This is a genomic window from [Pseudopropionibacterium] massiliense (assembly GCF_900607225.1).
In the GTDB taxonomy this organism is placed as follows: domain Bacteria; phylum Actinomycetota; class Actinomycetes; order Propionibacteriales; family Propionibacteriaceae; genus Arachnia; species Arachnia massiliensis.
This window is the reverse complement of the sequence record NZ_LR027842.1, coordinates 2,577,955-2,693,297: the sequence shown is the minus strand read 5'-3', so window position 1 is coordinate 2,693,297 and position 115,343 is coordinate 2,577,955. Positions and strand designations below refer to the sequence as shown.

The 115,343-nt window shown below is 65.0% G+C and carries 103 protein-coding genes and 2 tRNA genes (1 of these 105 running past the window's edge); 67 read left to right on the top strand and 38 right to left on the bottom strand.

Annotation, left to right across the window (positions count from 1 at the left end; all coding sequences use genetic code 11):
* Positions 1-202 precede the first annotated feature (202 nt).
* The gene (locus tag E0E39_RS11970; protein ID WP_130874947.1) at positions 203-463 is read right to left on the bottom strand and encodes a hypothetical protein; all 261 of its coding nucleotides are present in this window, start codon (positions 461-463) and stop codon (positions 203-205) included.
* A gap of 318 nt (positions 464-781) precedes the next feature.
* Positions 782-1,408, bottom strand: a complete 627-nt coding sequence (locus tag E0E39_RS11965; protein WP_130874946.1) for a response regulator — start codon at positions 1,406-1,408, stop codon at positions 782-784.
* Positions 1,409-1,693: 285 nt separating this feature from the next.
* Here E0E39_RS11965 and E0E39_RS11960 point away from each other — a divergent pair, with 285 nt between their 5' ends.
* From E0E39_RS11960 to E0E39_RS11950, 3 genes are all read left to right on the top strand, one after another.
* Positions 1,694-2,206 carry a hypothetical protein gene (locus E0E39_RS11960; protein ID WP_130874945.1) on the top strand — a complete coding sequence of 171 codons (513 nt, stop codon included), beginning with the start codon at positions 1,694-1,696 and terminating at the stop codon, positions 2,204-2,206.
* Positions 2,207-2,223: 17 nt separating this feature from the next.
* On the top strand, positions 2,224-2,694 hold the full coding sequence (locus E0E39_RS11955; RefSeq protein WP_130874944.1) for a hypothetical protein: 471 nt from the start codon (positions 2,224-2,226) through the stop codon (positions 2,692-2,694).
* 85 nt (positions 2,695-2,779) lie between these two features.
* Positions 2,780-3,244 (top strand): hypothetical protein, encoded by a 465-nt coding sequence (locus tag E0E39_RS11950; RefSeq protein ID WP_130874943.1) that lies wholly within the window; start codon positions 2,780-2,782, stop codon positions 3,242-3,244.
* 69 nt (positions 3,245-3,313) lie between these two features.
* On the opposite strand, the gene E0E39_RS11945 is transcribed toward E0E39_RS11950, so the two are convergent.
* Both E0E39_RS11945 and E0E39_RS11940 read right to left on the bottom strand, forming a co-directional pair.
* Positions 3,314-3,793, bottom strand: a complete 480-nt coding sequence (locus E0E39_RS11945) for a YbhB/YbcL family Raf kinase inhibitor-like protein (RefSeq protein WP_130874942.1) — start codon at positions 3,791-3,793, stop codon at positions 3,314-3,316.
* 128 nt (positions 3,794-3,921) lie between these two features.
* The gene (locus E0E39_RS11940; RefSeq protein WP_165444771.1) at positions 3,922-6,177 is read right to left on the bottom strand and encodes a calcium-binding protein; all 2,256 of its coding nucleotides are present in this window, start codon (positions 6,175-6,177) and stop codon (positions 3,922-3,924) included.
* On the opposite strand from E0E39_RS11940, the gene E0E39_RS15840 reads away from it, so the two are divergent.
* The 5 genes from E0E39_RS15840 to E0E39_RS11925 all read left to right on the top strand — a co-directional run bounded on the left by E0E39_RS15840 (position 6,161) and on the right by E0E39_RS11925 (position 8,676).
* Positions 6,161-6,457, top strand: coding sequence for a hypothetical protein (locus E0E39_RS15840; protein ID WP_165444770.1), 297 nt, complete (start codon positions 6,161-6,163; stop codon positions 6,455-6,457). The two genes, E0E39_RS11940 and E0E39_RS15840, sit on opposite strands and share 17 nt — an antisense overlap.
* A 106-nt stretch (positions 6,458-6,563) precedes the next feature.
* Positions 6,564-6,707, top strand: a complete 144-nt coding sequence (locus tag E0E39_RS15835; RefSeq protein ID WP_165444769.1) for a hypothetical protein — start codon at positions 6,564-6,566, stop codon at positions 6,705-6,707.
* A 436-nt stretch (positions 6,708-7,143) separates the two neighbouring features.
* The gene (locus E0E39_RS11935) at positions 7,144-7,737 is read left to right on the top strand and encodes a hypothetical protein (protein WP_130874940.1); all 594 of its coding nucleotides are present in this window, start codon (positions 7,144-7,146) and stop codon (positions 7,735-7,737) included.
* The gene (locus tag E0E39_RS11930) at positions 7,734-8,111 is read left to right on the top strand and encodes a hypothetical protein (protein WP_130874939.1); all 378 of its coding nucleotides are present in this window, start codon (positions 7,734-7,736) and stop codon (positions 8,109-8,111) included. The genes E0E39_RS11935 and E0E39_RS11930 overlap by 4 nt, the downstream gene beginning before the upstream one ends.
* A gap of 259 nt (positions 8,112-8,370) precedes the next feature.
* Complete coding sequence (locus E0E39_RS11925; protein ID WP_130874938.1) at positions 8,371-8,676, top strand: hypothetical protein; 306 nt, start codon at positions 8,371-8,373, stop codon at positions 8,674-8,676.
* Between the two features lie 45 nt (positions 8,677-8,721).
* On the opposite strand, the gene E0E39_RS11920 is transcribed toward E0E39_RS11925, so the two are convergent.
* Together E0E39_RS11920 and E0E39_RS11915 are read right to left on the bottom strand one after the other, a co-directional pair.
* A complete protein-coding gene (locus E0E39_RS11920) occupies positions 8,722-9,696 on the bottom strand; it encodes an IS630 family transposase (protein ID WP_130874828.1) in 975 nt (324 codons plus the stop codon).
* Between the two features lie 165 nt (positions 9,697-9,861).
* Positions 9,862-10,080: a transposase gene (locus E0E39_RS11915; RefSeq protein WP_207302488.1), complete on the bottom strand. Its 219-nt coding sequence runs from the start codon at positions 10,078-10,080 to the stop codon at positions 9,862-9,864.
* A gap of 1,463 nt (positions 10,081-11,543) precedes the next feature.
* Between E0E39_RS11915 and E0E39_RS11900 the strand changes: the two genes are divergently transcribed.
* The 7 genes from E0E39_RS11900 to E0E39_RS11870 all read left to right on the top strand — a co-directional run bounded on the left by E0E39_RS11900 (position 11,544) and on the right by E0E39_RS11870 (position 21,671).
* A complete protein-coding gene (locus E0E39_RS11900; protein WP_130874937.1) occupies positions 11,544-14,132 on the top strand; it encodes a class III lanthionine synthetase LanKC N-terminal domain-containing protein in 2,589 nt (862 codons plus the stop codon).
* An 853-nt stretch (positions 14,133-14,985) separates the two neighbouring features.
* The gene (locus E0E39_RS11895) at positions 14,986-16,614 is read left to right on the top strand and encodes an ATP-binding cassette domain-containing protein (RefSeq protein WP_165444768.1); all 1,629 of its coding nucleotides are present in this window, start codon (positions 14,986-14,988) and stop codon (positions 16,612-16,614) included.
* Positions 16,598-17,281, top strand: a complete 684-nt coding sequence (locus E0E39_RS11890) for an ATP-binding cassette domain-containing protein (protein ID WP_130874935.1) — start codon at positions 16,598-16,600, stop codon at positions 17,279-17,281. The genes E0E39_RS11895 and E0E39_RS11890 overlap by 17 nt, the downstream gene beginning before the upstream one ends.
* Entirely contained in the window at positions 17,227-18,972 is a 1,746-nt protein-coding gene (locus E0E39_RS11885) for an FtsX-like permease family protein (protein ID WP_130874934.1), read from the top strand. The genes E0E39_RS11890 and E0E39_RS11885 overlap by 55 nt, the downstream gene beginning before the upstream one ends.
* A 65-nt stretch (positions 18,973-19,037) precedes the next feature.
* Positions 19,038-20,066 (top strand): ABC transporter ATP-binding protein, encoded by a 1,029-nt coding sequence (locus tag E0E39_RS11880; protein WP_245988308.1) that lies wholly within the window; start codon positions 19,038-19,040, stop codon positions 20,064-20,066.
* Between the two features lie 14 nt (positions 20,067-20,080).
* Positions 20,081-20,860: an ABC transporter permease gene (locus E0E39_RS11875; protein WP_130874932.1), complete on the top strand. Its 780-nt coding sequence runs from the start codon at positions 20,081-20,083 to the stop codon at positions 20,858-20,860.
* Positions 20,853-21,671 (top strand): ABC transporter permease, encoded by an 819-nt coding sequence (locus E0E39_RS11870; protein ID WP_165444765.1) that lies wholly within the window; start codon positions 20,853-20,855, stop codon positions 21,669-21,671. Before E0E39_RS11875 ends, E0E39_RS11870 begins: the two co-directional genes overlap by 8 nt.
* Positions 21,672-21,687: 16 nt before the next feature.
* Here E0E39_RS11870 and E0E39_RS11865 read toward each other — a convergent pair whose 3' ends face one another.
* A complete protein-coding gene (locus E0E39_RS11865; RefSeq protein WP_207302487.1) occupies positions 21,688-22,023 on the bottom strand; it encodes an NAD(P)-dependent oxidoreductase in 336 nt (111 codons plus the stop codon).
* Between the two features lie 151 nt (positions 22,024-22,174).
* Between E0E39_RS11865 and E0E39_RS11860 the strand changes: the two genes are divergently transcribed.
* The 3 genes from E0E39_RS11860 (at position 22,175) to E0E39_RS11850 (ending at position 25,818) form a co-directional block, all read left to right on the top strand.
* Positions 22,175-22,762: a TetR/AcrR family transcriptional regulator gene (locus E0E39_RS11860; protein WP_130874930.1), complete on the top strand. Its 588-nt coding sequence runs from the start codon at positions 22,175-22,177 to the stop codon at positions 22,760-22,762.
* A 64-nt stretch (positions 22,763-22,826) separates the two neighbouring features.
* The gene (locus E0E39_RS11855) at positions 22,827-25,493 is read left to right on the top strand and encodes a coiled-coil domain-containing protein (RefSeq protein WP_130874929.1); all 2,667 of its coding nucleotides are present in this window, start codon (positions 22,827-22,829) and stop codon (positions 25,491-25,493) included.
* Positions 25,494-25,524: 31 nt separating this feature from the next.
* Entirely contained in the window at positions 25,525-25,818 is a 294-nt protein-coding gene (locus tag E0E39_RS11850) for an antibiotic biosynthesis monooxygenase family protein (RefSeq protein WP_130874928.1), read from the top strand.
* Positions 25,819-25,841: 23 nt separating this feature from the next.
* On the opposite strand, the gene E0E39_RS11845 is transcribed toward E0E39_RS11850, so the two are convergent.
* Positions 25,842-26,222 carry a hypothetical protein gene (locus E0E39_RS11845; protein ID WP_130874927.1) on the bottom strand — a complete coding sequence of 127 codons (381 nt, stop codon included), beginning with the start codon at positions 26,220-26,222 and terminating at the stop codon, positions 25,842-25,844.
* Between the two features lie 371 nt (positions 26,223-26,593).
* On the opposite strand from E0E39_RS11845, the gene E0E39_RS11840 reads away from it, so the two are divergent.
* From E0E39_RS11840 to E0E39_RS11820, 5 genes are read left to right on the top strand one after another with little or no spacing between them, the layout of a single operon-like run.
* Positions 26,594-27,061 carry a thioredoxin family protein gene (locus E0E39_RS11840; protein WP_130874926.1) on the top strand — a complete coding sequence of 156 codons (468 nt, stop codon included), beginning with the start codon at positions 26,594-26,596 and terminating at the stop codon, positions 27,059-27,061.
* A 3-nt stretch (positions 27,062-27,064) separates the two neighbouring features.
* Positions 27,065-28,729: a cytochrome c biogenesis protein DipZ gene (locus E0E39_RS11835; RefSeq protein ID WP_130874925.1), complete on the top strand. Its 1,665-nt coding sequence runs from the start codon at positions 27,065-27,067 to the stop codon at positions 28,727-28,729.
* Positions 28,730-28,748: 19 nt separating this feature from the next.
* Complete coding sequence (locus E0E39_RS11830; protein WP_245988306.1) at positions 28,749-29,420, top strand: response regulator transcription factor; 672 nt, start codon at positions 28,749-28,751, stop codon at positions 29,418-29,420.
* On the top strand, positions 29,417-30,436 hold the full coding sequence (locus E0E39_RS11825) for a sensor histidine kinase (protein WP_130874923.1): 1,020 nt from the start codon (positions 29,417-29,419) through the stop codon (positions 30,434-30,436). The genes E0E39_RS11830 and E0E39_RS11825 overlap by 4 nt, the downstream gene beginning before the upstream one ends.
* 37 nt (positions 30,437-30,473) lie before the next feature.
* Positions 30,474-33,674, top strand: coding sequence for an AAA domain-containing protein (locus E0E39_RS11820; protein WP_130874922.1), 3,201 nt, complete (start codon positions 30,474-30,476; stop codon positions 33,672-33,674).
* Here the strand turns inward: E0E39_RS11820 and trpB are convergent, their stop codons facing one another.
* Together trpB and E0E39_RS11810 are read right to left on the bottom strand one after the other, a co-directional pair.
* Positions 33,675-34,871 carry a tryptophan synthase subunit beta gene (gene trpB, locus E0E39_RS11815; protein ID WP_130874921.1) on the bottom strand — a complete coding sequence of 399 codons (1,197 nt, stop codon included), beginning with the start codon at positions 34,869-34,871 and terminating at the stop codon, positions 33,675-33,677.
* A gap of 10 nt (positions 34,872-34,881) precedes the next feature.
* The gene (locus tag E0E39_RS11810; RefSeq protein ID WP_130874920.1) at positions 34,882-36,348 is read right to left on the bottom strand and encodes a uracil-xanthine permease family protein; all 1,467 of its coding nucleotides are present in this window, start codon (positions 36,346-36,348) and stop codon (positions 34,882-34,884) included.
* 260 nt (positions 36,349-36,608) lie between these two features.
* Here E0E39_RS11810 and E0E39_RS11805 point away from each other — a divergent pair, with 260 nt between their 5' ends.
* Positions 36,609-37,721: an FAD-dependent oxidoreductase gene (locus E0E39_RS11805; protein ID WP_130874919.1), complete on the top strand. Its 1,113-nt coding sequence runs from the start codon at positions 36,609-36,611 to the stop codon at positions 37,719-37,721.
* Between the two features lie 34 nt (positions 37,722-37,755).
* Here the strand turns inward: E0E39_RS11805 and E0E39_RS11800 are convergent, their stop codons facing one another.
* From E0E39_RS11800 to E0E39_RS11790, 3 genes are read right to left on the bottom strand one after another with little or no spacing between them, the layout of a single operon-like run.
* The gene (locus E0E39_RS11800) at positions 37,756-38,787 is read right to left on the bottom strand and encodes a zinc-dependent alcohol dehydrogenase (protein ID WP_130874918.1); all 1,032 of its coding nucleotides are present in this window, start codon (positions 38,785-38,787) and stop codon (positions 37,756-37,758) included.
* A gap of 40 nt (positions 38,788-38,827) precedes the next feature.
* On the bottom strand, positions 38,828-39,652 hold the full coding sequence (locus tag E0E39_RS11795) for a hypothetical protein (RefSeq protein ID WP_130874917.1): 825 nt from the start codon (positions 39,650-39,652) through the stop codon (positions 38,828-38,830).
* Positions 39,653-39,661: 9 nt separating this feature from the next.
* Positions 39,662-40,288: a class I SAM-dependent methyltransferase gene (locus tag E0E39_RS11790; protein WP_130874916.1), complete on the bottom strand. Its 627-nt coding sequence runs from the start codon at positions 40,286-40,288 to the stop codon at positions 39,662-39,664.
* 45 nt (positions 40,289-40,333) lie between these two features.
* Here E0E39_RS11790 and E0E39_RS11785 point away from each other — a divergent pair, with 45 nt between their 5' ends.
* The gene (locus tag E0E39_RS11785) at positions 40,334-41,749 is read left to right on the top strand and encodes a DHA2 family efflux MFS transporter permease subunit (RefSeq protein WP_130874915.1); all 1,416 of its coding nucleotides are present in this window, start codon (positions 40,334-40,336) and stop codon (positions 41,747-41,749) included.
* A gap of 27 nt (positions 41,750-41,776) precedes the next feature.
* Here the strand turns inward: E0E39_RS11785 and E0E39_RS11780 are convergent, their stop codons facing one another.
* Positions 41,777-43,489: a dolichyl-phosphate-mannose--protein mannosyltransferase gene (locus E0E39_RS11780; protein ID WP_130874914.1), complete on the bottom strand. Its 1,713-nt coding sequence runs from the start codon at positions 43,487-43,489 to the stop codon at positions 41,777-41,779.
* An 86-nt stretch (positions 43,490-43,575) separates the two neighbouring features.
* Here E0E39_RS11780 and rsmI point away from each other — a divergent pair, with 86 nt between their 5' ends.
* Genes rsmI through E0E39_RS11755 form a run of 5 tightly spaced genes read left to right on the top strand, consistent with a single transcriptional unit; the run spans position 43,576 to position 47,531 of the window.
* Positions 43,576-44,424, top strand: a complete 849-nt coding sequence (rsmI, locus tag E0E39_RS11775; protein WP_130874913.1) for a 16S rRNA (cytidine(1402)-2'-O)-methyltransferase — start codon at positions 43,576-43,578, stop codon at positions 44,422-44,424.
* Positions 44,421-45,284, top strand: a complete 864-nt coding sequence (locus tag E0E39_RS11770) for a TatD family hydrolase (RefSeq protein WP_130874912.1) — start codon at positions 44,421-44,423, stop codon at positions 45,282-45,284. The genes rsmI and E0E39_RS11770 overlap by 4 nt, the downstream gene beginning before the upstream one ends.
* Positions 45,277-46,134 carry a 16S rRNA (adenine(1518)-N(6)/adenine(1519)-N(6))-dimethyltransferase RsmA gene (gene rsmA, locus E0E39_RS11765; RefSeq protein ID WP_130874911.1) on the top strand — a complete coding sequence of 286 codons (858 nt, stop codon included), beginning with the start codon at positions 45,277-45,279 and terminating at the stop codon, positions 46,132-46,134. The genes E0E39_RS11770 and rsmA overlap by 8 nt, the downstream gene beginning before the upstream one ends.
* Positions 46,135-46,138: 4 nt before the next feature.
* Positions 46,139-47,038 carry a 4-(cytidine 5'-diphospho)-2-C-methyl-D-erythritol kinase gene (locus E0E39_RS11760; protein WP_130874910.1) on the top strand — a complete coding sequence of 300 codons (900 nt, stop codon included), beginning with the start codon at positions 46,139-46,141 and terminating at the stop codon, positions 47,036-47,038.
* Positions 47,039-47,048: 10 nt separating this feature from the next.
* Positions 47,049-47,531, top strand: a complete 483-nt coding sequence (locus E0E39_RS11755) for a MarR family winged helix-turn-helix transcriptional regulator (RefSeq protein ID WP_130874909.1) — start codon at positions 47,049-47,051, stop codon at positions 47,529-47,531.
* Here the strand turns inward: E0E39_RS11755 and E0E39_RS11750 are convergent, their stop codons facing one another.
* The 3 genes from E0E39_RS11750 to E0E39_RS11740 form a co-directional block, all read right to left on the bottom strand.
* The gene (locus tag E0E39_RS11750; RefSeq protein WP_130874908.1) at positions 47,532-48,104 is read right to left on the bottom strand and encodes a neutral zinc metallopeptidase; all 573 of its coding nucleotides are present in this window, start codon (positions 48,102-48,104) and stop codon (positions 47,532-47,534) included.
* Positions 48,105-48,902: 798 nt separating this feature from the next.
* The gene (locus E0E39_RS11745) at positions 48,903-49,520 is read right to left on the bottom strand and encodes a TetR/AcrR family transcriptional regulator (RefSeq protein WP_207302558.1); all 618 of its coding nucleotides are present in this window, start codon (positions 49,518-49,520) and stop codon (positions 48,903-48,905) included.
* Between the two features lie 105 nt (positions 49,521-49,625).
* Positions 49,626-50,186, bottom strand: a complete 561-nt coding sequence (locus E0E39_RS11740) for a DNA-3-methyladenine glycosylase I (RefSeq protein WP_130874906.1) — start codon at positions 50,184-50,186, stop codon at positions 49,626-49,628.
* A gap of 146 nt (positions 50,187-50,332) precedes the next feature.
* Between E0E39_RS11740 and E0E39_RS15830 the strand changes: the two genes are divergently transcribed.
* Positions 50,333-50,411, top strand: a tRNA-Gln gene (locus tag E0E39_RS15830).
* On the opposite strand, the gene E0E39_RS11735 is transcribed toward E0E39_RS15830, so the two are convergent.
* Positions 50,400-51,461, bottom strand: coding sequence for a hypothetical protein (locus E0E39_RS11735; protein WP_130874905.1), 1,062 nt, complete (start codon positions 51,459-51,461; stop codon positions 50,400-50,402). The two genes, E0E39_RS15830 and E0E39_RS11735, sit on opposite strands and share 12 nt — an antisense overlap.
* Before the next feature lie 63 nt (positions 51,462-51,524).
* Entirely contained in the window at positions 51,525-52,622 is a 1,098-nt protein-coding gene (locus E0E39_RS11730) for a hypothetical protein (RefSeq protein ID WP_130874904.1), read from the bottom strand.
* Positions 52,623-52,773: 151 nt separating this feature from the next.
* Between E0E39_RS11730 and glmU the strand changes: the two genes are divergently transcribed.
* Genes glmU through E0E39_RS11715 form a run of 3 tightly spaced genes read left to right on the top strand, consistent with a single transcriptional unit; the run spans position 52,774 to position 56,194 of the window.
* The gene (gene glmU / locus E0E39_RS11725) at positions 52,774-54,255 is read left to right on the top strand and encodes a bifunctional UDP-N-acetylglucosamine diphosphorylase/glucosamine-1-phosphate N-acetyltransferase GlmU (RefSeq protein ID WP_130874903.1); all 1,482 of its coding nucleotides are present in this window, start codon (positions 52,774-52,776) and stop codon (positions 54,253-54,255) included.
* A 44-nt stretch (positions 54,256-54,299) separates the two neighbouring features.
* A complete protein-coding gene (locus E0E39_RS11720) occupies positions 54,300-55,247 on the top strand; it encodes a ribose-phosphate diphosphokinase (protein ID WP_425470713.1) in 948 nt (315 codons plus the stop codon).
* Positions 55,244-56,194 (top strand): L-lactate dehydrogenase, encoded by a 951-nt coding sequence (locus E0E39_RS11715; RefSeq protein WP_130874902.1) that lies wholly within the window; start codon positions 55,244-55,246, stop codon positions 56,192-56,194. The genes E0E39_RS11720 and E0E39_RS11715 overlap by 4 nt, the downstream gene beginning before the upstream one ends.
* Positions 56,195-56,252: 58 nt before the next feature.
* On the opposite strand, the gene E0E39_RS11710 is transcribed toward E0E39_RS11715, so the two are convergent.
* A complete protein-coding gene (locus E0E39_RS11710; RefSeq protein ID WP_130874901.1) occupies positions 56,253-56,942 on the bottom strand; it encodes a Crp/Fnr family transcriptional regulator in 690 nt (229 codons plus the stop codon).
* A gap of 517 nt (positions 56,943-57,459) precedes the next feature.
* On the opposite strand from E0E39_RS11710, the gene E0E39_RS11705 reads away from it, so the two are divergent.
* Together E0E39_RS11705 and E0E39_RS11700 are read left to right on the top strand one after the other, a co-directional pair.
* On the top strand, positions 57,460-58,209 hold the full coding sequence (locus E0E39_RS11705) for an ABC transporter ATP-binding protein (protein WP_130874900.1): 750 nt from the start codon (positions 57,460-57,462) through the stop codon (positions 58,207-58,209).
* A complete protein-coding gene (locus E0E39_RS11700; RefSeq protein WP_245988483.1) occupies positions 58,209-60,635 on the top strand; it encodes an ABC transporter permease in 2,427 nt (808 codons plus the stop codon). The genes E0E39_RS11705 and E0E39_RS11700 overlap by 1 nt, the downstream gene beginning before the upstream one ends.
* An 82-nt stretch (positions 60,636-60,717) precedes the next feature.
* Here the strand turns inward: E0E39_RS11700 and E0E39_RS11695 are convergent, their stop codons facing one another.
* Both E0E39_RS11695 and E0E39_RS11690 read right to left on the bottom strand, forming a co-directional pair.
* Entirely contained in the window at positions 60,718-61,179 is a 462-nt protein-coding gene (locus tag E0E39_RS11695) for an RrF2 family transcriptional regulator (protein ID WP_130874898.1), read from the bottom strand.
* A 24-nt stretch (positions 61,180-61,203) separates the two neighbouring features.
* Entirely contained in the window at positions 61,204-61,788 is a 585-nt protein-coding gene (locus E0E39_RS11690) for an NAD-dependent epimerase/dehydratase family protein (RefSeq protein WP_130874897.1), read from the bottom strand.
* A 163-nt stretch (positions 61,789-61,951) separates the two neighbouring features.
* Between E0E39_RS11690 and E0E39_RS11685 the strand changes: the two genes are divergently transcribed.
* The 4 genes from E0E39_RS11685 to E0E39_RS11670 all read left to right on the top strand — a co-directional run bounded on the left by E0E39_RS11685 (position 61,952) and on the right by E0E39_RS11670 (position 64,712).
* Positions 61,952-62,326 (top strand): GntR family transcriptional regulator, encoded by a 375-nt coding sequence (locus E0E39_RS11685; RefSeq protein WP_245988304.1) that lies wholly within the window; start codon positions 61,952-61,954, stop codon positions 62,324-62,326.
* Positions 62,323-63,159, top strand: a complete 837-nt coding sequence (locus tag E0E39_RS11680; RefSeq protein WP_130874895.1) for an ATP-binding cassette domain-containing protein — start codon at positions 62,323-62,325, stop codon at positions 63,157-63,159. Before E0E39_RS11685 ends, E0E39_RS11680 begins: the two co-directional genes overlap by 4 nt.
* Complete coding sequence (locus tag E0E39_RS11675; protein ID WP_130874894.1) at positions 63,152-63,814, top strand: ABC-2 transporter permease; 663 nt, start codon at positions 63,152-63,154, stop codon at positions 63,812-63,814. The genes E0E39_RS11680 and E0E39_RS11675 overlap by 8 nt, the downstream gene beginning before the upstream one ends.
* Positions 63,815-64,076: 262 nt before the next feature.
* A complete protein-coding gene (locus E0E39_RS11670; protein WP_130874893.1) occupies positions 64,077-64,712 on the top strand; it encodes an ABC-2 transporter permease in 636 nt (211 codons plus the stop codon).
* A gap of 2 nt (positions 64,713-64,714) precedes the next feature.
* Here E0E39_RS11670 and E0E39_RS11665 read toward each other — a convergent pair whose 3' ends face one another.
* Positions 64,715-65,467 (bottom strand): DNA-3-methyladenine glycosylase, encoded by a 753-nt coding sequence (locus E0E39_RS11665; RefSeq protein ID WP_342770199.1) that lies wholly within the window; start codon positions 65,465-65,467, stop codon positions 64,715-64,717.
* Between E0E39_RS11665 and E0E39_RS11660 the strand changes: the two genes are divergently transcribed.
* Genes E0E39_RS11660 through E0E39_RS11645 form a run of 4 tightly spaced genes read left to right on the top strand, consistent with a single transcriptional unit; the run spans position 65,466 to position 68,451 of the window.
* A complete protein-coding gene (locus E0E39_RS11660) occupies positions 65,466-66,110 on the top strand; it encodes a histidine phosphatase family protein (protein WP_130874892.1) in 645 nt (214 codons plus the stop codon). The genes E0E39_RS11665 and E0E39_RS11660 overlap by 2 nt on opposite strands.
* A 39-nt stretch (positions 66,111-66,149) precedes the next feature.
* Complete coding sequence (locus E0E39_RS11655; RefSeq protein ID WP_130875712.1) at positions 66,150-67,040, top strand: LysR family transcriptional regulator; 891 nt, start codon at positions 66,150-66,152, stop codon at positions 67,038-67,040.
* Positions 67,041-67,098: 58 nt separating this feature from the next.
* Complete coding sequence (locus E0E39_RS11650) at positions 67,099-67,998, top strand: alpha/beta hydrolase (protein WP_130874891.1); 900 nt, start codon at positions 67,099-67,101, stop codon at positions 67,996-67,998.
* A 12-nt stretch (positions 67,999-68,010) separates the two neighbouring features.
* Positions 68,011-68,451: a nuclear transport factor 2 family protein gene (locus E0E39_RS11645; RefSeq protein WP_130875711.1), complete on the top strand. Its 441-nt coding sequence runs from the start codon at positions 68,011-68,013 to the stop codon at positions 68,449-68,451.
* 69 nt (positions 68,452-68,520) lie between these two features.
* Here E0E39_RS11645 and E0E39_RS11640 read toward each other — a convergent pair whose 3' ends face one another.
* Positions 68,521-69,903: a ferric reductase-like transmembrane domain-containing protein gene (locus E0E39_RS11640; protein WP_165444764.1), complete on the bottom strand. Its 1,383-nt coding sequence runs from the start codon at positions 69,901-69,903 to the stop codon at positions 68,521-68,523.
* A 636-nt stretch (positions 69,904-70,539) separates the two neighbouring features.
* Here E0E39_RS11640 and E0E39_RS11635 point away from each other — a divergent pair.
* A complete protein-coding gene (locus E0E39_RS11635) occupies positions 70,540-70,833 on the top strand; it encodes a hypothetical protein (RefSeq protein WP_130874889.1) in 294 nt (97 codons plus the stop codon).
* Entirely contained in the window at positions 70,830-71,408 is a 579-nt protein-coding gene (pth, locus tag E0E39_RS11630) for an aminoacyl-tRNA hydrolase (protein ID WP_130874888.1), read from the top strand. Before E0E39_RS11635 ends, pth begins: the two co-directional genes overlap by 4 nt.
* Positions 71,409-71,749: 341 nt before the next feature.
* On the opposite strand, the gene E0E39_RS11625 is transcribed toward pth, so the two are convergent.
* Positions 71,750-71,968, bottom strand: coding sequence for a CopG family transcriptional regulator (locus E0E39_RS11625; RefSeq protein ID WP_130874887.1), 219 nt, complete (start codon positions 71,966-71,968; stop codon positions 71,750-71,752).
* A gap of 84 nt (positions 71,969-72,052) precedes the next feature.
* Between E0E39_RS11625 and mfd the strand changes: the two genes are divergently transcribed.
* From mfd to E0E39_RS11570, 11 genes are all read left to right on the top strand, one after another.
* Entirely contained in the window at positions 72,053-75,532 is a 3,480-nt protein-coding gene (mfd, locus tag E0E39_RS11620) for a transcription-repair coupling factor (protein WP_130874886.1), read from the top strand.
* Between the two features lie 135 nt (positions 75,533-75,667).
* Positions 75,668-77,185 carry a hypothetical protein gene (locus tag E0E39_RS11615; protein WP_130874885.1) on the top strand — a complete coding sequence of 506 codons (1,518 nt, stop codon included), beginning with the start codon at positions 75,668-75,670 and terminating at the stop codon, positions 77,183-77,185.
* A gap of 140 nt (positions 77,186-77,325) precedes the next feature.
* A complete protein-coding gene (locus E0E39_RS11610; protein ID WP_130874884.1) occupies positions 77,326-77,805 on the top strand; it encodes a hypothetical protein in 480 nt (159 codons plus the stop codon).
* Complete coding sequence (locus E0E39_RS11605; RefSeq protein WP_130874883.1) at positions 77,805-78,437, top strand: nucleoside triphosphate pyrophosphohydrolase; 633 nt, start codon at positions 77,805-77,807, stop codon at positions 78,435-78,437. The genes E0E39_RS11610 and E0E39_RS11605 overlap by 1 nt, the downstream gene beginning before the upstream one ends.
* A gap of 468 nt (positions 78,438-78,905) precedes the next feature.
* Positions 78,906-80,477 carry a TROVE domain-containing protein gene (locus E0E39_RS11600; protein ID WP_130874882.1) on the top strand — a complete coding sequence of 524 codons (1,572 nt, stop codon included), beginning with the start codon at positions 78,906-78,908 and terminating at the stop codon, positions 80,475-80,477.
* The gene (locus E0E39_RS11595; protein WP_207302483.1) at positions 80,467-80,754 is read left to right on the top strand and encodes a hypothetical protein; all 288 of its coding nucleotides are present in this window, start codon (positions 80,467-80,469) and stop codon (positions 80,752-80,754) included. Before E0E39_RS11600 ends, E0E39_RS11595 begins: the two co-directional genes overlap by 11 nt.
* A 115-nt stretch (positions 80,755-80,869) precedes the next feature.
* Entirely contained in the window at positions 80,870-82,147 is a 1,278-nt protein-coding gene (eno, locus tag E0E39_RS11590) for a phosphopyruvate hydratase (protein ID WP_130874881.1), read from the top strand.
* 30 nt (positions 82,148-82,177) lie between these two features.
* Positions 82,178-82,750, top strand: coding sequence for an FtsB family cell division protein (locus tag E0E39_RS11585; RefSeq protein WP_245988302.1), 573 nt, complete (start codon positions 82,178-82,180; stop codon positions 82,748-82,750).
* 6 nt (positions 82,751-82,756) lie between these two features.
* Entirely contained in the window at positions 82,757-83,287 is a 531-nt protein-coding gene (locus E0E39_RS11580) for a DUF501 domain-containing protein (RefSeq protein WP_130874880.1), read from the top strand.
* Positions 83,284-84,192, top strand: coding sequence for a Ppx/GppA phosphatase family protein (locus tag E0E39_RS11575; RefSeq protein ID WP_130874879.1), 909 nt, complete (start codon positions 83,284-83,286; stop codon positions 84,190-84,192). The genes E0E39_RS11580 and E0E39_RS11575 overlap by 4 nt, the downstream gene beginning before the upstream one ends.
* Before the next feature lie 4 nt (positions 84,193-84,196).
* Positions 84,197-84,273: transfer RNA gene (locus E0E39_RS11570), tRNA-Leu, on the top strand.
* Positions 84,274-84,285: 12 nt separating this feature from the next.
* Here E0E39_RS11570 and E0E39_RS11565 read toward each other — a convergent pair.
* Positions 84,286-85,422 (bottom strand): carbohydrate kinase family protein, encoded by a 1,137-nt coding sequence (locus E0E39_RS11565; protein WP_130874878.1) that lies wholly within the window; start codon positions 85,420-85,422, stop codon positions 84,286-84,288.
* Positions 85,423-85,589: 167 nt separating this feature from the next.
* On the opposite strand from E0E39_RS11565, the gene purL reads away from it, so the two are divergent.
* Positions 85,590-87,848, top strand: a complete 2,259-nt coding sequence (gene purL / locus E0E39_RS11560; protein WP_130874877.1) for a phosphoribosylformylglycinamidine synthase subunit PurL — start codon at positions 85,590-85,592, stop codon at positions 87,846-87,848.
* A 6-nt stretch (positions 87,849-87,854) separates the two neighbouring features.
* Here the strand turns inward: purL and E0E39_RS11555 are convergent, their stop codons facing one another.
* Both E0E39_RS11555 and E0E39_RS11550 read right to left on the bottom strand, forming a co-directional pair.
* Positions 87,855-88,757: an aminoglycoside phosphotransferase/kinase family protein gene (locus E0E39_RS11555; protein ID WP_130874876.1), complete on the bottom strand. Its 903-nt coding sequence runs from the start codon at positions 88,755-88,757 to the stop codon at positions 87,855-87,857.
* 150 nt (positions 88,758-88,907) lie between these two features.
* Positions 88,908-90,590, bottom strand: a complete 1,683-nt coding sequence (locus E0E39_RS11550) for a M20/M25/M40 family metallo-hydrolase (protein ID WP_130874875.1) — start codon at positions 90,588-90,590, stop codon at positions 88,908-88,910.
* A 255-nt stretch (positions 90,591-90,845) separates the two neighbouring features.
* On the opposite strand from E0E39_RS11550, the gene E0E39_RS11545 reads away from it, so the two are divergent.
* A complete protein-coding gene (locus E0E39_RS11545) occupies positions 90,846-92,771 on the top strand; it encodes a DUF4132 domain-containing protein (protein ID WP_130874874.1) in 1,926 nt (641 codons plus the stop codon).
* A gap of 536 nt (positions 92,772-93,307) precedes the next feature.
* On the opposite strand, the gene E0E39_RS11540 is transcribed toward E0E39_RS11545, so the two are convergent.
* The 4 genes from E0E39_RS11540 to lplAB form a co-directional block, all read right to left on the bottom strand.
* Positions 93,308-94,024: an FMN-binding negative transcriptional regulator gene (locus E0E39_RS11540; RefSeq protein WP_245988301.1), complete on the bottom strand. Its 717-nt coding sequence runs from the start codon at positions 94,022-94,024 to the stop codon at positions 93,308-93,310.
* A 94-nt stretch (positions 94,025-94,118) separates the two neighbouring features.
* On the bottom strand, positions 94,119-95,915 hold the full coding sequence (locus tag E0E39_RS11535; protein ID WP_130874872.1) for an ABC transporter ATP-binding protein: 1,797 nt from the start codon (positions 95,913-95,915) through the stop codon (positions 94,119-94,121).
* Between the two features lie 112 nt (positions 95,916-96,027).
* Positions 96,028-98,226: a hypothetical protein gene (locus E0E39_RS11530; RefSeq protein ID WP_130874871.1), complete on the bottom strand. Its 2,199-nt coding sequence runs from the start codon at positions 98,224-98,226 to the stop codon at positions 96,028-96,030.
* A 161-nt stretch (positions 98,227-98,387) separates the two neighbouring features.
* The gene (lplAB, locus tag E0E39_RS11525) at positions 98,388-99,437 is read right to left on the bottom strand and encodes a lipoate-protein ligase LplAB (protein ID WP_130874870.1); all 1,050 of its coding nucleotides are present in this window, start codon (positions 99,435-99,437) and stop codon (positions 98,388-98,390) included.
* A gap of 161 nt (positions 99,438-99,598) precedes the next feature.
* On the opposite strand from lplAB, the gene E0E39_RS11520 reads away from it, so the two are divergent.
* The 6 genes from E0E39_RS11520 to E0E39_RS11495 all read left to right on the top strand — a co-directional run bounded on the left by E0E39_RS11520 (position 99,599) and on the right by E0E39_RS11495 (position 104,297).
* The gene (locus E0E39_RS11520; protein ID WP_130874869.1) at positions 99,599-100,288 is read left to right on the top strand and encodes a hypothetical protein; all 690 of its coding nucleotides are present in this window, start codon (positions 99,599-99,601) and stop codon (positions 100,286-100,288) included.
* A 120-nt stretch (positions 100,289-100,408) separates the two neighbouring features.
* Complete coding sequence (locus E0E39_RS11515) at positions 100,409-100,990, top strand: DUF3060 domain-containing protein (protein WP_130874868.1); 582 nt, start codon at positions 100,409-100,411, stop codon at positions 100,988-100,990.
* Positions 100,987-101,682 (top strand): response regulator transcription factor, encoded by a 696-nt coding sequence (locus tag E0E39_RS11510; protein ID WP_130874867.1) that lies wholly within the window; start codon positions 100,987-100,989, stop codon positions 101,680-101,682. Before E0E39_RS11515 ends, E0E39_RS11510 begins: the two co-directional genes overlap by 4 nt.
* The gene (locus tag E0E39_RS11505) at positions 101,679-102,548 is read left to right on the top strand and encodes a sensor histidine kinase (RefSeq protein WP_130874866.1); all 870 of its coding nucleotides are present in this window, start codon (positions 101,679-101,681) and stop codon (positions 102,546-102,548) included. Before E0E39_RS11510 ends, E0E39_RS11505 begins: the two co-directional genes overlap by 4 nt.
* A 67-nt stretch (positions 102,549-102,615) precedes the next feature.
* Positions 102,616-103,431: a macro domain-containing protein gene (locus E0E39_RS11500; RefSeq protein WP_130874865.1), complete on the top strand. Its 816-nt coding sequence runs from the start codon at positions 102,616-102,618 to the stop codon at positions 103,429-103,431.
* On the top strand, positions 103,428-104,297 hold the full coding sequence (locus tag E0E39_RS11495; protein ID WP_130874864.1) for an NAD-dependent protein deacetylase of SIR2 family: 870 nt from the start codon (positions 103,428-103,430) through the stop codon (positions 104,295-104,297). Before E0E39_RS11500 ends, E0E39_RS11495 begins: the two co-directional genes overlap by 4 nt.
* Before the next feature lie 217 nt (positions 104,298-104,514).
* Here E0E39_RS11495 and E0E39_RS11490 read toward each other — a convergent pair whose 3' ends face one another.
* Both E0E39_RS11490 and E0E39_RS11485 read right to left on the bottom strand, forming a co-directional pair.
* The gene (locus E0E39_RS11490) at positions 104,515-105,219 is read right to left on the bottom strand and encodes a class I SAM-dependent methyltransferase (protein WP_130874863.1); all 705 of its coding nucleotides are present in this window, start codon (positions 105,217-105,219) and stop codon (positions 104,515-104,517) included.
* Between the two features lie 577 nt (positions 105,220-105,796).
* Entirely contained in the window at positions 105,797-106,249 is a 453-nt protein-coding gene (locus E0E39_RS11485) for a MarR family winged helix-turn-helix transcriptional regulator (protein ID WP_130874862.1), read from the bottom strand.
* Positions 106,250-106,334: 85 nt separating this feature from the next.
* Between E0E39_RS11485 and E0E39_RS11480 the strand changes: the two genes are divergently transcribed.
* A complete protein-coding gene (locus E0E39_RS11480) occupies positions 106,335-109,130 on the top strand; it encodes a cation-translocating P-type ATPase (protein WP_130874861.1) in 2,796 nt (931 codons plus the stop codon).
* A gap of 54 nt (positions 109,131-109,184) precedes the next feature.
* On the opposite strand, the gene E0E39_RS11475 is transcribed toward E0E39_RS11480, so the two are convergent.
* The 4 genes from E0E39_RS11475 to E0E39_RS11460 form a co-directional block, all read right to left on the bottom strand.
* On the bottom strand, positions 109,185-110,102 hold the full coding sequence (locus E0E39_RS11475) for a trypsin-like serine peptidase (protein WP_165444763.1): 918 nt from the start codon (positions 110,100-110,102) through the stop codon (positions 109,185-109,187).
* A gap of 1,932 nt (positions 110,103-112,034) precedes the next feature.
* Positions 112,035-112,382: a transposase family protein gene (locus E0E39_RS11470; RefSeq protein WP_207302482.1), complete on the bottom strand. Its 348-nt coding sequence runs from the start codon at positions 112,380-112,382 to the stop codon at positions 112,035-112,037.
* Between the two features lie 540 nt (positions 112,383-112,922).
* Positions 112,923-113,546, bottom strand: a complete 624-nt coding sequence (locus tag E0E39_RS11465; protein WP_130874859.1) for a hypothetical protein — start codon at positions 113,544-113,546, stop codon at positions 112,923-112,925.
* A gap of 416 nt (positions 113,547-113,962) precedes the next feature.
* Complete coding sequence (locus tag E0E39_RS11460) at positions 113,963-114,505, bottom strand: TIGR03086 family metal-binding protein (RefSeq protein ID WP_165444762.1); 543 nt, start codon at positions 114,503-114,505, stop codon at positions 113,963-113,965.
* A gap of 35 nt (positions 114,506-114,540) precedes the next feature.
* Between E0E39_RS11460 and E0E39_RS11455 the strand changes: the two genes are divergently transcribed.
* A protein-coding gene (locus E0E39_RS11455) for a helix-turn-helix domain-containing protein (protein WP_130874857.1) crosses the window boundary here: on the top strand, positions 114,541-115,343 show its 5' portion. 19 nt of this gene lie beyond the right edge of the window; the window shows 803 of its 822 coding nt (coding positions 1-803); it begins with the start codon at positions 114,541-114,543; the stop codon falls past the right edge of the window.

Here is a 115,343-nt window from a genome sequence, read left to right as displayed (position 1 = left end):
TCGGTGTCATGGTGGCGATACTGGCGGTTGCGGTGATCGGAAGGGCGGCTCCACGCCACGGGTGGGCGAGGCGAACTGGCGCCGCCGCGAGTCCCACGGGTGATGCAAGAACCGGCCGCCAGCGGCTACGCGCCACCTCGGCGCGCGATGCCGGCTCCGGAGATTTTCCCCGATTGTGCTCCCTACAGGCAGGGAGTGTTGATCAGATGATCTTGAAGTCTTCGGAGCGCGCGGCGATTTCCACCGCTTGACGCCAGGACTGTGCCGTGAGAGTGCTGTAGTTGAGGGCCAGGTCCAGCATTTTGGCCGTTGACGTGTAGATCGCGGCCCAGTGTGACCCTGTGCCCAGGCGTCGTGCCAGCGACGGGAGGCTCGTGACCACGTCGATGTGATCGGTGATTTCGTGGTGAATTCCGTATCCATGTGATGGTTCACCGCTCTTGGTGTGGGCTCTGAGTTTCACCCAGCTTCCGCCATGCAGCCTTCACCGAGAAAGGCTTCGTGGAGCGCTCTCGTCCGGTCTGCCTTGACTTCCAGGAACTGTACATATGCCTGTTCCGTTGCCAGAAGCGATGCTTCCGACCATGGTTTTCCTGATCGATGCCCGGGATCTCCGTTCCTCGGGTGTCGATGAGGCCACGAAAACCGACGACCGTCGGGTGGTTGTGCGGCAGCATGACGAAATCATCGTTGCTGAGCACGCTGGCCCCGGTGCCGGTACTGCGGCGCGCGCCGCTGTCCGTCCGCGTGTCACTGCGAGGATGCCGGGAGAGGCTGTGGGTCAGACAATTCCGAGATCCTTGGCGCGGGCAACGGTTCCCGTGCGGGAAGAACTGCCGAGTTTTGACGCGGCGGATGAGAGCCTCGTCTTGATCGAGGACTCGGAGAGGTGCAACTCCTCCGCGATCTCGCGATTGGATTTCCCCCGGGACAGGAGATGTAACACCTCTTGCTCCCCCGGAGTCAGCTCGTCGACTCGTGACGGCTCGGCGGGGCGGTTGTCGAAGAGCATCTGAAGAACGGACTCCGAGAACACGAGGAGTCCTGATGCAGCCGCATGGATGGCGCTGATCAGCGCCTCCGGTTCCACGTCCTTGAGGAGGCAACCGGAGGCGCCCGCCCCCATCGCTTTTCGCAGCATGCCTTGATCGCAGTGCGAGGTGAACATCAGCACGCGGGCATTCGGGTCCAGGGCGCTAATCTCGGCGGCGGTGCTCACACCATCCATGTCCGGCAACTGAACATCCATGAGAACCAGGTCGACCGCCTCGGAGGCAAACATTTCAAGCGCCTGGGTGCCGTTCTCAGCGAATCCGGCCGTGCTGATTCCCGGAGTGCGCGAGAGCATTTTCTGGAGACTCTGTCGCACGAACAGGTCATCGTCAACCACTAAAACTCTGATGTTCATTCTCTCCGAGCACCCCTTCCTCACATCACTCGCGCTGGCTCGATCCTCTCAGCGTACGACAGGCATGCCCGGTTCGCCGGCGCATGATGACAAACTGTCCAGAAGGACAGCAGGACTGCCCGAAAGGTCAGCGATCACGGATCGCGGAGTCCATGTGGTCGCTTCTGGGCGCATGTCGGTCCATCTGGGTGCCTGATCGGTCCGATTGACCGTTGCGCCCCGCAGTGTGGTGTTGGAAGGCTGTTTCCCGTCCCGGAATCAACCAATCATCACAGAGGAGTTGACATGACACTGACATCCACGTTCCGCTCTCGCGTGAAGAGAGCAGCCGTGACGTCTCTGGCAGGGACGATCCTGCTTGGCGGGGTCGGACTCGGAGTGCAGCAGGCATCCGCGACCACGAGCGGCTCGCCCGCGGTCCTCACGAACGATCAGAACGGTACACGGACCGCCGGGGACATCAGCGCCACCGACTGGGAAGCCATTGCGCGCCAAGCGGAAGCGGCAGGCGATCGAGAAGGTGCTCAGGCTGCCCGCAAGGTCGCCCAGCGAGATGGCGTGGCTGGCAATGGGCAGGAGTCCATCTTCACTATCGCCAAGAAACTGGCCAAAGTGGCCTTGAAGCATGGGCGTATTTTTTTGCCAAAGACCATTCGCTCTTGGGCGGACAAGATCTATGGCTTGATAGACTCTATTGAAGCCACGACCGAGTTGGGTATCGCAACCTTCCTCGTGCAGAACGGCATCCCGGCAGATGTGGCCATCGAAATCGCGCGGTGGATCGTGACGTTCGCCTGAACGAGAGGAGCCAGAACATGAGCTCGGAGGATCAACCCGTCACCTTCTGGGGTGCGATCATCATGTTCTGGCTCCTCGTCGCCGCCATCATCGTCTCCACCATCCCCATGATGGTAGGGGTCGCGATCGTCGCTCTCGTCCCGGGGGTTGGGGAGCTCCGGAGCCTCAACCCGTGGCTTCTTCTTCATTTCCTGTGGATGTATCCAGCTGTTTGGGGGGTCAGCATAGTCGTTGATCCTGTCCTGAATCATCTCTTTGCTACGGGAAAGTCGAAGAAGGTTGGGGAATTGCTCGGGAATGTTCTTGCATGGTTCTTGATCTCGTGGTTTTTTACTGTCTTTTTTCGCGATCCCTTGGGAGCTTTGCTGGCCGGTCTGATATCAGCTGTCACCATGAAGCCCTTTGTGACGTGGCTGGAGAAACACGCCCCGAAGGATGATGACGACCCCGGTGATGATGAAGTCGGCAAGGAGGGGGTGTCGGAGTGATCGTGTCCGGGGAGGCGGTGGTCGGTCGTCGATGTGCCGAGCCTGCCGCTGCTTTTTTGAACGTGTGATCGGAGGGAGTGGGATCGTGGCGTCGAAGGATCAGCCCGTCACCTTCTGGGGTGCGATCATCATCTTCTGGCTCCTTGCAGCTATCAGCGCCGTTGCCGCCGTACCGATGGCTGTGGGCGTGGTGAGCGTCGCCCTCATCCCGGGCGTCGGTGAGCTGCGGAGCCACGATCCATGGCTCTGGCTCAACCTCCTGTGGATGTTTCCTGCTTTCTGGGTCATCACCACGGTCATCGATGCATCCCTGACCGCTCTTCTCGTCACGGGGATTTTCCGGAGGATCGACGACGTCTTCGAGGATCTCCTCATGTGGCTCGCGGTCGCATGGCTTTTCACAACGTTCTTCCAAGGTCTCCTCGCGGCGCTGATGGCCAGCCTGATCGCTCTCGTCCTCATGAAATTCCTGCTCGACTGGTTGGAGAAGCACCCTCCGAGGGAGAGCGAAAAAGCGGCACGAGAAGTCGCCGGGGAAACCGGTTCGTGACCTTTCTAACCTCTCGACGGGCACCGACGCCTTGCCGCTTCGCCCGTGCACGCGGACCGGCGTTCGTGGCTATTCGTAGGTTCCTTCGAGCACGGCCCACTGCAGGACATGCCCTTCGATCGCGCGTTTGAAGCCCGCCAAGCGGGTTCGAGAGGGGGCCGGCAGGTCGCAGTCGAGTGCGTAGACGGTGAACCGGTAGGTGTGGGTCATGCCCTGGGGAGGTTTCGGGCCGCGGTACCTGTGCCACCCGTAGGCGGTTCCCTGCACGATTCCCGTCGAGGGATTGACGCGACCCGGTGGAATGGCGGCCGGTATCGAATCCCCGGGAGGAATGTTCCAGGCGATCCAGTGGGCCATGGAGCCGAACAGGGGATGGGTCAGGTCCTCGAGTGTCACCGCCAAGGAGCGGGTGTCCGGGTCGAGGCCGTCGAGGCGCAGCTTGGGGGAGATGTTCCTGCCCCGCCCGGTGAAGTCGGTTCGGAAACGTCCATCGGAATCGATGCAGTCCGACCTCACGGTGAGCGTGGTGTAGTCGTCGGAGGTGCCCATACCTCCATCCTAGGAACCCCCCCAAATGGTTGATTCCGCAATTGTTGCTCCCATTGATCACGCGAAAGGTCGGGAGACCTGCCGAGGCAGGCCTCCCGACCACCGATCCGCGGCCCTGGGGAAGGGGATCAGGCGAAGTCGTTGACGGTGAGCTGGACTCCTGACGGCAGCGTCGCGAATGCAACCGGGGCGAACAGCGCGCCCGAGCCGTCAGCGTCGAAGAACAGCGTCTCCCCCTGCTGATACACCCGCGTGGTGGCGGTGACCGTGTCGGTGGTGAACCAGTTGCCGTTCAGCCCGCCGAAGGTGGCCACGGGCAGGCTGATCCTGTCCTGTCCCGTGGTGAAATCCGTGATCTCGTCGACGTCACCGTTCAGTTGGCCGTCCAGGACGAACCTGTCATGTCCCGCGCCACCGGTGAGGGTGTCCTTTCCCTGACCGCCTGCCAGGGTGTCATCGCCGGCGGCGCCGTCAATGACGTTGTCCGCGGAGTTGCCGCGCATCGTGTTCGACAGGTCGTTGCCCGTGGCCCGCAGCGGACCGCTGCCCAGCATCCGGAGATTCTCCACCCCCGACGGCAAGGTCGAGTCGACGGCGGCATTGAGGGTGTCGTCGCCCCCGGCGTCGGTCACGGTGTCGTCGGGGGAGTCGACGACGAGATTGGTGTCCTTGCCATCGCCCTGCTGCGTGGTGATCCGGGAGTGATGGGTGCCGATCGTCCGGTCGGTGTAGGTGACGTGGGCCGTGCCGACGCCGTCGAGGGTGCCCTCGTGCTGAACCAAGGGCTTGTCGACCGGGTAGCCGGTACCCGCCAGCTGGTTCCCGGACAGGTTCAGGCCCGTATTGTTGCCGATGAGACGTTCGGTGCCTTCCGAAGCCCTGGCGACATCATTGTTCTCGACCTTCAAGCCCTTGGAGACTTCAGCTGCCACGTAGAACGGGGTTCCGGTGGGCAGCATCACATTACCGGTGATCGTGGTTCCCGTGAGGTCCCTTCGTCCCCCGACATAGTCCACCTCGATGGAGGTGCCCGGGTATCCCGGTTTGGTTCCCATGTACGAGTGTGGGTTTCCGCTCACTTCGCCGGAGAATGAGGATTTCTTGTCCCAGATGGATTCCACTGCGACGACCGACCTCTTGGCCTGTCCTGAAAGGACGTTTCCGCTGAAGGTGTTGTTGTCCGAGTGCGGTCCGACGTACAGCATCCAAGAAGGTTGTTTCGGAGTTTTGACAATCACTCGAGGTTTGTCTTCCTCCCCAGGGTTGGGTGCCTCGAAAACCTGTACCGTCTTGTCCTCGAAGACCTCAACGGTGTTGTCGCGGAAGGTGTTGTCGTGGCTGCCCTGGTAGGCCTGGAGCAGCCCCTGTCCCATGGAGATGCCGGTGACGATCGTGTTGCGCTGGATCGTGTTGTCGTGCGACCCGTAGGCCAGGTGGATGGATGAGGAAATGCTGTAGTTGAAGTGGTTGTCCTCCACCGTGTTCCCGTGGGAGCTGTCCTGCATGGACAGATTGCGGGTGTTCATGGTGGAGAAATTGTTGCTCACGACACTGCAGCCGACTCCGGAGAACTCGATGCCGTAGTACCCGCCCGTGACGCGGTTCCCGGAGACGGTGACCCTGGTCGCCCTGTGGGTGAGTTGTGGCACCTCGCCGGTTGTCACAAATCGGTCGTAGACCGGCCTGGAATCCTTCGAGAGACCGGAGTAGACGCCGATCGCAACCACCCCTTCGGTGCGTTGAAACTCGGGCCGTACCGTGACCTGGTTGTTCTCGATGCGGATGTTGTCAACATCGCCTTCGCGCCCCAGCACCGCGATACCGCGATACCGGGAATTGACGATGGTCAGACCGCTGATGGTCACATCGCTGATGTTCTCCCCACTTCTTGCGAAGGCCAGCACCCCACGGGTGAAGGTATCGGAACCTGTCATGTCGATCGTGGTATTGGTCAGGGTCGTTCCGCTGGAGCCCGGGGCGATTCGGAAAACGTTCTTCGGATCATTGCTGGTCCCGCCCTTGAGTGCGGCTGTGATGGTGGCACCCGCGCCGTCGAAGTACGTGAGTCCCTTCGGAAGCTGAAGCTCTGCGGAGACGGTGTAGCTCTGCGACGGGCTCAGCCGGACCCCGACGCCACGCTGTGTGGCGAGCTCCAGGGCGGCCTTGAGGGTGGACGTCGCATCGGCGGGAATGTCCTGCGCCAGCAGGGGAATGAACCCTTCTTTCTTGCCGTCCTTGACCTCTTCGAAGGTGGTGGCGTAGGTCGTGTCATTGATGGTGACCTCACCGTCCCCGGTGCCCTTCGCGTAGGTGAGTGAGGTGATGCCATCGGTCAGGACGAAACCCGTCGAGTCCTTCGGGAGCTGCGTGCGCGCATCGGCCAAGGAGTGGAACTCCGGCAGGCCGGCACTCGGCTGGGCAGCTGTCGATGTGGGCGCGGACGGGACGTTTCCTGCCGAGGCCGAATGGGGCGACGTCGGAACGGGTCCGGGACAGGTGTCCTCCGAAGACTGTGGTGCTGCGGAGGCCGAGAGCGAGTCGGCGGGACTCAGCGCTTCCCGTGCCGTGGGGGAGGCGCAGCCCGTGAGTGCGACGAGGGAGCAGACCAGCGTGGTCAGCAGCGGTCGCGATGGTGAGTTCATGAGACGGCTCCAGTTCGTGTGATGCTCCACTGCGGAAGCGTTGACTGGGGTGCCGGGCACAAGGATAGCCACAAGGCGAGGCGTTGGGGAAGGCAAGCCGAGGAGCTGTCTCGAAATCAGGGTGGGCTATGGGATCGGCCGGATCCGGAGGGTATGCCCGCCGGTTCTTCTCCGGTGAAAAAGCCGACCCGGAGGTGCAGATCATCGCCTGGACCGCGGCCCCGGGTTCGACCTCCCGAGAGCGCCTCGCCCGGCTGAGGACACTGGCGTGAGAAGCAGCGCATCCGCCCGGTCTCGCTGGTGTGTGGGTGCGGAAGGTGGCTGAGCCGGGCGTGATGTGGTCACCACCCGCGGAACTCTTTGTGAGATGATTGTTGGCCGATAGTTACTACTGCCGGATGGCGTCGGCGGGGTAACGTGACGAGAACAAAAGTTCACCGAGAGCTGTCGCATGGCATTTCGCATCACAATTTCGGTTTGACAAGGGGGTCTGAGTGGATCCGCATCGTGGCGCTGACCGAGGCAAGGATGCGACAACCCGGAAGCGCTGGTGTTCCCGAGGTGTTGCGGCTGTGAATCTCAGGGGTGGGCGGTGCACCGTTGAACCAGTGCGTGTGCTGAACCCGTTCGATGTGTCCGCGCGGGAAAGTTCGTCAGGTTCCGTTGTTTCGTGGGTAGGTCTCAAGAAGAGAGGATGAGGAGATCCCGGTGAGGGTCAAGAAGATGTCGGCGACGACGGCTCTCGTTGCGACGATGTCGTGTGGTCAGGCGATGCTTCCTGCTTCGGCTGTCACTGTCCCCGAGGAAGTATCGGTGCCGAGTCCCGTGCAGGAAGATGTCGATCTCCAGGCTTTGGAGGCCGAGGTCACAACCATTTTTGAACGCTATCTTCAGCAGGATTCTGGAGACAGGTGGAGCGTCGATGTAGAGGCCGTCCGGCAGGACGGGGCACCTGAGGCCGATCTGCAACGTATCGCGGAAAGGTTCAATGTCCCGATCGGAAAGTATGTTTTCCCAGGCTCGGAGGACAAGGGAGCAGGCGGGAAGAAGGGAGCAAGTCCCCAACACCAATTCGGCAGCGGGGAGTGGGGCAAATGCGTGCTCAACAGGGTCGTTCCGGGAATCTTTGAAGCAGATGTGGGAGGCGGGGTCGTGGCGTTGCCTTCCAAGGGGAAGTATGCGCAAGTGGCGTCGTACCTGATCAGAGTGGTCGGGCCTACTGCCCTGAAGGGGGGCGTCGCCGTCCTGGTGGCCTCTCTTGCGGTCAGCGTGGCGTGGTGCTCGACACTATGGGCCTCATGATGTCTGCTGATACGCAACCCAGTACGCGTGAGAAGGTGATCGCCTATGTGGCGCTGTGTGGATTCCGGCTGGGTTTGGTGGCCATGGTCTTTCTGCTTGCCTGGGTGTCCACCTGGGTCGAGGTGGGAACCGCTGGGCTGATTGCGGGGTTGTTGACCGTAGTCGTTCTGGGAGCCACGGCGTATGAGGTCTTCGTGTCGCGGAAAGATCGTGCTTCTTTGTCCTACGTGATCATCACTTCCTTGGCAGTCGCTGCTTCCATAGTCCTACCGCTCGTAGGGAGTGCGCAATTCTGGCCTGCTCTGACCTCGACCCTCATAGGTGCTGGCCTTCTGACGGTTTTCCGAAAGCGGATTGTCTCCTCGGGAAAGTGAACCTGTGAAATGCTGTTACCTGATCCGCTGATCTCATTCATCGGAAGGGTGTGAACGATGCGAATAAGTCTCCCTGCGAAAGCGGCGGGTCTTCGAGTCAGATGAATGGTAAAAGGAGGATGGGGTGAAAGCGAAGCCGGGACCGGAACCCCGGAGGTCTTCCGGTGACTCTCTCTGCGACATCCTCGAGGACTCCGAGCGTTTCGCGAGGAAACGGTGGAGGCGCAGGTTTCCGTCAATCGTCGTATTCGCCGCGTGCATGTCTTTTCTCGCCGCAGTCATCTCGGTGATTGTCGGGTGGACGACGATCCCTCGGGCCGTGGCCATGGCTCTGATGCTCTTCATCGGTCCGGTCGGTGTCATCGCGTACAAAACATATGTGGCACGAAACTGCGAATGCACCCCGGGATTCAGGATCGCCCACTCGCTGGTCCTGATGACGGGAATCGTCGTGCCGCAGTGGGGAACTGACAAATTTGCGAACCTGCTGGTCGGACTCGTTATAGGCGCTGTCGTCGTGGTGATTTCGCAGAGCACCTCCCACTTCCTGAAGAAGGACCGATGATCGCGGAATGAGCGGTAGTATAGCAGTCTTGAAACAGGATGTCGTTTATAGGCGGTACGGGAATTTCTTCTTTCGTATGTAGGTTTCGAATGCGTTTCGGGTGTCGGTGAAGTGGGGGCGTTGGAGGTTGCTGATGTGGGTTTTTGCTTCGCCCCAAACATGCTCGATGGGGTTGTGGTCAGGGCAGTAGGGTGGCAGCCACAGGAGGGTGATGTCTGCAAACCTGTTTCCTTTACCGAGGTGTTGTTTCAGTTCCCGGGATTTGTGCCATCCGGCGTTGTCCCACACGATCGTGATCTTCTGGCCGGGATGTTTGTCGACGAGTTGGGTGAGGGCATCGATGATGGTGTGACTGTTCTGCCAGTCCAGCGCTGTGAGTTCCACACTCCCGTCAGCCTGGTTGAGGAACCCGATGTAGGACTGGCAGCGGCGTTGCCGGTCCACTTCCAGCACGGTGGGTACCCCTCGGCGGCACCAGGCTCGTCGGGTGAGTGCTTCGTGTTCGATGCGCACCTCGTCAGCTGCGAACACGAGATACCCTTGCGCACGTGCGTGATCGACCAGGTCGCGGATCTGTTCCACACGGGCTGCCACGACCTCCTCGGCGGGGCGGCGCTGGTCCCGGGCGGCGGGCTGCTTGAACGACAGTCCAGCATGGTGGAGCAGCACCTGGTAGGAGGAGTCCGACGCGAGGACGACCTCGAACTCGGTGGCAATGTAGTCCTTCAACCTTGGCAGACTCCAGAACCCCACCGGCAGCCCGTCAGGGTCGGTGGGAGGGGTTTGCAGTACCCGCATCACCTCGTCATGCTGTGCTTGGGACAGTTTCGCTGCATTCCGGTTCCCGATGTGCCCGGTGTACAAGGAGGCCATCCGTTCATCACGCCATTCAGCGACCCAGCGCTGCAACGACCTCTCGGACTTCCCGACCACCCTGGAAACCTGTTCCACCGGGATCCCGACATGCAGCATCAACAGCCCCATCGCTCGTTTCCGCATCGACGGATACACAGCATTCACCTGATAATCCTGCAAAAGTTCTTCATATCCGGCAGCGAATCCTTCCACAACTCTTATTCAAGCGCTCCGGTAAAAATGATGCAACACGACATGCCGCCCCCGCAGCAAAATCTTGGGTAATACCCCAGAAAACACCAAACACAACGACATCTTGTTAAATGGGAGCTATAGAGAGCGTTGATCGACTCGATCGTGTTCGTGGTGTGGATCACGGGTGTCGTATTCGAGGAATGGCACGAACTTCGCCCAAGAGCTGCACCAGAGCTGGATGAACAGGAGATACCGCTCGCCCCACTCGGCGGCGAACTCCTTGAACCGGTCCTTCGCCGCCTGCTCGGACGGGGCCATGTAGAGAGGCTTGAGTGAGAAGACGATCGCGTTCATGGAGGCTTATTCATAGCCGTCCTCAAGTGTTGTCTGACTAGGGGTTTCGCTGGCCGAGGTGTTGCCCGTGAATAAACCTCATGGTGCTGCCTGCAGGCGTAGCGGAAGCTGCTGTGGCGCCGAGCGGACGATGCACTGCTGCACGACGATCTTGTTCCCAGGCGGTGTTGATCGCCTCCTGAAAGCCCTTCAAGCCATCGCAGATAGCGATGAGGACTCATCGACGCCCTGGTTCTTCAGCTCGGTGAACGCCTGCCACCAGAACCTCGCACCTTCTTGACCGTCGCCGGCCCAGATACCTGAGGACGTCGCGTTCCCCGTTCACGGTGACGCCCAGCACGACTGAGATACGAGGTGTTGCAGACTTGGTTCGAAACCACCGCCGGTGGGACGTGGCGGATCGCCGGATGCCGGGACTAGTACTCGAAATATGTGAGCGTCCGTGGCATGTGTCACTGGCTGGGAACAAGCACGATGCGATCGCCAGGGGTCGAACTCACGTTGGCCGACTACCACTCCTTGATTCGGGCAGCCACTGGCCGTTGCCTGCCCAATCGATGAGGTCACCGATGAGGTGCTGCCCGTGGTCACGATCGTGACCCACAACGGCGGCCCGTTCCGTATCGTTGGACTTCTAGTTGTTCATCATGGCCCATCCGGAGTTGAAGCATGTCCGCACCAGGGTCAAGAGCCCCGGGCAGAACGGGTCACGCAAACGCGGGTTCGAGACGTTGACCTACGAGCGGTTGTTCCCAAGCGGGATCCCCGACGCGCTCACCTTGGCCGAACGGGCCAAGGACTACCACATCGAGTACAAATACCGGGCGTCCCCACGAGGCCATCGCCTGGAACCGACCTCTCGAAGTCCACCTCGACCGCGCCAGCACGACCACCCTCACCTTTGAAGAAGAAATCCTGCCAACCACTTGACGCGGGACACTATGACGCCGTCCACCAACATCCCGTCCTCCGCTCCCTGATCGCCTACTACCACTAACGCCCCATGGACTTAAACCAATTAGGTATTTCTCCAACCTGCGAATCATCTGCGGGTGGCTCGCGAGGGTTGACCAAAAGTTAATGGGCAATAGTTACTGTTGCTGAGTGGGTCGAATTGGCTAGTCTGTGTTAGACAAGTTAATTAAGAGCTGTGCACGATACCTCGTGGTCTTGGTTCTACAAGGGATTTCGCTAAATGTTCGCTGGGTGGTGCGCTCTTGGTTAGGGCAAATTGGTTTCGAGGTGTCCATCCCCCAGGCATTGTGTTCGTGGAAGATCTTGTGCAGATGATAAATCCGGCAGACTGCGTGCACGGAATCCGTCATTTACATTCTGTAAACAGGGTGAGAGGCAGGGTTTTAATCCTGTTCATGGGCGGGTAATAAGAAGTTTCACGGCAGGGAAGTTTTCATGGATGTAAGGGTGAAAATCAAGTAAATCATCGAAATGGATAGTAAAATATCATGCTAAATGAGACAGATTTTTCATTGGACGGGCCGCAAGATGTTCTCCCGAAAAAGGTGCCCCCTCTCTGGTGGGTTGAGGGAACCGACCGTGCAGTGCACGGGATAACTTTTTCCATACCCAGTCAGTTCAAGAGTAATTTCCTAAGTAGCTACAGCGGCGATTGGAATTTGCAAAGGCATGTAGAGCAGAAGGAACTTATGAGCGCAGGCTGGAAGATTCATATCTCTCCATATATTCATGACTGCCAAGCGGTACTAGAGGTAATAGCAGGTATAGCGGCAGTCGAAAAAGTAACATTTAAGCACGTTGTTTCTGATCGCGACTATGCTGAACGCCTCTCCCGGCAGGCACAACGCGATATTCATGGTAAATTTGCTACCATCTATCCGCATGATTCTAAGCATGCAGTTCTGCTGGCTAATCTATTAGCGAATAGTTTGGAACAGTATGATGGTCCTAAGGTATTTACCGATGTTCCTTGGAAGAACTCCATCGTACACCTTCGCTATGGTGCTATATTTCCTGAACTTCGAATGAACTATGGCACAGGAATGTTGACTAGCTATATGCGCATGGAAGACGGATCGCTGGCTGAAGACGAGCGCCGTCCGTATTTTTATGTTCCGCCAATGATCGAAGTGCCGCATGAGATTAAAATAGAACAAGAACGTTTCGAATCGTCGGCAGCAAAGCTGCCCTTCGTAGCAACCGCTATCTTGAGTCAATCGAGTGGTGGGTCTGTATACGAAGCAACCTACAATGGAACACCGGTGATTGTAAAGGAGGGAGTCAAGGAAGCTGGAATCGAAAGCTTAGGACGCGATGGAAGCTGGCGACGGCGCAAGGAAGCCGCTGCACTTGCGGTAGTTCAAAACTACGAATCATTTCCGAAATTGCTGGACACCTTTGAGACAGAACGCGCATTTTACATCATAGTTGAACGTAAGCAAGGTGTGCAGCTCAATAAGTGGATTGCAAAGCATTGCCCCAGAGTGACAATCGAGCAACGGGACCAAGACATCTTGGCCGAGATAGAATCCTATGTAGCAGAAGTCACGCATCAGCTAAGTCAGATCGAGATGGGGTTGGACAGGCTTCACTTGCACGGATATTCGTATGGGGATTTAAGCCTTTCTAATATAATGGTGGATGATGAGAACATTGTTTCCTTTATCGATCTCGAAACCGCCGAGCCGCACTATATATTCTCTAATCAGATCACTACTCCAGGATATTCTGCTGGTCCCGGTGCGGGAGGCATAACTCAAGATACGTGTGCGCTTGGCAGAGTGGCACTAACCTACTTTTTTGGTGCCCCTAGTCCCTTGGACGTGTTCCCCTCGGAGGCCTTCCGTATTCTTGAGCTAGTTCGAGAGCGCTTTGGGATCAGAGCTTTTCACCTCGTGGAGAAATATCTGAATACTCCCCGAGACACTCTGAAATTCATAGCTCCCGACCTTGATGCAATTCCGGCGGATCTGGACTCTGGTTTAGACGTTGTTGAGAGGCTGGTAACCGCGCGTGAGTATGTCAAGCAGATATCTTTGCAGAAGAAAGAGTCTTGGCCGAAACTCCTGACACCAGCTGATTTTTCGCTTTTCCGAGGGCTTGCGGGTACTATTGCTGCTTTCTCTAAAGCTGGATTCCGTTCTAAGATTAAAGACGATGCGGCGCGTTTGGTAGATTACGTGAGCATAGTTCGAGATTACGAATCTCATATTGGTCTCATGGAGGGTACGCTCGGCATGATTGTCGCAATCGCTGAATATGATTGCAGCGCCTCGTCTGAAATGTTGGCAGGCTGGGTGAATCGGAACTTAGAACGATTGTGTGCGGCAGGTCCTTTTGTTTTCCATGGAAAAGCAGGGCTTCTCTTGGGTCTCTTGCATAAGTATGAGAAGAATGGTATTTCTTCCGAAGAGGCGAGTCTCGGCATGGACTTGGTCAAGTCTATCGAGGCGGACTACGACAAACTCAAGAATGTGCCATTGAGTGCGGGTATTCTTTATGGATGGAGCGGAGTCGCAACTGCTATTGCTATCTGGAACTACGTGAATGATATTAACGATTTCGACCTAGCTGTCAAAATGATTCGTTCCGATATTGAATATTGCGTATGGGATGATGGCGCCCTTTTAGGCCCAGACGTGACTTTCCCTCGGCTCATGCCATACGTAGGGATGGGGTCAGCTGGTATTCTATCAGCGATTGCTGCTGTTGGCTTCTTGGCCAAGATAATTCCTTGCGAGCAGAGCCAATTTGAGGGCTTGCTAGCAGCCTGCCAGAATGAATTCTATGCACTGAATTCCCTGCTATTTGGTCGAAGTGGAATCGCGCTCACCTTGGATATGATTCAGAATCTCCTTAGTGTAAATGCTGAGCCTTACAAGTGTTACCAGCTAAGGTGGATTAGAAAGACTACTCCGCATAGGGGTAGAGCAGCTTTCTGCTTCGGATATAAGCATATGAGGGTCAGCTTTGATTACGCCTACGGAGCGGCGGGTCGGGTCCTTACGCATATTGCTCAGCCTGGTGACCTCGCTCCGTACCTACCTTTTTCTCTCCCTGTGATTGACAAATCATAAGAATCCTTGACGCGGTAGCCGAGGAGCGAAAATACCGATGGATTCAACAAGGCTTGGGAGTTTTCAATAACCTATCTGGTGTGGTTTGTCGATACCGCATTTTCCTGAAAGCTATTTCAGCTTGGTTGCGCTCTAAAATTACTTGTGGTGAGGTTTATTATTCACAGGCGGCGTGTCGCCCAGTAAAATCCCTAGTTAAAGCACCCTTGAGGATGGCTGAGAATAAGCTTCGGTGTAGAGACTGTCCGAGACAGTAAGGAATGGGCTTCTTCTAAGCAAAATTCTTTCTCGCTGCTCTTGCTGCTGTGGCATACTTCTGGTAGATTCTAATTTGAAAGGAGGTGAAATCCCATGACTGAGACGGAACTTAGTAGACTGTCTGGTACGCAGTCAGCAGACCCGGATCATCGCAGTGAAGCGAGCGTTATTTTCTGCGGTGGGAATCCTTCAGGTAGTCACTGGAGCTGGACGTTTTGCTAGCCGGTAATTAAAGATATGGGCGTGACTGTGTTACAACGAGGTTTATTCATAGCCATCCTCAAGTGTGGTCTGGCTAGGGGTTTCGCTGGCGATCCGCCGCCCGTGAATAAGCCTCAACGAATGCGATAGCCACGCCCATATCCCTAATATAATTCATCTCTAATGAGTCTTGAGTTGCAAGCAGCGACATCTAAAGGCCTGCGTGGTCTGGCGGAACTTTTGTAAGGTAGGACTTTGAATGGGTGGTCGGAGTGGGTGAGGGATCTGCTGAGTGATATTCCGACTGGTATGTAGACGTAGTGCGGCTAAAGATGGTTGTACACGCAATTTAGTCCTAAATTTACTACGATGGGATCGTATGCATTCTTCTTGGGTGGCGCCGCTGGGTAATGTTCTTACGCGGAAATTTGTATTGCTGGAAGTGGTAATGATTTCTGCGGCAGCATTTTCTGCACTCGCTACAAGTCTTTTGCCAGTTCTTACTGGAGGGGCGATAGACGGGAAATTGTTCTGGGGTATTGAATTTGTATACTTGATCATTGCAAACTTGCTTCTAATGATACTTGCAAATACTGTTCAAAGCATTTCTAGCACTTGGCTTACCCAAGATATGAGAATCAGCTTGGTTGGTGATTTATATGCGAGATTGTTTCACGCTAGGCTCGATTTGAAGCGGGGGGAGATCGTATCTCGAATTCCGCCTGTGCTAGTTAATGAGGTAGACACAATCGTGCAGGGTGTTGTTGCTTCGTTGACAAAATTGGTAAGCATGCTGACGCTATTGGTTAGTGCCGTGATCGGGATTTTATATATCAGTGGCCCTGGCCTGTTCCTCTTTGTTTCTCTCGTTGTAGTAGCAACAATTATCAGCATTTTTAGTTTGGAGCCACTTCGCAACGTTGCCAGTCAAACTTTGGATGCGCGAAAGAGTGTCATACAGGCAGTAAGCAGACTCCCTGGGACGTTTTCCATGCTGCGACTTTATGCGGCTGACCGGGTCGATTTTCATCCAGTATCTTTGAGTTTTATTGAAGTTCGACGAGCAGCTTTTAAAAATTTGCGCACCGCGTTGAAATACGGCGCTGTATCAGAATCTATGTTGGCAGTCGCCAGTATAATACTGGGTGTGCACGCGCTGCTCTATCTGAGGCCAATGGGTTTGGTGAGTGACGGTCAGATTGCTCAACTCTTCATGTATGGTGGCATCTTGGTGGCGCCTTTCCAAGCCATCTTGAGCACCATCCGAGATCTACAAATGACTGTAGCAGCTCTATCGCGTCTATCGTGCCTGGCGGCGGACCTTGTGCATCCGAACGATATTATTTCGGATGCAAGCATTTCTTGCGAAGTCAGGTTCTCTATTTTTCTTCAGAAAATCTCAGTCTCAATCGAGGGTGGAGCCCGGATTCTAGATGGCATTTCCTTCGATGTTATGGCTGGTGGTTGTCTTGTTGTAACTGGTCCGTCAGGTTCAGGTAAGACGACTCTTTTAAACGTGATGGCAGGCCTAGTGGAACCGACGACTGGTAGATGCGTTTTTGCATCTTCCTCTGGGGAGATCGAAAGCCGTTTGTCTTGCGTCTCATATGTTGGTCAGAATGAGCCTTTGTTTCAGGATTCTATTTTGCAAACCGTTCTGCTGGATAGATCTATCGGTGAGACTTCAGCTTTTCGGGAGCTCAATTTCTGGGGGATGTCGCGAGCGTTCATTGATAATCATGATTCCATTGTTGACTCCAGTAGCCTTTCGGGAGGTGAAAGGCAAAGGGTCGGGCTGGCTCGCGCTTTTGCTTCCTCGCGCCCAGTCATGATTCTTGATGAGCCAACTAGTGCCTTGAATGATGAATGGAAGGAGATCTTCATGAAACGCGTCAAAACTTCTTCGAAAACAATCGTTATCGCAACCCATGACTCGGAACTGCTGAAGGTGGCTGAAAAATTTGTGGTACTGAGAAGTGGCTGCGTCGTTGAGGAGAGGAATTGTGATGGGTGGAGCAGGTAATCACGCACTTGTGGTTCGTGATCTCGTCGTGGGGGAGGGGGCGACGCGGGTTCCTCTAGTCGAGTGCCCGGAGCTGGTAGTGGAGCGTGGTTCTGTTGTGGGGATTTCTGGGCCGTCCGGTTCAGGGAAGTCGAGTCTTCTTCGCGTGCTGACGGGTCGCCAGATGGCGCTGCAGGGCGTGGTTTTCCTGCAAGGACGGGAATTCGGTTCTCTCGCTCCGCGAGATCGCGAGAAGATGCGTGCCAGCTCCTTTGGGCTGGTTCTGCAGAGTGGCGGCCTGGTGGATGTCTTGACTGCGCTGGAAAACATCCGGGTGGGGTGTGCAATCGCTGGTGTCCGTGTCGTGCACGATGACGTGGGCGTCCTTGCATCACGTCTGGGACTGGACGGACTGCTGGAACACAGACCAACCGAACTTTCCGGAGGGCAGTGCCAGAGGGTTCAGGTGGTGAGGGCCCTGCTATCGCAGACGCCCGTCCTAGCTCTTGACGAACCGACGAGTGGCCTCGATTCTCGTTGGAGAGAAGCCGTCGTCTCTGAAGTCGTCGACCATGTTCGCCAGACAGGGAAAAGCGTTCTCCTAGTGAGTCACGATCCGGAGGTGCTCTCGGCATGCGACGAGGTTTTCATGATCAACGAAGAGTCCACGCTGGTGGGTGTTCGATGATGCGTGACCTGTGGAGATTGACCCGGCGGACCCCTCTATCGTTGTTCACAAGTGCTGTTGCCCTAGGGTATACAGCCCTGCTGGTGGAAGTGTTGGTTTTCGCCGCCTTGGACCCCCGAGGATCATTCTCGTTCCGGGGATCTTTCGTGTTGTCCGGTGTGGTGTCAGTTCCAGCAGTCATCGTGGCACTCGTGTATGCGCTCAGAGCCAGCCTGCGTCTCCGCCAGCCCGCGTGGAACGTCCTTCTGCAGCTCGGACTGTCCGAACGCAGGATCCGTGGCTACCTGTTGCGTGAGAACGCACTCATTGCTCTCGCCGGACTGCTGGGCGGCATCATCGTGCTACAGCCCGTGTGGTGGGTGCTTCTCCGGACCGTCTACGCTCCCTATCGGGAGATGGGACCGGAATCGCTGACCCTCTCCGTACCCGGTGCTGCAATCAGTATCGGTGTGCTCCTGGGCCTGGTTCTTCCGGCCCACCTGATCAGCACGCGCAGGATCAGGGAACCCGTCACACATGTGGCGAGGACCCGATCGCGCCTGCGGGGTTTCGCGAAGACCGCCGGGTTCATCGTCGCCGTCGTGACCCTCGGAATTCTGTTCTACGGCACCGGCACGACGGATCCGGATTTGATGGCGACCCTGGGGACTGTGGTCCTCTTGGGACCGTCCCTGACGTTGGCCGCACCAGCCATCGCAGGAGTCTCCAGTTTCCTCCTCGCTCGCCTTCTGACGAGACACCCGGGCAGCTTGGTGAGGCTCGGGATGCTCCTCCAACCAGCGCTGAGAATGAATGCGGCCACGATGGTGGGAATCCTGGCTATTGGCCTTCCTCTCGGCTTTCTCGGATTCGGCGCCACCGGGGAAACCGGAACACGTGAAATGGTTTCACGAGCCGCCCACCCGGAAGGGCGAGTTGCGCTGATTGATGGCCAGTCATTCACATCGGAGGCACAAGCCACAGCCACGTGCCGAGACCTAAGGGATGGTTGCGCAGGTGTCCTGGAATTCGTGATCAACTCCGAGCCCATCGACGGCAGTACTGCGGACACACGCACCAGATTTGAGCTCATCGGGAGCCGGTCGACAGCCGAACGGGTCGTCGCCGCGGATGCCGTGGATGGCAGGAATTTGGGAGCCGGTTTCCTCGCGTGGCCCTGGGAGACGCACCGTGAAACCAGACCGGGAGGTGCATCGTCCTACGGGGCGTGGACCGTCCTGGAAGAATCCAACAATATGGCTTCCATATCCGCTTCGGAAGCGCTGAAGAACCTGCCGGCCCAGATGTTTTATGGGCCACGCGGCACCGGCAGCCGTGAATTTGTTCCCCTGTTCTCCTACACGCTTTTCGCGGGTCTGCTTTTCCTGTTCGTTACGAGCATCGTAGAAATGGTGCGTGCTCGTACCGCCCTGGGGCCGCTGACCAGCGTCGGCATGAGTCCGGTACACCGGGACAGGGCAGCCGCAGCGGCGCTGCTGGTACCCGTGGGGGTGTGCAGCCTAGTGGTTGCATGTGCGTGCGCCGGATTCTGTTCTGTCTTGCTGTGGCGAATGACGGGATCTGCAGCGATAGGGATTTCCTGTCTCGCCCTCCCGACAAGTGCGCTCCTGTCCGTGGCGCCACTGGCCATGGTGACCTTGGCCTGTGTCGGATTTCGTCTCACCGACCGCAGATCGGGCACCATGCCATGAACCGGTGAACCGGCCAGATGCGCGCTGGAAGGGCAACACGCCGGCCGGATGCTAGCGTTCGCGTCGTGAATCCGAACCCAGAGCCGGATGAACCGACCGCATCCCCTCCGCTGATCCACGTACAAGATCTGAGGAAGGTCTTCCAGCGACCCGCAGAACCCGAGGGACGGTTCAAGGCGGTGCGTCGGCTGTTCACCCGCCGGAAGGTGGAGAAGGTCGCCGTTCACGATGTGTCCTTCGACATCGCGGCGGGGGAACTCGTCGGTTACCTGGGGGCGAACGGGGCGGGGAAATCCACCACCATCAAGATGCTCACCGGGATCCTCGTTCCCACCTCGGGCGTGGTCGAGGTGGCGGGCCGGGTGCCGTGGCGGGACCGTCGCGCCAACGCCGCCCACATCGGAGCGGTTTTCGGGCAGCGGAGCCAGCTGTGGTACGACCTGCCGTTGCGCGACTCGTTCGAACTGATCCGCGACCTCTACGGCATCGCCGAAGCGGACTACCGGCAGCGCCTCGGAATGTTCACCGACCTGCTGGACATGACCGATTTCCTCGACACCCCGGTGCGGTTCCTGTCCCTGGGGCAGCGGATGCGCGGCGACCTGGTGGCGGCGCTGCTGCACTCACCCGAGGTCGTCTTCCTCGACGAACCCACCGTCGGCCTCGACGTCGTCGCCAAACGCCGCATCCGCGAATTCGTCGCGGGCATCAACGAACGGCTCGGCACCACGGTGATCCTCACCACCCACGACATGGACGACGTGGCGGCGCTGTGCCGGCGCATCATCATGATCGACCGGGGAACGGTGCTGTTCGACGGCTCCCTCGACGACCTGAGAAACCGCTACGTGCGGGAACGCACCCTGACCGTCACCCCGGCCGCCGGTGTCGACCCGGCACTGATCCGGGCGGACGGCGCCACCGCCACGGTGAAGGACGGCAAGGCCGTGCTCACCCACGACCCGGAACGGATCGGCACCCCCGACCTGATTGCCGCCGTCACCGCACGCTGGCGGATCACCGACCTGTCGGTGAACGAGGCGAGCCTGGACGACGTGGTCGCCCGGATCTATGACGAGGCCGCGTCGCGGTGAACGGGTGGGCTGCGGTGCGGGGGACGATCCGCAACTCGCTGAGAACCTCGTGGTCCTATCGCCTCGACATGGTGATGGCGGTCGCAGGGCTGTGGATCCAGGTCTGGCTGCTCGGCGTGGTGTGGCGGTCCGTCTACGGCGATTCGGCGTCGGTCAACGGCATCGACCCCGGCCAGGCCGTCAGCTACGCGGTGCTGGCCGCCTGCCTGCAGGCCGCGATGATGCCCTGGCGGTTCTCCGCCCTGGAGGCGCGGGTGCGCAACGGTCAGGTGGGGGTGGACATGACGCGACCCCTCGGTCTGGTCCCGCAGGTGCTGGCCCAGAACGTCGGCACCTTCCTGGCGCAGCTGCCGATCACGGTAGCCGGTCTGGCCTGGGCGGTGCTGACCGGGAGGCTGACCCTGCCGCCCAGCGCCGGGGCGGTGCTCCCATGGCTGCTGGCGATGCTGCTGGGAGTGGTCATCACGCTGCTGATGAACCTGCTGATGTCGCTGACGTGCTTCTGGTCGCTGGAGATCGGCGGCTACATGATGCTGTACCGGCTCGGTTCGGGACTGCTCTCGGGGGCGTTGATCCCGCTGTGGTTCATGCCCGGCTGGTTCGCTACCGTCCTCGACTGGTTGCCGTTCCGCGCCCAGATGTTCACACCCCTGTCGATCTACTTCGGGCAGCTCGACGGTGCCTCCGCATGGCTGGCGATCGCCGGTCAGGTGGCGTGGATCGCGATGCTCGCGGGACTGACCCACCTCGTGTGGCTGCGTGCCGAACGCAGGGTGGTGGTCCTCGGTGGCTGAACGACGACTCCCCGGTGCGCTGCGCGCCTGGTGGGTGCTGGAGAGGGCCGCCCTGCGCGCCCAGACCCAGTACCGGGCGAATCTGCTCGCCGGTTTGATCGGCGGCCTGACCTACCAGGGCGTCAACGTCGTCTTCCTGGCGCTGCTGCTGAACGGGTTCGGAATGATCGGCGGCTGGGGAATCGCGGAGCTGGGACTGCTGGTCGGGATCCGGCTGGCCGCGCACTCGCTCTACGTGCTGCCCTTCGGCGGCATGCTGGAGACCGCACGGCTGGTGCGCGAAGGAGACTACGACCTGCTGCTGCTCAGACCCGTCGACCAGTTCCTCCAGATCATCACCCGGCGCTTCAACGTCCTGACCGTGGGCGATGGACTTCTGGGGCTGGCGGCCCTCGTCGGATTCGGGCTCCTCGCCCCCGTCGAGTGGACGTGGTGGCGACTCGGCTACGTCGTGGCGGCGGTCATCGGAGGAGGACTGGTGGAGACCGCCGTCCAGGTGGCGATCGGGTCGCTGGCCTTCCGCGGCGGGGTTGCCGCCGCCATGCAGATCCAGGCCGACCGGATCGTCACCACCTTCGGCATCTACCCGTTGACCATCTTCGGGCCGGCGGGCCTGTTTTTCCTGTGTTTCGTCTTCCCGCTCGGGTTCGTCGCCTACCTGCCCGCGACCGCGCTGCTCGGCCGGGTCGTCGAGGTACCGCTTCCCGCAGGGCTGGTGTGGGCGTCGCCCCTGGCCGGTTGGGTGCTGCTTCCCCTGTCGCTGCTCCTCTTCCACCGCATGTCGCGGCACTACCAGAGTCCGGGCGCGTGACGCGGTCGCCGGTCGCTCACGTGCCGATGAGCCGGGTGCCCGTCCAGCCCTGTTCGATCGCATCGGCGAGTGCCAGGGCGAAGTCGGCGTAACTGATGCCGCGGTGGATGAAATCGGATTCATCCCCGGACGGATGCCATGCCCGGTACCCACCGGTGGCCGGTCCCCCGGGGACGAAGGCAGGAGGCGGGATCAGGTAGACCCAGTTCCTACCCGCGGCGCCCGATTCCAGGTGGTCGCGCAGCTCGGCGTGGGCACGCCCGCGCGGCAGCGTCCGGGCGGGGAAGGGTGGATCCTGCCAGAATCTCCGCGCACCGGGCGTGTGCAGCGACCCCGCCCCGCCGACGGTCACGATCCGGGCCGACCGGAGCCGGATGGTCGTGCTCGGGCGAGCCGTGGCATGACCACCCCAATTCCAACGTTTTCGTTGGATTCGAGCGTAGTACGGTTTCCCCGAAAGACCAACCCTCGCGTTGGAACGACACGGCAAGCGGAAACGAGGCATGGCCTGGGACACGGAAGCGACGAAACGCCGCATACTCGACGCGGCATCGGCCGAGTTCGCGACCCACGGGCCGGACGGCACCACCGTCGAGCGGATCGCGGGAGCGGCCGGGGTCAACAAGGAACGCGTCTACAACTACTTCGGTGGCAAACGCGAGCTGTTCGCCCGCGTCCTCCGCGACGAGCTGGCAACGGTGGCGCAGGCGTTGCCGGTGAGTTCCTTCGCGGAGGAGGACATCGGGGAGTACGCGGGACGGGTCTACGACTACCACCTGGAGCATCCGGAGCTCGGGCGGCTGCTGCGATGGGAGGGGCTCGCCTTCGACGCCGAGGTTCCCGACGAGGAACAGCGCCGGGAATACTACGGATACAAGACGGCAGCCGTCGTGGCAGGGCAGCGGGCGGGGGTCGTCGCCGAGGAGATTGACCCCGATCACATGGTTTTCCTGATCCTGTCGCTCGCCGGGTGGTGGTCCTCCGTGCCCCAGGTGGCCCGCATGCTGACCGGCCCCGACACCGACGCGGAGCGTGCCAGGCGCAGGGACTCGGTGGTGCGGGCGGCCCGCCGGATCGCCCGGCCGGATTGATCCCGTATGTCGTCGGACAAGTGGCCAAGTGCGTTTGACGGGCGGGAACGGCAAGATGGTACGCATGCCGGGCCTTCTTGATGACGAGCGCCGCCGGATCCTCGCGTTCTGGCGGCTGCTGGAGCTTTTCAGCCCGCAGTCGATGCCCGAACCGATGTCCTTGGCCGACGGATCCGGTAACGAGCAGGTGATCGAATGGACGCCGTCGAATCCGCTGCCGTGGGAAACCCTCTCCTCCTCACGGGGAAGGGCCCCCGGGGCCTGGCGGCATCTCGTCTTCCTGGGGGTGTACCGATTCAAGGACACCTACGACTGGCTCCGCAAGATCTCGGGGGACGAGACCGAACACACCGGGCGTCCCGCGGGCAGGGGGGCGTGCGTCGGTCTGGTGCTGGACGAGGACGGGCGGTTCATCCCGGATTCCGCGGTGCTGTCGTCGGCGCTCTGGGCCGTCGGGAGAATCGCCCACGGCCAGCGCCCCGGGGTCGAATGGGTCGATGAGTTCGGTGCCGCGCAGGCCCGGCTGGGGGAGATCATCAATTCCTTCGAGCGGGCCAGGCGTGCGAGCGTCGAGGGGGAACTACCACCGCCCCACGACGCCGACTCCCTGCGGGAACTGCTGCGCATCGTCCAGAAAACCTGGGGCATCGAGGGTGCGCGCGAACTGTCCATGGACCGGATCGTCGTGAGAAGCCAGTGGGTTGATGATCAACAGGGCCGGGAAACCCCGGATCCTGATTTCCTGAACAGCCGCTTCCGCGCGGAACTCGACGACGTGATCGCGGAACTGGAGACCGACGAACGGCCGGTCGCCGCGCTGCGCGCCTACCTGACCCGCGACGAGGAACTCGACGGGTCCGGGCGGGTGGATATCGCCGACCATCCCGACGCGGTCGATGCCCTGACCCTGCCGGAACGACTTCCCGCCGGCCGCTGGCCCCGCGACCCGGAACAGTCGCCGACCCTGAGGCAGCAGTTCGTGACGAACCGCGCCCTGGACGACCTGGCTCCCGGGCAGGGTCTCATGGGCATCAACGCGAGAGCCGACGCGGACAGGGCCGTCGTGTTGCGCGACATCCTGGCAGGCAACATCGTCGAACGCGCCCGGCGTCTGGCGTCGCTGTCGCACCCGATGGAGGCGTTCACCGCCGAGGAGCACGGCTGGAAGGACGCGAAGGGATTCCAGCGCGTCGTCCTGCAGCTGCGTGAGGAGTTCTGCGGGTTCGAGACGGTGGTGATCTCCGACAGCGACGAGACCGCAGCGAAATGCACCGAGGAACTCACGGGCCGGAGGTCCCTGGGACGGCCGTGGCGTGAATCGGCGGACTACTTCGCCGACATCGCGACCGCGATTCGCGGTGGGGAAGCCGCCGGCGAGGACCGGGAGGATGCGGGAGCCTGGGGAATGGTCGCGGCCCGGCTGGGGGACAGGGAAGCCAGGGAGGCCTTCAGGGCCGAGTACTGGTTCGACCAACCGGACCCCGGCGACGGGGAGACCGGGTCCGTCAGGATGCTCGGCAGGTTGCGGGACTGGCGGGACGGCAAGGCCTCCCACCAGAGCTGGTGGCTTGCCAGGCACGACTTCCACCAGGCCGAGAAGAAGGTGGAACGCCTGACCCGGGCGATGGTCGAGGCCCGGCGCGTGATGCTGAGCCATGAGGAACTGGTGGAACGCGAACGTCTCCTGCTGGAACGTGCGCCGGAGGTCGACAGGGAGATCACCGCCGTCGAATCCGAGATGACGGCCACCGGGGAGGCGGAGGAGCGGGCGAGGCAGAAGGTCGCGGAAACCACCACCGAGCACTACAGGACACTCGCATTCAAACCCGGCGCGACCGAGTTCGTGTTCACGCTCGGCAACTCCGCCCGGGAATGGCGCAAGCAGCACGACGTGGCGGCGGCCGAGCTTCACGAGGCCGAGCAGGAGTACCAGAGGACACTTGAACGGGGTGAGGAACTCCGGGACCGGTTCGAGAAACTGCGGATGGAGCAGGTCGAGATGGAACCGGAGCTGGAGAGCATCGGGGCCGAACTGGACCAGCTGCGTCGTGAGATCAAGAGGAATCGGAGGCGGCTCGGTGAGAACTACCCCGACGAGGAGTGGGCGGGCCAGCGGCGTGAACTCAACGCCCCGTGGCTGGATGCCGAACTGGAGACCGCCCGCTCCGAGCTCTTCCTGGCCGCGATGCGACTCCACGAGGACTTCCTCTCCGGCACCGCCGTCCGCATGGTCGGCGCGCTGGGAACCGCCGTCGACGTTGTCGCCGGCAGGGTCCCGGAGAACCTCGAACCCGAGAAGATACGGGCCGCCTGGCAGCTCTTCTTCCTCGCGGTGCCAGTGGTCGTGACCACCCGTGAGGGGTTCTCGGAGATGTTCGGAGAGTTCGGGCCCGAGGGTCTCGGGTGGGCGATCGTCGACGAGGCGGACCGCGTCGCCCCGCAGCGCGTGCTGAAGGTCCTCAGGGCCGCCCGGCGGGTGATCATCATCGGAGACTCGGCAGGGCGTCGGACGGTCACGCTTCCGGGCGGGGTCATGGCCGGGATCGCCGCCGCCTGCGGTGTCTCCGCCACGTGGGCACCACCCCGGGCATCCGTTCAAAGCCTGTCGGATCGGGTCGCCAGGTTCGGGACCACACTCACCTGCAGCGACGAGGACGGGGAATCGACATGGGTGAGCATTCCACTCGCCCATCGTTCCGCCGAGGCCCGGAATGACGGGGAAGCGGGTTAGGATCACCTCACCGACAGTTCAGGAGAATGTCATGACGTTTGTGAACATCACCGCGCTGAGGATCCCCGAGGGCGCGGGACCGGAGATCGAGAAACGATTCGCGGCCCGCAAACGCTCGGTGGACGCGGCCGAGGGATTCGAGGGCTTCGAGCTGCTGCGCCCCCGGTTCGGTGAGGACCGCTACTTCGTCGTCACCCGCTGGGACACCCGCGAGCACTACGACGCCTGGGTGGCGGGCCGCGACACGAGCGCCCACGCCGACGACGAACGCCGCGGAATGTCCATCGAGCTGCTGGGATTCGAGGTCGTCCAGCACGACGAGTAGAACGAGCGGATCGCGACGGCCGCTCAGGTGACGGTGATGGTGTAGGCGCGCGTGGCGTCGTTGCACGTGATGCCGTCGGGTTCGCAGTTCCTGACCGTCATGGTCGTGGTTCCCGGAGCCCTCCCGGTCAGTGCCGGCAACGCCTCTGCAGGGTCGTAACCGGGCATGGGGCTGGGGCCGTTTATTTTTCCGGTGAGGCGGTTCTCGAATGAGCCAGTGACCCCGTAACGGTGGGGAAACGACAGGTTGACCTCGCCGAGGTTGATCGTCTGCGCCTCCCCCACCCGGAGCGCGACGTCCTGGGACGGCTCGTCAACGGGGGTCGGCGCCGGCGGGGCCGGGGAGGGACCGGCCGTCTGGAACAGAAGCGACAGCAGGATCTGGAACAGAAAAACATGTCTCACCTTCCATGCCCTCCGGGATGCCGGGCCAGGAAACCGTGACGATCCACGCGCCCGCCACCCAGCTGCATCAGGCACGGAGAGGTTTATGCACAGGCGGTACCGGCCAGCGCAATCCTCTGGTGGTCGTGCCTTGGCATTGCGGCGGGCTCCGGTGGTTTCGACACGGACTGCTCCTTCGTCGCGGTCCGGCTCAGCCAGCTTCGGAGAGGCTGTAAATAGGCCTCACGGGAGTACGCGCTGACACGATTGGGGACCTGTAGGCTCGCGTGCGCATCCACGGGACCGGATCGACCGGACGCCCTTGAGCGGTCACACTTCCGTAAGGATTTCTCCCTGTTCCACGTCATCTGGGCGGCGGAAGACTCCCGGGCATGAAGAAATACCTCCTGCCCTTGGCCCTGTCCGCCGTCATCGTGCTCGGCGGCTGCTCCCAGGCGCCCTCGTCCTCCGACACCATGTCCCCGGCGATGTCCCCCTCCGGCGCCATGTCCCCCTCCGCGGCCATGTCGCACAGCGAGTCGGCGTCCCGGTCCTACATCACCTACGACCAGTACCAGGCCTCCAAGGACACGTACGCCGACTCGAAGGTCGTGCTGTTCTTCAACGCCACGTGGTGCCCCGCCTGCCGGGCCATCAACGAGGCGCTGACCTCCGATCCCGGGAAGATCCCGGCGAGAACCACCGTGGTGAGCGTCGACTACGACCAGCACACCGATCTGCGGCAGCGCTACGGGGTGACCACGCAGCACACCTTCGTGCAGATCGACTCTCAGGGCGAGAAGGTGCGGCAGTGGGCCAGCACCTCGACGGACGCCCTCCTCGAGGAACTCCGGGGCTGATTCATGATCGTCACCGCTTCGCTCTCCCTGCTTGCCGGTGCCCTGACGGTGCTGGCGCCGTGCGTGCTGCCGTTCCTGCCGGTCATCGTCGGCGGGAGCCTGGGGCACGGTTCCCGGCGCCGCCCCTACCTGATCGCGGGCGGGCTCGTCGTGTCGCTGCTGGTATTCACGCTGCTGCTGAAAGCCAGCACCGCCTTCCTCACCATCGATCCGCGCGTCTGGGCCATCGGTTCGGGAGTGCTGGTGATCCTGCTGGGCGTTGCGATGCTGTTTCCCGGCCTGTGGGCGCGGGTCGCCCGGTGGACCAAACTGGAGGCCGCCCACGGTCTCCTCGGGAAGGCCCGCAACCATCGTGGCGAAACCGCGGGGGCGCTCCTGACCGGCGCCGCCCTCGGGCCGGTGTTCAGCAGCTGCTCACCCACCTACGCGTGGGTCATCGCGACGGTGCTGCCCGCCAGCCCCGTGGCGGGCATGATCTACCTGGGCATCTACTGCGTGGGCATGGCGGGGGCCCTGCTGGGCATCTCCCTGGCGGGCCGCAGGCTCATCGACCGGCTCGGCTGGGCCTCGAACCCGCGCGGCTGGTTCCAGCGCGCCATCGCGGTGCTGTTCATCGTCGTGGGTCTGTTCGTGTCGACGGGCCTGGACAAGGCACTCCAGACCTGGGCAGTCGACAAGTTCCCCGCGCTCACGGCCTTCGAACAGGGGCTCATCCCCCAGAGCAACGCGGCCCCCGGGGTGGCGGGCAACTCCGAACGAGGACAACTCGGGCAGGCCCCGGAGCTGGCGGGGATCTCCCACTGGGTCAACAGCACACCCACCACACTGGCCAACCTCAGGGGAAAGGTCGTGCTCGTCGACTTCTGGACCTACAGCTGCATCAACTGCATGCGAACCCAGCCCTACCTGAACGCCTGGTACGACCGCTACCGCGCCGCCGGACTGGAGATCATCGGCGTCCACGCGCCCGAGTTCGCCTTCGAGAAGGTGCCGGAGAACGTCGAGAAGGCGGTACGTGACGCGGGCATCAAGTACCCGGTGGCCCTCGACAACGACTTCGCCACCTGGCACGCCTTCCACAACCGGTACTGGCCCGCGAAATACCTGATCGACAAGGACGGCACCATTCGTTGGATGCACTTCGGTGAGGGCAGCTACGACGAGGCGGAGAAACAGATCCGCGACCTGCTCGGCGAAACCGGGGACAAGGCCGGGATCACCGGGGAAACCTCGCAACCCACGCAGGGGCAGTCCCCGGAAACCTACCTCGGTACCCGGCGCGCATCCGGCAACGAAACCCGGCTCGAGTCCGGGGAACACGACTACGGCCAGAACCCCGCCCCCGACGCCACCAACCGGTGGAGCCTGTCCGGGAACTGGACGGCCGGCGACGAATCGATCACCGCCGCCCGGGACGGGGCGCAACTGAACTATCGCTTCGCCGGGCGCGAGATGTTCCTGGTGATGGACGGCCCCACAGGAGCGAAGGTGCGCGTCCGGGTCGAGGGCGGCGGCCCACCCGGTGGGGCCGACGTGCGGGGCGAGGAGGTCACGATCTCCGGGGCCCGCCTGTACCGGCTGGTGCGGCTGCCCGAGGCCACCCGGGGAACCACCGTCACCCTGACCTTCGACAAAGGCGTGAGCGCCAATGCCTTCACATTCGGATGAGCAGCCCTACCCTGAGCCCATGGGAAACATCCTGCTCGTCGACGACGACCCGACCGTGCGCGGCGTGGTCTCCGACTACCTGCGCGCGGCCGGGCACAGCATCACCGAGGCGGCCGACGGGATCAGCGCCCTGGAACTCTCGGAGGGCTGTGACCTGGTGATCCTGGACCTCATGCTGCCCGGCATCGACGGCCTCGAGGTGTTCCGGCGGATCCGTTCCCGCGGGGTGGTTGCGTCGGTGATCATGCTCACCGCCAAGGGCTCGGAGGCCGACCGGGTGCTGGGCCTGGAACTCGGCGCCGACGACTACCTGGCCAAGCCGTTCAGCCCCCGCGAACTCGTGTTGAGGGTCAACGCGGTGCTGCGCCGACAGCAACCCCGGTTCGAACGGGAGGTCATCACCGACGGCGACCTCACCCTCGACCTCACCGCCAGGAAGGCCACCCTCGCGGGCGAGACGCTGACGCTCACGCTCCGCGAGTTCGATCTGCTCGCCCACCTCGCAACCCACCCCGAGAAGGTCTTCTCCCGTGAGGAACTGATGCGCGCGGTGTGGGGCTGGGACGTCGGCGACGCATCCACGGTGACGGTGCACGTGCGACGGCTGCGCGGGAAGGTGGAGACCGACCCGCAGCACCCCACCCGGCTGGTGACGGTGTGGGGCCGCGGATACCGGTGGGAGGCCTCGTGACCGGGCAGCTGCTGGTCGTCGCCGCCACCACCCTGCTGGTGGGTCTGGGGTGCACCGTCCTGACCCTGGGGGTGGCGAGGCGTTCCGTTCGCTGGGCCGCCCTGCTGAGCCCCATCGCCGTCGTGGTGACCGTCGGGGTCGGGATGCTGGTCGGGGTGCGGCTGATGCTGATCGAATCGGTGGGGGTGCCGCTGCTGCTGCTCGCCGCCACCGTCCCCGCGGCGCTGCTGGCGGGCGTGCTGGTGGCGTTGCGCAGCCAGCGGGTGATCGCGGAGGCCGCGGCGGCGCTGGAACAGGAACGCCGCCGGCGCGAGGTGGAGCAGGGCAGGCGGGAACTCATCGCGTGGTTGTCCCACGACCTGCGCACCCCGCTCGCCGGGATCAGGGCGATGGGCGAGGCGTTGGAGGACGGCATCGCCCCGGATCCCGCCAGCTACCACCGCGCCATCGTCGCGGAGGCCGAACGCACCGCCGCCATGGTCGACGACGTCCTGGCGCTCGCCGGGCTGCAGTCCGGCACCCTGGAACTGAACTCCGAGACGGTGACCGTCAGCGACCTGGTCTCCGACCTCGTCGGGAACCTCACCCCGCTCGCCCTGCGCCGCGACGTGCGCCTCACGGGTTCCGTCGAGGGGGATTCCAGCGACGTCACGGGCGACGCGGGACTGCTGTCCAGGGCGCTGCAGAACGTCATCGGAAACGCCATCGCCTACACCCGTCCCGGAACCGAGGTGAGCGTGACCGTGAGCGGCGACGACGACACCGTGCGGGTGCAGGTCCGCGACGACTGCGGCGGGTTGAGCCCGGAGGCCCTGGAAAAGTCCTTCAGCGCGGGGTGGCGCGGCGACCGCGCCCGCACCCCCGGCGCGGGATCGGGAAACGGCCTCGGCCTGCCGATCGTCCGCACCATAGTCGCGGCCCACCACGGCACCGTCGACCTGCGGAACCGGCCACCCGGCTGCGAGGTCACGATCGAACTGCCGAGAGCGGCGGGAGGCGGCGAAATCCACGAATGAGCCGGTTTGTGTCAGATGCGGGCGGCAAGATGGAGGCATGCCCCGAACCAGCTTGGACAGTCAACGACAGATTCTCAGTTGCTGGTGGCTGCTGGAGATGTTCAATCCGCAGCCGATGCCGAAAACCACGCCTCTCGCCACCCGTCCAGAAAATCTGCAGGTGATCGAGTGGACGCCGCGGACGCCCCTGCCTTGGAAATCGCTGCCGGCCCCGGACAAGAAGGATTTCGTCTGGCGGCACGAGGTCTATCTCGGAATGTACCGGCTCGAGGAAACCTACGAGTGGCTGCACAAGGCTTTCCACGACGACAATGATGCCTATGATCCCCGGCCTCCGGGCTGCAGCGCCTGCGCCGGTATGGTGGTGGATCAGGATGGAAGGCTGGTTCCCGGATCTGCCGTGCTCTCCTCGGCCCTGTGGGCGGTTGGACGAATTGCCAATCAGGTCAGATCCGGTGAGAGGATCATCATCACGCTGGACTGGATGGAGAAATTCGCAGCTTCCCAAGAACGCCTCTGCAAAGAGTTCGACACCCTGGAGGGCGGACGTCGCCAGGCGGCGGGGACCCGGGAACCCCCGGCCCAGGACCCGGGTTCCCTGGCGGACCTGCTGCACACTGCCCAGAGGGTGTGTGAAATCAGCGAACTGCCCGATCTGGCCACCAACAGGATCCTCATCAAGAGCGTTCGGGTCAGCGCTAGGAACGAGCAGGAACTGGAGTTCCTCAACAGCCTTTTTCTCGACGACCTGGGCAGGGTGTGGCGGGCAATCATCGACGGCGCCATTCCCGGGAGCGCCTTGGAGGCCTATCTGACGAGATCCTCGGACATCCGGAAGGCGGACCGCGTGGATGTCATGGCCCGTCCCGAGGTCGTGACAAAAGGCGCCGGTATTGATCGCTTGCCGCTCGGGCGATGGCTCACCAACCCTGCCCATTGCCTGGCGCTCAGCCAACAGTTCGCCGTCAACCAGGCCTTGGATGACCTGGCGACAACCCGCGGGCTCATGGGTGTCAACGGGCCGCCGGGAACGGGGAAGACCACCATGCTGCGTGACCTGCTGGCCGGGAACGTGGTGGAGCGGGCCGGCCGTCTCGCCAGGCTGACACATCCGGGGCAGGCCTTCACCGGAACGGAACACCGCTGGCAGAACCCCAACGGATGGAATTGCTCGGTACCTCAGCTGCGTCCCGAACTGACTGGCTTTGAGATGGTGGTCGCCTCCGCGAACAATGCCGCTGTCGAGAACGTCACCAACGAAATTCCGGCTCGCAACGCCAACGTCATCAGCGATCCGTGGATCACCCGAGCCGACTATTTCGCGGAGATCGCGACATGCGTCCTGAGGGGAGCGACGCCAGTGGAGCCGGAGGGCGATGACATGCCCGGGTCCCCCGCCCCGGCCGAGGCGTGGGGGCTGGTGGCCGCCCGGCTTGGGAACAAGAGAAACCGCAACGGGTTCCGCTCCGAATTCTGGTTCGACAAAATGATCGCTGACACCAAGGAAAGAGATCCGGAAACCCCGAAGCGCATGCAGACCCGCCTCAAGGAATGGGCGACGGGGACGGCGCCGGTGCGTAGCTGGAAACAAGCACGTGAGGACTACCGCCGGGCCGAGCAACGGGTCCGTGACCTGATGGAGGAACGACGCCTGGCCGCGGAACGACTGTCCGCTCTACCAGCGGAGGAAGAACGGCAACGAGAACTCCAGACCAGGGTCAGGGAGCTTGAGGAGAACAGGAACGCCGTTGGGGCGGAGCTGCAGGAGCTTCTGCAACACGTGAGCCGTGTGGAGGAAGAGGTACGAGACGCCGCGGCCAGGCGTGAACGGGAGATGGGATCGAAACCCGGCATTCTGGAGGTCATCTTCACGCTGGGACGGGCCATCCGGGAATGGCGAACACGATTCCGGGCGGTTGCCGATCAGCTGGATGAGGTCGAGAAAAGACACCGGGACATCCGAACCCGTGAACAACGGCTTCGCGAACACCTGGCCGGGATCGGCAGGGAACACGTGGTCTGCGCCAATCAGCTGAACCAGGTGACGGATCACCTGGTCGAGTTACGAGCGGAATGCGTCCGCGACAGCAGCCGCTTCGGAGCAGGTTATCCCGGCCGGGACTGGGTGGGGGACCAACGCGAGATGCGCGCTCCCTGGCTTGATCCGGAGCTGGACGAGGCACGATCGGACCTGTTCCTGGCCGCTCTTCAACTGCATGAGGACTTCCTGGCGAACACCGCACAGCAGATGAGGGACTGGCTAGGCGCGGCGGTGGATGTCGTTGGCGGACAGCAGCCCCGGAAACTCGAACCCGAGAAACTGCTGGCGGCATGGCAGTTGTTCTTCCTCGTGGTTCCACTGGTTTCCACCACCTTCGCATCATTCGGCCGGATGTTCGGCAACCTTGAAGCGGAGTCCCTGGGATGGGTGTTGATCGACGAGGCCGGGCAGGCCTGCCCACAACAGGCCGCCGGGGCGATCTGGCGGGCCCGGCGAACCGTCGTCGTCGGAGATCCGCTCCAGCTGCCGCCTGTGGTGACGATCCCCAAGAAGGTCCAGCTGGACATCGCGGCCTCCTGCGATGTGAGCGCCGACTGGCTCGCCCCACAGGTCTCGGTGCAATCCTTGGCGGATCGGGTCGGGAGGTTCGGTACCACCCTGAGCCAGGGAGACCGAGACATGTGGGTGAGTGCCCCGCTGAAGGTTCACCGCCGCTGTGACGACCCGATGTTCTCGCTGTGCAACCAGATCGCCTACAACGGGATCATGGTCAACGGGGTGCACCGGGGAGCCGGCGAATCGATGTGGTCGGACATACCGTACAGCAGATGGCTGGACGAACCCGCGAACATCAACGAGACCCATCTGCAACCCAACCAGATACGCCGACTGCAGCAGGTCCTGGAAGATCTGGAACGACGTGGAATTCCGTACTCCGACATGATCGCGATCTCACCTTTCCGTGAGGTTGCGAACGCGTTGGACTCTCTGAAAAGACAATACGGCAGGCTGCGCGCGGGCACCATCCACACCGCCCAAGGACGTGAGGCCGATGTCGTGTTCCTCGTCCTGGGTGGTGCGCCCGACCGTCCAGGGGCCAAGGCGTGGGCGGCGCAAACCGTCAACCTGGTCAACGTCGCGGCCAGTCGCGCGAAACGGCGTCTGTACGTCATCGGGGACCGTGCGGAATGGGCGAAGTACAACTACTTCCAGCAACTGTCAGCAGTGCTGGACTGATTACCGTGCCAAATACTCGGCGACGTAATCGACGTCCTTGTCGCCGCGACCCGACAGGTTCACGATCAGCACCTTGTCGGGGCTCATCGTCGGCGCCAGCCGGATGGCGTGGGCGAGGGCGTGCGAGGACTCCAGGGCGGGGATGATGCCCTCGGTGCGGCACAGCAGCTGGAAGGCGGCGATGGTCTCGTCGTCGGAGGCGGTGACGTACTCGACGCGACCCATCTCCCGCAGGAAGGCATGCTGCGGACCGACCCCCGGGTAGTCCAGCCCGGAGGCGATGGAGTGCACCTCCGCCGGGTTGCCGTCCTCGTCCTGCAGCAGCAGCGTGCGCATGCCGTGCAGCGTCCCCGGGGTGCCGAGGGTGATCGTCGCGGCATGCTCGCCGGGCACGCCGAGGTCGCGGCCCGCGGGTTCGACACCGAATATCGTCACCGACTCGTCCTCCAGGAAGGCGGTGAACAATCCCAGTGCGTTCGAGCCGCCACCGACGGCGGCCACCAGCGCATCCGGCAGGCGCCCCTCCTTCTCCAGCACCTGGCGGCGGGCCTCGCGGCCGATGATCGACTGGAAATCCCGCACCATCGACGGGTACGGGTCCGGGCCGACGGCCGAGCCGATGGCGAAGAAGGTGTCGGCGTAGTCGGTGGCGAACACCGAGAAGGCCGAGTCGATGGCCTCCTTGAGGGTCTGCCCACCCGAGGTCACCGACACCACCCTTGCGCCCAGCATCTCCATCCGCACCACGTTGGGATGCTGTTTGGCCACGTCGACGGCGCCCATGTGGATCTCGCATTCCAACCCGAGCAGGGCGGCCGCGGTCGCCAGCGCCACGCCGTGCTGCCCCGCGCCGGTCTCCGCGATCAGTTTCTTCTTGCCCATCCGCTTGGCCAGCAGCCCCTCACCCAGGCAGTGGTTGATCTTGTGGGCGCCGGTGTGGTTGAGATCCTCGCGTTTGAGGTAGATCTTCGCCCCGCCGAGGTGCCTGGTCAGCCCGGCCGCCAGGAACAGCGGCGACGGGCGGCCCACGTAGTCGGCAAGCAGCGCCTCGTAGTCGGCCTGGAAAGCGGGGTCCTGGCGGGCCTGCGCGTAGGCGGCGGCCACCTCGGCGATCGGGGCCTCGAGCTGCGGGGGCAGGAAACGACCGCCGTGGTCCCCGAAGAACCCGGCCTCGTCAGCGTGGATCAGCGAAGTCATGTCGCGAATGCTATCGCTGGTCGGCGTGACGAGTGTCGTCGATTGCAACATCGGGTGCATCCTCGGAGTAGATCCCGGGCGCGTCGTAGATCAGCGACGCCCCGTCGGCGGCCTCCCGGAGCTCACGCGGGGCGATGGCGTGGGCGATGTGGTAAACGGCCACGGTCACGATGGTGCCGAGCGCGATGCCACCCAGGGCGAAGCCCTCGGTGATCGGCAGTTTCACATCGCCGATGCCGATGATGATGCCCGCTGCCGCCGGGATCAGGTTGATGGGGTTGCCGAAGTCGACGTGGTTCTCCTTCCAGATCTTCGCGCCCAGCAGACCGATCATGCCGTACAGCACCACGCAGATCCCACCCAGCACCGCGCCGGGGGTGGCGGAGATCACCGCCCCGAACTTCGGCGACAGGCCGAAACAGATCGCCACCAGGGAGGCCACCACGTAGGCGGCCGTCGAATAGACGCGGGTGGCGGCCATCACACCGATGTTCTCCGCGTAGGTGGTGGTGGGGCCGGCACCCACGAGGGTCGCGAGCATCGAACCACCACCGTCGGCGGCGACGGCGCGACCCATCATCGGGTCGAGGTTCTCGCCCGTCATCTCCGCGACGGCCTTGACGTGGCCGGCGTTCTCGGCGATCAACGCGATCACCACCGGCAGGGCGATGATGATGGCCCCCAGCGAGAACTGCGGCAGGTGGAAACCGACGACGTTGCCCGCGCCGCCGAACCGCCAGGTGGCCAGGTCGGTGACGGGAGGCAGGCCGAACCAGTTGGCGGCCTCGACCGCCGACCAGTCGACGCGCAGTTTCTCGGTGACGGTGCCGTCGGCGGCGACGGTGCGCAGCGGCCCGAGGACGAGGTCGAAAACCCAGCTCAGGACGTAGCCGGCCACCAGCGACAGGAAGATCGCGATGCGCCCCAGGAAGCCGCGCAAACCCACGCTGAGCGCGATCACGATGAGCATGACGGTGAACGCCAGCCACGGGTCCTGCGGCCAGTAGGTGTTCGCGACCACCGGGGCCAGGTTGAAGCCGATCAGCATCACGACCGCGCCGGTCACCACGGGAGGCAGGGTCCTGTGGATCACCCGGGCGCCCGCGAAGTGGATGATCAGACCCACCATGAACAGGGTCAACCCGACCACGAACAGCGCACCCGAGAGGGTCGCGGGATTGCCGCCCGCCGAGTAGATGGCGGTCGCCACACCCACGAAGGAGGCCGACGACCCGAGATAGCTGGGCACGCGGTGCTTCACGACGAACAGGAAGATCAGCGTCGCGACGCCGCTCATCATCACCGCCAGCTGCGGGTTGAGCCCCATCAGCAGCGGGAACACGAACGTGGCGCCGAACATCGCCACGACGTGCTGGGCGCCGAGCCCGATGGTCCGTCCCCAACCGAGCCGTTCGGTCGGGGCCACCACCGCCCCGGGAACGAGGATTCCGTTGTTGTGCAGCTTCCAGCCGAACATGGCCCAGTCCTTTCGTCGCGGGCATGGTACTGCCCCTGCCGGGGTGGGGCACAGGTGACGCCACCGATCATGAAGAACTCGGGGGAGTTTCCCCAAGCCGGTTGAGCCGGTCTGCTCGCTCTGCGAGCTGACCGTGTCGATGGTGGTTGAGCCGGCCTGCGAGTGTCAACGAGCTGGCCGTGTCGAAACCAGGGTGGCTGTCCGGGGACTCGTGGGTGGGTGCCGGGGGAGGAGGTCCGGACCCCGGATAGGGTTGGGTCATGGTGTTGGACGTGGTTGTGATCGGGGCCAGTGTCGCGGGACTGACCGCGGCCCGGCGCCTGGCCGCGGAGGGGTTTTCCGTGGCGGTCCTCGATCCGAACCAGGAGCACGTGACCGCCGCCATCGGCCACGGGGTCGCGGCCTGCGCGCACGCCAGCACCGTGGCGAACATGGCCGGGGCCTACGGCGACGAGGCGGCGCGGGAACACGTCCGGCGCAACCTCGCGGGGCTGGAGGAGATCCGGGGGGTCGCGGCCGCAGGCGCGCTGGAGCTGACCGAGGTGGAACTGCACGACCACTCCCTGGGGGTCGCCCTGGACCGGGAGCTGAACCGGGTGCTGAAGCTGATCGGCGACGGCGGGGCCGAGATCTCGCTGCTGCCTGCCGGGGCGAGCGCCCGGGCGACGGCGGGGCTGCGTTCTCCCGCGCTGCTGGTCGATCCCGCCGACTACGCCGCCCTCCTGGAGGAGCAGGCCGGATCCGTGGGGGCCGAGATCCTCCACGACGTCACCGTCACCCGCATCAAACGTCTCGACGGAGCGACCCGGGTGGCGTTCCGGCGGAACCTGGCGTGGTCGCGGGACGTGGAGGTCCTCACCGCGCACGCCGTCGTCGACACCCTCGCGGTGAGTCCGTGGGGGTCTGTGGCGGGGGTGGGGCAACCGCAGTACGTGCCCACCCTGCGGATGCGAGGCGTCGAGGTGCCCGGGGAGGTGACGCTGCTGGCCGGTCCGCCCGCCTGGCTGATCCGGCCCATCGGTGACGAGGTGCTGCTGCTCGGCCCGAAGTGCGCCCGCGGCCAGGTGGCAGAGGCCACGACGGCGCTCACGAACTGGGCCGCGACCGAGTTCGGGGCCCGTGACGTGACCCCGGGCCAGCTCATCATCGACCCCAGCGACCACGGCCGCCCCGTCGTCGGGGCCTCCGCGATACCGGGTGGTTTCTACACCCGTGGCAACGGCAGGGGTGAGTTGATGAACGGCACTGCGTCGGGCTGTTACCTGGCGGCCCTGCTGCTCGGTGTCGACGCGGCCCGCAGCGTTTCGTTGCCGTGGGCCTCGAAGGTGCGGGCCGGTGTGGGCCGGCTGCTGCGTCGTCGTCCTGTGAACTGATCAGCTGCCCTGTGTTTCTTCGGCCCGGGGCAGCCTACCCGGCCGCGCCTGTCGCGGCCTCGTGGACGATGGCGACACCCAGGGCGTGGTCGCGATCGGCCGCGGTTTCGAGGGCGGTGGTCAGCCGGTCGAGGGGGAACTCGTGGGTGATGATGCTCGTGACGTCCACGTCCGTGTGGCTCAGGAAGTCCATCACGGCGGCGACGTCATCCGGGGTGTAGCCGCCGGAGCCGGTGATCCGCTGGGATGCGTAGGCCAGGGATGCGAGGTCGACCTCGACGGGGGCGGCGTGCACGGCGACCACCACGAGACGGGCCCCGATCCGTCCGATCCGCTGGAATGTGCCGATGAGCGCGTCAGCGCCCGCGGCGTCCACGTAGATGTCCGTGGCGCCGGTCGTGCCGTGGAGCGATGGTGCGTCCCCGAACAGCTCCCGGCAGGCCTCGGTGACGTCGCGATCTGAGGGATTGACGGTGTCGAAACCGAGACCGGCCGCCTTGGAGAGCCGGAAATCCGACATGTCGGCGACGAGCACCCGCCGGATTCCGAGGCGCCGCAGACCGAGCGCCACGCCGATCCCGATGATCCCGGCGCCCCAGACCAGTGCTGTCTCGCCGTCGCGGGGATCGGCCTGCCGTGCGGCGTGGAAGGCGACGGTGAACGGTTCGATCAGGGCGGCCGCCCGGTCCTCGATCTCGTCCGGTACCGGATGGAGTTGGACGCCGGGTTTCGCATCGGGCACCAGGATGTACTCGGAGAAGCCGCCGAGCGTTCCGGCCCGCCCGGTGTCTCCCCGGGCCAGCAGCGGATACGGGTAGACGCGCTGCCCGACGGTGAACTCCGTGACGGCCGAACCGATCGCCGCGACCCGCGAGACGACCTCGTGCCCGAACTCGCTACCCGGTGTGATCCGGTGGGCCTGCGGGCCGTGGAGGTAGGCCGAGACGTCCGATCCGCACACCCCGGCGTGGAGGTTCTGGATCACCACGTCGCGCTCGCCGGGTTCGGGGACCGGCAACTCGACCAGGTCGACCGATCCCCGGCCCCTGTAGATCGCTGCTTTCACGGTGTCCTACCTTTCCTTCTCGCCCCAGCCGGTATGGGGATCATTCGTGTGTGGTGCCGCCGTCGTCCGTTTCCGTGGTGGTTGTCCTCGCAGCCGGGGTCTTGAGGGTCGTCAAAAGGCCGATCAGCGCAATGAGGGCACCGACACCCATGCCGAACAGGGCGCTGGAGATGACGGCGTTGGGGCTGCCCTGCCGGGTCAGCAGCGCGCACTGGGTGAGCACCATCGCGACCATCGCGTCGGCCAGGGCGAAGCGTCGCAGCGCCCCGAACACCGGGGTCCGCAGACCGCGGGTGCGCCACACGCTCGCGATCGCGGTGCCCATCTGCACGAAGGCCATCGTGGCGATGCCCAGCGCGACCCAGCCCGGATAGTGGGGCGGCTCCCCGATCTCGGTCATGCGCCGGCAGATCAGCAGGTAGCCGACACCACCCAGCGTCAGCAGCAGACCTCCGCGACGCCGGATGCGGTAGGCACGCGCGACATCGAGCGACCCCTTGGCGCGTTCATCGGTCTGGAGCACGACGACCCGGTGGGAGAGGTAGCCGCGAACCAGCGCCAGGAACAGGCAGTAGCCGGCGTTGATCGCGACCCACTCGCTGGCCCCGATCACCCCCAGCGCCAGGTTCACACAGCTCGTCAGGACGCTGATCACAGCCGATACGGCGGTGAGGGCGACCGACCGGGCCAGCCAGTTCCGCACCAGGCCGCGAAACCCGCCCAGGCCCGATACCCATTGTCGTGCGGTGTCCCGGGGCCGTCCCGCGGTGCGTGGCCTCGGCGCATCCGGAGCGGCTCCCGCCGACTCGTCAGCCGCGTGCAGACGCTTGGGTTGCTCCTGATTTCCGGCGTCCGTCTCCATCACTGATCGAGCCTACTCCTGAGCGCCTGCGATGCCGCGTGACCTGGTCCAGCGCAGCAGATAGCGGTAGTACAGGCCGCGCCGGATCCGCACCCCGGGCAGAACCCGTCGCGCCACTTTCCGGATGGTTCCGAGATCCTCGCGGGGATCGCGCGTGACCACTCCGACATCGCGGGTCTCCTCGTGCCACGCCGATGCGCACCACGCGAACGGCCACGTCAGCGCCAACCAGGCCCAGTCGGTGGCTGTCCGGGTGGCTGACAGGCCGACCACGAGCAGATCACCGCCGGGCCTCAGGAGCCGGGCGGCCCCGGCGAGCGAGTCGCGAAGATCCATGTGGTGCAGCGACGCGACGAAAACAATGAGATCGAAATCCCGGTCGACGTGTAGATCTGGGAAAATCCCTTGACGGAGTGTGACGTTCGTTGTGCGGCCGACACCGGCCAGCCGTTGCCCTGCCCTGGTGAGGGAGCCGGCGTCGGGATCGATGCCCGTCAGGCTGCGCGCCACCGGGGCGAGCCTGCGCAGCAGGAGCCCGTCACCGCAACCGACGTCGAGGACATCACGGTGTCCCCGCGCCCGTGCGATGCGTGTGATCCACGGGTGGTAGGCGGTGTTGTGGTTCCAGTACACGTCCACCGCACTATTGTCCTTGCAGAACACGTCTCAGTACCAAGGAGCCCCATGAACCAGCCTGCCCCCGGTGAACAGCCCATGGCATGGCGGTCGTTGTGGGCCATGGTGGTGGGGTTCTTCATGATCCTCGTCGACACCACCATCGTCACCGTCGCCACCCCGACGATCATGCGCGAACTGAACGCGGACGTCACCTCCGTGGTGTGGGTTTCAAGTGCCTACCTGCTGGCCTACGCGGTGCCGCTTCTGATCACCGGGCGCCTCGGGGACCGGCTCGGGCCGAAACAGGTCTATCTGGCCGGGCTCGTGGTCTTCACCCTTGCGTCCCTGGGATGCGGACTGACGACCACTGTGGAGCTGCTGATCGCCGCCCGGGTGGTCCAGGGGTTCGGTGCCTCCCTGATGACCCCGCAGACGATGGCCGTCATCACCCGCCTGTTCCCGCCCCACCAGCGCGGCAAGGCGATGGCCATCTGGGGCGCCACGGCCGGGCTGGCGATGCTCGTCGGCCCCATCCTCGGAGGTCTTCTGATCGGGACACTCGGCTGGGAGTGGATCTTCTTCATCAACGTCCCCATCGGTGCGGCCGGCTACGTCGCGGCGCTCAGGCTGGTCCCGGACCTGGAGCAGCACACGCGCAGGTTCGACTGGCTCGGGGTCGCGCTCTCCGGGGCCGGGCTGTTCTGCATCGTCTTCGGTCTGCAGGAGGCCAGCTCCCACGACTGGGGCGTCATCCACGGTCCCGTCACGGTCACATCCCTCCTGGTGGTCGGTGGCGTTTTCCTGATCGCCTTCGTGATCTGGCAGCGGTTCAACCCGAACGAACCGCTGATGCCCTTGAAGCTGTTCGCCGACCGGAACTTCTCCGTGGCCAACCTCGCCATAGCCCTGGTCGGGATCACCACCGTCACCACCCCGTATCCGCTGATGATCTGGGCCCAGGACGCCCGGGGGCTGAGCCCGCTCCTGTCGGCCCTGATGAACGCCCCCGCTGCGGTTGCGACGATGATCCTGGCGAACTGGACCGGGAAACTCGTCAACCGGGTGCACCCCCGCTACCTGACCCTGTTCGGCGGGAGCGTGTGGGCGGCCTCCCTGCTGGTCGCGGGGCACTTCCTCGACACCACGACCCCGGTGTGGGTTCCGGTCGCAGCACTCACCTTCACCGGGGTGGCGAGTAGTTTCGTGTTCAGCCCCCTCTCGGCCGCGGCGACGGCCAATCTCCCGATGAAGCACGCCGGCGCCGGGTCGGGCGTCTACAACGCCACCCGGCAGGTGGGTTCGGTGCTCGGCAGCGCCGTCGTCGCCACCGTGATGAGTACTCTGCTGGCCGCCTCGGGACGGACCCCCGACGGCATCGCCTCGGCCATGTCGGGCACGCTGCTGCTGCCCGCCGCCTCGATTCTCGCGGTGGCCGTCATCGCCTGTTTCCTCGAACGTCCGAGACATCAGCGAAAGAACTGACCCCGAAGCCGGTCGCCCCGGCCCGCGTCAGATCCAGGTGCCGAACCACATGCGCGACAGCCACTCGGGCCGGGTCAGCAGGGCGTCGGTGAGGATCGGGTGGATGAACGTGAAGTGCAGGATCACCACACCGACCGCCACACCCACCAGCATGGCGCGGACCCTGCGTTTCGGGTGATTCGCGGGGCCGAGGATCTTGCCCAGCGCCATCGCCAGCCCCGTCGCGTAGAAGGGCAGCAGCACGATGGCGTAGAAGAAGAACAGGGGGCGGGCCGCGAACTGGAACCACGGTAGCCACACCGACAGCACACCCAGGACGGGAACGGCGAACCGCCAGTCGCGCCGCCCCAGCCACCACCAGATGCCCGCGACCAGCGCGGCGCAGGCCATCCACCACAGCACGGGGGTGCCGATGCCGGAGATCACCCGGAGACAGGTGGTGCCGACGGCCTCGCAACCCTGATCACCCGGCTGGATGTCGTTCTGCGCGTCGATGCCGATCGGCCGCACCATCACCAACCAGCCCAGGGGATGGGCCTCGTAGGGGTGCTCCGCGTTGACCATCATGCCGTCGCCCGTGTGGAACGAGAAGGCCGAGACGTGATAGTTCCACAACGCCCCGAGATCGGCCCCGAGCAGTTTCACGACGGGATTGTCCGGGTTTTTGGTCCCCCAGTCACGCAGGTAACCCCCCGAGGTGGTCAACCAGCCCGTCCACGAGGCGATGTAGACGGGGATCGCCACCACCACCGTGGACAGGAAGGCCATGGGGGCGTCCCCGAGCAGCGACCTCCACAGGCCCAGGACGTGGGCGTAGAGGATCAGGCCCCCGACGGCACCGACCAGCAGAGCGGCCTGCACGTAACCGATGCGGGAGCCGGCGATGATCGTGGCACAGATCATGAAAACCGACGCCACGCTCCATGTGAGCCAGGTGACCTCGCGCCGCATCCCCGCCCCGGCGAGCCTGCGCGCCCCGATGTCCCAGGCCACCGTCAGAATCCCGAACACCGCCACCACGTAGACGGAGTTCCACTTCACCGCGCAGGCCGCCCCGAACATCAACCCGGCGACGAGCCGCCACGGCCGCCACAGCACCGGCGGCCCGTATGCGCCGTCAAGGGAGTCCAGGTTGTTTCCGCGCAGGTAACCGGCCAAACGCAGCCGGAACCAGTCGCGATCCGCGACCAGCGCGGCGACTGCGGCCAGCACGAAGGTGGCCTGGAAGATGTCCAGCAGCGCGATCCGGCTCATGGTGAAGGCCAGGCCGTCGAAGGTCACCAGCAACCCGGCGATGCCCCCGACCAGCGTGGAACGCGACAGACGACGAGCCAGCCGCACCGTCAGCAGCACCATCAGAGCCCCGAACACGCAGGCCGAGATCCGCCACCCGAAGGGCGTCATCCCGAAGAAGTGTTCCCCGATCGCGATCAGCCACTTGCCCAGCGGCGGATGCACCACGTAGGCCGGGTTCTCGGTGAAACCGCTCAGGTCCCCGGCGGCGATCTTGGCGTCCGTGCCGAACTGCTTGTTGTCCAGCCACTGCCTCTCGTATCCGGAGCGCAGCAGCCCCCAGGCGTCCTTCGCGTAGTAGGTCTCGTCGAAGACGATCTTCCCGGGGAAACCGAGGTTGCGCACGCGCGTCAGGAAGGCGAACACCGCGAGACCCACCGCCACCAACCAGCCGGCCAGCCGATCCTGGAGTCGACCGTCCTCAAGCGCCTCGATAGTCCTCACCACGCGGACAGTCTAGGGGGAGGGGGAGAACGGATCGCGACCTCTGCCGCTGCTGTCTCTGCTGACACGAAACCCGTAGGCTGACCGGCATGGAACCCACGCGAGGCCGGCTGGTGCTGGCGGCCACCCCCATCGGTTCGCACACCCACGCCAGCCCGGCGCTGCGGGAGGTGCTGGCGGCCGCCGATGTGATCGCCGCCGAGGACACCCGCCGCCTGGCCACCCTGCTGCGCCGCATCGACGTGGCCACCACCGCCAGGGTGCTGTCCTACTTCGAGGGCAACGAGGCCGCTCGCACCGCCGAACTGACCGGGGCGGTGGCCGACGGGCAGGAGGTGGTGCTGGTCACCGACGCGGGCATGCCGTCTGTCAGCGACCCCGGGTACCGCCTCGTGGCGGCCTGCGTCGAACGCGACCTGCCGGTCACCGCCGTTCCCGGGCCATCGGCGGTGCTGACTGCGCTGGCGGTCTCCGGTCTGCCCTGCGACCGGTTCTGTTTCGAGGGTTTCCTGCCCCGAAAAGCCGGGGAGCGGCGTGCCCGGCTGGCGGGACTGGCGGCCGAGGAACGCACCATGATCTTCTTCGAGGCCCCGCACCGGCTCCACGAATGGCTGCTCGACGCGGCCGAGGCGCTCGGCCCGGACCGGCGGGCCGTGGTCTGCCGGGAACTGACGAAACCCCACGAGGAAATCGTCCGGGACGACCTGGCCGGGCTGGCCGCCTGGGCTGCCGGTGGGGTGCGCGGCGAGGTCACCGTCGTCGTCGCAGGGGCGGTACCTCTCCGGGTCGACATGGACGAGGCCCTCGAACTGGTGGCCTCCCGGGTCGCCGACGGTGAGAAACTGTCCGGGGCCGTGCGTGCCGTCGCGGATCTGCTCGGGGTCCCGCGCAAGGAACTCTACGAGGCCGCGCTGGCGGCCAGGAAGAAGGGACAATGAGCCTTCCACAACATCTGCCCGCTGCGCCTGACATGCTTCCCGCGCATGTCATCGACAATCACACCCATCTGGGATCCACCGCCGAGTACTCCGGCCTCGGCGTCGCGGATTCGCTCGAAGTGGCGGGCTCCGTCGGGGTGGCCGGGGTGGTGGACGTCGGCTGCGACCTGCCCTCGTCGCGCGCCGCGGCGCAGCTGGCGGCCACCGATCCCCGGGTCCGGGCCGCCGTCGCCATCCACCCGAACGACGCCGCCCGGCTCTTCCAGCGCGACGGGCTGGCGGCCCTCGACGCCGAACTGGCGGAGCTGCCCGCCCTCGCAGCGCTGCCCGGGGTGGTGGCGGTCGGTGAAACCGGCCTGGATCATTACCGCACCCGCGATGCGGGGGCCCGCGAGGCCCAGGCCCACAGTTTCCGGTTCCACATCGACCTGGCCCGGGAACGAGACCTCACCCTCGTCATCCACGACCGTGACGCCCACGCCGATGTCCTGAAGGTTCTCGACTCCGTGGAATCTCCCGAACGGGTCGTGATGCACTGCTTCTCCGGGGACACGGATTTCGCCCGCGAATGCGTGGAACGCGGTTTCTGGTTGTCCTATCCGGGGGTGGTGACCTTCGGGTCGGCCGGGTCGCTGCGGGAGGCCGCGAAGGCGACGCCCCCGGAACGCATCCTCGTCGAGACCGACGCGCCCTATCTCACGCCGAAACCACAGCGCGGCAAACCCAACGCCCCCTACCTGCTGCCCCACACCGTCGCCTTCCTGGCCGAGCTGCTCGGCGTCGGCCTGGCCGATTTCTGCCGCTTGGTGACGGCCAACACCGAGGCCGCCTACGCGACCCGCTGGGGCGGCGATGACTGATACCGGCCTGCTCGATCCCGCATCGGTGCGGCGCATCGCCGCCGAACTGGGGCTCCGCCCCACCAAGCAGCGCGGCCAGAACTTCGTCATCGACGCCAACACGGTGAGGCGCATCGTCTCGCTGTCCGGGATCGGACCCGACGACGTGGTGCTGGAGATCGGACCCGGGCTGGGGTCGCTGACCCTCGGACTGCTGGAGGCGGCGAGCGAGGTGAGCGTCGTCGAGATCGACGAACGCCTCGCGGGAAGACTGGGGGCCACCGTCGCGCAACGACTGGGCCGGGACGCGGCGGCGCGCCTGAACGTGGTGGCCGCCGACGCCATGACCGTCACGGAACTGCCGGGCCGGCCACCGACCGCGGTGGTGGCGAACCTGCCCTACAACGTGTCGGTGCCGGTGCTGATGCACCTCCTGGAGAACTTCCCGTCGTGGCGGCGGGGCCTGGTGATGGTGCAACTGGAGGTCGCCGACCGGCTCGCGGCGCAACCCGGCTCGAAGGTCTACGGGGCGCCCAGCGCGAAACTGGCGTGGTGGGCCTCTGCGAAACGGGTCGGCACCGTACCCCCGAAGGTTTTCTGGCCCGTGCCGAACGTCGATTCGGGGCTGGTGCGGCTGGAACGCCGCGACCCACCCGCGACCACCGCCACCCGGGAACGGACCTTCGCCGTGATCGACGCGGCCTTCGCGTCGCGCCGCAAGATGCTGCGGGCGGCGCTGTCGGGGATGTTCGGTTCCTCGGCGGCGGCCTCCGGGGCCATCGAATCGGCGGGCATCGATCCCCGGGCCCGGGGCGAGGCCCTGGACGTCGCGGACTTCGCAGCCATCGCGAGCAGGCAGCAGGTAGGTTGAGCCCGTGAAAGAAGTGCGGGTGCGGGTGCCGGCCAAGGTGAACCTGGCGCTGAACGTCGGGGCCACCGACACCGAGGGCTATCACGCCCTCGGGACCCTTTTCCAGGCGGTGTCGCTGTTCGACGACCTGGCGGCGCGGCCCGCCGAGGCCGGGGTGTTCCGGGTGAGTTTCCGGGGCGAGGGCGCCTCCGGCCTGCCCGTCGACGACACCAACCTCGTGGTCCGCGCGGCCCGGTTGCTGGCCGAGACCTGCGGGACGGGGAACCTCGGGGCGGAGATCCGGGTCCACAAACGCATCCCCGTCGCGGGAGGCATGGCCGGGGGGTCGGCCGACGCCGCCGCCACCCTGGTCGCCTGCGACCGGCTGTGGGGGACGGGCCTGGACGCGGAGCAGCTCCACGCTCTCGCGGCCCGGCTCGGCGCCGACGTGCCCTTCCTACTGCACGGCGGCACCGCCGTCGGCACCGGACGGGGGGAGAAACTGAGGCCCGTACCGGTGCGGGGCAGGTTTCACTGGGTGCTGGCGCTGAGCCATCACGGCCTGTCCACCCCGGCGGTGTTCCGGGAGTTCGACCGCATCAGCGAGCCCCGGCCCACCGACATCAACCCCGGCCTGCTGGCCGCCCTGGCCGATGGTGACACCTCTGGCGTGGGTTCGCTGCTCGGCAATGACCTCCAGCAGGCGGCCATCAATCTTCAGCCCGAGCTGGCCGACGTTCTGGCGATGGGATGCGAAGCAGGGGCGGTCGGTGCCCTGGTGAGCGGCTCCGGTCCCACCATCGCCTTCCTGGCCGGGGCCCCGGCCGCGGCCGATGCGATCTCCGACCGGCTGGTGCTGTCCTCCCGGGTTCGTGCCGTTCGTCGCGTCCACGGGCCCGTGTCGGGTGCGCGGGTCGTGAGCTGAAGGAGCAGGGATGGACGAGGTCGACGAGGTGATGGCCGCGTGGCACCGGGAACGCCCCGACCTCGCTACATCCCCCATGGGGGTGTGGTCGCGGATCCACCGGCTGGCGGCTCTCCTGGACGCGGAGCGCAAATACTGCTTCGCCGAACACGGCCTGGAGATCTGGGAGTTCGATGTCCTGGCGGCACTGCGGCGCGCCGGCAGGCCCTACCGGCTGTCCCCGGGCCAGCTGCTGCAGCAGACCCACGTCACCTCCGGGACCATGACCAACCGGGTCGACCGGCTTCGCGCCCGGGGGCTGGTCACCCGCCATGCCGACCCGAGCGACGGCCGAGCCGCCCTCATCGGGCTCACCGCCGCCGGCCGCCGGGCCGTCGACGAGGCCCTCGGGACGCTGGTCGAACTGGAGGAATCGCTGCTGGCCGGATGGGATCTCCATGAACGTGACAATCTCGCGGCGATGCTTCGCCGTCTGCTGCTTGCCTCCGGGTGATCACCTGACCTTCTCCGAGCCCACCACCCAGGTGTTGCACCCGCCGATGGTCTCGGAGTGGAAACCCCGCATGCCCCAGTACAGCAGCGACTCAGGGCTGCCGTGGATGCCGTCGTCGAGGAAGCTCTGCATGCTCTTGCGAACCTCTTCGTAGTTTGCCCGGGTTAGTTGGAAGGAGTCGTCGCTGCGCAGCATCCCTGTCGCATAGCATTCGGCCTGTATCTCTGTCCGGCGCGCCGTCTCGTTGCCGCTGGGAAGTTGGTGTCGGACCGCCTGCACCTTGCTGAGGTTCTGGATGTGATGTCCGTACTCGTGGAAGATCATGAGTTTGATCCAGATCTCGCTTGCGACGCTGTCCGTCAGCAGCTTGGTGCCGAAGTACAGGCTGCCGCCATCGGCGGAACAGTACACGGCGGGAGCCTGCATACTTCCACACGGTGAGTGTGCTGTGTCGCCCTCGAAGTAGTAGACAGGAACCGAATGGGTGGAATACCCGAGTCGTTCGAACACCGGCTTCCAGGCTTTCTGCACACACTCAATTCCTGCCTCCACCTGCTTCTTCATCTCGGCCATGGAATCGGCGTGGGATGCCTTGGGGCAGCCGGTCAGATCGGGCCAGCTGAGGTCTGACTATTATACACATCTCCGAGCCCACGAGACCAGAGAGGATCTCGTATGCCGTCTTCTGCTTGAAAAAAAAAAATATACAGAGACTACACGCGTTAGCGTTGATCCTCTTCTACATCGTCTATTGACATATGTCGGTCGTATCAGTCTTCTTTACTTTCTTGCTCAGCTATATAGTGGTGGGGGTGGGTACTGGTGATGGGGTCTGCTGGGACGATGGTGGTGCAGACTTCTGCGTTCTTCTGGAGGTCGTGGTCGGCTCGGTGCTGGCTGATGAGTTGCTGCCGGGACGGGTGGAGGTCTCGTGCGGCACCGTCGCCGTGGGCTCGTGGGAGCGGAGGGTGCCTGCCAGCAACGCCAGAAAGGAAACCAGCACAACCGCCCCGAGCACGACGCCGAGTGCCAGCGGTACATTGTTGCCGCCCCCGCGGACCGGAGGCCGAGGTGCGTACTGGTGCTGAGGAGCGTACTGGAACCCGAAACTCTGTGGGGCCTGAGGGCGAGGTCCTTGGGGATTCCAGTAAGGATTCGTGGACATGGGAGCCCAGCCCTGTCCGGGGCCTTGCTGAGGCCCCCAGGTAGGTCGCGGGTCCGCCTGCCACTGCCCACCCGGGCCAGAAACGCTCATCGTCCTTCTGTTCCTTCAGTCCGTTACGACAACTGTCAACAAAATGTTCGCATCTTCCGGGATCATCCACTACCGGAAGGAATCGCTGCGTCACTCTGCCGGGCGTCGCGGCTGGCTCATCGCAGCCCGTCCTTGAACTCAACGAGAAGCTTCGGCCTGGCCTTCAGGTTGGCCATCCCGTTCCAGGCCAGGTTGATAAGGTGCCGGGCCACCACCAGCCGCTCCGGCTCGCGATTGTCCAGCCACTGTTGGCCGGTCATTGCGACCAGCCCCACCAGGGCCTGGGCATACAGGTGCGCGTATCGCGGGTCGTGACCCAGGCGGGCGAACTCGGCCCCCAGGATCTCCTCCACCTGGATGGCGATCTCGCTGAGGATGGAGGTGAAGGAGCCGGTCGGATTCGCCAGCGATGAGTCGCGTGAGAGGATGCGGAAACCATCCGGGCATCGGTCGATGTAGTCGAGGAGAGCCAGGGCACCGCGCTCGAGGGTTTCCCGGGGACCCGCGCCGGGTTTGTTCAGCGCTGCCCGGATCTCCGCGTGCAGTGTGGTGGTCTCCCGCTCCACCACCGCCTGATAAGCGCCGTCCTTGCCTCCGAAGTGTTCGTAGACCACGGGTTTCGACACCCCGGCCCGAGCGGCGATCTCCTCCACGGAGGTGCCCTCGAAACCCCGCTCCGCGAAAACCTCCCGGGCGACGGTGAGCAACTGTTCGCGTCGTTCCGCCGAGCTCAGGCGCACTCGCGAACGGCGGGCGCGTGTGCTGGCGGGCGTTGGCATGGTTCCAGTCTCCCGCATCCGCGGGGCGATACCCAAACAAGGGCCCCGGGGGTCCGGTGTTCATGTCCTCGCCTCACGTACCAAGCACGATGCGAGGTGGTCGTTGACCAGCCCGATGGCCTGCATGGTGGAGTACAGCGTCACCGGACCGACGAAACGGAACCCCAGGTTCTTCAACCGGTTGCTGAGGGCCTCGCTGCCCGGCGTCCGGGTCGGTATCTCATCGCGACTTCTCGGCGGGGGCGACTCAGGAGGGGCGTGCTCGGCGAAGATGTCCGCCAGACGTCCACCCGCGACGTGCAGGGCGACCAGGGCCCTGGCGTTGAAGATGCCGGCCCGGATCTTCCGCTCGTTGCGGATGATCCCGGAATCGGCCATCAACCGGGTGACGTCCTCCTCCCCGAAACCCGCCACCGTCTCCGGGTGAAAGCCCGCGAAGGCCGATCGGAACGCATCACGCTTGCGCAGCACGGTGATCCAGCTCAGCCCCGACTGGAAGCCCTCCAGCACGAGCCGTTCGAGCAGTGCCGACTCCTCCGGATCCTCGGGAAGGGGGCGTCCCCACTCGGTGTCGTGATACCGCTCGTACAGCGGGTCTCCCGTGCCGAAACAACGCTCCATGTCTCCTCCTCGGATCGATCCTCCTTCAGTAATCATGAACACACCGGAGCCGGATCCTCCGGAAACGCAACGCCGACGCGAGAATGTGGAAACCCAACGAGCACTTCTTTCCGTTAGACTTGCGACCGGCCCGGGGTTCGGGCCGTTCCCCGGTTGGTCTTCCGGCAGGGCCCGCCTGACTTTGAATCAGGACTAGCGAAGTAGGTTCGACTCCTACCCGGGGAGCCCGAGGAACCTGGTCAGGATCATGTAGGCCAGGAAGACGGCGAACACGATGAAGACCGAGATGTTCACCCCGCGCCGCAGCCGTTTGCCCTCCGGCGCGACCTGAACGGGGTATCCCGGTCCGTAACCGGCGTTCCCCGCAGCCCCGGCCAGCGCACGTGGATCGCTGTAGCGGCCGACGACCGGGGTGAGCGAACCCAGCACGCCGTTCGCGATGGTCTCCAGCAGGCGCCAGGTGGCCGGGTTCGTCAGATCCTGGGCGGAACCCGTGTAGCAGAACAACCAGTCGTCGACCATTTCGATGTCGTAGACCACCCGGGTGTTCAGCAAGGCCTCCATGACGTGGGGCGGCAGCAGCTGGAAGGCGTCGCGGCCGTAACCGTCGGGGGCGTAGAGCTGGTAGTGGCTGTCGAAGGGTTCCCCCAGGCTGATGCGCTGCGAGGACGCGAAGGTCTCCGGCAGGTTCGTTCCCCACCTGCCGTTGTTCGCCCTGGCGTCGAGCAGCAGGTGCGGTACGGGATGCGGCAGCCGGAACGCGGCGAAACGCCAGCGGTGGGTGGTGTTGTCCTCGCCCGAACCCGTGGTGTATTCGTAGCAGCCGGCATCGGCCAGCACCCCGGTCGGGGAGAACAGATGGAAGGTGGAGGCCCGGGAACGCCCCTTGTTGAAAAGCAGCCCCGGGTAGTTGGGATCGGCCGAGCGGATTCCGAACCGCATCCCGTTGGCGTCGGCGAAACGCGCCAGCAGGGCCCAGTCCATCCGGCGCCGACGAGCCTTCAAAAGGTTCCTGACGACAGTGACGGCCATCGTGACGAGGACTGCGCAGAAAAAGAGCGCGAAGAGCAGGAACTGATTCGAGGATCTGGAGAATCGCAAGCCGATGAAGAAGTTGAAGGCGCTCAAGACGAAGGCGACCACGAAGATGAGCACGAGAAGCCACGTGGACGACTTGTGGGGTCCGAACTCGCCGTTTCTGCGGCGCTGTTTCAGGACCTGCAACTCCTGCGGGGCGAGGGGAGCCACCAAGGGATCCGTGTTGAATCTCACCATGAACCCTCAGGCTAACCAGACGAGGGCTCACGTGGTAGGGCCGGCCCCGGCCCGGCCCCGCCGCTACCTGGCGAGTATGTAGGTCATCTGGATGAACAGGAAGAATCCGATGGCCCCGATGACTCCGACGATCAGGAGGGCCAGCCCCAGGTTTGGTCCGCTCCGGAGGCGTCTGCCCAGCGGCGCCACCAGCGCCGGGGTTCCCGGGCCGTACAGGGCGGGGGCGGCCGCCTGCCCCGGCAGGTGTGAGTCCGAGTAGCGGCCGACGACCGGGGCGAGCGAACCCAGCACGCCGTTCGCGATGATCTCCAGCAGGCGCCAGGTGGCCGGGTTCGTCAGGTCCTGCTGGGATTGGGTGTAGCAGAACAGCCAGTCGTCGACCATTTCGATGTCGTAGACCGCGGGAGCGTTCAGCAGTGCCTCCATGACGTGGGGAGGCAGCAGCTGGAAGGCGTCGCGGCCGTAACCGTCGGGGGCGTAGAGCTGGTAGTGGCTGTCGAAGGGTTCCCCCAGGCTGATTCGCTGCGAGGACGCGAACGCCTTGGGAAGATTCGTCAGCATCCACATGTTGTTTGCCTTGGCGTCGAGCAGCAGGTGCGGGACGGGATGCGGCAGCCGGAACGCGGCGAAACGCCAGTGGTGGGTGGTCCTGTTATCGCCCCTGCCGGTGACGTACTTGTAGTCGCCGACGTCGGCCAGCACTCCGGCCGGGGAGAACATGTGAAGGGTCGAGGCCCGGGAACGCCCCTCGTTGAAGAGCAGCCCGGGATACCGGGGCTCCGCCGAACGGATCCCGAACCGCATCCCGTTGGCGTCGGCGAAACGCGCCAGCAAGACCCAGGAGCGCTGCCGTCGCAGATATGCCCTGATCAGCAACACCATGAACAGAGCCGTGGCGCAGATCGCGATGATGATCAGGATCGGCAGAAACGATTGCCACAGGGGGCGTGGTGAATCTCCGGATGAGACCATTACCCCGATGAGTTGCACGGTCGTCCAGAGCATGTGTCCACCAATGAGCGCGATCACTCCGATGGCTCCCACCACGTAAAGGCCATGCGTCGTGGGACCGAACTCGCCTTGTCTGCGACGTTGTTTCAGTGCTTGGATTTCCTGTGTGGTGAGTGGTGCGACCAAGGGGTCCGTGTTGAATCTCACCATGAACTTCATGGTATCGACACAGTGGGTCAGCGGACCTGACCGTTTCGGTGGATCAGGTCGGCCTGGTGGTGGGCCAGCAGGCCCCACGACTGGTAGTTTCGTACCGTGAGTCCGGGGGAGGCCCCGGCGAACCCAAGGGAAGGAAACCGCCTTGACCATCCCTGACAGCGACCTGGCTCCCGTCGCAGCGGTCATCGTCCTGGCCGCCGGTGGTGGAACACGAATGAAATCGCGTCACTCCAAACTGCTTCACGAGCTGTGTGGCAAATCGATGCTCAGCTACGCCGTCTCGGCGGCCTCGGCGCTCAACCCGCAGCACCTCGTGGTCGTGGTCGGGCACCAACGCGTCGAGGTCCTGGAACACCTCGAATCGCTGAGCCAGAACGTGACCACCGCGGTCCAGGAACAACAGCTGGGCACCGGCCACGCGGTCGCCTGCGGACTGGAGCAGCTGCCGGACCTCGAGGGCGAGGTGGTCGTCACATACGGTGATGTGCCGCTGCTCACGGGCAAGACCCTCCGCAAACTCGTCTCCATCCACCGCGCCGAGAGCAACGCCGTCACGGTGCTGACCGCGGAGGTGGAGGACCCGACGGGCTACGGGCGGATCGTGCGCACCGGCGGAAAGGTCACCGGAATCGTCGAACACCGCGACGCCTCCGACGAGCAGCTCCTGATCCGCGAGATCAACTCCGGCATCTACGTCTTCGACGCCGCCGTCCTGCGCGACGGCCTGGCCCACCTGAGCACCGACAACGCACAGGGCGAGCAGTACCTCACCGACATCCTCCGTTACGCCCACGACCTCGACCGTCCCGTCGGGGCGTTGATCACCGACGACGTGTGGCAGACCGAGGGCGTCAACGACCGCGTCCAGCTGACCCGGATGAGCCAGGAACTGAACCGTCGCATCCTGGAACGCTGGATGCGGGAGGGAGTGACCGTCATCGACCCGCGCAACACGTGGGTCGACGTCGACGTCGACCTCAGCCAGGACGTCACTCTCATGCCCGGAGTGATCCTCCAGGGAGCCACCACCATCGCATCCGGTGCCGTCATAGGTCCGGACACCACCCTCCAGGACGTCGAGGTGGGTCAGAACGCCACCGTGATCCGCTCCCACGGGTCCTTCGCGATCATCGGCGACGGGGCCAACGTGGGTCCGTTCTCCTACCTGCGTCCCGGAACCCAGCTCGGTCCCGGCGGGAAGATCGGCGCCTTCGTCGAGACCAAGAACGCGGTCATCGGGGAGGGATCGAAGGTGCCGCACCTCAGCTACGTCGGTGACGCGGTCATCGGCGACGGGGCCAACATCGGGGCGGGTACGATCTTCGCCAACTACGACGGCGTCAACAAATCCACCACCCACGTCGGGAACTCCGCCTTCATCGGGTCGAACTCTGTGCTCGTGGCGCCCGTCGACATCGCCGACGGGGCCTTCGTGGCCGCCGGTTCCGCGGTCACCGACGACGTCCCCGTGGGGGGGCTCGCCGTGGCCAGGGGGCGGCAGCGCAACGTCGACGACTGGGTCGTGACACGCCGTCCCGGATCAAAAGCCGCACGGGCCGCGGCCGAGAGCGATGGCAACGTCCATCCCGCGGTCGTCGAGGCAAGGGCCAGGAAAAAAGAATGAAGCGAGTTCGTATGGGCAACGAGACCGCGAACAACAAACATCTGATGCTCTTCTCGGGCAGGGCCTTCCCGGAACTGGCCGAGGAGATCGCGTCCACGCTCGAGACGAGCCTGGTCCCGACCCGTGCTCTCGCCTACGCAAACTCCGAGATCTACGTGCGCTTCGAGGAATCGGTGCGTGGCTGCGACGCCTTCGTGATCCAGTCGCACACCGCGCCCGTGAACGAGTGGATCATGGAACAGCTGATCATGGTGGATGCCCTGAAACGGGCCTCCGCGAAACGCATCACCGTGGTCGCACCCTTCTACCCGTACGCACGCCAGGACAAGAAACACCTCGGGCGGGAACCCATCTCGGCCCGGCTAGTGGCCGACCTCTACAAGGCCGCGGGCGCCGACCGGATCATGTCGGTGGATCTTCACGCCTCCCAGATCCAGGGTTTCTTCGACGGCCCGGTGGATCACCTCTGGGGGCTGCCGGTGCTGAGCGACTACGTCCGGGAGCACTACGACACCTCCGAGATGTGTGTCGTCTCACCCGACGCGGGACGGGTCCGGCTGGCCGACATGTGGACGGACGAGCTCGGTTGTCCGCTCGCGATCATCCACAAGCGCCGCGACCACGAGAAGGCCAACACGGTCGCCGTGCATGAAGTGGTCGGTGACGTGCAGGGCAGGACCTGCATCCTCGTCGACGACATGATCGACACTGCCGGAACCATCACCCAGGCGGCGCTCGCGCTGCAGGAGCGGGGTGCCAGCAAGGTCATCTGCGCCGCCACCCACGCAGTGTTCTCGGGGCCTGCGGTGGAGCGGCTGAACAACTCGGGCATGGCGGAGATCATCGTGACCAACACGCTGCCGATCCGGACCGCCGAGCCAATCGACAATCTGACGGTGCTGTCGATAGCCCCGTTGATAGCGAGGGCCATCAACGCCGTCTTCCGTGACGGATCGGTGACATCTCTGTTTGGAGGGCAGGCATACAAATGAGTGTTCGTGGGGTTAACAAGCTGTCAATCATCGGTGCCGGTGCGGTGGGCTCCTCGCTGGCCTACGCCAGCCTGATCCGGGGGGTTGCCCGGCACGTCGTGCTGCACGACATCAACGCGGCGAAGGTGCGCGCCGAGGCCCTCGACCTGGCCCACGGCAGCCAGTTCATGCCGCAGGCGAAGGTCGAGGGATCGGAGGACCCTGAGATCACCCGGGGGTCCGACGTGGTCGTGATCACCGCGGGAGCGAAACAGAAACCGGGGGAGACCCGGATGGATCTGGCGGCGTCCACCGTGAACCTGATGAAGAAGGTGATCCCACCGCTGGTGGAACGTTCCCCGGAGGCGATTTTCCTCATGGTGACCAACCCGGTGGACGTCACCACCTACGCGGCCTTGAAGATCAGCGGGCTTCCTCGCAACCAGCTGTTCGGCTCCGGTACGGTGCTGGACTCCTCCCGGCTGCGGTACCTCGTCGCCGAGGCCTGCGAGGTCGCGGTGGTGAACGTCCACGCCTACATCGCGGGTGAACACGGGGACTCCGAGATCCCGCTGTGGAGCGCTGCCACCATTGGTGGTGTGCCACTGCTGGACTGGGAGCGCCAGACCGGGAAACTGGACGAGTCCACCCGCGACGCGATCGCGGATCGTGTGGTGAACGCCGCCTACGAGGTGATCGCGGGCAAGGGAGCCACCAACTACGCGATCGGCCTTGCGGCCACCCGGATCATCGAGTCGGTGCTGCGCGACGAGCACCGGGTGCTTCCGATCTCGAGTCTCGTCGAGGACTGGCACGGCATCAAGGACGTCTGTCTTTCCGTGCCCACCCTCGTCGATCGTCAAGGAGCCGGACGTTCCCTCAGGCAGCCGCTGACCGACGGGGAACTCGGTTGCATGCACGAATCCGCTGACGCCATTCGGCACACGCTGAAATCATTGGGGTTCTGAGAACCTGAAACGTGCCGTCTTCCTGCCTGCGTGGCGCAGGCAGGAAGACGGGCACCTTTCAGGCCGTGTGTTCCTGTGACGACGGTCGGGGAATGGCTCCCCTTTGGCGGAGTCGGGAGACCACGCGGTTCAGGCCGACGGGGGTCAGGCCGAGATACTGGGCCACCTCGCGTTGCGGCAGACGCGCTGCCAGCCGAGGGTATTCCTGCAGGAAGGCCAAGTAGCGCTCCTCGGTGCTCATGGTCAGGAACTGGTATTCGCGGTGCGTGTGATAAGCCACGAGACGCAGCAGGGTGGCGATCGTGAAGCGATACCATTCGGGGTGGCGGTTACCCAGTGCGGAGAGGAGACGAATCGGAGCGCCGAGGAGGATGGAGTTTTCCTTCGCCACTCCACGTTCGTGCGAGAGCGCGAGTGGGGATTCCAGGATCTGATGGTTCGGGGGAAGGTCGAGTAGTTCGCTGAGTTCGTGAGGGGTCGTGCTGAGGAAGACGTCTCCTTTTTGCAGGTAATTGGTGACGTGGGATTTCTCTTTGATGGTGACCATGGACGTGATGGTTCCACTCAGCACCAGCCACATCATGGGTTGGCTCCCGTTGGGCACCGGCTGCCCGGAATCGATCTCCACGAGGGCGGAGGACGCCGCGCACAGGTTCCAACCCGGCATGGGACAACCGACGATTTTCTCGACGGTCCGCCGCGCGACGTGTTCCCAGCGGGTGCCTACGAGATGTGTGACGCTGGTCATGATCAGATCTTAACCCCGGTTAACTAGTGCCTTCTCCGATAGTTAACTGTATCCGGGGTCAAAATGCAAAACCCTGACGAGTCAAAGGTGATTGGCGAGCGCGTCAATAGAGTAGCGGAGAGGTTTCCCGCGGCCCGGTTGAACTGGTCAGATCATCCGTGGGCCCATGGTTTTTGACCTGAAAGGCTTCCTGTCCTCATTGGACCGTGTGTTCGAGGAGAACAACGCGGCCCGGTCTCCCCCCGCATGGGTTCGTCGTGCCATTCCGCAGCCGGGTGATCGCGTGCGCATCGCCGGCCGAGCCGGTGTGATTGATTGTTCGGGTACAGCAGGGATGCCGTCGAGGACCCCGTCGGCCCCATGGCCGGGTCGGGGCAGCACCCCGAGATGCGCTCCGGGGGGTGCGGCACCGTGGTCTGGGGAGGAGTCGCGGACAATTGTTCTCCAGGACGATGCTCCGGCCGTTGAGCGAAGGTAGTTTGAGACCGCCAGTTCAAGAATCGAGGAAGGTACCGACGTGAGTATCGCTCCACCCACCGCGGCCCCCGCATGCGGCGCCCAGAACCTGACGAAGGTGTTCGGGGAGGGCGGGCCCCGGCCCGTCGTCGCCGTCAACAACGTGAGTCTCGCCATCGATGTCGGGTCGTTCACGGCCATCATGGGACCTTCTGGCTCCGGCAAGTCGACGTTGATGCACTGCATGGCCGGCCTGGATCGTGCCACCAGTGGGTCGGCCTGGGTGGGGCAGGAGGACCTCTCCAGGCTCTCCGAACGGCAGGTCACCAGGATCCGACGGGATCGGATCGGCTTCGTTTTCCAGTCCTTCAACCTGCTTCCCACCCTCACCGCGGAGCAGAACATCCTGCTGCCTCTCGAGTTGGCCGGTCGCAAGCCCAACCGTGAGATGTTCAGGGAGATCGTGGATTCCCTGGGGATCGCCGAACGCCTCACCCATCGTCCGAGCCAGCTCTCCGGGGGTCAGCAGCAAAGGGTCGCGATCGCGCGTGCGCTGGTCACCCAGCCACAGGTGATATTCGCAGATGAGCCAACGGGCGCCCTGGACTCCCGTACGGGCACCGCGCTTCTGCAGTACCTGCAGCACTGCTCCCGCGTCCAGGGGCAGACCATCATCATGGTCACCCACGACCCCAAGGCCGCGGGATACGCGGATCGCGCCCTGGTGCTCTCCGACGGGAGCATCGTCGATGACGTGCCCAGGCCATCCGCCGAGATCATGCTCGCCAGCCTCGGGCGTCTGGGGGCGTGATGCTGCGCGATGCCATCAACGAGATCCGGCTGCATCCGGGTCGGTTCGCCGCGACCCTGATCGCCATTGCCATCAGCGTCGGGTTCATCTCGGCGATCATGATCGGGGTGCGCACCGAGGAGAATTCGCTGACACGCTCCGGGGTGATTGCGGTATCGAAGTCCGACGTGGTGATCGAGAAGACCGAGGCGGGGGAGCGGGTCGATCCGGAGGAGGTGCTCAGGGCCATTCAGGGGGCGTCCGGGGTGACGAAGGCGGAGGCCTCCCTCTCGGGGAGCCTTCCCCTGGGACACGGGGACTTCTCGATCTACGGCAACGTCATGCTACTGCCGTCGCCTGAATTTCGCTGGGCACCCCTCGCGGAGGGTGACTGGCCGTCGAAGGAGGGGGAGATCGTCCTGGCGAAGAAAGGGGCGGAGAAGCTCCACGTGAAGGTCGGGGACGAGATCACCGTGGGTTTCGCAGAGGAAGGGGGTGAGCGGAGCGGACACCGGGTTGTCGGTATCAGCAATGATGCTCCCTCGCTCTATTCCGAGAACGCCTACGTCACCACCCTCGGGGCGACCCGGCAGCCCAGTACGTGGATCGTCAAGTCCCAGGATCCCCGGGCCGCTGTCACTTCCATCCAGCAGGCCCTCAACGCGTTCGGATCGGACAACTTCAAGGTCAGGACCACGGACGACTACCGCACCGATCAGATGAAGCAGCTCACGGGTGGGTTCGACGTGTTCCGCAACCTCCTGCTGGGATTCGCCGCGATCTCCGCGGTCGTCGGCATGATCATCATCGCCAACACCTTCACGATCCTCGTCACCCAGCGCCGACGCCAGATCGGTCTGTTGCGGGCCGTCGGAGCGTCGACGGGCCAGGTCAGAGGGAGGCTCTTCGCGGAGGCGGTTCTGCTGGGGCTCGTCGGATCGCTGCTCGGCGTGGGCATCGGGGCCGGTGTCGCCGCGATGGCGGGTTTCTGGACGGGCGCCATCTACTGGGGTCTGGTGTTCCCGGTTGGCGAGTTGGGGATCGCCGTCCTCGTCGGTGTGCTGATAACCGTGCTGTCGATGGCCGGTCCGTCGCTCGCGGCCACCCGGGTCAGCCCCCTCGAGGCCCTGCAGGTGGTGCCCAGCGCCGCCCGGGTCAAAAGGTTGGGCATCACCCGCGGGGTGTTCTGCTGCCTGTTCCTGCTCCTGGGGGGTGGCTTGGTCTTCCAGGCCTTCGCCAATCCGGCCAGCGGTTTGCTCTGGGCCATTGGCGGCGGCGGTTTCCTCTCCCTGGCGATCCTGCTGGCGGCACCGTTCTACGTGCCGGTGCTGTTGCGCCTTTTCGGGTGGCTCCTGGGATTCATGGGTTCCACGGTCAAGCTGGCCACCAGCAATTCCGTCCGGAATCCTCGTCGCGCCTCGGCCACGGCGGTGGCCCTGATGCTCGCGGTGGGGCTCGTGGTCACGCTCCAGGTGGCGGTCTCCACCATGCGCACCTCGGCCTTGGCCGAGATCAACCAGCGCTACCCGGTGGACGTCAGCGTGCGGGACTACGACGGTCCCCTCAAATCCGGTGTGGTGGAGGAGCTCCGCGGGAACGAGGGGGCAGCGAAGGTGGTGGAGATTTCCAGCAAACAGGTTGAACTTGGCCGCATGCGGTTCTCCGTCCGCAACGTGAACGCCGCCCGCGCCGAGCTCGGTCTCCCGGACCGGATGAACGCCCCGGACGGGGTGATCCTGGTCAGTCCGGAAACCGTTGCCACGCTGCCCGGCCGGCTGGATCTTCCGGGCGTGGGAGAGGTCGAGGTGCGCTCGTCGAAGTCGGTTCCCTTTGACGCGGCGGTGGTTTCCGAGGCGACCTTCGAGAAGCTGCCCGGGCAGAGCGAGATCCGGGAGGTCTGGGTCAAGCTGACTGATCGAACCTCCGCCACCGCCCTGAACCAGGTGATGAAGGTGGTTTCTCCCCTGGCCTCCGAGGTTGAAATCGGCGGTGGCGCTGCCATGGCAGGGATACTGGAGCAGATCGTGAACGTGCTTCTCATGGTGCTGACCGCGTTACTCGGCGTCGCCGTGGTGATCGCCCTGGTCGGTGTCGGCAACACCCTCGGTCTGTCGGTGATCGAGCGGCAACGCGAGTCGGCGCTGCTGCGGGCCCTCGGCATGCAGCGCAGGTCGCTCCGGTTGATGTTGCTGGCCGAGGCGATGCTGCTGGCCGTGGTGGGCATCGTGATGGGTGTCGCGGCCGGTTCGTTCTTCGGTTGGTTGGGGGTGGTCACCTCGCTCGGGATGATGGACGAATCCTCCCGACCCGAGGCGGTGTTCTCCGTCGACCTGCTCTACACGGGCGGTCTGATCCTGGTCTGTGTGGTCGCGGCGGCTCTCGCCTCGGTGCTGCCCGGTAGGCGCGCTGCCAATGCCACTCCGACGGAGGCCCTCGCGGCCGAGTAGCGGTCGGGCGACATCGGGCACCGACCGTCGAAAAGCAGAAACCGAGGTCTGGGACGGGCGGGGACGTCGCCGGTTGGTTGCGTCACCCGCCCGTCCCGGCTTCCCAGTCGATCAGCCCGTCAGCGAGGGCATCGGGGACGAGGAGCCGTGCCAGCGGCAGCTGGTGGAGCTCGGCGATGAATGCCGTGGCAGCCTTTGCGTGGATTTCGTCCACCAGCGCGATACTCGCCTCCAGGTGGTCGCTGGGTTCGTAGACGGCGCGGGCGAGGGCGGTCGAGGTCACCGGGTGTTCGAACCCTTCAAGAGCGTCGAACACGTGGCCGTAGGTGAACTCGGTGATCGGCCTGGTCAGGCAGTAGCCGCCGTCCCTGCCCGCGACCGCTTGGAGCAACCCGGCGTCCACCATGGCCTTCAGGACCTTCTTCAGATAGGAGTCGGAGACCCTGAGTACCCGAGCCAGTGTGCTCGACCGCACGGGCCGGTGATGTTTCTGCAGAGCGAGCATGAGCATGGCGAAAACCGCCTGCTCTGTGCTCTTGTTCATTCGCACGTCGATACTCTCGTGGCTTCAGGCTCGGTTCGTCGCGTCGCGCAGCTGGCCCACGAGACCGGCTGCCACATCACTCACGAGCACGGGTTTGAACGTCGCGGAGAACAGGCCGAGGAACTTGAACAGGGGAACCATGCGGCTCAGGGTATCCCTGCGGCCTCCGCCGTACACGATCGTCGGTTCCACGACCGCCACAGGCAGGCCCGAATCCCTGAGATCCTCGATCATCCGTTTCTTGGTCTCGGTGAAACTCCTGGGACCGAGGATTCCCCCGACGTACCCGATCGCATCGGCTCCTCGTTCCTGTGCCAGACGTTTCATGGCCCGGACCGGGGCCACGTTGATTCGCTGGTTTTCCTCCTCGCTCTTCGCGGGATGCCCCAAGAAGTTGACGATGGTGTCGAACCGTTCGGGAAGGGCCTCGGCGAGCGCCTCGTAGCTGGTGGCATCCGCGGCGACGGTGGTGACCCGGTCCGAGACCAGGGAGTTCTTCCCGCTGCTCGAGATCACGACGAAACGGGCCTCGGGGTCCGCGTCCAGCCACTGGCTGGTGACCTCGCGGCCGATGTAGCCGTTGCCACCCAGAAGGACGTTGAAGGGCATGTCACGCTCCTGACAAAATTGCGATGTTTGATATCTATGGATAGAGAATATCGTAATTTGCCGAGATGTGCAGGTTTCGTGTGGGCACCCCGCCATGCGTTTGCGCCTACCGTGCTGACTGTATATGCTGCATATATACAGAAGGGCGGATGTGGTGGATATCGTGTTGTCGAACACCGCGGGGATCCCGATCTACGTCCAGATCGAGGATCAGATCAAGGCTGCGATCCTGCGCGGTGAGGTCTCCGAGGGGGATGTGCTGCCCTCCATCCGCGCCCTCGCTCGCGACCTCAGGGTCTCCGTCATCACCACCACCCGTGCCTACGCGGAACTGGTGGCCGACGGTCTCGTCGCCAACGTTCCCGGCAAGGGGTACTTCGTCCTGCCGCGTGACGCCGGGCTCGTTCGCGAACAGGTGCTCCGCGAGACGGAGGCCCATTTCGCGGATGGTGTTGCCGCCGCACGGCTGGCTGACGTCGATGACGACGAGATCCGCGCCATTCTCGAGCTCATTCTCAACCCCGGGGAGGACACATGAACGACGACAGCCCTCTCAGGCTTCGAGGAATCACCAAGGAGTACAAGGAGTTCCGCCTCGGCCCCATCGATCTGGACGTGCCGCGCGGTTACGTGATGGGCCTGGTCGGGGCCAACGGTGCGGGCAAGACCACCGCCATCAAGATTGCCCTTGGTGCCGTGCTCCCCGGGAACGGAGTGGCGCACATGATCGACAAGACCCGTGTCGGTGTGGTTCTCGACCGGCCGTGCTGGCCCTCCCGCTGGCGGGTCCGTGACATCTCCCGGCTGCTCGGCCCGTTCTACCCCGGCTGGAACCAGCAGGTCTTCGACGAGCTGTGCGAGTGGGCCGGGGCCTCGCGGCGACTGAGGGTGAAGGAGTTCTCCCGCGGCATGGGCATGAAGATGCAGATGGCGTTTGCGCTGGCGCACGAGGCCGAACTGCTGGTGCTCGACGAGCCGACCAGCGGCCTCGACCCCCTGGCCCGCGGGGAGTTGCTGGACAAGCTGTCCGAGTTCATGACCAGTGAGCGGCACTCTGTCCTCTTCTCCACTCACATCACCACCGATCTGGACCGTATCGCCGATCTGGTCACCATTCTCGATGCCGGCAGGGTGATCGCATCCGGTTCCCGCGACGACCTGCTCGAGGCGTGGGTGATGGTCCGTGGTGGTGTCGCCGACCTGACCGATGACCTGAGCAGCCGGGTTCGTGGCCTCAGGCGGCACTCCGTTGGCTGGGAGGGGCTGCTTCCTGTCACCGACCTGGGGCTGTGCGGCCCCGGTGTCGTGGCGGAGACCCCGTCAATCGAGGAGCTGCTGGTGCATCTTACGAAGGAGGGGAAGAATGCGTGAGTTCAAAGCCATGATGAAAATGCACCTGAGCAAACTCGCCAAGGTGTCCAAGGTGTTGTTGCCGCTGATGCTTGTGTTTATCCTCTCCAGAACGCAGGTGGAGAGATTGGAGGAGCTCTCTTCCTATGGCATTTATGTGCTGCTGGTCGCCATGGTTGTTTTCTATAGTGATATCGACATTGTTGGAGAAGGAAAGGTGTTTCTGCTTCTTGATGTTCTGCCCCTGCGTCGCCGGACGGTGATGTTGTCGTATTATCTGATGACATTGATTCTCTTGGTCGTCTTCGAAGTCATGGTTTCTGTCGTGCTGATGGCTGGGTCGGCTCTCGGGGTGGCCGTCGACGCGGGCTGGCCTGCTTTGGCTGCGGGTAATACAGGAATCATGTTGTCGATTTTCTCCATCATAATTCCCGTGTGGGTTGGGTCTGGAACCTCTCGGGGAAGGCTGGTTCTTCCGCTGCTCATGGCCTTCGTGCTTGCTGGACTGGCGGGATTTCGTGCAGGGATGTTGTCGACGCCCCAGGGCTCGTGGGAACAGCCTTTCGCCGGCTGGTTTCTGGGTGCGATGCCATGGTTGCTGCTGCTCGTCGGCCTGGTGGCCTGGGTTGCGTCGCTGTTCGTGTCCATTCGCAACTACGAGCGGCAGGATCACTGAGGCTTGTTCATGGCCTCTCCGAAGCTGGTTGAGCCGGACCGCGACGAAGGAGCAGTCCGAGTCGAAACCACCCCACGGGTATCTGAGGAATCGGGGTCCGAGTGTGCTTCTCGGCCGCCGGGTGGTTTCGACACAGCTGTTCGCTGGCGCTCACGAGCTGGCTCAACCAGCATCCTGTGAACAAGCCTCACTGATCAGATGAGAACGCGAGAAGAGTTGCGGCTGAATCGTCGTGGCGTGGTTGTGTGAAAGTGGTGATGGTATGCGAGAACTGGGAAACATCATGAGGATGGATGTGTTGCGCTTGGTGGGATTCCTTTGCAGTCTTGCCATTGCGATGCCGGTTTGGGTCTGCTGTATCCAAGATAGGGGGTTGATGTGCTTGGCGTTCATTCTCTCCATGAGTGTGCTCTGGGGGACGATAAATACTCTCTGGCATAGTCATTCCCCGAGGGGGGTGAAGAGTGATGACCTGCTCTATGACACCTTGCCTCTGCGGCGCAGAGCGAGGGTGATCTCGCACTACCTGGTTTCATTGATTTGCGTGATCGTCGCTGAGATCATGGCAGCGGCGATGCTGGTCGCCGGGAAGCTTGTGGGGGTGAAAGTCATCGATAACTGGTGGGTGATGGTCGTCATCTCTGTGGGAATCTTTTTTTCCTTTTCTGCGATCATGGTTCCCGTATTGATTCGTTTCGGTGCTTGCGTAGAGATTATCGGGATAGTAGTTGTTGGGATTGTGGTTGTGCTGACGATCGCTGGTTTTTTGGATTCGCAGACGCCAGCCCCGGAATGGGGACAGGTGGGGTGGCCGTACCTGCTCCTGACCCTCGGCCTGATGTTCTATGTGGGATCGCTGCCGGTGGCCATCCGTTTCTACGAACGGCAGGACCACTGACCTCAGCCCGGGCGACGTCTGGAGGCTCCCGGACGGTAGGCCGAGACGCTGGGTTCGCCGGGCAGCCAGAAACGCCACGGGTGGCGCGTGCCGTCGCCTCCCGGGCCCGACACCCCCACCCGGGGGCCCGTCAGCCACTCGCCGGGTGGGTTGTCGGGCAGCCACCACGACCACTCCTTGCCCAGCAGGTCGGCGCCGTCGGTTTCGCGCGACGAACCGAGCGCCTGCCCCAAATTCCCGGGGCCTCGGGCCAGGTGATGCTCCGGCAGAGGGGTGGAGCGGGGCCTCGCCGCACGCCGGCTGCGCGCCAGGTCCGCGCCCTCGATGACCTCGCCGGCCCGCAGCAGACACCCCGTCGGGACGCCCTCCTCGTCGCACACCACGTTGAGGTTGTGGTGCATCCCGTAGCTGACATAGCAGTACAGGTGCCCTGGCTCCCCGAACATGGTGGCGTTGCGGGCGGTGCGGCCCCGGAAGGCGTGCGACCCGGGGTCGGCGGGTCCGGCATAGGCCTCCACCTCGGTGATGCGGATCGCGACGGTGCCCTCACCGGTGGTCCGGGCCAGTGCACACCCGAGCAGCAGCGGGGCGAGGTCGAGGACGGGGCGGCGAAACCAGTTGCGGGAGGCGCGTGCGTAGCCGGGCAGGTCCATGGGGGCATTGTGCCGTGGGCCGGGCCCGGAAGTGGTCAACGATCCCATCTGCCGGAGCGGCTGCTGACAGGCAGGCACCGCTGCCACTAGCCTTCTGTTCATGCTGCTGACTGGAAGTCGCGTTGTTCTCTGCAGGCACGGTGTCACCGATTTCACCGCTTCTGGTCGGTGGGACGGACGTGGGGGAGCCGACCCGGCGCTCAACGCCGAGGGGCAGGCCCAGGCCCGTGACCTCGCCGCCCGCGTCGGGGCCTTCCTCGGGGACGCGCCGGAGGTGCGCGTGGTGTCGTCGTCCCTGCGGCGCGCCAAGGAAACCGCCGCCCCCGTGGCCGAGTTGTTCGGGACCGGGGTCACTCCCAGGAGGGTCTGGGACGAGCTCGCCTTCGGGGAATGGGACGGCATCACCGGCGACGAACTGCGCAGCCAGAAACCCGACGAACTCCTCCGATTCTGGGGTGACGAGACCTTCCAGGTGCCCGGCGGCGAATCCCATGTCGGTCTGCACACCCGGGTGCGGCCCGCGTTCGAGAAGCTCATGGGGCTCAGCGGCACCACGGTGGTGGTGACCCACTGGGGGCCGATCATGAGCTGCATCTCGCTGGTGCTCGGGATCGACCTGCTGCCCGCGCGGCGTCTCACCCTTGCGCCCGCGTCCATGACGTCCTTCCTGGTCACCGAACAGGGTCCGCACGTGGAGTTCATCAACGACCTCGGGGCGCGGGAGACCCCGCCGGAAACCATCTAACCGACGCCCGTGGTCCCATTAGGTTTTGGAGTGCTGGGAATGGACTTCCACAGCCGGGATTTGCGTTATTTCGTCGCGGTCGTGGAGGAAGGTGGGTTCAGCCGGGCCGCGGAACGCCTGTTCGTGTCGCAACCGGTGCTCTCGCGGCAGGTGGCGAAACTGGAACGCGACCTGCGTGTCCGGCTCCTCGAACGCGCGCCCCGGCACGTTCGGCCAACCCCGGCCGGAGAGGTTCTACTGGAGCACGCTCGGCGGATGCTGGCTGACTGGGCGCTGTGCCACGGGGAGATGCTTCGTCTCGACTCGGAGTCGCGATCGGTTCTGCTCGTGGGGCAGCAGACTGGAATCGGGCGTGGTCTGGTACGGCGTCTCATCAATCGGCTGGGCCAGTCCTGTCCCGGGTGGCGGATCGAACTGCGTCAGATCTCTTGGGAGGATCCGTCTGCGGGTGTGCGGTCCGGGCAGACTGACATCGGTTTTGTGTGGTTGCCCGTCGTGGTCGCCGATGACATGGAGCATGTGGTGGTCGCTGAGGAACCGATCGTGCTGGCGGTCCCCGAAGGGCACGAGTTGGCGGACAGGTCATCGCTGGTTTTCGCGGAGATCGTAACCCTGCCGCTCATCGCCCTACCGGAGCAGGCCGGCGACCTACGGGACTTCTGGTTGGCCGGCCATGCCCGCTGCGAACCCGCTTCGGTCGCATTGGTGGCGCACACTCCGGCTGAGGCGCTCGAGGCCGTGGCTGCTGGCCTGGGTGCGGTGCTGCTCTCGCTGGGAAATTCCGTCGTACACGCACATCCAGGAGTCGTGTTCATACCTGTCCTGGACCTTCCGCCCGCGCGGTTGGCCCTCGTCAGGAGGGCGGGTGACGACCGTGAGGTGACCATCGAGGCTCTCCGGGCAGTGCGAGCCGATGGGGCCCATTCATAGCGGACGGGCATGCGAAGAAGTATTGGAAGGCTTCCGGAGACCGACGCAGAATGCGGTCATGACCATCTACACCACGAACCGGGTTCGGTTCGTCTCCGGCGGCGATGTCCTGGTGGGTGACCTACACCGCCCTGTTGAAACGCCCGAATTCTTCGACGGGGCGGTTGTCGTCGTGACCGGCTCCTGGACCACCAGTAAGGAACAGCAGGCTGATTTCTACGCTCGACGGCTCGCGGCTGCGGGGATCAGTAGTCTGACGTTCGACTTCCGGGGATTCGGGCAGAGTCGGGGTCAGCCACGCGACTGGGAGAACCCCGAGCGCAAGATCGCCGACATCAATGCCGCCATTACCCATCTGACCGGCCGCGGCGATGTGGATCCGGACCGGATCGGGGCTGTCGGGGTGTGCGCATCCAGTGGCTACCAGGCGGCCAACGCTGCTGCCGACCCGCGGGTCAGGTCGCTGGTGATGATCGCTCCCTGGCTGCACGACCCTGAGCTGGTGGCGCCCTATTACGGCGGTCCGGAGGGAGTGGCGGAGCGGATCGCCGCCTCGCGTCGCGCCCGGATCGCCTACGAGACCGACGGGGTGCAGGAATTCGTCCCGGCGGTCTCCACCACCAATCCTGCGGCTGCCATGTTCGGCCCCTACGACTACTACTTGGATCCGGAGCGCGGTGCCATTCCCGAATGGGACGCGCAGCTGGCGGTCATGTCATGGGAACCATGGTTGACCTTCGATGCCATCAGTTCCGCATCCCGGATCGACATCCCGGTGCAGTCGATCCACTCCCGGACCGCTGCCGTACCTGATGGAGCGAAGCTGTTCCACGAGCAGCTGCAAGGCCCGTCGGAACTGACCTGGACCGAAGGTGGTCAGCTGGACTTCTACGACCAACCTGCCCAAGTGGCTGTCAGCCTCGAGCGGGCCGTCTCCCACTTCCGTAACACCCTGTGAGGAACATGCGTGATGAATGATGGAAACGAGATTGTCATCACACTGACGAAGCTGTTCTGGGCCACTGACCATCATGATTGGGAGGGTCTGTGTCGCACCTTCGCGGGCCGGGTGCTGCTGGACTATACCGCTACCCTCGGTGGGGAACCTCGGATCTGCGCCCCCAGTGAGGTCGTTGACGGTTGGCGACCCGCTTTCGAGGCCCTCGACGCCCATCAGCACCTCGTCGCCAACCACATGGTGGAGATCGAGGATGAGGAAGCGACGGCGACCGCATCCTTCATCGCCACCCACCAGTTCCGGGGTGAGACCTGGACACTCGGAGGCGACTACCACTTCCGACTCCACAAGTGTGAGGGAAACTGGCGGGTGGCGGCCATGCGCATGGTCCCCGTCTGGCAGACCGGGCCGGTGGACCTCGTAACGAAGGCGCTGGAGGCCACAGCCTCCTGAGCCTTGGAGTCTGTGTTTTTGCCGCTCAGGCCGGCGAGTTGCCTGCCTTGGAACAGCCGGGGTCGGCTTTCACAGGGTGAGTCTCTCCTCGTGGCACTGCTCGGCTGCGACTCCCAGGCGGCGGGCCTCGGTCAGGACGGAACCGACGAATCCGTCCGGGCCGCACACGAACACGTCGGAATCCCCGAGGTTCGGGACCAGCGTCGACAGGTCGTGGTCGGCGTATCCGATGCTCACCCATCGGCCATCGTGGCGCGGACCGGTCATCAGGTGCAGGGTGATGCCGCGGTCGTCGCACAGCTCCCGGAACTCGTCGAGGAGGAACAGGTCCTCGGGTCGGGAAGCGCGGAGGATCACGACGGTGTCCGCCGGGTGCGCCGTGGTGGTCTCCAGCAGTGACCTGACCGGGACGAGGCCGGTTCCGGCCCCGATCAGCACCAGGCCGTTCCGGGTGCGGGATGCGTCCGTGAAGGCGCCGTGGGGGCCCGTGAACACGACTCTCGTGCCGGGCCGTGCCGCCGCCAGCTCCGCCGTGCGCTCATCGGTGACCCGGAGGGTGATGCGCAACCGGTTGTTCGTCGGCGCCGCTGACAGGAAGAACGGCTGGGCCCGGTGCCACAGCTGCGGGGTGAGCAGGCGCCATGTGAAGCACTGGCCGCCCTGGGCCCTCAACGTGTCGAGGTTCCTGCCGGCGAACTCCAGGTGGAGAAGATCGGGGGCCAGATGCACGGCGTTCGCCAGCACCAACCGGTGCCGCCGGGAAAGGAGGAGTGGGTTCAGGATCCGGTACCAGGCCAGGCAGGCGCCGACGGCGCCCAGCAGGACGACCCAGTAGATGCGTTGCACATCGCCGGGCAGGGGTACCCGGGCCCGGGAGATCACGTGGGGGATCGCCAGGAGCACGGCAGTGCAGGAAAGAACGTGAACGGGCCACACCTCGTGACGCAGGCTGCGCCGCGTCATCAGCGAGGTGGCCGTCGTCGGCAGCAGCAGGGCAGCGGCCGCAAGGGCCAGCGACAGATCTCTCGTCCACAGGGAGCCGGCGGCGGCGACGAGGTCGTCGCGCCTGGTCCATCCGGTCCCGGTGAGGACCAGGGCGACGTGGGCCAGTGCCCCGAACACGGTGACCCGTCCCAGTCCCCGGTGCCACCGGGCCGCCCTGACCTGCCCCAGCACCCGGTCGATCACCGGCACCCGGGCGGCCAGCAGCAGCATGAAGGACAACGAATTCATCGCAACCAGCCCGGCCACGACCCCGAGCACACCCAGCAGCCCGGGGAAATCAGTGATCTGCTGTGCGGTGCCGTCCGCGAGACGCAGGGCGACTGCGAGGGCCGTGCCCGCCCAGGCCGACCCGGCGAGCAGGGCACGCCAGAAACGCATGCGTCGCCCGCGCGGCTGGGCGGGGGCCCGTTGCGCCGTGCGTGACAGCGTTCGGGGTGAAGCGGCCATACCGGTACATCCTCGCGACGGTTCTGTGAAGAAGCTGTGAGATTCCCGGCGTGAACCTGTGAGGTCATTGAAACCACAATTTTCCTGCGTCGCGTACGAAACGCGTGCGGAAACGCTTCGCCCCGGCGAACGACCGGTCCCGAAGCGGCGCATCCTCGAAGCTGGTTGAGCCGGCCTGCTCGCTCTGCGAGCTGGGCGTGTCGAAATCATGGTGCGGGTGGTCGGAGTCTGGGGTCGGGTCTGCTTTTCGGTTTCCTGTGGTTTCGACTCGGGTCGCTCGTTCCTCGCGCCCCGGCTCAACCGGCTTGTGGGGTGGAAGCTGGTTGAGTCGCTCTGCGAGCTGGGCGTGTCGAAATCATGGTGAGCTTGTCCGGGGCTGGGGTGGGGGCTGTTTGTTGGCTTCCGGGTGGTTTCGACTCGGACTGCTCCTTCGTCGCGGTCCGGATCAACCGGTTTCCGGGAGGCCGCCGTTCAGGGTTCGGGGGAGCAGCTGGCTGTCCGGTCCGGCTTTCGCGTTCCGGATTGCTGCCGAACCTGGGGTAGGCTGTGCGCGCTGCCTGGCGAGGGACCCGACGTCCGTTATCGACTAGCACCCCCTGCAGGCGTGCATCCCGATCCACACCTCAGGAGGTAGACATGGCCACCCACAAACTGGAAGCCGCCGCCCGCACCGAGTTCGGCAAGGGTGCGGCCCGCAGGCTGCGTCGCGCCGAGCGCGTCCCCGCCGTCATCTACGGGCCCGGCATCGAACCCGTCCACATCTCCCTGCCCGGCCAGGAGACCTTCCTGCTGCTCCGTGAACCCGGGGTCGTCCTCGAGATCAGCATCGACGGCGCCGACCCGGTGATCGTCGCCCCGAAGCAGGTGCAGCGCGACCCGATCACCGGTTTCCTGGAACACGTCGACCTGATGCCGGTCAAGGGCGAGTGAGCCCCTCGGTTCATCTCGTGGCCGGGCTCGGGAACCCGGGCCCGGCCTACGCCCCGACCCGGCACAACGTCGGATTCTGGGCGGTCGACGACCTGGCCTCCCGCCTCGGGGCGCGGTTCGGCATCGCCCGTGGGCAACGGGCCGAGGTCGCGACGGGACAACTCCCGGGCGAACACCGGTTGGTGCTGGTGAAACCCACCACCTACATGAACGACTCGGGGATCGCGGTCGCGGCCGTCGCCAGGTTCCACAGGATCCCCCCCGTCGGCGTGATCGTCATCCATGACGAACTGGACCTGGAGCCGACCCGCCTGCGCCTGAAACTCGGTGGCGGCGACAACGGCCACAACGGACTCAAATCCATCCGCGCCCACCTCGGCACCGGCGACTTCCACCGCGTGCGGGTGGGGATCGGGCGCCCTCCGGGGCGCCAACCCGCCGCCGACTACGTGCTCTCCCGGATGCGTCCCGTAGACCTGGACGCCATGCGGCTCGATGCCGCGGTCGCGGCCGACGCGGTCGAGACCCTGGTGACGGAGGGTCTCGTGGCGGCGCAGAACCGCTTCAACAACTGAGACGCAAAGGAGGCTTGTTCATGGTCTCTCCGAAGCTGGTTGGGCCGGACCGCGACGAAGGAGCAGTCCGAGTCGAAACCACCCCGTGGGTGTCTGAGGACACTCGGGGTCCGAGTGTGCTTCTCGGCCGCCGGGTGGTTTCGATACAGCTGTTCGCTGGCGCTCACGAGCTGGCTCAACCAGCATCCTGTGAATAAGCCTCAAGGACGCGGAACCGCCGGGCGCCGTCACGTTCTGATGGGATTCACCCCCTCCACCCCAGGAAACCGGGCGGAACTGCCGGGACGTTTCCTCACCGGTGGCGTGGAGCACATTGGCGTCGACGATCACGACCCGGGCTCCTACGAATCGAGAATCTCCAGAACCTCGCCGATGTTGGTGATGTCGAAGCGAGCCCCCATCGCGACCGGGGCCGGGAGGGTGATGGGAGACGCGGGAGAGCGCATCATGCCCCTGCGGGCCAAGGTGTTCAGCGCTTCGCTCGGACCGATACCCTGCTCGGCGCGCATCCTCTCGATCTCGGCACGGACGTCATCGGCAATGGTAACGGTCGTCCTCATGCCTCGAAGGTAACATCATGATGCGGTGGCGCATCGCATCAATGGGAGACCAGGATTTCGGGGCATTCGTGACAAGATGACCCGGTGAGATTTCCCGGACTTCTTCCCGCCCTCGAGGCAGACCCGGCCGTCCGGGCCACCCTGCGCGACTCCCAGGTGGTGGGCGCCGAGGCGCGCGACATCACCTGCGCAACGTCCTTCTTCGCCACCGCGACGGCGATGCTCGCATCCGAGTCCGGGCGCACGATTCTGCTGGTCACCTCCACCTTCCGGGAGGCCGAGGCCATCGCGGCCGAGACCTCCGGGCTGCTCGGGGAGGACGCCGTCGCCTACTATCCGGCCTGGGAAACCCTGCCCCACGAACGCCTCTCGCCCCGCGCCGACACCGTCGGCAGGCGCCTGGCGGTGCTACGGTGGCTCGTCTCCGACGCGCCGCCGCGGGTCGTGGTCGCGCCCGTGCGGGCCCTCCTCCAGCCGCAGGTCAAGGGTCTCGCTGCGATGCGCCCCGTCACCGTCGAGGCCGGCCGGGAACGCGACCTCACCGACCTGCTGAAATCGCTGGTGGACGCCGCCTACAACCGCGTCGACCTGGTGGAACGCCGCGGCGAGTTCGCGGTGCGCGGCGGCATCGTCGACGTCTTCCCGCCCACCGCCGAACAACCCGTGCGCATCGACTTCTTCGGCGACGAGGTGACCGAGATCCGGCCCTTCTCGGTGGCCGACCAGCGCTCCACCGGCGAACAACTGGAACGGGTCACGGCCGAACCCTGCCGGGAGCTGCTGCTCACCGACGCCGTCCGCCGCCGTGCCGAGGACCTCCAGCTCCAGCACCCGCAGCTGTCCGACATGCTCTCCCGCCTGGCCGAGGGGCACGCCGTCGAGGGCATGGAGGCCCTCATCCCCGTCCTGGTCGACGGCCTGGAACTGCTGACCGACGTTCTTCCGGAGCGCTCCCTGGTGTTGGTGGCCGCGCCCGAGCTGGTGCGCGCCCGCGCCGTCGAGCTGGTCGCCACCAGCGAGGAGTTCCTGAGTGCCAGCTGGGCGGCGGCGGCCAGCGGGGGCACCTCGCCCATCGACCTGGGCGCGTCCTCCTACCGGGCCCTCGGTGAGGTCCGGGAACACACCATGGCGCTGGGACACAAGTGGTGGAGCCTCAGCCCGTTCACCCTGGAGGAGGCCCCCGACGCCAACCTCGACGCCGGTTCCGTGCACTCCCGGCGGCTCGGGATCACCCCCGTCGACGACTTCCGCGGCGACGTGGACGCCGCCGTCGCCCACATCCGGGCCCGGCTCCGCGACGGCTGGCGGCTCCTGATCGGTGTGGAGGGCAGGGGCCTGGCCAATCGCATGACCGAGCTGCTGGCCGAACACGGCATCACCGCGCGGGTCTCCGGACTCGAGGTCGAACCCGAGGCCGGGACCGCGCACGTGATCGTCGGGTCCTTCCGGCGCGGCTGGCGATCGGAACCGGCGAAACTGGAGCTGCTGACCGCCGCCGAACTGTCGGGCCAGCAGAGCTCGGAACGCGGCCAGCGGAAACTGCCGTCGCGCCGTCGCAACACCATCCAACCCCTCAAGCTCAAGGCCGGCGACCCGATCGTCCACGAGGTCCACGGGGTCGGGCGTTTCGTGGAACTGGTGCAGCGCACCGTCCAGGGTTCCGTCCGCGACTACCTCGTCATCGAGTACGCCGCCAGCAAACGCGGCCAGCCCGGTGACCGGCTTTTCGTGCCGATGGACCAGCTCGACCAGCTGACCCGCTACGTCGGCTCCGAAACTCCCGCCCTGGACAAGATGGGCGGCGCCGACTGGGCGAAACGCAAATCCAGGGCACGCAGGGCCGTCAAGGAGATCTCCGCCGAACTCATCAAGCTCTACGCCGCCCGGCAGGCCACCAGGGGCCACGCCTTCGGGCCCGACACGCCCTGGCAGCGGGAGCTGGAGGACGCGTTCAGTTTCGTCGAGACCCCCGACCAGCTCGCCGCGATCCAGGAGGTCAAGGCCGACATGGAGAAGGTGGTCCCCATGGACCGCCTGATCTGCGGAGATGTCGGGTTCGGCAAGACCGAGATCGCCGTGAGGGCGGCCTTCAAGGCCATCCAGGACGGCAAACAGGTGGCGGTGCTGGTGCCCACCACCCTGCTCGTCAGCCAGCACCACCAGACCTTCGCCTCCCGGTTCGCGGGTTTCCCCGTCCACATGGCGCAGCTGAGCCGGTTCCAGGGCGAGGCCGAGTCGAGGAAGGTCCTCGATGGTCTCGCCAGCGGCCGCGTCGACCTCGTGATCGGCACCCACCGGCTGCTGGCGAAGGAGGTCGCGTTCAAGGACCTCGGCCTGGTGATCATCGACGAGGAGCAGCGTTTCGGCGTCGAGCACAAGGAACGCCTCAAGGAGCTGCGGGTCAACGTCGACGTGCTGTCGATGTCGGCCACCCCCATCCCGCGCACCCTGGAGATCGCGATCACCGGCATCCGGGAGATGAGCGTGATCGCCACCCCACCCGAGGAACGCCACCCCGTGCTCACCCTCGTCGGCCCCTACGACAAGGGGCAGGTGCGGGCCGCGATCCGGCGCGAACTGGCGCGGGAGGGGCAGGTGTTCTTCGTCCACAACCGCGTCGAGAGCATCGACAAGGTGGCTGCCGAGCTGCGCGACCTGGTGCCGGAGGCCCGCGTGGCCACCGCCCACGGCCAGATGGGGGAGGCGAGACTGGAGCAGGTGATGCTTGACTTCTGGGAGCGCCGAGCCGACGTGCTGGTGTGCACCACCATCGTCGAGGCGGGCCTGAACATCCAGACCGCCAACACCCTCATCATCGACCGCGCCGACGTGCTCGGGCTCTCGCAGCTGCACCAGCTCAGGGGCCGGGTGGGGCGCTCCTCGGAACGCGGCTACGCCTACTTCCTGTACCCCGCGGACAAAACCCTCACCCAGACCGCCCACGAACGCCTCACGACGATGGCCTCCCACACCGACCTGGGGGCGGGCATGTCGATCGCCATGCGCGACCTGGAGCTGCGCGGCGCCGGGAACCTCCTGGGAGGGGAACAGTCCGGGCACATCGCCGACGTCGGTTTCGACATGTACCTGCGGCTGGTGGGGGAGGCCGTCGCCCAGTACCGCGGCGAGGACACCACCCCGGAACCGGCGCTTCGCATCGAACTTCCCGTCGACGCCCACCTGCCCGACGAGTACGTTCCCTCCGAGCGGCTTCGGCTGGAGATGTACAAGCAGATCGCGGAGATCCGGTCGGCCGGCGACGTCGAGGCGGTGCGTTCCGAACTGGCCGATCGTTATGGTGAACCGCCCCCACCCGTCGAACAGCTCCTCGGGGTCGCGGTGCTGCGCAACCGCGCCCGGGAACTGGGCGTGGTCGACATCGTCGCGCAGGGCAAGAACGTCCGGATCGAACCGGTGAACCTCCCCGAGTCGCGCAAGGTGCGGCTGCAACGCCTCTACCCGGGGGCGGTGTACAAGCAGGCGACATCGCAGTTGCTGGTGCCCAAACCCGACGGCGACGCGATCGCCTGGGCGATGTCGCTGCTGGACAGGGTGATCGGCTGAGGATCGACCGGGGGTGCCCGTGGGCGTCGCAGAACGGGTCGCTAGTCTTCGTTTGACAAATAAATCTTCCGGTCGCCCGAGGGTACCGATGGACGGAGGAATAGTGAAGAAAGTCAAACGAACAGCCGACTCGGTGTGGTTGCGATCGCCTTGGCGGTCGGCCTGACGGGCTGCGGGACGACAACCCCCAAGGCCAACGGCGCGGACATTACCAACGCCAAGGAGTTCCTGGAAGCCACGGAAGCCACCTTCAAGGAGGACACCGCGAAGCTGGGCCCCGACGTCGTCACTGTTGCGGATGACGCCAAGTGTTTCTTCGAGGAGGGCAGCGGCACCGGTGAGATCACGGGGATGGTCTACTGCGGTCCTGCGAAACGGTACGGGGAGACGGGATCCTGGACGTCCATGTCGTTCCAGGCCTCCAACTCATCCAAGGGCGTCGTGCTCTCGGATGCGACCGTGAAGGAGCAGGGAGACCCCCAGGGCAAGCTGTTCCGCCCCGACAACGCCTCACCCGGCGACCCGGAGAAGCTAGCGGCTCCCCTTGGGCCCCGAACCGACCAGAAGGAGTTCGCGGTCCTGGTCTCCCTTGACTCCGTTCCCTCGCTCGAGCTCACGGACCTGGAAACCCCCGCCGTGCTGAAGGAACCGGCAGGCACCCTCACGGTCACCGCGAAAGCGGAGCTCGAGGGCATCCCGGGCGACGTGTTGCAGATCCTCAATGGTGGTCAGGTCCCTGCCGGAGGGTCTGGTATGCGTCGGCCCGCCGAGGGGCAGAGTCTTGGTGCGTGGAAGGTGGATCTCGCCAATCCGGAGGACATGGCTCCGGAGTACCGGTCCGCTGACTCCAGCTCGAATGTGCAGAAACCCAAGAATGCCACGGCGGCCCTGGGCGTGGAGATCGGACAGACCCAGCTCAACGTGCGTGGTGCCGATGGGCTCGCCGATCGGGGAACGGGCTCGAGTTCGAACGACGAGGTCTCGGGCCTCAAGTGCCCGCACGTCAAGTGCGGCGAGGTAAAAGCGGGTCAGTACCTGCTGGTGGTCTCCACGGCCTCCCTCGACGGTGCGCAGCTGGTGGCGACCACCGACGGGCAGGCCGAGAAGGTGTCGCTGGAGGGTGGAGCGACCCAGGTCGACCACTCCCAGATCCTGTACCAGGGGGGCAAGACGAAGGTGGACGTCTCCACGAACTGGGGTCCCAAGAAGTTCGAGGCCGTGTCCTCGGCGGAAAAGGCGGGAAGCACCGATCTCACTGCCATCAACATCAATTACGACGGTCGTTTGACTGCCGCCTACCGGACCCCCTTCGAGTCCACGCTCGGCTGGGCTCCCGCCGGTCAGGCGTGGCTCGTGCTCTCCGTGGAGAATTCCAAATTCGACCCCAGTACGATTGCCACCACCACGCTGGACTGGCCCGGTAGCTGGAAGGTGACCTCTGGCGGGTCAGCCCTTGAAATGGTCGACACCGGATACACCGATCGCGTGGTGCTCAAGATCCCGCAGGACGCCACCGACTTCCAGGTCACCTATCAGCCCAAGGGCACCCTTGAGTACAACTACATGAGCGCGAAATTGTCGGAGGGCAGCCGCCGTGAGAAGAAGGACGTGGTGGCCCCTGAGGCGGAGACGGTCGACATCACGTTCTCCTGAGCCGAGGGTCTTCTCCTGAGATCCCGACCGCCCCGACGGATACGTCCGTCGGGGCGGTTTCGTCCCACCGCGACGCGCTGACGCCAACCAGCCGCCCGCGGGTATGCTTCGGGGCGAAACCGTCTCCAGGAGGACCGCCCATGAAACTCGTCGCCCGCCTCGCCGTTCCGCTTCTGGCGCTCGCCGCCCTCGCCGGATGCGCGCACGGCCCGTCGACCGCGGCGATCGTGGGGGAACGGGTCATCTCGGATGCGGAGCTCACCGAGATCGTGGACTCCTGCAGGGCGGCAGGGCTCAAACCCAATCGGTCGAAGGTCCTGTCCCTCATGGTTTTCGGAAAGATCTTCGAGGGCGCCGCCCGGCGTCTCGGACAATCCCTCGACGAGGCGGCGCTCCAAGCGATGAAAGGCGATCCCGGGGTGGCCTCGTTGGCGGGAACCCCGTGCGAGAAGCCGTTCAAGGACGGGTTCAGGGTGCAGATCGGCAAAAAGGTTCTGGACCCGGGAAGCGTGAAGGCATCCATCCCCGCCGTGGAGATCAACCCCCGCTACGGGGCATGGGATCCGGAGCAGGGTTTCGATCCGATGGGCGGATCGATCTCGGTCGAGGCGAAGAGCTGATGCCCGGGACCGGCGAGCAGCTGATCCGTCTGAACGAGGTGATGGCGCGACTGCGTGTCGAATGCCCCTGGGACCGCGAACAAACACACGCCTCGCTGCTGACCCATCTCGTCGAGGAAACCTGTGAGGTGGTCGACGCGGTGGAGGACGGCACGGACGACGACCTGCGCGAGGAACTCGGCGACCTGCTGCTCCAGGTGTACTTCCACGCCCGGATCGCGGAGGACGAGGGACGTTTCACCCTCGACGACGTCGCCAACGGCATCGCGGACAAACTGATCCGCCGCCACCCCCACGTCTTCGGTGACGGTGAGGTGCCCGAGAACCTCCGCGGTGTCTGGGAACGTCGCAAACGTCAGGAGAAGGGACGAACCTCGTCGCTGGACGGGATCGCCCGGTCCATGAGCTCCCTGGCACGCACCCAGAAGGTGATCGCGCGCGCCAGGGTGCACGAGGTGCCGGTCGAGCTTCCCGACGAACCCGTCACCACAGAGGAGGTCGGGGAACAGATCCAGTGCCTCGTCGCCCGCGCCCAGGCGAGCGGGATCGATGCGGACGCGGCCGTCAGGGAGGCCCTGCGAGGCCTGGAGGAACGCATCCGCCGCGCCGAGGAGGCCGCGGGGGCGCAGTGATCCCGGGGTCACCGAATCCTGGGTTGTGCCTTGGCCGCAAAGTGTGTACTGTGTTACACAGTTGATGGGCCGAGAGGCCCGCGAGAACACAACTCCACAGCGCGAGGACCGCCCGGGCCGGAGATGCTCGGTTATCAAAGTGGTAATGCGGACCAGCGCGGTCTGCTCGGGGTTCAAGTCCCCTCGGTTCGCCTTCCGCGGGCCGACGTTCGGTAGTCATCCGAACGATGATGCACCCGGATGTCAACACACGTCCGGGCGGCCCTCGCGTACTGACTTTCTGGCCCGGGCGGCCCGAAGAGCATCAGGTATCACTATCCATGAGGAGTCGCGGGTTCGAATCCCGCTCCCTCCGGGGGTAGCTCAGCGGTCGAGAGCGCCGGGCGTAAGCCCAGCCGGTGCCCACCTCATGCCCGCCCGGGCCCAGGAACCCATGGTCACCACGACAACCAGAAAGGAGGCGAGGTCATGGACCCCCTTCGTGCCATCAGTACCCGAGTCGCACGGCAGAGTGAACCGGCCGACGCACGCCAGGTCCCCAATTCGGCGGGCGGATACACCTTCCGGCTCGATGATCGGGCGCGCCTGCGTCGCTTCCTGACCTTGGGGGTCGATGGTGGCACCTACTACGTCGCTCCGCGTGAGCTCGCGCTCGACAACGTGAAGGTCCTCACCCGAATGGCTTCCAGTGACCCGACGGGCCTCGTCGAGACCATCGTCGAGGTCTCCGAAGGAGGCGTCGCGCCCAAGCAGGGACCGGCCCTGTTCGCCCTGGCCTACGCGACCTCCGTGGCAGAGTCGTCGCCGCTGGCCCTGGCGGCCCTGCCGCGCGTCGCCCGCACGGGAATGCACCTGTTCACCTTCGCGGGGTACGTCGGTCAGTTCCGTGGCTGGGGACGCGGGCTCCGGCGCGCCGTCGGGTCCTGGTACCTCGACAGGGGCGCCGACGCCTTGGCCCACCAGGCGGTTAAGTACCGGCAACGTGAGGGCTGGAGCCACCGTGATCTGCTGCGACTGTCCCATCCTGCGACGGTGGTGCCGGAGCTGCGTTCCACCTTCGAGTGGATCGTGCGTTCCGGCGTCGACGAGCACACCCCGCAGCTCATCCACGGTTTCATGGCCGCCCAGGCGACCCGTGACGTTGCGAGGTGGGTGGAGCTGATCCGTCAGTACCGCCTCACCTGGGAGATGCTTCCCGACGAGGCCGTGACCAAGGCTGAGGTCTGGGAAGCGCTTCTGGATGTCGGTATCCCGCAGACCGCGCTGCTGAGGCAGCTGCCGCGACTCACCCGCCTCGGTTTGCTGCCGGGGCTCGGGGGACGCACCGACGAGGTGTGTGCGCAGCTCGCCGATCCGGAGCGGCTGCGCCGGGCCCGGGTGCACCCCGTCACTGTGCTGGCGGCGGCCCGCACCTACGCGGCTGGTCGTTCCTTCCGGGGCGGCTCGACGTGGGAGCCCACCGCCAAGGTGACCGATGCCCTCGATGCGGCCTTCCACGCAGCTTTCGGGGCGGTCACGCCGGCGGGGAAGCGAACCCTCGTGGGGCTCGACGTCTCAGGGTCGATGGCCCTGGGAGGTCTTGCGGGCACCCCGCTCACCCCGCGGGAGGCCTCGGCGGCACTCTGCCTCGTGCAGCTGGCCACCGAACCGCAGGTCTCGGTGATGGCCTTCCAGGACCGTTTCGTGCCGCTGGACATCTCACCCAGGCAGCGTCTCGACGATGTGCTGCGTCGCATCGACGGTCTGCCCTTCGGCTCGACGGACTGTGCGCAGCCAATGCTCCATGCACTCAAGCAGAAGGTGGAGGTGGACACCTTCATCATCTACACCGACAACGAGACCTGGTACGGGAAGATCCACCCGCACCAGGCCCTGTCCCGGTACCGGGACACGATGGGCATCGATGCGAAGCTCATCGTGGTGGGCATGGACGCGAGCAGGTTCAGCATCGCCGATCCGGGTGATCCCGGCATGCTGGATGTCGCAGGCTTCGACCTGAGCGTCCCGAACCTCATCTCGGAGTTCTCGCGTGGGCTCTGATGATCCTCTGCGTGGCGTCGTTCCGGAACGAACCAGTGCCCGGGACGGCGCCACGCAGCGTTCGCGAGGGGTGTCCGACCTCACGGCGGCTCGCGCCCGGGAACTCCATGAGCAGGCGGCGGAGGCGGAACGCCGCGCATCCCGGCTGAGGGCCGAGCGGGACCGCCTGATCCGGCAGCTGCGCGACGAGGACGCCGAACGCTGGTCCTACGGGGCCCTGGCAAAAGTGATCGGGTGCAGCCGCGAACTCGTTGCCCAGGTGTCCAAACGCCGTTGACCGGGTGTCCAAACGCCCGCGAATGGCGATTTGGGGGGTGACCCCCGTTCGGGCGTTGGATAGGCTGGGCGGGGAAGGACACCCTATGGTTTCAGTTCAAGGAAGGGCAATCCCCATGGCAATCATTGAGTTCATCGACGCCCGCGAAGTCCTCGACTCCCGCGGCAACCCCACCGTCGAGGTCGAGGTGGCTCTCGACTCCGGAGCGGCCGGCCGCGCCATCGTCCCCTCCGGTGCCTCCACGGGTGCCTTCGAGGCCGTCGAACTGCGTGACGGCGGCGAACGTTTCGGCGGCAAGGGCGTCCTGACGGCCGTCAAGAACGTTCTCGACGTCATCAGCGAGGAGGTCCTCGGTTTCGAGGCCAACGAGCAGCGTGCCATCGATCTCGCCATGATCGAGCTCGATGGAACCCCGAACAAGGCAAAGCTCGGTGCCAACGCCATTCTCGGTGTCTCCCTGGCCGTCGCCCACGCCGCCGCGGAGGAGGCGGAGCTCCCGCTGTACCAGTACGTCGGCGGCCCCAACGCCCACATCCTGCCCGTCCCCATGATGAACATCCTGAACGGTGGCTCGCACGCCGACTCCAACGTGGACATCCAGGAGTTCATGATCGCCCCCATCGGCGCCGAGTCGTTCACCGAGGCCGTCGAGATGGGCGCCGGTGTCTACCACGCCCTCAAGAAGGTGCTGAAGGACCGCGGCCTGTCCACCGGCCTGGGTGACGAGGGTGGTTTCGCCCCGAACCTCGACTCCAACCGCGAGGCCCTCGACCTGATCGTCGAGGCCATCAGGAAGGCCGGCTACGAACCCGGCAAGCAGGTCGCCCTGGCCCTCGACGTCGCCGCCTCCGAGTTCTACGAGGACGGGGTCTACACCTTCGAGGGTGCGAAGAAGACCTCGGAGGAGATGATCGAGTACTACACCGAGCTGGTGGATGCCTATCCGCTGGTCTCCATCGAGGATCCGCTGAACGAGGAGGACTGGGACGGCTGGAAGGCCATGACCGAACGCCTCGGCGACAAGGTGCAGCTGGTCGGTGACGACCTGTTCGTCACCAACGTCGAACGACTCGGCCGCGGCATCGACTCCGGTGTCGCCAACGCCCTGCTGGTCAAGGTCAACCAGATCGGTTCGTTGTCGGAGACCATCGACGCGGTCGAGCTGGCCCATCGCGCCGGCTACCGCACCATGATGTCGCACCGCTCCGGTGAGACCGAGGACGTCACCATCGCCGATCTCGCCGTCGCCCTCGGCTGCGGGCAGATCAAGTCCGGCGCCCCGGCCCGCACCGACCGCGTCGCGAAGTACAACCAGCTGATGCGCATCGAGCAGAACCTGGACGACGCCGCCGTCTACGCCGGCCGCTCCGCGTTCCCGCGTTTCAAGGGCTGATGCGCACCACGAATCGGTCACACTGGTCGTATGCCCAGTAATCCCAGGAACAAGCCCGCGGGCAGCGGTCCGGGACGTGGTTCGCCACGGTCCCGGACCGCTGCCCGTCCGGGTGAGCGGATTTCCAGCGGACGTCCCCGCACCCGTCCCCTGGATGCGGAGACGGTGGCCCGGGCCACCGAGGAGCATCCCCGCCCGTCCTCCTCCGAACGTGCGCTCGGGATGACGTGGCGGTTGCTGATCCTGGGTGTCGTGATGGCCGCCCTGGTGGTCACGCTCGCCCAGAGCCTGCGCGTCTACTTCGCCCAGGCGAAGGAAATGGCCACGTTGCAGCAGCAGATCGCCCAGAGCAAACAGGAGATCACCGCCCTCGACAACCAGTTGGCGCGGTGGAAGGACCCCGCCTTCGTGAAGGCTGAGGCCAGGACCAGGCTCGGCTGGGTGGTGCCGGGGGAGACCGGATATCGGGTGATCGGGGCCGACGGCAAACCCATCGGTGGCGACTCCACCGTCCTGGCCCCCAGCAAACCCAGCACCGGGATGTGGTGGCAGCAGATGTGGGGAACCGTCGGGGTCGCCGACGCCCCCGCAGAGGAGAAGTGAAGATCTTTGAACACCGAGATCGGACAGGCTCCCAGACCGGCGGGGGAAGTCCCCACCGCCGCTGACCTCGAGGTGATCGAGGCGCAGCTGGGGCGGACCCCGCGGGGGGTGGCCGCGGTGGCGTGGCGCTGCCCCTGCGGACGGCCCGGGGTCATCACAACCCTTCCCAGGCTCGACAACGGCACCCCCTTCCCGACCGTCTACTACCTGACCAATCCGCGCTACGTCGCGGCCTGCTCGTCTCTGGAGGCCTCCGGGCTGATGGCGGAGATGACTCGGCGACTCCGCGAGGACGACGACCTCGCTGCACGGTACCGGGCCGCCCACGAGGCCTATCTCACCGACCGCGCCGCCCTCGGCGTCGTGCCGGAGATCGAGGGCATCTCGGCTGGCGGCATGCCGACCCGGGTGAAATGCCTCCACGTGCTCGTGGGGCACGCGCTGGCCGTGGGCCCGGGGGTGAACCCCCTCGGCGACGAGGCCCTGGCCCTGGTCCGGGAACGGATCGGCGAGAACTGCTGCGAGGAGCCGGCATGAGGGTGGCCGCCATCGACTGCGGGACCAACTCCATTCGCCTGCTCGTGCTCTCGGGCAGCCGCGCAGCCCCCGTCGAGCTGGCACGTGAGGTACGGCTGGCGCGGCTCGGGCAGGGGGTCGACGCCACCGGTGAGTTCCATCCCGAGGCGCTGGTCCGGACCTTCGCGGTGTGTGAGGAGTTCGCCCGGATCATTCGTCACCACGGGGCGGAGAAAGTGCGTTTCGTCGCGACCTCCGCGGCGCGCGACGTCTCCAACCGGCAGCTGCTCGTCGACGGGGTGCGCGAACGACTGGGCGTGGACGTGGACGTGATCACGGGCCGGGAGGAGGCGCGGCTGTCGAGCGTGGGTGCGCTCTGCGCTTTGGATGTGGCCTCGCCGACCCTGGTCGTCGACATCGGCGGCGGATCCACGGAACTGGTGCTCGTGGATGCTGCGGGGACGATCCTGCACTCGGTCTCCCTCAACGTCGGTGCGGTGCGGCTCCGGGAGCGTTTCCTGCACACCGATCCCCCGACCCCGGGGGAACGGACAAACGCCCGGGAGTTCGTCGATGACCTGTTGGACGGTTCCGGAATCGACTTCGCAGCCGTTGCCGACGCGGTCGGGGTGGCGGGCACCGTCACCAGCGTCGGTGCCCGGGTGCTCGGTTTGGAGAGCTACTCCCGCGAGGCGGTGCACGGCCTGGTGGTGGGGCGCGGCGATGTCGACGCGGTGACGGAGCACTGGTTGACCACCCCGGTGGGTCTCATAGAGCAGGAACCCTGCATGCAACCGCTTCGTGCCGGAGTGATCGGGGCGGGGGCTTTGATCCTCGACGAGACGATCTCCCGGATTCCGGAGGAAAAAATTCGTATCAGCGAAACGGACATCCTCGACGCAATAGCCTTGGAGTTGCTGGCCTGACCCAGCCCCCGTAGCCCAATCGGCAGAGGCAAGCGGCTTAAACCCGCTCCAGTGCGGGTTCGAGTCCCGTCGGGGGTGCCAGTGGTGCCCGCGTCATTTCCGTTTGTCGGGCAGGTCCGAGTGGCTGGCGAAGGTCGCCTCCGCGCGCCGGACGCTGTGCACCTGGTGGCGAGGGATGAGGTCTTCGAGGAAACCGTAGTCGCGGCTGATGTGCGCGGCTTTCAAATCCCCGCCGGTGGCCCTGCGTCGCAGGCAGCGCCACCAGTCCGCGATGTCACCCCACCCGGGGGCCGCCAGGGAACCACCGAACTGCTGCACCGCCAGGGAGGCCGTCAGGGAGGCGAACTTCAGGCGCTGCTCCAGCGGCCAGCCCGCCAGACACCCCAGCACCAGGCCGGAGGCGAACACGTCCCCGGCTCCCGTCGCGTCGGTGACCGACGCCGTCACAGCGGGGCACCACTCCTCCTCACCCGTGTCCTGGTCGATGGCGTATGTCCCGCCGATCCCGTCGGTCACCACGGCGAGGGGAACGCGTTCGGCGAGTTTGCGCACCGCCAGGTTGGGGGAGTCCGTCCGGGTGTAGGCCATGGCCTCCACGGCGTTGGGGGTGAAGGCCCGGCAGTGCCGCAGCGGCCGTAGGTCCGCCGGATCCCAGCGACCGGAGGTGTCGAAACCGATGTCGGCGAACAGGACGGTGCCGCGGGACCTCAACTCGTCCCACCAGTCGGTCTCACCGCCGAGATCGACCACCGCGGTGCGCGACGCCGGTGCTTCGAGGATGTGGGAGGACAACGACTCCGGCAATTCGTGGCCGTGGGTGACCATCGCTCGATCCCCCTCGACGGTGACGGCCACCGTCAGCGATGTGTGGAAGTCGTCGTAGCGGGGCGAGGTGGTCAGGTTGATGTGCTCCTGCTCCAGGAGGGTCTCCCAGATCCAGTCCGCGTAGGCGTCGTCACCGAAACCCGCGACCAGGCCCGTGCGCAACCCGAGCCGGGCCAGCGCCGTCGCCAGGTTCGCGATGCCCCCCGGGCAGGAACCGAGCCCCGTGCTCCACAATTCCTCGCCCGGTTCGGGAATGCGCGGCAGCCCCGCGAAGATGATGTCGAAGAAGATGGTTCCCGAGGTGATGACGTCGAGCGGCGGGTCGTCGTCGCCGCGGGTGGCCGCCAGCGGATCGAAGCTCCAGCAGCGTTCGCAGAACTCCTCGGAATGGGTTGGCTGGGTCATGTCCTGGATGGCTCCTTCCGGCGGCTCGACTTCGAGGCGGCGTCCGGCACAACCATAGGGCAGCGGACCGGGGCAGTCGAGTCGCCGGTCAACGCCGATCGATCATCTTGGGGACCGCGGCTGGGGCATCCCTCGAAATCGAGGTTTCAACAGATAGATTTGATCCCGTGGCAGACACCGTGGCTCATGCATTGGAAACCCCCGACCTGGAGCAGCCGTACGCGGCGCTCGGCGTGAAGGACGACGAGTACGCACGTATCAGGGAGATCCTCGGCCGCCGCCCCACCAGCGCCGAGCTGGCGATGTACTCGGTGATGTGGTCGGAGCACTGCTCCTACAAGTCCTCGAAGGTGCACCTGAAGAAGTTCGGCGAACTCAGCCAGGACACCCCGCGCGGCCCGCTCCTGGCGGGCATCGGCGAGAACGCCGGTGTCGTCGACATCGGGCAGGGCTACGCCGTCACGTTCAAGGCGGAGTCCCACAACCATCCGAGCTTCGTCGAGCCCTACCAGGGTGCGGCCACCGGTGTCGGAGGCATCGTCCGCGACATCCTCGCGATGGGGGCCCGGCCCATCGGCGTGATGGATTCGCTGCGTTTCGGACCGCTCGACGAGGCCGACACCCGCCGTGTCCTGCCCGGTGTCGTCGCGGGGGTCGGCGGCTACGGCAACTGCCTGGGGTTGCCGAACATCGGCGGCGAGGTGCAGTTCCACAGGACCTACCTCGGCAATCCCCTCGTCAACGCGCTGTGCGTCGGGGTGCTGCGGCACGAGGACCTGCACCGGGCCCACGCCTCCGGGGTGGGAAACAAGGTGATCCTCTTCGGTGCCGCCACCGGCGGGGACGGCATCGGTGGGGCATCCATTCTCGCCTCCGAGACCTTCGACGAGACCGGTCCTGCGAAACGCCCCAGCGTGCAGGTCGGCGACCCGTTCATGGAGAAGCTCCTCATCGAGTGCACCCTCGAATTGTTCAAGGCCGGTGTCATCGTCGGAATCCAGGACTTCGGGGCGGCGGGAATCTCCTGCGCCACATCGGAGCTGGCCTCCGCCGGCAACAGCGGCATGTCCATCAACCTCGACCTCGTGCCGTTGCGTGACCCGAACCTCGCTCCCGAGGAGATCCTGATGAGCGAGTCGCAGGAACGCATGATGGCGGTGGTGGAACCCAGGAACGTGGAACGTTTCATGGAGATCTGCCGGAAGTGGGACGTGACGGCCACGGTCGTCGGCGAGGTCACCGACGGCGAACGGCTCATCATCCACTGGCACGGTCACTGCATCGTCGACGTGGACCCCGGAACCGTCGCCCACGAGGGCCCCACCTATCATCGCTCCTACCGGCGTCCGGAGTGGCTGGACCGGGTCAACGCGGATGTCGCGGAGAACCTGCCGCGCGACAACTCTCCCGAGGGGGTGCGCGCCGCGTGGTTGAAAGTGATGGCGCACGGCAACATCGCCGACAAATCGTGGGTCACCAACCAGTACGACCGTTACGTACGCGGCAACTCCGTCCTTGCCCAGCCCCAGGACGCAGGGATGCTGCGGATCGACGAGGAAACGGGATTGGGCATCGCGCTGGCGCTCGACGCGAACTCGCGTTTCACCTACCTCAATCCGTACGTCGGGGCGCAGCAGTCGCTGACCGAGGCGTACCGCAACGTCGCGGTGACGGGGGCGGAACCGGTGGCGGTCACCGACTGCCTGAACTTCGGTTCCCCTGAGGATCCAGAGGTGATGTGGAGTTTCGTCGAGGCAATCCTCGGACTGGTGGACGCCTGCAAGGAACTCGGCATCCCGGTCACGGGTGGCAACGTCTCCCTGTACAACCAGACCGGTGGAACCCCGATCCTGCCCACCCCGACCGTCGGTGTGCTGGGCGTGATCGACGACGTCACGAAACGACTGCGCTCGGGTTTCGCGAAGGCCGGTGACGGGATCTGGCTGCTGGGTTCGGCCCGGGAGGAGCTGTCGGGTTCGATCTGGGCGGATGCCGTCCACGACGGGCACCTGGGGGGTGTGCCGCCGCGCGTCGACCTGCGGGCCGAGGCCGGGTTGGCCAGGGTGATCCGCGACGCGGCCGTGGAGCGTCTCATGCGTTCCGCCCACGACGTCAGCGAGGGTGGTCTCGCGGTGAGCCTGGTGGAGTCCGCGTTGCAGGGCGGTTTCGGGTTCACCATCACGCTGCCGGGCGAGGATCCGACGGTTCAGCTGTTCAGCGAATCCGCCGCCCGGGCGCTGGTGACCATGCCGGAGTCGTCGGTGGAGCGGGTGGAATCGCTGTGTCGGGAGAACCTCGTGCCGCTGACCAGACTCGGTGAGGTCATCGAGCAACTGGACGCCAATGTCGTGGGTCTGCTGAACATCCCGCTGGCGGAGCTCCACGACATCTGGTCGCGACCGATCCCGGAGGCCATGCGGAACTGATTCATTTCAAGGAATGGTGGGCTGTCTGCCGATCTCGTGGATCAGCGCGGTGATGTAGGAGCCGTACTCGGCCACCAGGTCAGGATCGTCGAACAGGCACCACATCCGCAGACGCTGACACACGGCGAGTCGGGTCGCCACGTGGAGTGCTTCCCGCAGATCCGTCGGGGTTCCCCACAACCTCAGGTAGGAGTCCTCGATGAACCGAGTATCTGCACCGGTACTCGTTGCGATGAGGGAGACCGTCCGCATCGTGCAGAACGGATGGCTGATGACCGCGTCGCCCCAGTCGGAGATCACCGGACCGGGGAAGGCGTTACCGAGATGGAGGTCATTGTGGTCGATGGCAAGGCCCAGGCCCGGATCCACCGACGACCAGCGACGCACCTGAACTTCCATCGCATGCAGCGCCTCCATGCGGGTTGCGGTGTCGATATGGGTCGGGTGATCTGCGGGCAGGCGGGCGAACCAGGCCAGGACATGATCGAGATTGGTGACGGCGTCCTCAGGCCGGTGCAGCGCCAAGGACAGTGCCGCCAGTTCCTCGACGGGTACCGCTTGCTGAATCCGTCCCGCAGTGACGGCCAGTTCCGCAAGGTGCCGGGAATTCTTCGTCTTTTCCCCTGCGGCCAACGTCGCCCCCTGATCCTTGGTGACGATCCAACCGGTCCCGGGATGGACCGCTGTCATTGGTACCACATGCTTACCGGCGTAGCGCTCCAACACCCGCCGCAACGCTGCTTCGCCTTGTAACGCGGGGTGAGCAGCCTTGAGCCAGTGGCGACCCGCGTCTGTGGTGACCGTCCAGACCGATCCCCAGCTTCGCTCCCGGACCACCTCGACCTCGAAGCGTCGGGAAGTGGCGAACAACCTGCGCAGCCATTGCCGGGCCTCGTCGCGCCAAGTCATCACTGTTCCTGTTCGGTGTTCGTATCCCATGGAGGCCATCAGGGGCTCTCCCCGTATCGATTCTGCCGATGTCCAGATGGTTCTGGCAACAAACCCGGGGCGCCCGGCCGGGTCTCCCGTTGTGTTGGGAAACCCGGCCAGAGGGTGTTCTCATGCGTGTGCGGGTGTGGCCGAGGGCGGCAGGAGGTTCAGGACCAGCGGTGCGACGGCAGAGGCGGTGAGAACGATCGGGACCGCCACGAAGCTTGCCGTCAGGGCCTCCGCCACCATCCAGGAGATCGGGGTGAACAGCACCGCGACCGCGAAACATGCCATCGCCGCTGCGATGGGCCTGAGGGATGCCGGTACCAGGCCGGTCAGGGCAAGGGCGACCGTGGTCAGTACGAACGGATAGGCGGCCCCGGGCAACAGGATCATGAACAGCACAGAGGAGACGGCGAACATCAGCAACGTCGCCATCGAGGCCTCTCGACTGAGGCCGCCGCGTCGCCGCTTGAGCAGGAAACGCGTGATCAACGCAGTGGCCAGCAGCGTCGGCACCAGGTACAGCACGGTTCGATAGACCCACGTGTTGCCCTCAAAGGAAGTGAACAGTCCGAAGCTGTTTGCGCCGAACTGGACCAGGAAGGCGGCTCCGGCGGAGACGGCGACGCGCCATGCCAAACCCCAGACGGTGCCGGCCACCCGGGACCATCGCACCTTTCTGGCCTGCCGAACCGTTGCGGCGGCCGCCAGTGCGATCGCCACCACGCCGAGAATTACGCCAGCCGTCGCCGGGTAGTGGACGGTGAACCCGCTGAAGACGGGGAAGAAAACCCGGTCCTGACCATCGGTGAGTTGCGGGGTGTCCTGGTCGAAGCTCCAGGCACGGGTCAGTCCCAGGACCTGATCCCCGTAGTGTTGCAGCGAGGTCAGATCCGAGTACGCGGGCGAATCACTGGCGGTGTGGTAATTCTCGGAATTCCCGATGGATGCGAAATTGAGACCCGTGAAGCCCTCTTTCAGGTAGATCGACAGGTCGGTGCCATTCGGCATCATCCGGTAGACGGCGGGCATCAAGGAGGTGGCGAAGTGACGTGGTGTGGTTTTCAGGAAGAACTCCGTGACCGCAGCGTTCGTGTCGCTGGTCTCGAACATGACCGCCGGGCCGCTGGTGCCACGTGCCTCGATGTTGACGATCAGGTCGACGTTGTCGTAGTCGGTGCGGTGGTGGAGCATCTCGTTCATGGCCCCCAGCAGATAGAGTTCCTCGGCGTCGGTGATGACGACCAGGAGACTGCGTTCCGGGGCCCTGCCGTCCGCCTTGATCGCCCGCAAGGTCTCGAGGATGGTCGCGACCCCGTAGCCGTCGTCCGCGGCCCCGGAGGACACCCCGGGTTCCAGGTCAAGGGTGCCGTTCGCGTTCTTCGTGAAGGTGGCGGCGGAGTCGTAGTGGGCGGTGAGCATCATGGTGCCGTCGGATCTGCCCGGAATCCTGACCACGATGTTCTCCGTGCTGAGCCGTGACAGGGCATCGATGCTGTCCTGGCTGTACTGGTGGAGGATTCCCTCCTCGGGCAACGGCATCGGGTCGGAATGGATCTCCGGCTGGTAGCCGAGATCCCGGAACATGGCGACGATCTCGTCCCGGGCCCTGGCGTGCGCCTCGGTGTGCAGGACGCTGTGGGGTTCGTCGGCGAAGGTGTCGATCAGTTGCTTGGCACGATCCGCGGAGAAGCCCGCCGGATCGGAGTCGACCGGTTTCGGGGCCGGCATGAGAAACAACGAGACCGCTGCTATGACGGCGAGCGCCGCCGCCAGTGCCGGGAACCACGTGAGGAGACGTCGGGACATGAATTACCTTTCAAGGAAACGTGATGTCCCGACGCTATTGGTGGTGCCGGGGGAGCGGGAAGCCAGCTGGCTGGCCTCATCACTGTCGGGGTGGCCCCACAGGGATTTCCCGATGCGTCAGCCATACCGTCCCTCGGTATTCCGGGTCCCGTGGCCCGTGATACCGAGCCTACGTTCCATGGCGACAATTGTCGTGGAAGGCGTCAGGAACCTCTTGACCCGGCTCTGTCGGCGGTCATTCCTATTCTTGCTGGTATGGCCAGACTCGATGCCCGACCCGACGGTACCCCGATTCCCGTGCCCGGGGTGACCCGGATGCTCTCCGGGGTCCCGAAGGTGGAGAAACGGCTCGGGGTCTCGTTCCGCCGCACCAATGCACCCCGAGAACTCGACCAGTCGCTGCTGGATGCGGCTCCGAGCCGTGGTGCCGCCCTGGCGTGTCTCGTGGCCTGGCACGGCGACGGAGCACTGCCCCAGCTCGAATCGGAGTTCACCCATCGAACGAGATCGTCGGCAGCTGCCCGGTTGATCACGAGCCTCGGCAGCCGCGCATCCCGGGACGCACTGTTGAGGCATCTCGACAACCCTCAGGCCTACATGATGTTCCTCACCAGCGCTTCGCGCTGGCCGCTGGATTCCCTCGAATCCCTTCTGGGATTGAATCCCCGGCGTGGGCAGCGTGCCGCGGACCTGTTCCAGATCCTTGCCTGGCGGTATCCCGGCTGCGTCGAGGCGCTCCGCAACGCTGACGCCCGCGTCGACTGGTTGCTGGCCCCGGGACCGGGTGTTGATGCGGCAGGAATCGAGCTGCCCATCTGCGCGGATGACGATTCACCGGGCATCCCGAAATGGTTCAATCCGATCCGGGCACCGCGTCTGGTACTGGCCGACACCGGACGGGTCGTTCCCGTCGAGCAGGTCGGGGAAGTGGTGAGAAACCTGATGGTTGACGAGCACGGGAACACTGCCAGGTGTTTCACCCGGGCCAGTCTCGCTGCCTTTTTGGCGGATCTGATGTGGCAGTGGCGGGCCTGTGAGGCCAGGGGATGCGAGTGGGTTCTGGCCCGGCAGAGCATGGGCGGGGAGGTCAACGCCCGTCTGGTGACCGTCCTCGTCAAGCAATCGTGGCAACGTTCCCGTTGGGGTCGTGCACTCGAGGGAATGGAGGTCCTGGCCAGGATGCGAAGCAGGAGTGCGATCCTGGGTTTGGTGGAGATAGCCGAACATCCTCGGAGTGGTGAACTGGGAGGGCGGGCCCGAACCGTTCTGGAACGGCTGGCAGGGGAACGGGGAATCGGTGTGGAGCAGCTGGCCGAACAGGCCATACCGGACCTGGGTCTCGACGAGAACGGTCGTTTGTGGCTCGATTTCGGTCCGCGTCAGTTCGAGGTGCGGTTGAATCTCGAACTGACCCCCTTGGTATCGACGGCTGATGGGAAACCCATGAGGACTCTACCCAGACCGGGTGTCAAGGACGACCCCGTGGCGGCCGGGGAAGCCGTCATGAAATTCCGGGAGTTCAAGAAACAACTCGCTGCCGTGATTCGTTCCCAGGAAGCCAGGTTGGAAGTCGCGATGAGTACCCGTCGGTGTTGGAGCCAGGACGAGTTCCGCGTCATCTATCTGGAGCATCCCGTGATGCGGTTGGTGGCGCAGGACCTGATCTGGGCCGCCCGCGATGTTGATGAACGAGCAGTGCTGTTCCGTGTCGGCGATGATTTGGGCCTGCTCGATGTCCGTGAGAAACCGGTCGTCCTGCCGGCGGGGGCGGTCATCGGTCTGGCGCATCCCCTGGAGATGTCGGACGAGTGGGTGTCCCTTTTCATCGATTACCACATGACCCCGCTGGTGGAACAGATTGGTCGGCACACCTACGCGGAGGTTCCGGAGTTCTCCGGGAATCACGTCCGGGGTGAGGCCCTGCGCGGGCTCGAGGTGCGCGGCTGGAAAGCCCACTACGACGACAGGGAAAGCGTGGATGGATTCCGTCGGGAGCTGAAGGGCGGTTACCTGGATCTACGCATCAGCACTGCTTTCTGGTCCCGTGGCGGTGAGCCGCCAGCCGATCCGGTGCGTTTGCAGATGGTCGGGATCACCGGTGAACGTTCCGGGATGGATCCGGTCGAACTCAGCGAGGCCATCCGGGACCTGGCCGGGCTTCCCTGGAGTTCCAAAAGCTAGAAACCCCGTCCTGGAGAACCCGAAGAAGACACGAAGAAGACACATCGCTACCTCCGGGACGCCTGGGAAGCGATGGATCACGCGATACTGCGTGCCGCCCCGGCGTCTTTGCTAGGGCCCGGCGGAACGGGATCCAAGTAACACCTCGGTTTGGTTGGAGCGTTGGTCCGCAGGTCCAAGTTCAGTTGGATCCACGAAACGTGTAGCACTCCGAAGCGTGTGTTTTCGGGGACTTGTGATCAAGTCGGCTTTTCGGCTGCCGGGTGGTTTCGACTCAGCCGTTCGCTGGCGCTCACGTGCTGGCTCAACCAGCTTTGCCCTGTCTGAAGTTGGTTGAGCCGGGCTGCGACGAAGGAGCGGCCCGTGTCGAAACCTCTTGCGCGTGGTTGGGGACTGGGGTCGGGTTCTGGGTTGCTGGGTGTGGGGTGGTTTCGAGTCAGCCGTTCGCTGGCGCTCACGCGTCGATTCAACCGGCTTCAGGAAGTGAGACGCCCGCGGGTCGCCCCAACCAGCTGCTGTAGGGGTTTTGGGGCGGCTCATCCAATCTCGGGGGAAGGGGATTCCTCCGCCCGTGGCGCCTTCCATCCGGTGGTGCTGGTGGGTAGTCGCCGGGTCGCCCGCAGGTCGTGGATCATGCCGAAACGTTCGGTGGCGTGGGGGAGTGCGACCTCCCTCAGGTACCTCACAAGCTCCGTCTCGCCCTCGCGTTCCAGGTGGGCAAGGAGGCTGCTGACGTCGTCGGGGTGGCGGTTCTGGCTGGCCTTCGCCTTGCCCTGGATCCTCTCCACCACCACCTCGGCCCTGACGATCGCCCGCGCCATTTTTCGTAGTTTCTCCTCGCCGACGGCCTCCAGCACCTCGGGTGGTTCCATCCGGGAGGTGAGTTCGCGGGCCGCTTCGAGGGCGGCGCCGGGGTCGGTGGTGAAACGGACCCCGCCGGTGACGTGAATGGTGATGTAGTCCCAGGTGGGGACGTTGGGGAGGTCCTTGTTGGTGGCGTACCAGGCCGGGGAGACGTAGGCGTCGTCGATGTCGATGATCACCAGCGCCGGGCCCGTGACGGGTTCGACGGCCTGCGGGTTGTTGCGCATCAGGTGCGTCACGAGCACCTGGCCGGTCTCGCGTGTCTCCAGGTGGAACGGGACGAAGGTCGCCTGCGGACCCGATTCGTGGACCGTCACGAAGTTGCCGGCCCGCACCCGGCCGAGCAGCTCTGCCAGGTAGTCGCCGGGAATCTCGAAATGTTTCGCCACGTACACAACCCGAGCTTAGGCCCTGTCGCGGAGGGCGTGCCCGGCTCGTCCCGCTCGGTGAGCCCTCGCCCGGGCCGCGCCAGCAGGGCAGGGGTCAATGGGTGATGTCGTAGCGCAGCAGTTTCGCCTTGTCGGCCTTGCGGGTCGAACCCTGGAGGGCCAGCAGCTCGGCGTAGATGCCCCCGGATGCGGCCAGTTCGGCGGGCGAACCGATCTCGTCGATGCGCCCGTCGCGCAGCGTGACGATCCGGTCCACCGTCGAGATCGTCGACAACCGGTGCGCGATGATCAACGTCGTGCGGCCCTCCATCAGCTCGTCCAGGCCGGCCTGGACGGCGCGCTCGGCCTTGGTGTCCAGTGCGCTGGTGGCCTCGTCGAGGATGAGGATGGGTGCGTCCTTCAGCAGGGCCCGGGCGACGGAGATGCGCTGCTTCTGCCCACCTGAGAGTTTGATCCCGCGTTCCCCGATCTCGGTGTCGAAACCGTCGGTGAGTTTGCCGATGAACCCGGCGGCGTTGGCGCGCCGGGCCGCGGTGGCGAGCTCCTCGTCGGTGGCCGCGGTGCCGTAGGCCATGTTGTCGCGGATCGTGCCGCTGAACAGCGAGGCGTCCTGGAAGACCACCCCGATCTCACGGCGCAGCGCGGTGACGGGGATCCCGTTGACCGGCTGCCCGTGGACCCGGACCTGCCCCGAGGTGGCGGGGTAGAGCTTCAGGATCAGGTTGACCAGCGTCGTCTTGCCGCCCCCGGATTCCCCGACGAAGGCGATGCGTTCCCCGCGCCCGATGGCCAGGGTGATGTCGGTCAGAACGGGTTCCGAGGTGTCGCCGTAGCTGAAGTTGACGTGGTCGAACTCGATCACCGGGCCCGCGACGCTGCGTGCGATGGTGACGTCGGGCGATGCCTCGAGGGCGTTGTTGGGTTCGTCCGGCTCGTCCATCACCGCGAAGTACTCGCTGCTGCCCGTGACGGCGCGCTGGCTGGTGTCGACCAGCCAACTCATCGACGCCACCGGTTCGCGGGCCATGTTCACCAGCTGGATCAGCAGCACCATCGCCCCGATGCCGTAGGCGCCCTGTGCGGTCTGGATGAAGATGATGACGAAGATCGCGAAGAACACGACGTCCAACACGGCGCGGCGGATGGTGTCCATGGAGTGCCAGAACCGCGACTGCTCCCGGGTGGTGGTGACGGTGCTGTCGTACAGCTTCGAGAACCGGTCGAATTCGTGGCGTTCGGACAGGAACGACTTGACCACCCGCATCTGGCCGATGACCTCCGCGAACCTGCCTCCCGCGACGTCGTAGGCCTCGTTCTTCGCCTTCTCCCAGATCTGCCAGCGCCTCGATGTGAGGGTCGTCAGCCACACGAAGGCCGGGTAGATCACGATCAGCAGCACCGCCAGCCAGGGCGAGTAGATGCTGGATATGACCAGCACCGCGCCAATGGTCAGCAGCAGCGGGAAGAACGAGTTGGCGAAGGTCTTGAGGAAGTCGGTGATGGACGTGATCGACCGGTTGAGCCGGGAGATGATGGTGCCGGTCAGCTCGTTGTCGTAGTAGCGCTGGGGAAGCCGCAGCAGCTTGTCGTAGTAGCGCTGCGAGAGGATCACCCGGAGCCGGGCGGCCATCACGTCGCCCCAGTAGCCGGTGACGTTGGTCAGCACCGAGTTCGCGAGACTGGCGATCAGCAACCACACCGCCAACCAGATCAGGTCGCCCACCGATCCGCCGGTGCCCTGCACCACCGAGATCACGGTGTCGGTGGCGTGGGCGATGATGAAGGGAATCAGCAGTGTCGTCGCCGAGATCGCGACGGCACCGACGACGACACCGAGGTACAGCGGCCACAACCGTCTGGCCGCCACGAGGATCCTGCCCATGTTGCGCACCCATGTACTGTAAGGGCTCTGCCAACGCGTGCGTGTGTCGAAAACCGATCGGCTCGACCGCGGTTCGCACGACATCGGTCATGCCGGAGCTGTCCGGTGCGCGGCCTCCGGGTCAGGGGTGTGTGATCCCTGCGCGCAGCTCTGCGACCTCTCGTCGCAGCCTGATCAGTTTCAGGCGGCGATCCACCTGCTGGATGCCTCGACCCGTCCTGCTGTACTGCTGGTAGAGCCAACGAACCACCACGAGAACCACGTGCCAGCAGATCGTGCAGATGACGATGAACGGCAACTCGGACAGCCCCGGGAGTCGCACGAAGACCAGGATGATCAGTCCCAGGGCGATGAGCGTGACCTGCAGCTCGAATGTCGTGCGCATCATCCAGGCGCCGAGCCGGGCCAGACGGTTGTTTCCCGGTTTCATGGCCTCGGCCAACACGTCCTTCCGCATCAGGGTGAAGCTGCATCCCCAGAAGAACCTGATCCACAGGACGGTCGGAACGTAGAACAGCACAACCTCCCAGACCGTGGTCACGTTGTGCGCGAGATGCCAGGTCAGGGGAATCGGGCTCAGGGCCGCGAGGAGGGTCACGATGATGAAATGTCGCATCAGCAGCTTTCGTCGTGTGTGACCCAGAAGTGCTTCCCGACCGGGCTTTGTCTTCCTCTCGTCCCGGCCCTTCTCACCCGGACGGTGCTCACGGTCTTTTCCCAGTTTCCGGAGGCGGGCCTCGGCTGCCTCGACACCCTTCTGGCAAAGGGCCGCCTCCTGCTGGGTGGAGCGCGCCAGACGCATCCGTTCGTTCTCCAACGACCGGCTCCGGATCGCAATCATGAAACCACAGGTGAACACCCCGCCGACGGGTATGGTGAGCAGGAGCGGGGCGCGTTCCGTGATCCAGGGGATCGCCAGGGTGAGCACCATCCCCGTCAGGCCCGCCAGCATCAGGACGACTCCCTCCCGCATCTGCTGGAGGGCGATCTGCTCGTTCGTCACGTGTACGTCGCGATCCGGGCTGCGGCTGCCCTGGATCGAGAACGCGATGTAGAGGGAGGCCAGGAGAGCGAGCGGCACGGGGAGCATGATCGCCAGCAGCTGGGCGAATCCATCGGTAGCGAGCTGTTCCCACGTGCGGGTGATCTGTCCCAGCAGGGCGGCGGAGTTCGGCAGACCGCCGAAAACGGTGAACTGCTGAATCGAGGACGCGACGATGACCAGCACCGTGGTCAGAACGAGAATCCCGAGGCTGAACAGGAAGGTGAGCCCCCAGTGTCCTCGGGAAATGCTGCGGATCCGCGAGTGGGTGGGGGAAGTGACCGCGAGGTTGCTCTCTTGCGTGGGATCCGATGCGCGCCGTGAGGATCCCGAGGCGGTGGTCGATGTCGTCGCTGGTTCCCCCGGGGTGGGGGCCTGGTCGGTGACGGGCCCAGCGGGTCGTTCGGGCGGTTCACCGGGCAGCGGCGTGGCGACGGGGTCGGCTGTCTCGGGTCGGGCCTTCTCCGGGGGAAGGGGGTCAGCGACCTCCCGGGGCTTTCTCGGTACCTCGTCGTTCCCGGACGGTTCGGACAGTTCGGACGGTTTCGACGCATCACCTGAACGTGCTCTTTCGTGGTGTGCGCTGTGGGAAGCGGCCGTGGCCGGCTCGACGGGATCGCCCGGTCGGGCCCTCGCGGGCTCCTCCGCCCCGGGCAGTGGCTGCGTTTCGATGGGTTTCTCGGCCAGTTCCGCGGATCCCTCCGGGCCGGTCGCCGAGATTTCCGGCTCCTCCTCCCCGCGAGACGGTCCGGACTTGTCAGGGGAATGGGGCGGGGACGACGAGACGTAGGCCGGGGTCGCATCGGTCAGCGTCCCGCGTCGGGGCTCCCCCTCGCCGTCATCGTCGGCCTGATGTGCAGGCGGGCGTGCCAGGAGCGCTGCGCGCTCGCCGACGGAGGCCAGGAGCCGGCCATTGGCCCTCGTCGGTCCGCCCGGGGAGTCAGGTGAATCGGAACGCGAGTCGCCCGATCCGGTGTCGGGGCGTTTCGGGATGGTGGAGAGGGACCTCTGGGGTGCTGCGGTCCCGGCCAGCTCCGGCCACATGGTCGGCGGCGGCGCGAACGGGGACGGCACGGGTGGGAAGGTGCTTTTCCGGGACTCCGGCCAAGCGTTCTTGAGCGGCGCCCTGTCCCGGGGAGCGGGCAGCAGGGCCTCCTTCTCCCGCGACGACTCTCGCGGCGCAGCGGGCTGTGCGACGCCCCCGAGCACCTCCCGTTTCGGTGACGGGGCCGGGGCCGACTCCTGGTTGTTCGTGTTCCCATGTCGTGTTTTGGCCATGTCCGCTCCGGTCTCCTGAACTGACGGCACGATTGGACATCGTTCACAACACTCTACGTTCTGGCTGCGCTGAGACCAGACCTGCCTGTCACAAGGGGTGTCGCGGAGCACAGCGGGGTGTCCCGCGGGAATTCGCGGGTTCTGCCGATGCGGCCACCGGGTCAGGGGATGCGGCGGGTCCACTCCGGGGTGGCGAACTTGCTCTTCACCAGTTCCGCGGCGGCCGCGAGCTCGTCGTCGGTGTAGTCGCGGCGACGCGTGGAGTAGCGGGACTCGAAGTGCTGCAGGAAGGAATCGATGATCTGGTCGCGGGGCAGCCGGGTCTGCGAACGCAGCGGATCGACGCGCTTGTTCGCCGATTTCGTTCCCTTGTCCGACAACTTCTCCCGGCCGATGCGCAGCACCTGGAGCATCTTGTCCGCGTCGATGTCGTAGGCCATCGTCACGTGGTGCAGCACCACGCCGCTGGTCAGCCTGCGTTGCGCCGCGCCCGCGATCTTGCCCTTGTCGGAGGCGATGTCGTTCAACGGCACGTAGCGGGCCTTCACCCCCAGCTCCGCAAGAGCCCCCATCACCCACTGGTCGAGGAACTCGTAGCTGCGTTCGAAACTCAGCCCCTCCACCAGGGAACCCGGAACCAGCAGCGAATAGGTGACGCAGTTGCCCGGCTCCATGAACATCGCGCCACCACCCGTGATGCGCCGCACCACGTTGATGCCGTGACGTTCACGCCCCTCCTCGTCGATCTCGTTGCGGTAGCTCTGGAAGGAACCGATCACCACCAGGGGCCGGTCCCAGTCCCAGATCCGCAGCGACGGGCCGATCTCGCCGCGGGCCATGCGCGCCGCCAGCACCTCGTCTAGGGCGACGTGCAGGCTTGGATCGAGGGTGACCGGACCGATGACGTCGAAGGTGTGGTCGTCCCAGTTCGTGGCGTGTCCCAGCGCGCGGCGCACCGCGATGCCCACGGCCTCCGGGGAGAAACCGAGCAGCCGCGCGTCCTCCGGCAGATGGGATTTGATGGCGGCGGCCAGATCGGCGACCGACGAGGTGTGGGGCAGGCCGGTCAGCGCCCGGACGATGTCGTCGAGGGATTCGTCGGGTTCCAGGAAGAAATCCCCGGAGACCACCACCCGGGACAGCTTCCCGTCGACCACGTCGAGGTCGACCGCCACCAGTTTTCCATCCGGTACCTTGTACTCGCCATGCATGTAGGGGAGCCTACGGGAGATCAACGGATACGTGGCGTCATCGCGTCCGTGGGACCCATGAACAACGTTTGTCGCAATCCTGCGACGAACGGGCCGCGCGACGCCCGGAGCCGACAAGCTTGAGTCATCAAGTGAGAAACAAGTTCTTCCAAGGAGCAGCCGTGAAAACCATCCTTACCCGCACCGCCCTCGCCGTCCTCGCCGTTGCAAGCCTCGGGTTCGCCGCCTGCTCCGCAGGCGTGGAGGCCACACCGCAGGACGCCTCGATCAACAACGGCGGTTCCCAATCGGCTCCCGTCCAGACCAATTCCCCGGCCTCCCAGCAGTCGGAGAGCAGCGACGACACAGCCGGCGACGTCAAGGTCGGGTCCGGTGGCGTGACCGCTCCGGGTGTCACGGTGGGTTCCGGTGGGGTGTCGGCTCCGGGTGTCACGGTGGGTCCCGGTGGTGTGACCGCTCCGGGCGTCACGGTGGATCCCGGTGAAACCTCCAGAAGCTCCGACTCCGACGACAGCAACGAGAACGCTCGCTCCGTCGACTGCAACAAGGACCCCGTGGTCAAGGACACCGGCTCGGTGGTTCGTTTCTCCGGACACTGCGACTCCATCACCGTCGATGCGACGGGAGCCGTCGTCTACTACGAGTCCGTCGGCAGGCTGACCATCAAGCAGACGGGGGCCGTCACCCAGGGCGGTGACATCTCCCGCCTCGAGATCAGCGGTTCGAGCAGCAGCGTCACCGTCGACGGTGACGTCAAGGAGGCCTACCTCTCCGGCGTCGGAAACGCCGTTTCCGTCAGCGGAACCGTCGGGAAGGTCAGCGACACCGGAACCGGAAACGCCGTCAACTGACCTCCCGCAACCCTGCCCACCCGTAACCGACCCCGATTTTGGGTGGGTGGGTGTTCTACGACTATCTTTCACCCGGCACAATGTGCTTGCTCCCTAAACCAGTCACCCCCTGGAGACACCATGAAGACCAACCTGATCCGCATCGCCCTCGCCGCCACCGCCGTCACGGCCCTGGGGTTGAGCGCCTGCTCCGCAGGTGCCGAGACCAAACCCGCAGGGAACACCCAGGCGGTCACGACCACCCAGGCGGCCAGCAACCCGCCTGCCGGAGCCACGGCCACCGCCAGCAACGGAGGCGACGTGAACGTCACCGCGAGCGCCAGCGGCTCTGATGACAAGAGCAGCGCTGAGAACAAGAGCGACGGCGGCAAGAGCGACAGCGACGACAAGCCCTGCGTCGGGGACCCGAACGTCTCCGCCAGCAACGATGTGGTGACCCTCAGCGGACACTGCGACACCATCAAGATCACCGGGAGCGGCAACCAGGTCACCTTCGAGTCCGCCGACAAGGTGATCCTCTCCGGCGGCAGCAACGTCGTCGTCGGTCAGGAACTCGACGACGTGGAGATCACATCCAGCGGCAACAGCGTCACCGTCCCGGACGACCTCGACGAGGTCACGGTCAGCGGCAGCGGCAACACCGTCTCCTCCCAGGGCGTCGAGAAGAAGAACGACACGGGCAGCGGCAACACCATCTCGTGAGCTCGGTCCTGGTCGTCGACGACGACCCCATGATCCGCGACCACCTCGCCCGCACCCTGGAGCGGGCGGGGTTCGTCGCGTTCACCGCCGCCGACGGAGTGGCGGCCCTCGACGTGGTCGGGAAACAGCACCCCGATCTGATCGTCCTGGACGTGCTGATGCCCCGCGCCGACGGGCGGGAGGTGCTGGCCAGGTTGCGCAGGGGAGGGGACTGGACCCCCGTGATCCTGCTGACCGGTGTCGGGCAGTCCGGCACCCGCGCCGACGCCCTCGAAAAAGGGGCCGACGACTACCTCAACAAACCCTTCGACCCCGCCGAGCTGGTGGCCCGGATCCGGGCGGTCCTGCGGCGGGGCCAGCTGGGCCGGACCCTCACCCACGCCTCGCGCATCCGGGGAGGCGGCCTGGAGCTCGACCGGCTGGCCAAGACGGTCACCGCGCGGGGTCATGCGGTGCAGCTGACCCCGAAGGCCCTCGCGCTGCTGGAGTACCTGATGGTCCACCACGGAGAGACCTTCAGCCGAGACCACCTCCTGGAACAGGTCTGGGGGGTGGAGTTCGCGATCACCACCCGCGCCGTCGATCATCGCGTCGCCGAACTCCGCAGGGTGCTGGGAGCCCGGGGACTCGAGGTCATCGACACCGTTCAGGGGGTCGGGTACCGTTTCCACCCCGAGGTGCGCGCCGCGTGAGGAAACCGGTGTGGGCCTGGGCGGTCGCCCTGATCGGGGCACTCGTCGCCGCCGGGATGCGGGTCGCGGGGGCGACCCAGATGTTCAAGGTGGGCGTCGAGCTGTGGGCACTACCACTGCTCGCGGGGGCGAGTGTGCTGGTCGCGGCGTTGACGCTGAGGTGGCGCCGAAGCAGGAACGGCCGGGTCCTCGAGGAGGCCACGGAAGGCGTCAGGGCGGAGGCCAGGGAGGCCCACCGCACCTTCGTGGGGCGCCTCGACCACGAACTGAAGAATCCCCTCATGGCCCTGCGCGTGGGGCTCGGAGAAGTGCGGGACCCGGCGCTCGCGGAATCCATGCGGGCGCAGGTCGACCGGTTGGCGTCGCTGGTGGCGGAGCTCCGCAAGATCAGCGAGATCGACTCCTACCCGGTGGCCGACGAACCGGTGGACGTCGCGGAGGTGGTCTCCGAGGTGATCGAAACCGTGGTGCCCGGCGACCGCGAGGTGGTGGTGGCCCTCCCCCGGGCCCCGCGTCCCCTGCCCCCGGTGCGCGGCGACCGTGACCTGGTGTTCCTGGCCATCTACAACGTGGTGGGCAACGCCGTGAAGTACTCCTCACCGGGGGCGACGCTGGAGGTGCGCGGCATGGAGGATCGCGGGCACGTGGTGGTGGACGTCTCCGACACGGGACGCGGCATTCCGGCCTCCGAGGTGGACCAGGTCTGGGGTGAACTGGCCCGCTCCAAGGAGGTCCGGCACATTCCCGGCAACGGCCTGGGATTGCCGATGGTGGCGGCGGTGCTGCGCAGGCTCGGTGGTTCCTGCGAACTGAGTTCCATCCAGGGCCGGGGAACCACGGTCAGGATGCGCCTGCCGCTGCTCTGACGGGTGCGGCGGAGGAGCCGGTGGTGCCATGCTGGAACCCCGAGAACGATCACGAGAAGGAGCAGGCGTGAATCCCTCCGTCCCGCAGGAAGTCCTGGACTACTTCATCGACGAGCTCCCGGCGGAGCAGGCCGGCGAGGTGCGCGACCGGCTGGTGGGGGATCCCGGCGCATCGGGGCAGGTGCTGGATGCGCTGCTGACCGTGCGGGAACCGGCGCCGATCCCCGGGGGGATCACGGAACGGCTCGACGAGCTGCTGGCCGCTCGTGCCGCGTCGCTTCCCCGCCAGGACGCGGAGGTCCTGGAACCCTGCGGCGATTCGGGTTTCGCCCGGCACCTGGTCATCTGGCGTGGCGACCTGACCCGGCTCGCGGCCGACGTGATCGTCAACGCCGCGAACTCCCGGATGCTGGGGTGCTTCATCCCGGGACACGCGTGCATCGACAACGCCATCCACCGCGTCGCAGGTCCCGCCCTGCGGCTGGCCTGCCACGAACACATCCGCGCCCGGGGGCATCCGGAACCCACGGGAACCGCGACTCTCACACCCGGATACCACCTGCCCGCGCGATTCGTGGCCCACACCGTCGGTCCCGTCGTCGAGGCAGACGCCCCCTCGGAACGGGACGCCGGGCTGCTGGCCTCCTGCTATCGCAGCATCCTCGATGCCTGCCACGGGCGCGGCCTGTCCACGGTGGGTTTCTGCGCCATCTCCACCGGGGTTTTCGGCTATCCGAAACGTGACGCGGCCGTCGTGGCGCTCACCACCATCCGCGACTGGCTGGCCGGGCATCCCGGCACCACCGTCCGGCCGATCGTCAGCGCCTTCACCGAAACCGACCTGGCCATCCACCGGGAGGCCTTGACGGAGGTCGACCGGTGAGACCCAACACTCCCCGCGAACTGGTCCCCGGGCACCTGACCCGCACCGAGGCCGTCGAATGGTTCCACGAGGCCGACCGGGTGTTCATCGGCGCCGGCGCCGGGCTTTCCGCCGCCGCCGGATTCGACTACACGGACCAGGCGCGTTTCGCCGAACTGTTCCCGGCCCTGAGAGGGCTCGGGTTCAAGGCCCGCTACGAAATGATCGGGCAGCCCCTCCCACCCGGCCTCCAGTGGGGTTTCTGGGCCGTTCACACCTCGGACATCCGGTTCGGGAGGGAACCCTCGCCCCTCTACCGGAGCCTGCGGGAACTGGCGGGGGAGCGTGACTGCTTCGTGTTGAGCTCGAACGTCGACCAGCTCTTCATCCGCAACGGTTTCGATCCCGGACGGCAGTTCACCCCGCAGGGCGACTACGGGCTCTACCAGTGCCTGACCCCCTGCACCCGGCAGGTGTGGGAATCCGAACCGATCATCCGCAGGGCCCTGGAAAGTTACGACGAAACCACCGGCGAGACCTCCGCGGTGCCGGCCTGCCCCAACTGCGGAGGCCCGGTCAGCCTCAACGTCTACGCGGGAAGCTGGTACATCAACGACCATTTCCTTCCCGGCGCCGATGCGGCGAACGCCTGGCTGGCGGATGCCGCCCGGGGAGACGAGAAGGTGGCGGTGATCGAGTTCGGGGCCGGGTTCAACACCCCGGCCGTGGTGCGCTGGCCCGTCGAGGACATCGCGGGGACGCTGCCCAACGCCCGGCTGATCCGAATCAACCCGGGACACCCGGGGGTGCCGGAACGCCTCGCCGGGATCTCCGCATCCCTCCCGGTGGGAGCCGACGAGGCGATCGAAATGCTGACGGGTGGATGAATCGGTTTCACGGAGGCTTGTTCAGAGCCTTTCCGAAGTTGGTTGAGCCGGACCGCGACGAAGGAGCAGGCCGCCTCAGCCGGCTCCCACCCCTCGAGGCCCTGACCACGACCCCCTCACATGCATCCCTGACCAAGGAGTGCAGCGGCGGCTGCCCCGCCTGTGAACAGGTCTCCCGGTACAAGCCGCACTCCCTTGCGGCGCTGTGCTCATCGACTCATCGCAGAGTTGGCTCAGGGAATTCGCGAGTCGCGAGACGTCGTTCACGGGACACCTGCTCAGCCGTTCGCGCGGATCGCTGGGGGAGCTTCTCGACCGTGTACGCAACCCAGCCTGATCTTCTTGCGGTCCGGGTCAGGTTCAGGCCGAGGTCCTCCAACCAGGAGCGCAGATCGTCGTCATTCTCCAGACGAGGCAGGTGGTAGGAGATCTTCTTCTGCTCGCAGGCGATGATCAGCAGCCCGTCATCGGTCATGAGGCGCCTCAGTTCACGCAGAGAATTGTCCAGGTACGCCCAGTGGAAATGGGTCTGGAAAGCACAGATCAAATCGAATGAATCTCCCGGATATCCGGTGTCCTCGACGTCCTTCCGGTCGAAGAAGACTCCGTTGGTCCTGTTCCTTCCGGCCTGCGTGATGGCCTCCTCCGAGATGTCGATTCCGATGATCCTGCTCCCCGGGAAACAGCGGTGGAGCAGTGCCGTTGAAGCGCCGTTGCCGACACCGGTGTCCAAGATGTTCTCGAAGGACCGCTGGGGCAACTGGGAAAGTGCCCATTCGGTCATGGGCAGATGGGTCCTGTTCCAGAGCCTCATCATCCACACGCCGATCCGCCCCGTGGGGTGCTCGGACTGCGCTGCCAGATGCTTCAGAAGCAGCCGACAGGCGATCAGAACCGCAACAACGGTCGAAATGATGATCATCGGGACACCCCTTCCCTCCGCTCTGCTCGCCCGATCGTGGCGAGGGAAGCGGGTGTCGGCCCGGTGACGGCAAGCGGCCCGGCCGACCCGATCACGTGACCGACCTCTGTGATGGAAGCATGGCCGCCGAGCATGGTCATGACGCCTGGAACCTCGCCTTCGGTGGCACAGGGATTGATAGCTGTGGCGAGCTGGCGAAATGCCAGCCGTGTGGGCGGATGCTCCGTCACGCGTCCCACCCCGCCGAATGCTGTTGTGACGATGTCATCAGCCCCCACTACCTTTCTGTCGGAAATCTCAAGACCTCGAAGACTTCATTTCAGCCACTCCTTCAGGGCGTCCGGTCATGGCGACCGGCGAAGCCGGTTCACTATATAGATCTTCCGGATCGTCTGCAATAAAAGTGCGCACTGAATCTGTCAGCTCCCGGATTTCAGGTGATTCCCCTGCAAAGGACTTCTGATCCGTTCTTTTCCTGGGCTGCGTCACGCCCGGGCCGCTGAAGTGGCGAGACGCCGAGACCCGGGGTCATCGCTCACAGTTGTACGCCCTTCCGCGCCTTACGCCTCATGCTGGTTCAAAGGTGCTCCTCCAGGGCGGCGCTCAGCCGGGTCATCGACTCGATCAGCTCGCGGCGCTGCTCCGGGGTCCAGCCGGACAGGAGGTCGGCGAAGAAAGCAGAGGCCCCCCTGCGGATCTCGTCGCACACCGTCTCCCCCTCCTTGGTCAGGGTCACGATGCTGGCCCGCCGGTCGGTGGGGTCGGTGTGGCGTCGGGCGAGCCCGGCGCGTTCGAGGTGCTTGACCTGGGCGGTCATCGTCGAAGGGTCGACGGCCTGCCACTCGGCCAGCGCGGACATCCGCGCCGGTCCCGTCGCCGCCAAATGGGACAGCAACCAGACATCGGTCTGGGCCAGGTTGCGGACGTTGGGGTGCATGGCGTTTCGCAGTCGCATCCGGCTGGCCAACCGGATGAGCCCGGAGAAGAGCCGGTGGAGATCGGCGACGGTCTCGTCCGCGTCGGTGCGCATGGCCTGCCTCCCGGGTTGTCCTCGCACAAATAGTTGGTAGCATCAAAGTAAATCATCGATCCGTTCCGGAATCCAGCGAGGAACCATGACCACCTCACCCGCCATCCACACCGCCGACGAGGTGCTGAGCGCCGCCGGGGTCGACCCCGGGACCGGGCTGTCCTCGGCGGAGGCCGCCTCGCGCCTGGCGAGCCACGGCCCCAACGAGCTGCGCTCCCAGCCGCGGGAGGCCGCCTGGCGGCGTTTCCTGAAGCAGTTCGCCGACCCGCTGGTCTACCTGCTGTTCGGGGCCATGGCCATCTCGCTGGCGGCATGGGTCCTCGAAGGAGCCAGCGGCCTGCCCATCGACGTCGTCGTCATCCTGCTGATCGTGCTGGCCAATGCCATCCTCGGTTTCGTGCAGGAGAACCGGGCCGCCGACGCCGTCGCCACCCTGGCGGACATGACGGCTGCCCGGGCGACGGTGCTGCGCGACGGCAAGCTGGTGACGCTACCCGCCGCCGACCTCGTGCCCGGCGATGTCCTGGTGCTGGGGGAGGGCGATGCGGTGGCCGCCGACGCGCGCCTGATCAGCGCGTCCTCGCTGCAGGTGCAGGAGGCATCGCTCACCGGCGAGTCGGAGGCGGTCACCAAGACCGTGGCCCCGCTTCCGGAACTCGGATCCCTGGGGGACCGACACAACATGGTGTTCAAGGGCACCGCCGTCGCGCGCGGCGTGGGACGGGCCGTCGTCACCGGCACCGGCATGGACACCGAGATGGGGCACATCGCCACCCTGCTGGACGAGACGACCGACGAACCCTCCCCGCTGCAGCGCGAGATTGCCCAGATATCCAGGACCCTGGGCGTTCTCGTCATCGGCATCGCCGTTGTGGTCATGATCGTGGTCGCCGCCGCCAACGGCGTCTCCTCCTTCCACGAGGCCGTCGAGATCCTGCTGCTCGGTGTCTCCCTGGCGGTGGCCGCCGTGCCGGAGGGCCTGCCCGCGATCCTGTCGCTGGTGCTCGCCATCGGCGTGCAGGCCATGGCGCGCCGCAACGCCGTCATGAAGGACCTCCACTCGGTGGAGACCCTCGGCTCGGTTTCCGTGATCGCCTCCGACAAGACAGGCACCCTCACCAAGAACGAGATGACGATCCGCGAGATCGTCACCCCCTCCGGGCGGGTCGAGCTGACCGGCACCGGGTACGAGCCCGTCGGGGAGGCCGTCATCACCGGCGACGAGGCCCGGACCCGGGTCGAGGCCGAGCGCACCCTCGCGGCGGGCGCCCTGGCGAACAACGCGCAGCTCGCCGAGGTCAACGGCACGTGGGAGGTCCAGGGCGACCCCACCGAGGCGGCTTTCCTCGTGGCCCAGCACAAACTCGACGGCGTGCCCGAGCGGATCGGGGCGTGGGAACGCATCGGCGAGGTGCCGTTCACCTCCGAACGCAAGATGATGTCCGTGCTCGGGCGCCGCACCACCGACGAGCACGTGCGCCTGTTCGCCAAGGGAGCCCCCGACGTGCTGCTGGAGCGTTGCACGGCCGAACTGGTCGGCGGCGACATCGTGCCTCTCAGCGACGAACGCCGCGCCCGGATCGAGGCGGACATCGAACGCCTGAGTGCCGAGGGCTACCGCACGCTCGGCGTCGCCCGCCGCCGCGCCCTCGAACAGGACCCCGCTACCTTCACGGAGGACGCCGAACGCGACCTGGTGCACCTCGGCGTCGTCGCCATCATCGACCCGCCGCGGCCGGAGGCCATCGAGGCCATCGCGGAGGCACACCGCGCGGGCATCCGCACCGTCATGATCACCGGCGACCACCCCGTCACGGCCGCCCGTATCGCCGCCGATCTCGGCATCACGGAAGGGGCCTCCCGGGCGCTGACCGGTCGCGAGATCGAATCCATGGGGGAAGAGGAACTGAACCGGGCGGTCCGGGACGTCGACGTCTACGCCCGCGTCTCCCCGGAGCACAAGCTGCGGATCGTCGACGCGCTGCAGGCCGGCGGGCAGGTCGTCTCCATGACCGGTGACGGCGTCAACGACGCCCCCGCCCTGAAGTCCGCGGACATCGGGATCGCGATGGGCATCACCGGCACCGAGGTCACCAAGGAGGCCGGGGAGATGATCCTCGGCGACGACAACTACTCCACCATCGTCGCAGCCGTCAGGCAGGGCCGCGGAATCTTCGACAACATCAAGAAGTTCATGCGCTACCTGCTCAGCTCCAACATGGGTGAGGTGGCGACGGTGTTCCTCGCGGTCCTGCTCGGCGGGCTCATCGGCCTCGCGGATCCCGCCAACCCCGCAGCCGCCGTCGTCCCGCTGCTGGCCACGCAGATCCTGTGGATCAACCTCGTCACCGACTCCGGACCTGCCCTCGCGATGGGTGTCGACCCGGAGACCGACGACGTCATGAGCCGCGGCCCCCGCAAGTTGACCGACCGGATCATCGACGCCCACATGTGGCAGCGGATCATCGGGGTCGGCTTGGTGATGGGACTGTTGGCCCTGCTGATCTACGACCTCACCCTGCCCGGTGGCCTCGTCGGGGGCCTGGAGGGTCTCGCCACCCCCGACACGCAGTTCGCGGTCGCTCGCACCACCGTGTTCACCGCCCTGGTGTTCATGCAGCTGTTCAACGCGCTGAACTCCCGCTCCGATACCGGAAGTGCCTTCACCCACATGTTCAGCAACGCCTGGCTGTGGGGATCCTTCGCGCTGGTCACGGTGCTCCAGGTGCTGGTGGTCGAGGTGCCGTTCCTGCAGTCGGCCTTCGGTACGGCGCCGCTGGACTGGATCCACTGGGCCGTCGCCATCGGCGCTGGCCTCGTGGTGCTGCTCTACGAGGAGGCGGGCAAACTGCTTCGGCGCACCTTCACCGTTGCTTCCTGACCCGAAGCCCGGTCGAAGAATTCGATCGGGCCCGGGGTACCCATGCCGGTCCGTCTACTCCACGCCGACCCGGGACCTCAGGTCGAGGAACAACTCGAAGAGCCCCTTGGTGATTCTCGTTCCGGCGTTGTACTCCTTGGGGCACTCGCGGCTGGTGAATCGTCCTGGGTCTTTCCCGTAGGCGTGAATTCCTATGACGAAGGCGCCGTCGGGCATGTAGAGGGGCGACCCGCTCTGGGCGGAGTAGGTGTCCATCGAGTAGCAGAGTTGGTTGCCCCGGCTCACCGCCACCGTTCCGCCCATGCCCCAGAGCTCTCCGGGATTCTTGTCGTAGGGGTATCCACGCAGTTCGGTCTTGGTGTCCTTGTACTCCCCGGAACGCCAGGCGAAACCGAACCAACCGCTCTGCTCCCCGAGCCGTTTGTCGAGCTTGACCAGCCCCCAGTCGAGCAGAGGGCTTCCTTTCTTCGTCCAGGAGACGTCGGTCCAGGTCTGAACCGCTTTCGCCGTCTCGAACGGGCGTTCGGAGCCGTTCGCTCCCGGGCTGAACTCCAGTCCTGAGAACCACTCCTCGCGCTCGTAGCTGTACACGCAGTGCCCGGCGGTGGCCAGCGTGTCCGCTGAGATCATCCAGCCCGTGCAGTGGGGCTTCCCGTCCTTGGTGATGTAGACGATGGCTGAGTTCGGATAGGTGGTGGTGTCGGTGAACTGCACCCGACCGTCCCCGGCGATGACGCTTCCGGGAGCGGATTCGACCGAATCCGGTTTGTTCCCGGGAACGGAATCCTCAGAGTCTGCCGAATCGGCGGCCTCCGCGTTGTCGGGTTGCCATGATAGAGGATCCCCGGCGGAATCGATGCCGATCGGTGCCACCTCTGTCGTCTCCATGTCCGGGTCGTCATCCGCCACGGCGGGAAGGGCCGGGGATGAGGCGGTCAGCAGGGCAACGGTTACCAGTAGCGCCTTGGCCACTGATGTAATTGAATTTCGGAAATTTTTCACGTTGATCAACCTCACGTCGGCACATGCGCAATGGTTTGGCACTGCGACGCTAGGCGTTGACGAGTGTGAAGTCAAGAAAGTCTTTCGGGGCGGGTCAGGTCTCTGTGGCGCCGCTGTGTCCGGCGGTCCCTCCAAGCGGACACGGCGAGCGCTTCGAGGTGGGAGGTGCGTGATGCGGAAATCCCGTGCGGCGGGACGAAGCACGCGACGCGGGTGCGTCGGGATTCCGTCGGGCATGTGGCCGCGGCGGATCCATGATGTTTATTCACAGGATGCAGATTGAGCTTGCCTTCCCGCCCAGAGCACCCCGCAGTCCGCTTGCTTACCTGCAGTTCGCTTGCCTTCCTGACGGGAACGCTTGTCTTGTGGTTGAACGCCAGCACTATAGTGCTGGCGTTCAACCACAAGACAAGCGTTGTGCGGGGAGCACCCCAGAGGGGGTCTAGCTTGACCGATGTTCTGTGAGGAAGCCTCGTGGTCGCCCAGTGGGCTGGGGGTTGACCGGGTTCCGCGACACTCAACACCCACATTCGCCTCACAACCCATGTTGAAGTGGGTTGAGTGCTGCGGAACCGCGATTCTGCTCAGGACATCTGCCCCGGCCGACAACGAATAGGAGCGTCCCACCCAGCGTCGTCCTGCGATTTGCTGGTCTTACCGCAGGTTTACTGGGCTTATTCACGTTTGCCTGCGCTGCGAAGCCAGCAAACATGAATAAACCCAGCAAAACACGACTAGGGCCAGCAAGCCGCGGGGTCTTCCCTGGATGTATAAGCCCAACCTTATGGGTAAGCCTCAATGTATGGTCGCGTGGAAGCTTCTTCATAGGACGTTGGACTGGTCGGGTCAGCTTGCGGGAAGGGAAGCAGGCCAGCCGAGGCCCTATGAATAAGCCTCCATGATTTTGTATTCAACAATTCGTGGGAGTATTGGAAAGCGCGAGGCGCCGGCGGTGATTGCTCCGGCGAATCTGATTGGAGGTTGCGATCCATCGGCAGGGGGCGTTGGCTCTGACGGTTCTGACTTTCGTGAGTTCCGCAGGCTTCTTTCTCAGGAAGCTTATCAACAGCCTCTTCGAAACTGGTTGGGCCGGACCGTGACGGAGGAGCGGTCCGTGTCGAAACCACCAGGGCCAGGGGTTTTGAGGCGGCCAGCTCGCAGAGGGGTAGGCTCGGCCGGTTTTCACCCTTCGGGATCTTGGTTACAACCTCCTTGCCAGAGGAATGTGTCGGCCGGCGCTTTAACTGTGAATGATCCTCAGGGTGTCGAGTAAAAGAGTTTCAGAGGAAAACCAGGCAGCTGTCATGAACAGTGCTGCAAGTCTTGTCCGTGATCAGGTGTGATGGGTAAGTTGTTCTTCTCGTTTTCTGTGTGGCATCTGTGCGGGGGAGGCTGCCGGGATGGTTTCGTCTCGACGGGTGCCGTTATGCTTGGGGATGCCGTGCAGGTTGCCCGACGAGGGGCCCGTGGTGGTGTGAGTCGCTGCGAGACCTCCGGTCGTGTCGTCTCCCCTAGGGAGCGCTCGCAGGGGTTTGACTAGGTGTTTTGCCCCCCTGACAACTCAACAGGGTGTTGTTGCGGGGGTCTGTGGGGCGGAGCGCTCGCAGAGGCTGGTAAAGTTCCTTGTCAGGCCCGCCTTCCGAGGCGAGCCATTGTTTCGGTCTTCCAGACCGGACTTCATTGAGACGCATGGTCATCTGTGGAGGACTCCCAGGCGCCGAGATGCATTGTTTCGGTCTTCCAGACCGGACTTCATTGAGACCCCGTCATCAGGGTGAGGATCTCAGGGGTGAGTGCACTGAGGCTTATTCATGGGGTGTAGGCGAAGATGAGTCCGGTGACGGCTTGTATTGTGGTTTCGAAGGTGTTGTAGGGGCGGCGGTAATCGGTGTGGAGGACGCGCTAGGTTTTGAGGTTCGCGATGACACGCTCAATCAGATAACGGACACGGTTGATGGTTGTGTTGTTTCTTTTATCGGTGTCTGTGAGTTCACCATGGACGGGTTTCTTGGTGGGGGTGATCATTCCCAACCCGACATAGCCTTTGTCCCCAATATGCATCGCGGCATCAAGGGTTGTGAGGAATCCGGACTCTGTGATGGCCTTCGCATCATGAACACTGCCCGGCAGAGGTGGGGAGATCCAGGCGAGGTGTCCGGCCAGGGTGCAGGCCACCTGCAGGTTCACCCCCGTCGTGCGGTGTTTGCCTGAGTACAGTTCGGGGTGCTTGTACCACGACCAGCAGGACACCAAGGGTACCGTCGATGATGTACTGGCGGTCCGGGTCGAGGATCTTCCACCTCAGGTATCCAGGCTTGGAGGGCTTCGGTGATCAGGGGGGTGTAGACGGCCACCACTCGTGAGATCGTGGCTTGGGAGACCGTGTGGATGTCGGCCAGCAACTTCTGGGTGAGATTGTGCCTGAGCGTCAGGAGAGTGACCTGGATGCAGCGGAACAAGCCCAGGGTACGGGACCCTGCCGGGGGAAGGTTTCCGGAACGGGATGTGTGGATCAGTTCGCACAGGTCAAGGATCTGGTCACGGTCAAGGCTTGTGGTAGTGTTCATGGCAGCGGCCTGTCTTTCACCTGAGAGTCTTTGTGGTAGGACGCTTTGATTGTCTCAGATCGGGCAAGCCGCCCTCGCGTCCCCCTCGGGTAAAGCGTTAGTTGGGGGAAGCTCAAAACACCCCTATGAATAAGCATCATTCTGACAAAGCCTCAAGCTCTAGAAACCTAGAAACTTCAGCGCATTCCCCGGCCACCGCGCCGGGCCATTGGGGCGGTCATCCTCAGTTCTTCTCGGCGTTGACTAGGTCCGGGGGTTGCCAGTCAATGGTTCCGCGGATCATGCTGCTGAGTTCGATCGGATAACTGTCGAGCTTGGCGGCCAGTAGGGAGTCCCTCAGTGTCGTTGTGCAGCCGATATACACCGAGTCGTGGTAGATCGGACATGCCGTGACAAAGCTGCGGTCTTGGGGCAGGATCATCAGCGGGCATTGCTGCACTGGTATGGGGAGATCGCGGGTAAGCCATGACAGCGGCTCGTGGATCAAAACGACATCCCGCGGGATGCCCGGAAGATCGCCTCTGCTGTCCGGGATCAACGACAGGTGACGCACGAGAGGCGGCACCCACGCCGGCACGTCCAAGGGCGCGCTCGTCATGGTGCTGTTCTCCCCGTAGCCCTTCCAGAGGGCAAAGTAGCACTCACCGTCCCGTCCCTGCGCAAGAGCATCGACGAGCGTCCCTGCCGTCTGGTCGGACAAGTCCCCGTATGGAGCATCCACCAGCTCCGGCGCTCTGTCGCAGATATGTTCCCAATACACCTCCCCGTCAATCTCTACGGAATCGACGACGTCCTTCCAGAAATGCCACCGCCCCGCGGCGCCACGGACTGGAAGCAGGACTCGCACTGCGCACTCGTGCTCCTCGCCCACCAGATCACTTACCCGCACGATCGCACCTCCCAGCGCACACCCTCATACCCTGAAACCATAGGTCACGATGTCATATGGATACTCCGCATCCAGCGAATCGATATGGTAGTAGACCTCTACTGTCACAAACACTGAGGCTTATTCACAGGTGGGGCGCCGGTCAGCGCAATCTTCTGGCGAGGGGTTGTGGCCAAGGTCTCGGGGGACGGTAACCGGTTGAACCGGCCTGCTACTTCGTCGCGGTCCGGATCAACCAGTTTCGGAGAGGCTGTGAACAAGCCTTCAAGTTTCGTGAGAACCACCCCTCCTGCTGGGGCCAGCGGATGCGATTCAATTTGTTTCCCGATGTGATCCTCCAAGTTCACGACCCGGCGTCTCGGGCGGAGTACGCGTCAGCGGCGGCGACCCGTCAGAGCCAGCAGTCGGGTCTGGCGGTCAGCGGTGCCGGGGACCTCGACGGGAGGTTTGCAGATTCCCTCCCGGTACAGGACCTCACCCCACGACCGGATGCAGGTCTCCAGGAGATCCAGCTCTGCGGATGTGAGATCGAGGTCGTTTCCGAAGGCCCGGTGGATGTCCCAGGCGTGGATGATCAGGTCGAAGCAGTAGAAGCTCAGCAGCGTGTCGGCCAGGGTGGTCGGCCCGAAGAAGGAATCGTAGGTGGCCAGGAACGTTTCCTCGTCGGCTGCCGCTGACCTCACGGCGGCCGCGTGCGCAGTCCAAACCTCGTGTGGCACGCCCTCCGGGCGAGGACCCAGCTCCAGACCTTGCTTGCCGAAGACGTCGCGCTGGGTGTCGACGACGTGGTCGAGGACTTCCTTCGCGGTCCACCCCTCGCAGGGACTCGGGCTCTCCCAGCAATCGGCATCGAGGTTCGCGATCCGCCGGGTGAAGGTGTCGACGTGGCCGAGGAATTGCGTGATTCGGGTATCCATGGACGCTAGTGTGATCGGCGGAGAGGGAGGAAGTATTGAACGAATACGACACATCCTTCCGGGAACGGGCCCACCTCGCCGGCGACCGCGGCTTCAGTCCACCGGTGTACCGCTTCGCACCCCGGGCCGGCCTGGCGGACGTGGTGCGGCGTTTCTGGGTGCCGGTGTGGGATCTCGCTCCCGGACGGGAGTCGATCCAGCGAGTCCTGCAATACCCGGTCTGCCTCATCACGGTCGACGCTGATCACGCCAGCCTGATCGGCCCCACCAGCGGGCTCGCCACCAAGAGACTCACCGGCCGGGGCTGGACCATCGGGGCGATGCTGCAACCCGCCGTCGGGCGACAGCTGATCGGGGCGGACGTCTCAACCCTGGTCGACGGGCAGATCGACCTCCAGAACTCCACCCTGGAGGAGGTTCCCCGACTGGTTGCCGACATCCGGGCCAGCATGACCCACCCCGATGACCCGGCCGCCCGGGAATCCGCCATCGCGGTGATGGAAACCGCACTGCGGAAACTGGCCCCGGTGGATCCCGAGGGCCTCGCGGTGAACACCATCGTCCGCACCGTCGAGAACGACCCCACCATCCAGCGGGTATCCCAGATCTGCGAACGCTTCGGCATGAACGAACGAGCGCTGCAACGCCTGGCGGCGAAACGAATCGGACTGACACCGAAATGGCTGATCCGCCGCAGGCGGCTCCACGAGGCGTCCTGGCAGCTATCCGGGGAGAAGGCCCTCGCGGACCTGGCAGCCTCCCTCGGATACTCCGACCAGGCCCATTTCCAACGCGATTTCCGGTCGGCAACCGGAATCACGCCGGCCACCTATGCCCG

Excerpts from the sequence above, each read along its gene's own strand:
- E0E39_RS11965 (WP_130874946.1), bottom strand. The coding sequence starts at position 1,408 with ATGAACATCAGAGTTTTAGTGGTTGACGATGACCTGTTCGTGCGACAG.
- E0E39_RS11960 (WP_130874945.1), top strand. The coding sequence starts at position 1,694 with ATGACACTGACATCCACGTTCCGCTCTCGCGTGAAGAGAGCAGCCGTG.
- E0E39_RS11955 (WP_130874944.1), top strand. The coding sequence starts at position 2,224 with ATGAGCTCGGAGGATCAACCCGTCACCTTCTGGGGTGCGATCATCATG.
- E0E39_RS11945 (WP_130874942.1), bottom strand. The coding sequence starts at position 3,793 with ATGGGCACCTCCGACGACTACACCACGCTCACCGTGAGGTCGGACTGC.
- E0E39_RS15835 (WP_165444769.1), top strand. The coding sequence starts at position 6,564 with ATGGGATCGGCCGGATCCGGAGGGTATGCCCGCCGGTTCTTCTCCGGT.
- E0E39_RS11930 (WP_130874939.1), top strand. The coding sequence starts at position 7,734 with ATGATGTCTGCTGATACGCAACCCAGTACGCGTGAGAAGGTGATCGCC.
- E0E39_RS11925 (WP_130874938.1), top strand. The coding sequence starts at position 8,371 with ATGTCTTTTCTCGCCGCAGTCATCTCGGTGATTGTCGGGTGGACGACG.
- E0E39_RS11915 (WP_207302488.1), bottom strand. The coding sequence starts at position 10,080 with ATGAACGCGATCGTCTTCTCACTCAAGCCTCTCTACATGGCCCCGTCC.
- E0E39_RS11900 (WP_130874937.1), top strand. The coding sequence starts at position 11,544 with ATGCTAAATGAGACAGATTTTTCATTGGACGGGCCGCAAGATGTTCTC.
- E0E39_RS11890 (WP_130874935.1), top strand. The coding sequence starts at position 16,598 with ATGGGTGGAGCAGGTAATCACGCACTTGTGGTTCGTGATCTCGTCGTG.
- E0E39_RS11885 (WP_130874934.1), top strand. The coding sequence starts at position 17,227 with ATGCGACGAGGTTTTCATGATCAACGAAGAGTCCACGCTGGTGGGTGT.
- E0E39_RS11860 (WP_130874930.1), top strand. The coding sequence starts at position 22,175 with ATGGCCTGGGACACGGAAGCGACGAAACGCCGCATACTCGACGCGGCA.
- E0E39_RS11855 (WP_130874929.1), top strand. The coding sequence starts at position 22,827 with ATGCCGGGCCTTCTTGATGACGAGCGCCGCCGGATCCTCGCGTTCTGG.
- E0E39_RS11850 (WP_130874928.1), top strand. The coding sequence starts at position 25,525 with ATGACGTTTGTGAACATCACCGCGCTGAGGATCCCCGAGGGCGCGGGA.
- E0E39_RS11840 (WP_130874926.1), top strand. The coding sequence starts at position 26,594 with ATGAAGAAATACCTCCTGCCCTTGGCCCTGTCCGCCGTCATCGTGCTC.
- E0E39_RS11835 (WP_130874925.1), top strand. The coding sequence starts at position 27,065 with ATGATCGTCACCGCTTCGCTCTCCCTGCTTGCCGGTGCCCTGACGGTG.
- E0E39_RS11830 (WP_245988306.1), top strand. The coding sequence starts at position 28,749 with ATGGGAAACATCCTGCTCGTCGACGACGACCCGACCGTGCGCGGCGTG.
- E0E39_RS11820 (WP_130874922.1), top strand. The coding sequence starts at position 30,474 with ATGCCCCGAACCAGCTTGGACAGTCAACGACAGATTCTCAGTTGCTGG.
- trpB (WP_130874921.1), bottom strand. The coding sequence starts at position 34,871 with ATGACTTCGCTGATCCACGCTGACGAGGCCGGGTTCTTCGGGGACCAC.
- E0E39_RS11810 (WP_130874920.1), bottom strand. The coding sequence starts at position 36,348 with ATGTTCGGCTGGAAGCTGCACAACAACGGAATCCTCGTTCCCGGGGCG.
- E0E39_RS11805 (WP_130874919.1), top strand. The coding sequence starts at position 36,609 with ATGGTGTTGGACGTGGTTGTGATCGGGGCCAGTGTCGCGGGACTGACC.
- E0E39_RS11785 (WP_130874915.1), top strand. The coding sequence starts at position 40,334 with ATGAACCAGCCTGCCCCCGGTGAACAGCCCATGGCATGGCGGTCGTTG.
- rsmI (WP_130874913.1), top strand. The coding sequence starts at position 43,576 with ATGGAACCCACGCGAGGCCGGCTGGTGCTGGCGGCCACCCCCATCGGT.
- E0E39_RS11770 (WP_130874912.1), top strand. The coding sequence starts at position 44,421 with ATGAGCCTTCCACAACATCTGCCCGCTGCGCCTGACATGCTTCCCGCG.
- rsmA (WP_130874911.1), top strand. The coding sequence starts at position 45,277 with ATGACTGATACCGGCCTGCTCGATCCCGCATCGGTGCGGCGCATCGCC.
- E0E39_RS11755 (WP_130874909.1), top strand. The coding sequence starts at position 47,049 with ATGGACGAGGTCGACGAGGTGATGGCCGCGTGGCACCGGGAACGCCCC.
- E0E39_RS11750 (WP_130874908.1), bottom strand. The coding sequence starts at position 48,104 with ATGGCCGAGATGAAGAAGCAGGTGGAGGCAGGAATTGAGTGTGTGCAG.
- E0E39_RS11740 (WP_130874906.1), bottom strand. The coding sequence starts at position 50,186 with ATGGAGCGTTGTTTCGGCACGGGAGACCCGCTGTACGAGCGGTATCAC.
- E0E39_RS11735 (WP_130874905.1), bottom strand. The coding sequence starts at position 51,461 with ATGGTGAGATTCAACACGGATCCCTTGGTGGCTCCCCTCGCCCCGCAG.
- E0E39_RS11730 (WP_130874904.1), bottom strand. The coding sequence starts at position 52,622 with ATGGTGAGATTCAACACGGACCCCTTGGTCGCACCACTCACCACACAG.
- E0E39_RS11720 (WP_425470713.1), top strand. The coding sequence starts at position 54,300 with ATGCTCTTCTCGGGCAGGGCCTTCCCGGAACTGGCCGAGGAGATCGCG.
- E0E39_RS11715 (WP_130874902.1), top strand. The coding sequence starts at position 55,244 with ATGAGTGTTCGTGGGGTTAACAAGCTGTCAATCATCGGTGCCGGTGCG.
- E0E39_RS11710 (WP_130874901.1), bottom strand. The coding sequence starts at position 56,942 with ATGACCAGCGTCACACATCTCGTAGGCACCCGCTGGGAACACGTCGCG.
- E0E39_RS11700 (WP_245988483.1), top strand. The coding sequence starts at position 58,209 with ATGCTGCGCGATGCCATCAACGAGATCCGGCTGCATCCGGGTCGGTTC.
- E0E39_RS11695 (WP_130874898.1), bottom strand. The coding sequence starts at position 61,179 with ATGAACAAGAGCACAGAGCAGGCGGTTTTCGCCATGCTCATGCTCGCT.
- E0E39_RS11690 (WP_130874897.1), bottom strand. The coding sequence starts at position 61,788 with ATGCCCTTCAACGTCCTTCTGGGTGGCAACGGCTACATCGGCCGCGAG.
- E0E39_RS11680 (WP_130874895.1), top strand. The coding sequence starts at position 62,323 with ATGAACGACGACAGCCCTCTCAGGCTTCGAGGAATCACCAAGGAGTAC.
- E0E39_RS11675 (WP_130874894.1), top strand. The coding sequence starts at position 63,152 with ATGCGTGAGTTCAAAGCCATGATGAAAATGCACCTGAGCAAACTCGCC.
- E0E39_RS11670 (WP_130874893.1), top strand. The coding sequence starts at position 64,077 with ATGCGAGAACTGGGAAACATCATGAGGATGGATGTGTTGCGCTTGGTG.
- E0E39_RS11660 (WP_130874892.1), top strand. The coding sequence starts at position 65,466 with ATGCTGCTGACTGGAAGTCGCGTTGTTCTCTGCAGGCACGGTGTCACC.
- E0E39_RS11665 (WP_342770199.1), bottom strand. The coding sequence starts at position 65,467 with ATGAACAGAAGGCTAGTGGCAGCGGTGCCTGCCTGTCAGCAGCCGCTC.
- E0E39_RS11655 (WP_130875712.1), top strand. The coding sequence starts at position 66,150 with ATGGACTTCCACAGCCGGGATTTGCGTTATTTCGTCGCGGTCGTGGAG.
- E0E39_RS11650 (WP_130874891.1), top strand. The coding sequence starts at position 67,099 with ATGACCATCTACACCACGAACCGGGTTCGGTTCGTCTCCGGCGGCGAT.
- E0E39_RS11645 (WP_130875711.1), top strand. The coding sequence starts at position 68,011 with ATGAATGATGGAAACGAGATTGTCATCACACTGACGAAGCTGTTCTGG.
- E0E39_RS11640 (WP_165444764.1), bottom strand. The coding sequence starts at position 69,903 with ATGGCCGCTTCACCCCGAACGCTGTCACGCACGGCGCAACGGGCCCCC.
- E0E39_RS11635 (WP_130874889.1), top strand. The coding sequence starts at position 70,540 with ATGGCCACCCACAAACTGGAAGCCGCCGCCCGCACCGAGTTCGGCAAG.
- E0E39_RS11625 (WP_130874887.1), bottom strand. The coding sequence starts at position 71,968 with ATGAGGACGACCGTTACCATTGCCGATGACGTCCGTGCCGAGATCGAG.
- E0E39_RS11610 (WP_130874884.1), top strand. The coding sequence starts at position 77,326 with ATGAAACTCGTCGCCCGCCTCGCCGTTCCGCTTCTGGCGCTCGCCGCC.
- E0E39_RS11605 (WP_130874883.1), top strand. The coding sequence starts at position 77,805 with ATGCCCGGGACCGGCGAGCAGCTGATCCGTCTGAACGAGGTGATGGCG.
- E0E39_RS11600 (WP_130874882.1), top strand. The coding sequence starts at position 78,906 with ATGGACCCCCTTCGTGCCATCAGTACCCGAGTCGCACGGCAGAGTGAA.
- eno (WP_130874881.1), top strand. The coding sequence starts at position 80,870 with ATGGCAATCATTGAGTTCATCGACGCCCGCGAAGTCCTCGACTCCCGC.
- E0E39_RS11585 (WP_245988302.1), top strand. The coding sequence starts at position 82,178 with ATGCCCAGTAATCCCAGGAACAAGCCCGCGGGCAGCGGTCCGGGACGT.
- E0E39_RS11575 (WP_130874879.1), top strand. The coding sequence starts at position 83,284 with ATGAGGGTGGCCGCCATCGACTGCGGGACCAACTCCATTCGCCTGCTC.
- E0E39_RS11565 (WP_130874878.1), bottom strand. The coding sequence starts at position 85,422 with ATGACCCAGCCAACCCATTCCGAGGAGTTCTGCGAACGCTGCTGGAGC.
- E0E39_RS11555 (WP_130874876.1), bottom strand. The coding sequence starts at position 88,757 with ATGACTTGGCGCGACGAGGCCCGGCAATGGCTGCGCAGGTTGTTCGCC.
- E0E39_RS11550 (WP_130874875.1), bottom strand. The coding sequence starts at position 90,590 with ATGTCCCGACGTCTCCTCACGTGGTTCCCGGCACTGGCGGCGGCGCTC.
- E0E39_RS11545 (WP_130874874.1), top strand. The coding sequence starts at position 90,846 with ATGGCCAGACTCGATGCCCGACCCGACGGTACCCCGATTCCCGTGCCC.
- E0E39_RS11530 (WP_130874871.1), bottom strand. The coding sequence starts at position 98,226 with ATGGCCAAAACACGACATGGGAACACGAACAACCAGGAGTCGGCCCCG.
- lplAB (WP_130874870.1), bottom strand. The coding sequence starts at position 99,437 with ATGCATGGCGAGTACAAGGTACCGGATGGAAAACTGGTGGCGGTCGAC.
- E0E39_RS11515 (WP_130874868.1), top strand. The coding sequence starts at position 100,409 with ATGAAGACCAACCTGATCCGCATCGCCCTCGCCGCCACCGCCGTCACG.
- E0E39_RS11490 (WP_130874863.1), bottom strand. The coding sequence starts at position 105,219 with ATGATCATCATTTCGACCGTTGTTGCGGTTCTGATCGCCTGTCGGCTG.
- E0E39_RS11485 (WP_130874862.1), bottom strand. The coding sequence starts at position 106,249 with ATGCGCACCGACGCGGACGAGACCGTCGCCGATCTCCACCGGCTCTTC.
- E0E39_RS11480 (WP_130874861.1), top strand. The coding sequence starts at position 106,335 with ATGACCACCTCACCCGCCATCCACACCGCCGACGAGGTGCTGAGCGCC.
- E0E39_RS11460 (WP_165444762.1), bottom strand. The coding sequence starts at position 114,505 with ATGGATACCCGAATCACGCAATTCCTCGGCCACGTCGACACCTTCACC.